This window comes from Paenibacillus sp. CCS19, from assembly GCF_033239625.1.
Taxonomy (GTDB): domain Bacteria; phylum Bacillota; class Bacilli; order Paenibacillales; family Paenibacillaceae; genus Paenibacillus_T.
The window spans coordinates 1-115343 of record NZ_BTCK01000012.1; the positions used below are offsets into that span (position 1 = coordinate 1).

A 115343-nucleotide genomic window follows, 5' to 3' on the forward strand; every position below is an offset into this window, starting at 1 on the left:
CGTAAATTAAACAAGCTGACGCCGGTAGAGTACCGACGCCAGCTTGCAGCCTAGGGCTTTTTTTCAATGTCCGAAAAATGGGGTCTTGACCACCCATGAAGGGGGTTCTGTCTTCTGTTTGTTTGTTCGGATTTTTCAATCCCTGTTATTTACTCAAGAATCTCCGGATGAGACCACTGTGCCGGCGTGACCTTGCCTGCGCTGGAGCCGGCGTCGATCGGAATGGCGGAGCCGCTAACATACCGAGCCAAATCGGAGGCTAAGAACAAGGCTAAGTGACCGATTTCTTTCGGATCGCCCAGCTTTCCGCTTGGCGAGAATATTTTGGCATATTGATTGACGATCTCTTCCGGTGTCTGTCCCCAGATGGAGGTTCTGAACGTTCCCGGACATATAGCATTGACAGTGATGTTATACGGAGCATAGTCCAACGCGGCACTCTTGGTTATACCGACAACGCCGTGTTTTGCCGAAGAATAGATCGCCATGGAGCTGTTGCCTAATATGCCGGCAAGCGATGCAATGTTAATAATAAACCCACCGAGGGATTTGGACTTCAGAATGGCTTCTACAGCATACTTGGTTCCTAAGAAGACGCCTCTTAAGTCTATGGACATTAACCGATCGAATTCTGCTGTTGAATATTCATGGGCTGGTCGATTGTCCGCCGCGATTCCTGCGTTATTCACAAGGCCGTCCAATCTGCCGTATTTTGAGACCGCGAAATCGATTAGGTTTGATACTTGATCTTCTTTACTGATATCCGCTCTAAAGAAAGACGCTTCACCACCATTTGATTGAATCTCCGTGATACATTGCATCCCCTTATCAGCGTTAATATCGGATACAATGACCTTCATTCCATTCTCCGCGTAACATAGCGCGATTGCCTTGCCTAGGCCATCGGCGGCGCCTGTCACAATTGCAACTTTGCCTTTAACGCTTGAAAAATCCGTCATCGAATGTCCCTCCTATGTGAGCTTATCCTACGATCCTCTCCACTTTAAGATAAATCAACGTTCTTCTCTAACGGTTAGACGACTTCATGAATGGAACTTTAACGACTTCTTAAAGTCGTCATAACGATACCGATAAAGTCGGCTAAGTGTTAGAGGGGGCTTTGACCTAAGTGGTATCGTGTAAGGGAAATAGATCGGATTCATCTTAAGGAGGTTACACCATATGATTGAAGCGACTTCGTTACGAACGGAATATTTGGATTGCCCTATAGGGTTGGATACAGTAAAGCCGCGTTTAGGATGGAAGCTTGTCAGTGACCGATTAAACGTCATGCAAAGCGCCTATCGGCTTCAAACCTCTGCAACAAAGAACTTCACGGAATCAACTTGGGACAGCGGCATAAGAGAAACAACCCAATCGCAGCACATTCGGTATGTAGGTCCCGATTTGACATCGACGGAGCGCGTCTATTGGCGTGTGAAAGTATGGAGCAATCAGGGAGAGGAATCACCGTTCAGTGAGCCGGTTTTCTTCGAAACGGGTTTGCTGCACCAAGAGGATTGGAAGGCTCGCTGGATCGAACCGGAGCAGGAGATAAACATTGACGCCTATAAACCAGCTTCTTATCTTCGCAAAGAGTTTGTCGTTAAGAAAGGGCTCGTCGCAGCAAGAGCCTACCTGACAGCAAAAGGCTTATATAGCTTTTATTTGAATGGAATCGAGGGCACGGACCATTTGTTCACGCCGGGCTTCACCTCCTATCATAAGCGGCTGCAGTACCAGGCATACGATGTAACGCATCTTGTGAATGAAGGGGTGAATGCGCTAGGGGTCATACTTGGAGACGGCTGGTGGAGGGGAACGACCGGCGGTGCGAACTTGAAGAACAATTTTGGCTACAAAGTGGGCTTCCTAGGGCAGTTAGAATTGACCTACGATGACGGAAGCAGAGAGATCATCGCTAGTGACGAGACCTTTAAGACATCGTGTGGACCGTTGCAGAAATCCGATATGAAGGCGGGCGAAATCTTCGACGCTACAATCAACATCGAAGGATGGAATCTGCCTGACTATGACGACAATTCATGGGAGCATGTAACGGCCAAGCAGGATGGTTACGATAACCTGATCGCTACCCGCAGCGTGCCGGTAAGACAGAAGGAACGGTTCTCTCCTCAGGTTCTTCAGACGCCGAATGGGGAAACGGTGCTGGACTTCGGACAAAATATCGCCGGATGGGTCGAAATGAAGGTACAAGGAGAAGCGGGCAGGAAAGTTGTTCTTATTCATGGGGAGGCGCTGGATAAGGACGGAAACTTTACGCTGTCCAATCTTGCTGAGCATGGCACGCTGGAAGACTTCCAGGAAGTGCATTACATTGTAGCAGGAGGAGGCGAGGAGACTTATCGTCCTCGGTTCTCGATCTTCGGGTTTCGCTACGTGTTGGTAAAGAACTATCCGGGAGTTGTGAATCCAGCTTGCTTTACAGCTGTGGCCATCTATTCGGATCTGGAGGAGACGGGCGATTTCAGTTGCTCGAATCCGTTAATAAATAAGCTGGTTTCTAATGCTAGATGGAGCCAGAAGGGCAACTTCATGGAGGTGCCTACCGATTGTCCGACTCGGGAGAGAGCAGGCTGGACCGGGGATGCGCAGGTGTTCAGCAGAACCGCCGCGGACTTCATGCATGTATATCCATTCTTTGAGAAGTGGATGGCTGACCTGGCAGCAGAACAGTTCCCCGACGGGGCCGTCGGAAGTACGGTGCCTACTGTAATCGGGTACCACAATGATGAGGAATGGGAACGGCTCTCCAAGATTAGTACGAATCCGATGATGGTATTCCGCAAGCCGGGCATGCCCAGCATGCTCGACGGTTCTTCAGGTTGGGGGGATGCCGCTGTCATCATACCGTGGACCATGTACTTATGTTACGGCGATAAGGCAATCGTTGAAAATCAGTTCGATTCCGCTAAGGCATGGGTAGATTACATGGCCTCTAACGCGAACAATGCGAATCCACGTTTCAAGGAGACGCCAGCCTATCAGAATTGCACGGACGGAGAGCTGGATGCCAACTACATTTGGGATACGAAGTTCCATTGGGGAGAATGGCTCGAAACCGACACGGAATTTAGTAATCTCGCCGCTGTGTTGAGCAAGACCGGCGGATGCTTCCCGGACGTTGCGACGGCTTATTTTGCCTATTCCACTAGACTGCTTGCCGAAATGGCGCGCGTTATCGGAAAGACGGAAGAGGAAGCAAAGTATCAGGCGCTGTACGAGAAGATTAAGCGGGTATACAACACCTATTTCATTCAAGAGAATGGACTACTATTGGACGGCAGACAGGCACCGAACGTTCGCACGCTCGCATTCGATCTAGCGGAAGAGGATAAAAGACAAGCTGTTGCCGATAAACTGGCGCAGCTCGTAATGGAACAAGATTATCATTTGAACACTGGCTTCCTGTCGACACCATTCATTCTCCATGTGTTGGCGGATCATGGCCATGAGGATATTGCTTACCGACTATTGGAGCAGGACACATGCCCGTCGTGGTTGTATGCCGTTCAAATGGGCGCAACGACAATATGGGAGAGCTGGCGGGGAATGAAGCCTGATGGGGATCTATCGGGATCATTGAATCATTACTCGTACGGGGCAGTTTGCGATTTTCTATTCGCAGGTGTAGCTGGCATCCGTCCAGTATGGGATGCTCCGGGCTACCAACGATTCATATTGAAACCTACGCATGGGGGAACGCTGACACAAGCGTCCGCAACCTATGAATCCCTGTATGGAACAATAAAATCCAGTTGGGAGAAGAGCGATAACTCTTGGATATATCGTTTCGAAGTGCCGGTCAATACGACGGCGACGATCATGCTTCCAGGAAGCAGAGAGGATCTGAATAAGTTCGACAAGTATCCGGATGTCCATTACGAAGCTGGTCGCATCGTATTTACCATAGGAAGTGGCATTTATCACTTTGCCGTCTAATTAGGGAAGGAGATGTACGATCATGGTGCGTAAGGCTGTGCAGCAATTCCAAATCAGAACGGTTATCGGCACGGAACAGCAGGCAAGTGAAGCTTTAAGAGCTATCAAGGATGCGGGGTACGACGGAATTGAACTTTGTGGGTTTCTGATTCGACCTCTTCCGCCATCGGTAATTGAAATGGTCAAAGCGTCCGGCATTGAAATGGAAAGCGGAGGCGACTTGGATTGGGAGTCACTCGTCAAACAATCCGACCTGGAAGTCGTCGGCATACATGAAGACTTGGACATGCTGTTTGCATTTACTGCGAGCATCGTGTCTACAGCAAGAATGTACGGAACAGATAACATTATCATTACAGGTATGAGAAGCTTTGATTATTCGGATAAGCAAGCCGTGCTGGATCTGTCGGCAAGACTGAATGAAGCGGGCAGAATGCTAGAGAAGGAAGGACTTCGGCTGCTGTATCATAATCACAATTGCGAATTGCGTAAGGTTGATGGGAATAAAACGGCGTTTCAACTGCTCATTGAGCAAACGGATCCCAGGTACGTCAACTTCGAGTTCGACTCCTATTGGCCAACCGAAGCTGGTTATGATGCTCTAGCGCTCATGAACATGCTTGGCAGAAGAATGAAGCTTTATCATATTAACGATCGGGGCTTCCGAGTGAATGGCTCCACCTCTTCAATTATAGAGGCTGGCAGCATGGAGTTGGGCTACGGCAATATGAATCTTGAAGTGCTTGTGAATACGGCGAGAGGTTATGGTGTCGAGGCTGTTATTCTTGAATCACATACGAATTGGGCGGAAGATTCCCCTATTCGATCACTGCAGCTTAGTGCGAAATTCATGAACGAGCATGTATAGGAGGGAAGAATAGTGGTCAATTACACGAATCCGGTCATTCTAGGTTTCCACCCAGATCCGAGCGTATGCAGAGTCGGAGAGGATTACTACTTAGTGACGAGCTCCTTTGATTACTTTCCAGGCATCCCGATTTTTCATAGTCGTGACTTGATTAACTGGCGTCAACTAGGTCATGTACTCACCCGAGAAAGCCAGCTGCCGCTTAAGGGTATGCTGCCAGCGGGATGGTCGCAAGGGATTTATGCACCCACTATTCGTCATCATGACGGACGCTTCTACGTAATTACGACGAATATCTCCATCCAGAAAAGTTTCTACGTATGGGCGGAACGTCCGGAAGGCCCTTGGTCGGAGCCGATCTATCTTGAAGGATGGGGAGGCGTCGATCCATCGCTCTTGTTCGACGAAGGCGGCAAAGTGTACTTGACGGGCACCTCGAACTTCTATGGCGAGGCAGTCGGCATCTATCAGGCGGAGCTGGATGTCGAGAACGGGAAGCTCGTTAGCGAGCGAAGACTGATCTGGGAAGGGACTGGCGGCTCCCACCCCGAAGGTCCGCATCTATATCGAATTAATGATTGGTATTATCTGATGGTGGCCGAAGGCGGCACGGAATATGGACATATGGAGACCATCGCTCGCAGCCGAAGCCCATACGGTCCGTTCGAGAGCAATCCGCACAATCCAATTCTGTCTAATCGAAGCACGCCGAAGCCCATTCAGGCTACCGGTCATGCCGATCTTATTCAAGCTGCTGATGGAAGCTGGTGGTGCGTGTTTCTAGGCATCCGGCCGATTGCGAATGCGAAGCGCCATATTTGGCCGAGAGACGAATTTGGCGCCTGTCTCGTGGAACGAGGAGGGGTGGCCTACGGTTGGCAACCAAGGCATCGCTGAGCTTGAGCATGATTCGGGGAGCCTGCCGCTTGGAGAACCTGCGGAGTGGGAGCACCTGGATGATTTTAACGAAGATAAGCTTGGAACAGTCTGGAATTTCTACCGTAACCCCGTCTCAGATTCTTGGTCGCTGCAAGAGCGGCCAAGCTGGCTAACGCTCAAGGGGCAGGCATGTTCCTTGAATGACAACCAATCGCCGTCATGGGTCGGTCGAAGGCAGCAGCATTTGAATTGCGAGATACGAACCCTGCTAGAGTTCGAACCGTCAGAGGACGGTGAGGAAGCAGGTCTCACGATCTTCATGAATGAGAAGTTTCATTATGAGATTGCTAAGACGATGCAAGGTGGCCAAACCAAGCTCATACTGAGGCGTCGAGTAGGCAGCATGACACAAGTAACAGCAGAAGTGGGGTATGAGGATCCTTCTGTCGTTCTTGGCATCCAGGCTAATGAAATGTTATATACGTTATCGTATGCTGCTCCAGGCAAGGAACCTGTAATCTTAGGCACAGGAGAGACTGCTTTTCTTTCCAAGGAGATCGCAGGGGGCTTTACAGGTGTATACTTTGCGCTGTACGCAACAGGAAATGGCAGAAATGCTGAGGCACGCGCTCATTTCGATTATTTTGTATATCAACCTTTGGAAGAGAAGCGTATGGACTTCTTTGCAATTATGGCGCTTTCCTAACTTTAACCGATGCGGCCGGATCCGAACAGGATTCGGTCTTTGCTATAATACTGCAGGATACGATACAATGAAGGACGTCTGTTTCACCTGTCTGGATAAGTCGTGAAAGCGTTATCTAAAACGTCGGCAAAGTGTTAGTTGCCCCTTCCAATAAAAAGTATACTGATCTCAGCAAGGCAATCAATCAAACAGGGGGATATAACAATGAGAAAGAGCAAGAAACCGATTCAATTGATTCTCGTTGCCATTTTGCTCATGGGTGTTCTGGCTGCATGTTCTTCCAAAAAAGAAAACGAAACCAACAGTGCTAACGGCAGTACGCCATCGACTGAATCCACCACCGAAGGAGCAGGCAAAGTCGATGATGCGATAAAGGATCCGTATGAGCTCACGATGGCTGTTCCGATATTCGGGGCTGTCCCACCGGATCTCAAACTCGTGCAGGATGAAATGAATAAGATTACGCAGGCAAAAATCAATACAACCGTTACGATCCTCCCGATTAGCGTAGGTGCATGGCAGCAGCAAATGAACCTGATGATGTCTGGTGGGGAGAAGCTGGATTTGGCCTATACGTTCGGCGCGTTGTATCCGAGCATGGAGGCGAGCGGCAAAATACTGGAGCTTGACGACCTGCTGGGTAAATACGGACAAGGGATTGTCGAAGCGGTAGGCACAGATTATATGAAGGCGGCTAAGCTCAACGGGAAGACGTATGGAACGCCTACGACCGGCGCTTATGCGACGAAATCTGCAGTCTTCATGCGGAAAGACTTGATCGACAAATATAAAATCGATGTCAATACCATTAAAACGATGGCTGATCTGGAGCCGATCCTTCAGACGATCAAGGATAATGAGCCGGGAATCGTACCGCTAGCAAGCGGTCTGTCGACGCCTCTCGAATTCGATAGATTTTATGACCGACTGGGCGACCGTTATGGCGTATTGCCGGGCTTTGACAACGGTTTGAAGCTGGTTAATTTGTTCGAAACACCGGAGTATACGGCTCAGCTCAATTTGATGCACAAATGGTTCAAAGCAGGATTCATCAATAAAGATGCGTCAACAACGCAAATCACGTCTGAAGACATGGTGAAGTCCGGTAAAGCTTTCGGCTACTTCATGGCGGAAAAACCAGGCATGTTGGCGAGCGAGACCCGACTGGCTGGTAAAGAAATGGTTATGGTTGGACTTCAGTCCGAAGCATACTCGACAACCTCTGATATTCTAGTCGGATTGTGGACGATTGCTCAGCAGTCCGAAAATCCAGAACGTGCGATGATGATGCTTAATTTGATGTATACGGATAAAGATCTTGTGAACCTGTATGCATGGGGAATTGAAGGCAAGCATTATGTGAAGCTCGCAGACAATCAGATCGATTATCCGTCAGGTGTTGATAGCAATAGCGTAGGCTACAGCATCTCGCCTCTGTCTGTCCCTAATCAGATGAACACTTATGTATTTAAGGGCAGCGATCCTAAATTGTGGGATGAAACGAGAGCATTCAACGCCTCGGCCGTGAAGTCGAAAGCGCTAGGCTTTGCCTTCAACTCTGTTCCGGTCAAGAATGAAATTACAGCGGTTAACAACGTTATCGAACAGTACCGTAAATTGCTTGAGTCGGGAACGGTGGATCCGGCCGATAAGCTTGACGAGTTTAATAAGAAACTGAAATCCGCGGGACTCGAGAAAGTGATCGCGGAGAAACAAAAGCAATTGGATGAATGGGCTGCCCAGAATCAATAAATCTGCCGCTGCTTTCACCTGTCGAGAGAAATCTTGGCAGGTGTTTTCTTTTTCAGATTTGCAGAGCAGAAAAAGTCGTGAAACCGTTATCAAAATAGTCGCTATAGCGTTAGTTCCCCTTAAGGCTATCCGCTATGATGGTCATGAGTGATTGTAAATACATGATGTCGAGGGGAGTAAGGTTCATATGGCACTTCTTTTTCCTGAAGGATTTATGTGGGGCGCATCAACGGCTGCCCATCAAGTGGAAGGCAACAATACCCATTCTGATTTTTGGCTGATGGAGAACTTGGAGGGGTCGATTTTTAAAGAGCCTTCGGGTATCGCGGTAGACCATTATCGATTGTTTCAGGACGACATTGCCTTACTGGCATCGCTTGGCTTGAACTCTTACCGATTCTCCCTTGAATGGGCAAGAATTGAACCGGAAGAGGGTCAGTTTGATGAGGCAGCGATTGCGCATTACCGAGAGGTTTTATTGGCATGCAAACGCAATGGTGTCACACCGATCGTAACTTTGCATCATTTCTCTTCGCCTCAATGGTTGATTCGCAAAGGCGGGTGGGAGTCGAGCGATACGCCATTACGGTTCTCTCGTTATTGCACGCATGTCATGAAGGAGCTAGGCGATCTGATTCCTTATGTTTGCACGATTAACGAAGCGAACATATCGATCGGCATTGCGAAGATTATTAAGCGACATTCGTCTAACGGCTCACAGGCGCAGGTCGGTATAAATACGAACAGCATGAGCCAAATGCAGCAATATTTTATGGCGTTGGGCAACGCCTTCGGTCTTCATCCCCAAGAGGTTCACTCGTTCCTCGGTCCGCGCACAGAGGAAGGGTTACGGATCATCTTCCAATCGCATGCGGAAGCGAGAGAGGCGATTAGGCAGGTTTGCCCGAATACTCAAGTCGGGGTAACGTTATCGCTGTATGACATTCAATCGATTCTCGGCGGTGAAGAGAATGCGGCACAGGCGTGGCATGAGGAGTTTCTTCAGTTTCTACCCTATATGAGCGATGACGACTTCTTCGGCCTGCAGAATTATACGCGTACCGTATATGGGCCGGATGGTCTTCTGCCGATTCCCGAGCAATCGGAAAAAACGCAAATGGGGAATGAGTATTACCCGGAAGCGCTGGGCGCAGTTGTCCGCTTCGTCTACAACCATCTGAAGAAGCCTATCATGATCACGGAGAACGGCGTTGCCACGGACAACGACGAGCGCCGAATTGCCTTTATCGATCGTGCACTGAATGGAGTCCATGCTTGTACCTCAGAAGGGATTCCAGTTATCGGGTATATGCACTGGTCGCTGCTCGACAACTTCGAATGGCAGCTAGGGTTCTCGAAGACGTTCGGATTAATTGAAGTCGATCGTTCAACGCAGGAGCGCAAGCCCAAAACAAGTGCGTATCATCTCGGCAAAATCGCTCAAAATAATGCACTAAACTAATGGCCTGAAGCCGGATTCCAACGAGAATTCGGCTTCTATTTGCATCGTGGCAAAAGGTCGTGAAACCGTTATCCAAAAAGTCGTCAGACCGTTAGTTGCCGCACATCAGCATCCCGTATGATAAGGCTAGTTACAATAGCTTAGGACAAGAGGAAGGGGAACGACTATGGCACAAGCCACCATGGCAAAGGCCCAACAGGCTGTAGGGAACCAGAAGAAAAGAAAGTCTCATTATCGGAAATATTCACCGCTTCTGATTATGATGATTCCTGGACTTCTCTACCTGTTGATTAACAACTATCTCCCGATGCTCGGGATCGTCATCGCATTCAAAGACGTGAATTTCGCCAAAGGCATTCTACAGAGCGATTGGGTCGGCTTCGACAACTTTGAGTACTTATTCAAAACCTCCGACGCCTACATCATCACGCGGAACACGATACTGTATAACCTAGTGTTTATCGTATTCGGAACGGCGCTTTCGTTAGCCAGCGCCATTCTGCTTAATGAAATCAAGAACAAGGTGCTGCTCAAAGCGTATCAGAGCATCATTACCTTGCCGCACCTCATCTCGATGGTTATCGTCGGCTATCTTGTATACGCCCTCTTAAGCCCGGATACTGGGTTTCTCAATAAGACGGTGCTGCCTTGGTTTGGTATGGATGAAGGAATCTCGTGGTATACCGAAACGAAATATTGGCCATGGATACTGACATTGGTCTACTTCTGGAAAAGCGTCGGATACTCCAGCATCGTATTCTTCGCAGCACTTCTCGGTATCGACGAAGAGTATTACGAGGCAGCGAGACTAGATGGAGCATCGCGCTGGCAGCAAATCCGTCGCATTACTCTGCCGATCCTTACACCTGTGATTATTATGCTTACGCTGCTTAGCGTAGGACGGATATTCTATTCAGACTTCGGGTTGTTCTACCAAGTTCCGATGAATTCAGGTGCATTATTCGAAACGACAGCGACAATCGATACTTATGTCTTCAGAGGTCTGACAGGTTCCGGCGATATTGGGATGTCCACTGCTGCCGGTGTGTATCAATCGATCGTTGGCTTTATTCTCGTCATTTTAGCGAATTACGTCGTCAGACGCTTTAACAAAGATAATGCGCTGTTCTAAACTTTCCCCAAAAGTGACGATGCCCTTCGCAGCAAATACCGAAACTTTTGGAGAAGCCCCCGTACAAACTAGGAGGTCCTGTCATGAAAAATGAAAGCAGAGTTATTACCTGGGTTAGTCAAGTCTCATTGTTTCTATTTGCGGTTATTTGCCTCATCCCATTCGTGCTCCTAATTATGGCATCCTTGACGGACCAGAATTCAATCACTGCTAACGGATATTCATTCTTCCCCAAAGTGTTCAGCACAGCAGCGTATGATTTCCTGCTAAACAGAGGTGCAGATATTGCAAGAGCCTATGGGATAACGATATTCGTTACGGTATTCGGAACGGCAGCAGGTCTGGCGATTACGACTTTGCTAGCCTATCCGCTTGCTAGAAAAGAAACGCCTCATCGATTTCTCATCATGTTCCTCGTATTCTTCACAATGCTGTTTCATGGAGGGCTCGTCCCATCCTACTTGGTTTATACGCAGTTGCTCGATCTTAAGAATACGATCTGGGCGCTTATCGTGCCAGGCCTGCTGACGAACGGATTCTACATCATGATGATGCGTACATTCTTCCAAACAACTGTGCCGCCGGCACTCATAGAATCGGCTCAACTGGACGGAGCAGGCGAATATCGCACGCTGTGGTCTATTGTCATTCCGCTCTCGACGCCGGTTCTTGCGACAATCGGATTGTTCACCTGCATCATGTATTGGAACGATTGGCAGAACGGGATGGTATACATTACGAACCCTGAGCTGTTCAGCGTTCAGAATTTACTTAATCGGATTATGCAGGATGTGCAGTTTATAAGCTCGAACATGACTCCGAATGCGGGAGAAGCGATGCAGCAGATGCCAAGTGACTCGGTGAAGATGGCGATTGCAGTGATCGGCGTGCTGCCTATTCTAATCGCTTATCCGTTCTTCCAGAGGTTCTTCATTAAAGGGATTATGATCGGTGCCGTTAAAGGGTAAAATGATCGTCAATAAGGTCCAATCGCCACAACCTTGTAAATTCATGGTTATGGCGATTGGACTTTCGATGCATATATAATATAGGAAATCCTATAAGGGGCCAGAACATGAGAATACGTAGAATGTCGTGGCAGCGAGGTTCCTTGCGATTAAAACTGATCTTAAGCGTGCTCGTCATGACGGTGCCGCTCATCGGCATGCTCTTGTACAATAACTTTTACGCTATTGATGTTGTACGCGGGCAGGTAGCGGATTCCTATAAGAATATGCTAACCCTTTATATGAAACAGATTGATTCTGATTTAAACGACGTCGATGCATACATGAACACGATGTCGGGGTTATCGGGCTTTGATTTGATTTCCCTTGACGCAGCTGAATCCGATACGGATTATTACAGCTCCAAGGTATATCTGTTTAACAAATTGAACCGAGATATCGCGATATATGGCTCATTAAGCTCATTCTTCGTCTATGCAGAGAAGCGTCAGGATTTCATGGATGTCAGTAAATCGCAGCAATTGACGATCGAGGAGAAGGATCGCATCCAGCATTATCTCACCGAACAAATTGAGTCGGGCAGTATTCCTTCAGGAGATCCGACACAAAGATGGCGCTATGCCCGAATCGGGAAAAACAATTATTTGTTCGATATCGTGCAGACTGGCAATGTGTATCTGGGTGGTTTGGTGTCAACCGATCAGCTGTTGGAGCCCCTTCAATCGCTTCAGATAGGGGAGGGCGGGACCGTATTGTTAGCGAATGAACAAGGAGAAGCGATAACGAGCACGAAGCTCATCGACGAGAACGACATTAAGCTGCACCAGGGCGATGGGGATTACTATTTGTCCGGATCGGACCGCAAGTATTTGATCGTGGATTCGGCTTCCGTCATGGGTGACTTCAAGCTGGTTGCTGTCATACCCGATCAACAAATTCTAGATCGACTTCCTTACCTTCAAGGCATCATATGGATCATTACCGGTGGCTCCCTGCTCTTTATTCCGCTGGGGCTTTATTCGATCCGGCAGGCCATACTCGTTCCGTTGAATCGGCTGCTCCTCTCCATGAAGAGAGTCCGAAGCGGCGACTGGAGCAATCGGGTGGACATGGAGCAAGGCGTTTCGGAGGAATTCCGAATCCTTGGCGATTCGTTCAATGCAATGATGACCGAGATCGATACGCTGCGCGTCAATGTATACGAAGAGCAGTTGAACAAGCAGAAGGAAGAGCTGCAGCGTCTGCAATTGCAAGTGAATCCTCATTTCTTCTTGAATTCGTTGAATATTGTTTATAATTTGGCGAAGGTCAGGAATTATGAATTAACGATGGAAATGACGCGTTCCTTGATCTATTATTTCCGCTACATGTTCCGGAGCAACACGACATTCGTCCCATTGAAGGATGAGCTGGAGCATACTCGAAACTATTTGCGCATTCAGAGCTTGCGCTTTCCGGACAAGCTGATGTGGACGTTGGATGTTCCGGATTATTTGCTGCATATGCCGATCCCGCCCTTAATCATTCAGTCGTTCGTTGAGAATTCGATCAAACATGCAGTCACGATGGACAAGCTTGTCCGAATTTCGATGCAAATCGATTTGTTGGATGAGGACACAGGCTCCCGCGTTAATATCGTCATTCAAGATACGGGAAAGGGATTCGATGCGGAGGTGCTTCGCGACCTTCAAGCTGGCAGAAGCATCGAGAATGAACGGGGAGAGCATACCGGCATATGGAACGTTCAGCGGCGATTGAAGCTTCTATACGGAGAGTCGGTATCCATCCGATTCGATAATGATCCGGTAAGCGGCGGTGCCGCCGTATTCATTATTGTTCCGATTAATCCATCGATGGAGGAAACGCAATGAACTATCATCTGTTAATCGTTGACGACGAAGTGCATGCCATCGAAGGTGTCAAGGCGGATCTCGACTTGCAGAAGCTTCAAATTTCAGAGCTATATACAGCCAATAATATTAGGCAGGCCAAGGAATGGCTGGACAGCGAGCGGATCGATATTATGCTGTGCGATATTGAGATGCCGCAAGGAAGCGGGCTGGAGCTGCTGACTTGGGTGAGAGAACAATCCCCTAATACCGTCACGATATTTCTCACCAGCCATGCCGATTTCAAATACGCCAGAGAAGCGCTTACGCTGGGCAGCCTTGACTATTTGCTCAAGCCGGTGCTGGCCGAAGAGCTGGAAAGCGCCATAAGAAAAGCGCAAAGCGTGATTGATAAGAACAGCGAGAACAGCCAGAACGTAAAGTTTCATCAGCTATGGCAGAAGCAGCAATCGTTCATCATTGAACGCTTCTGGTTGGATCTGATCAATCATTCGATACCTGGCTATTCTGCGGCGATTCGGGAGCATGTCGAGCGGCATCATATTCCGATCACGGAGGATTCTGTTTTCTTCCCCATGCTAATCTCCATCCAGCAGTGGAATAAAGAGATGAAGCGAAGAGACGAGACGATTCTTGAGTATGCCTTAAGAAACTCGGCGGAAGAGATGATCATTGGAAGCTATGAGAATGGGATTTGCTTTCAGCTAGACAGAGGGTTGCTGCTTGTTATCATGATGGCGGATCGCGAAATGCCGTGGGACGAGGATCGTTTGAAGGAAGCGGCTAGTCTGTACGTGGAGTCCTGCCATCGGTTTTTCTACTGCGATTTATCCTTGTACCTAGGACGTTCGGTAGAAGTGTATGAGATGAGCGGAATGATCGAGGCATTAAGAGAACGTGATCGGAACAATGTCGCATTCTCCAATCGCGTATTGGCATTGGATCTGAAGGTATGCGTGGAGCAGCCGGCGAGACTGCCGGAGCTCAGCGCGCTGTCCTCCTTGTTGAAGGTTGGGACCAAGGATGCCGTGAAGCTTGAAGTGGAGAAATATCTTGATGATATGGTACGCACGCAGGAGCTAGATGCAGAAACCCTTCATCGCTTCAGTCAGGATTTTATACAAGTTCTTTATATTTTCCTGAACACTAGAGGGATTCAAGCGCATCAATTGTTCGGAGATGAACAATCAAGAAGAACAGCGGAGAAGGCGGGACGTTCCGTTACCGATATGAAGGTTTGGGTCCATCATGCGATCGACAAGGCTATGCATCAAGCGGATGCGGTGAAGGAGAATGATACCGTCGTTCAAACGATTAAACGATATATTCAACTTAACTTGGATCAAGACATGTCAAGAGAAACGATTGCGGATCAGGTGTATCTGAATCCCGATTACTTGTCCAGAATATTCAAGAAGGAAACCGGCTATTCCATCTCGGATTATGTGCTGCTGGAGAGAATCCATAAAGCGAAGGAGCTGCTGAAGCAGACGGATGTATCCGTCAGTTCCGTCGCATCGTCGGTTGGATACACCAACTTCTCGCACTTCGCTAAGATATTCAAGAAATACGTCGGGATCGGTCCGACGGAGTTTCGCAGCCAACTCGGCTGATGCATGGTTTTGTAATCGTAAGAGGCGGTCGTTCCATCGGCTGCCTCTTTTGACGTTTCGATAAAAGTCGTCAGAGTTTTACTCAACAAGTCGGCAAAGCGTTAGTTCGTGCGAGTTGATTTCTTTACGATAAGAATGAGGAAGCTAATCTATCATTCATCTACAAGGAGGCACTTCATGAACCACGTGATACAAGAACATGGTCGACCATTTATTATGCTTGCAGGAGAAGTTAACAATTCGAGCTCGTCATCGATCGAATATATGGAGCCTATCTGGCATAAGGCCGCGAAGCTTGGCATGAACAGCTTGCTGCTGCCTGTAACTTGGGAAATGATTGAGCCTGAAGAAGGCGTGTTTGAATTCCAACTGGTGGATGATCTGATTAGTCAGGCGAGGCTGCGCGGAATGAAGCTTGGTTTCTTATGGTTCGGTGCTTGGAAAAACGCGCAGTGCTATTATGCGCCATCATGGGTCAAGACAGACTTGGATCGCTTCTCAAGAGCAGAGGTAGAGAAAGGCCGAAGAAAGACTACTTTAAAAGAATTCCACGGAATGCCGTATACGACATTGTCTTATTTGTGCGAAGAGACCAATGCGGCTGATGCGAGAGCGTTCCGGGCCTTCATGCTTCATCTAAAACAAGTAGACGAGAAAGAACAAACCGTTCTGCTCGTACAAGTCGAGAATGAACCGGGACTGCAAGGAGCTGCAAGAGAAAACTCGGATGCAGCTGACGAGCTGTTCGAAGCGGATGTCCCGCAGGCGTTTGTCGATTATATGAGATCCCATACGAGCACCATGGCTGAGGATGTCCGCCAATCGGTGGAGAATAGTGTGAAGAGCGGCAGCTGGAAGACGGTTTTTGGAGACGTAGCGGAAGAAGTATTCAGTGCGTATCATATTGCAAGCTATATCAACCGAGTAGCTGCTGCAGGCAAGGAGGTCTATTCCCTCCCGATGATGGCTAATTGCTGGTTGGACAAGGGGGAAAAGCCGGGAAAATATCCGAGCGGCGGACCGGTAGCACGTATGATGGAGGTTTGGAAATATTGTGCGCCTCAAATTGATATTCTTGCGCCGGATATTTATGTTCAAAATTTCTGCGAAGTGTGCGACGAATATGTGAAGATGGACAACCCACTCTTTATACCGGAGACTGCAGCCCACGGTTATGCAGGCCCGCGGCTTGTTTACGTCATTGGACATTATCATGCGCTCGGATTTGCTCCATTCGGTTTCGAGCGGTTGGGCGAGCCATTTACTGCCATGGAAAGCTACCTCTTCGGAGTGGATATAACGGACCCACTATTAAAAACTCCGCAAAACCAGGACGAGTACGGCTGGTATGGCAGAACGCTTAATAGCATGATGCCATTATTGACGGAGAAATACAGCACGTCGGATTTGCAAGCCGTCATCATGGAACGGCCTGAGCAGGACGCGATGTTGTTTGGCGATTTGGGGTTTAAAATCATGATGAATTCGCCCATCATCCCTCGCAAAGACGGCGTATGTCTTGTATTGAAACAGGCAGATGACGAATTCATTATCATAGCAAACGGCTGTGCGATCATGCCGTTCTCCACAAACCCGAATAAACCTAACGTGGATATTCTTGTTCTTGAAGAAGGGCGTTACGAGCAAGGGAACTGGGTAATGACACGGCGGTTGAACGGGGACGAAGTCGCGATCATGCGGTATGTAACCCCAACGCTGTTGAAGATCAAATTGTTCAGCTACCAATAAGGAGAGATGAACGAAGCCGTTCTCAAGTCCAATAGGATGTTGAGAACGGCTTTTTGTACCGTGAAAGTCGTGAAAGTCGTGAAAGTCGTGAAAGTGTTATTCGAAATGTCGGCTAACCGTTAGTTTGTCTAGCGGCAAATCGATATGATGGAATTGAATTAAATATAGGGAGGTGAGTACAACAATGAAATTCGATCAAAATGCTAAACTGGGTGACTTGTTGGGAAACGAAGCGGCAAAAGCGGTTTTGGACAAGCATCTTCCTGGCTTCTCTACGAATCCGATGACGGGCATGGCTAGCGGGTTCACGCTCAGCCAATTGGCGGCATTCCCGCAAGCGAATATTAATGCTGAGGTGCTGGCATCCATCGTTTCCGATCTGGCTGCCATCGAATAGTATCATCCGACATTTCGGAACCAAGGAGGTTGATCAGATGAAGCTTAATGGCAAAGTAGCGGTCGTCACCGGAGCAGCATCCGGGATGGGTAAAGCGATTGCTGAGCTTTTCGCCGCAGAGGGTGCTAAGGTGGTCGTATCGGATCTGAATGCCGAGAACGCAAGTAAAGTCGTCGAGGGAATTGCTGCACTTGGCGGATCGGCAATCGCGGTTGCAACGAATGTCGGTGTTGAAGAGGACGTCCAACGTCTGATAGACACTGCGGTCCAAACGTATGATACGGTGGACATCCTTATTAACAACGCGGGTATTATGGATAACTTCGTTCCGGCAGGCGACATAACGGATGAGCTGTGGGACAAGGTGTTCGCTGTGAATGCGACAGGGCCAATGCGAACGACACGGAAGGTTCTCCCGATCTTCATCGAGAACAAGAAGGGCGTAATCGTAAATATCGCATCGGCTGGCGGCTTATTCGGCTCCAGAGCTGGCGTCGCTTATACGGCTTCGAAGCACGCGGTTATCGGATTGACGAAGAACGTTGGCTTCCAATACGCGACGAAAGGCGTTCGCTGCAACGCGATCGCGCCGGGAGCGGTCGCTACGAATATCGCAATGTCGATAACAGCTCCTAATCCATTCGGAGCAGAACGGGCTCAGATCGGCATGGGCATCAACCCTGGCTTAGGTCAGCCGGAGGATATTGCTAAGGTGGCATTATTCTTGGCTTCCGATGAATCAAGCTTTGTCAATGGTACGACCGTTACGGCGGATGCGGGCTGGACGGCGTATTGAAGGCAGCACAAGGGTCCCTTTACGAAGAGAGGCGCGTAAGTCGTCCCTGTATCGTAAGGGGCTTTTTTGTATAGGTCAGAAGTCGGCAAACCATTAGTCAAGAAGTCGTGAGAGTGTTAGTTGCCACAATAGAATCACTTTATCATAAGAGAATGTAGATGCATTTTCTAAGCCTAAGCTTGAACCTCTGGAAGGAGAGAACACTATGAGACAACGCATTCGGATGAATGATGCATGGCGATTTATGAGAAGCAACGAACAAATGGCCGAAGCCGTAATCTATCAAGACGACCATTGGAGCGAGGTTCATATTCCTCACACTTGGAATGCGATAGACGGGGCGAACGGATACGAATATTACCAAGGCGCTTGTTGGTACAGAAAAGCGTTCACGCTTGATCCTTCTTATCAAGGCAGGAAAGTATATATTGAATTCGGTGGCTCCAATAGCATTACGGACGTATATGTGAACGGCCAGCATGCGGGCCAGCACAAAGGGGGCTACTCTGCTTTTCGATTTGACATTTCAGGCAGCGTAGTCTTCGGAGCTGCCAATGTAATTGCAATCAAAGTTGATAATACGGTTGTAGACGATGTTTATCCGCAGAAGGCAGACTTTACTTTCTATGGCGGCATTTACCGCGATGTTAGCTTACTGATAACGAATCAGGTCCATTTTGACACGATGGATCATGGTTCGGATGGCGTTTATCTCGTTCAGGAACAGGTTTCGCAGGAAAAGGCTCGGTTGCAAATCAAGACCAGACTGGTCAATGACAGCTACGAAGAGAAGAAAGTCAGAGTGTGGGCAGATATCTTGAATGCTGACCAACATGTCGTAACGTATGCTGTGAAGGAAGTCATTCTGGCTGCAGGCGAGGTTAAGACAGAGATGTTGGATTGCGTTATCGACAATCCGATTCTATGGAATGGCAGACGAAATCCTTATATGTACCAGGCTTCCGTATCCATGACGAGCTTTAACGATGCGGTGGACGAAATTGCGATTCCGTTCGGCGTCAGGTACTTCCATGTCGATCCCGAGAAGGGCTTCTTCCTGAATGGCGAACATCTGCCCTTGTACGGCGTGTCCAGACATCAGGACCGGAAAGACAGGGGCTGGGCGATTACGGAGAACGAGCAGATTGAAGATATGGAGCTTATCAAAGAGATCGGCGCGACTTCCATTCGTCTTGCGCACTACCAGCACAGCCAAACGTTCTACGATTTGTGCGACCAAGAGGGCATGGTGATATGGGCCGAGATTCCTTTCATCTCCATCATGTCGCAGAACGATCTGGAAGGGATCAATGCTAAGCAGCAGATGTTGGAGTTGATCAAGCAGAATTACAATCACCCTTCGATCATCTTCTGGGGATTGCAGAATGAGATTCAGATCGGCGGAGAACGACCGGAGGTTAGAAGACTCGTTCGAGAGTTGAACGAATTGACGAAGAAAGAAGATCCGACCAGACTCACGACGATGGCTAACGTGTTGTTCGTCGACGAGCGAGATGAATTCAACCGGATGACCGACGTGATCGGGTATAACAAATATTACGGCTGGTATCACGGCAAGACGGAGGACTTCGAGCCTTGGGTGGACAAGTTCCATGAGATTAATCCGGATCGACCGCTGTGCATTTCCGAGTACGGGGTAGAAGGAATCGTGCAATATCACAGCGCTGCGCCGAAGGTGAAAGATTATACGGAAGAATACCATGCCCTTTACCATGAAGTCGCTTGGTCCATATTCGAGAGAAAGCCGTTCCTATGGGCTACTTATGTATGGAATATGTTCGATTTCGGCGCCAATATCCGAGATGAGGGCGGCGTCAAAGGAAGGAACAACAAAGGACTTGTCACCTATGATCGCAAGATTAAGAAGGATGCCTTCTATATGTATAAAGCGCATTGGTCGGATGATAAATTCGTCCATATTGCGAGCAAACGTTTTGTAGATCGGGCTGAAGACAGCATTCAAGTGAAGGTGTATTCGAATTGCAATGAGGTTTCGCTGTATGTGAACGGTGAACGGCTTCAATCGAAGTCCGGCAAAGCAAAGATCTTTATCTTCGAGAATGTCGTGCTGGCGGAGGGCATGAACGAAATCCGTGCGACAGCCAGCGACGACCATATCGTTTATCAGGACATTGCACGGTTCAATAAAGTAGAGCAGCCGAATCCAAGCTATGAAGCGCCAGCGGTTGAGGATCAGAGGGAAGCCGTTAACAACTGGTTCGAGCTGCCCGACGCGAGTACGGACGAGGCGGAAGAGCTGCAGATTACGGACGATGTCTATTCCACTCGCTGCACGTTCAAAGACTTATTCGAGAACCAAGAGGCTGAGATTGTATTGAACAAGTATTTCGGAGAGAGCTTCAGAGACATTCCGCAATACAGCATGATGCAAGGCTTCACGATCGACATGCTGGCAGGCATGGCACCTGAGAACTTCCCAGATAAGCTGATATTCGCCTTGAATAAAGAACTCACGAGAATTAATAAAGGCTAAATTCTGCGGGAACGCATTAAGGAGCATGGATAGAATGGCATACATGTGCAATCCGATCAATATGGCTTACAAGTATCAGTTAACCGATTCGAGAGGACTTAAAGTCACTTACCGGGAGGCTGCAGATCCCTCATTGGTCGTATTCCAAGGCCTATACTATCTCTTTCCCTCGATGACGGCAGGGTTTCTTGTCAGCGACGATTTGAATAATTGGACGTTCCATTCGCTGAAGGATGTGCCGATTTACGATTACGCGCCGGATGTTCGGGTCATCGGGGAATATCTTTATTTCTCGGCATCTAGCAATTCCAAGAACTGCTCGTTCTACAGAACGAAGGATCCGATTGCCGGTGACTTCGAGGAGATTGGAGGTGGCTTTCCGTTCTGGGATCCTAACCTGTTCGAGGACGAGGACGGAAGGGTTTACTTCTATTGGGGTTGTTCCAGCGAGACGCCGGTCTATGGCGTAGAGCTTCAACCGGACACGATGAAGCCTATCGGAGAACCTGTCGCACTCGTGTATGGCAATCCTGTTGTAATCGGTTATGAAAGAAAAGGCGAAAATCATATACCCAAATCATCGGAGGAGATTGAGAAGATCGTTCAAGGGTACGCGAGCATGAATCCTAGCGCTTCGGAAGAAAGCTTGAATACGATTAGAAAAGCGCTCGGGGATGATCCGTACATCGAGGGGGCGTGGATGGACAAACGAAACGGGAAATACTACCTCCAGTATGCTGCTCCTGCGACGGAGAATAACATCTATTCAGATGGCGTGTATATAGCGGATCATCCGCTAGGACCGTTCAAGCTAGCAGCGAATAACCCATATTCGTATAAGCCCGGAGGCTTTATTCCAGGCGCCGGGCATGGGTCGACGTTAGAGGATAAATACGGAAACACATGGCACGCTTCCACGATGAGAGTAAGCGTCAATCATATTTTCGAGAGACGAATAGGGTTATGGCCTGCCGGATTCGATGAAGACGGAGAATTATTCTGCAATCAACGATACGGCGACTGGCCGTTGCGGATCGAACAGGCCGTCATAAACCCGTGGGAGAAACCGGAGTGGATGCTGCTTTCTTCCGGCAAGCCGGCAAAGGCCTCTTCCTACGAAGAGGGAAAAGATGCGGCAAAGGCGACGGAAGAGAACGTTCAAACTTGGTGGAAAGCAGCTTCTAGTGTCACCGGAGAATGGCTTGAGGTTGACTTGGAACATGAGTGCGATGTATATGCCATTCAAGTGAATTTCGCAGACGATCAGCTGCATGTTCCGCTCCCGGAAGGAGAGGCTTATCGGGAAGGAAGATACATCGATGAGCGGCAGCACTATACGAGATGGATTCTTGAAGGCTCGTTAGATGGTAGCACCTACTTTGTAATTGAAGATAAGTCAGAAGTTGAAACCGACTTGTCGCATGATCTGATCGTCAAGGAAGTCGGATTCCGAGCCAGATATATTAGATGTACGGTCAAGGAGCTTCCTTATGATCAACGTCCTTGCATCTCTGGCCTTAGGGTGTTCGGATTCGGACAAGGGGATCAGCCGAAGCCGATAGACGCCATTCAATTGACCTACTTGAGCGATCTTGATCTTGCGGTAGAGTGGAGTCCTCAAGATGATGTTGTCGGATACAATGTGCTTTGGGGGCATGCGCCGGATAAGCTGTATCACAGTCATATGGTATTCGGGAGCAGCCAATTGACGATTAAAGCGTTGATTAAAGGTCAATCGGTGTATGTTCGGGTGGATTCATTCAATGAAGTAGGAATATCGGAGGGCGAAGTGTGTAAAGCGGTTGTGTAATCGATATGAGTTAAAGTCGAATCCGATTAAGGATTCGGCTTTTTGTATTTCGGGCATTCATCCAAGGTTAGAGATTATTTAGATTAATAGCTGCTATCACGAATATTAATTTCATCTATATCAAAGCGCTGGATATAATTAACCTTAGCTAAGCGCCAACGAGTTGATTAATGCCATCAAGGTTGACGGGAGAGATGGGATATGGGGAATACCACAGACCTGCTGAACATGAATACAGAACAATTGAATGAGCTTTATGCGTCTCTTAAAGAAAGGTATGCCGAGTTTCAGAATCAGAACATGAAGTTGGATATGTCCAGAGGCAAACCGTGTCCGGAGCAGCTTGAATTATCCAAAGCCATGCTGGACCTCGTCGCATCCAGTGACAGTTTAAGAGCGTTGGACGGTTCGGATTGTCTCAACTACGGCGGAGTTGATGGGATACCCGAGGCGAAGGATCTTTTTGCGCAAATACTTGGGGTAAGTTCAAGTGAGGTTATGATCGGCGGAAGCTCCAGTCTTACGATGATGCACGATACGATAAGCCGAGCGATGCTTCACGGCGTCTATGGCAGCCAGCAGCCGTGGGGTAAGCTTCCAACTGTGAAATTCATATGCCCGAGTCCGGGTTACGACAGACATTTTGCGATATGCGAGCTGTTCAATATTGAGATGATCGTTGTCGATATGCTTCATGATGGACCGGATATGGATGCGGTTGAAGCGCTTGTTAGTGAGGACGATTCGATTAAGGGGATATGGTGTGTTCCCAAATACAGCAACCCCGATGGGATTACCTATTCGGATCAGGTTGTTGAACGACTTGCTGAGATGACTGCGAAGGCAAATGATTTTAGAATTTTCTGGGATGACGCTTATACGGTACATCATTTGACCGACGAACCCGATCATCTGAGCAATATCTTAAGTGCGTGCAAAGAGGCTGGAAATCCGGACCGTGTATTCATGTTCTGCTCTACTTCCAAGATTACATTCCCTGGAGCCGGTGTAGCTGCTATGGCCGGAAGTGTTGCGAACATCAATTATACGAGGAAACAGATTGCCGTCCAGACGATTGGTCCCGATAAGATCAACCAGTTGAGGCATATCCGTTTTCTGAAGGATTTGGATCATTTAAGTGATCACATGGCACAACACGCGGCTATTCTGAAACCCAAATTTGATAGGGTATTAAGTAAACTGGAATCAGAGTTAGGAGAGAGGGGTATCGCATCCTGGAACAAACCTAACGGCGGCTATTTCGTTAGTCTGAATACACTGGACGGCTGTGCCACGATCGCGGTGAAGTTGGCAGCCGACGCCGGTGTTACATTGACTGCGGCAGGCGCGACTTTCCCTTACGGCAGAGACCCGCGTGACCGTAATATCAGAATAGCGCCATCCTTCCCATCTGTGGAAGAACTCGAGAAATCGATCGAGGTACTAAGCATTTGTATCCAACTGGCGAGTATCGAGAAGCTATTAGCGGAGAGATAGATAGATAGATAGATAGATAGATGGTCTAAGGTAATTTTAAAAAAATGGGAAGCCACCTTAAAGGTGGCTTCCTTTGCTATTAGTCCATCTTCATCAGTAAGCCGGTGTGTTCGTCCTCCGACTGCCTATAGAATGTAATGATTGCTTTCTTGTCTTTCGTTATAAATACGTACGAGTAAGGTTCATCATCTGTCGTGCTATTGAAAGTCCAGCCTTCTTCGATTGATTTGTCCTCGTACCAAGTTATTGTTTCGTTGTGTGAATGTGGAACGGAGTAGCACGTTCCGCCCAAATGAAGGATTTCTTCAGGACAAGAGGATTTGGATTGACTTGTTCCGGGAGGAAGAGGAATGGATGTATTCGAACATCCAACTACTAGCAGTAAAATTGTAAGCAGTACGAAACACTTTTTCATATATACTCACCACCACTAATTAAACGAACCCATACGCCATAATGTTCCAGTTCAAATCGTGATCCACCGCAAGATTACTGCCGCTTTAGTTTGATCGGTGTGTCGGTTGTTGTATGATAGTTAATGAACAATACAGAACACACCGGAGGATTACATTTTGTCTTGGAGTAAATTGAAGCAGCAACTGGAGAGTTTTCTTGCTCCTGCGTTAATCGGGAGGTTCGAATATCGCGCAACGAGCTATCGTTATGCGCCCGATAAACCAGGTCAGTGTTATATTGCAGTCGACAAGAAGAACGTACTCAATATGAATGACGCAACGACATCAATCAGATGGTATCAGTCCGACTTGGAAATAAAGAATGATCCAACTATTCAAATTGCTGTTAGCAATGATGAGATCGAAGCGATCAGAAATGACACCAAGGGGTTGGTGCCAGAGGATCGTCTCGTCGTTATTGCACGAGGCAGGAAGATGTCTGAACTCGCCAAAGAGCTTCTGTCAGCTCAGACGTCATTGAGCAAATCAAACTTCACAGCTGCAGCGACTAAGTTTCTATCCACTTCAATAGAAGAAAGCTTAGAGAGCAATGACATCATATTGAACATCTTAGCCTTGGTGGACAGACGAGTCGGCAAAAAGCGGATCCAGAACATGAGCGAGAAGATCAAGATGAAGCACCCAAGTGTGCAGTATTTCTACGAGCTGCGGCTTGGTAAATTGTGATACTATCATATGTGAGCGATCTTGGCTTCGCAAGTTGACCGGAACACCGGAGACTTCTAATCTTTCGACAGATTGGATGTCTCTTTTTTATTTAATCTGAAGGTGGCGATAAAATGGGGATTGCAGTTATACACGGAAGCTCCCGCAAGAGCGGTAACACGGATCAATTGGCCCGTTTGCTTGTAGAGGGGTTCGAGTCGGATCATATTTATTTGGCAGACTATAGGATCGAGCCGATTGTCGACTATCGTCATTCCGAGAAGAGGCCGTATCCGGACGATGACTACCGTACCGTTCTGGAGCGGGTATTGGCTCAAGACGTGCTCGTATTCACGTCGCCGATCTATTGGTATGGGCCTTCAGGTCTGATGAAGACGTTCATCGATCGGTGGTCGCAGTCGCTGCGTGAGAATAAGGAGCCATTTCTTGCTGCCTTGGCTGCAAAGTCCGCTTGGGTGCTGGCTGTCGGCGACGATGAACCTCATCTTAAAGGAATACCGCTAATCCAGCAGTTCCAGTATATATTCGAGTACACCGGAACGGCCTATGCGGGGTACATAATTGGCAAGGGGAATAAGCCCGGCGATATTTTGCAGGATACTGTTGCTTTGGCTGCAGTAGAGGCTGTGCGGCAGCAATGGCGTAGTTGATTGCGAAGATAAGCTTCTATGCTCTTTCGAAAAAAGAAGCTTGAAACTAGCTCTAGTAAGAGCAGTTTCAAGCTTTGAGTGGACTCTAAATCCCGACCGGCGTCCGCCCAATCGCATCCAGACGCTTCTTCGCTTCCTCATACACATCATTCGGAAGCGGGCCCAGCTCCGCATAACGGAGATTCTCCGCCAAGTGGACGGGATTCTTCGTGCCGACGATCGTCGTCGTCATGGATGGGTGGGACAAGGTGAAGCGCAGCAGGAATCCGGTGCGCTGCTCGCCATGCTCTAGCAGATCGTCCAGCTTCGCTAGCTCCCATGCGCTCCAACGATCCTCCGAGCCGCGGCCGATGCCCGGCTCGCCTTGTCCAACGCCGCCGCGAACGATGATACCGGCTCCGGTGCCTGCCGCCTTCGTTATCCAATCCTCATGCTCGCGCTCGATAGCGGAGTAGGGGAGCTGGAACGTATCGAACGTTCCCCAGTCCACGAACGGTGGAAGGTTCGGAAGGTACGAGGATACGCCGATGTATCGCACTTTGCCGGTTGCTTGGACTTCCTTCAGCACGTCGACCAGCGCGCCTTCTTCGGCTTGCTGCGGTGTAGGTCCATGCAGCTGCCAGACGTCGATGTAGTCAGTCTTCAGACGCTGCAAGCTCGTGTCGATATTATGAAGCAAGTTATCGCGTGTCCAAATATGTGACGTCTCGTCATGATTGCCGCGGTCGGTGACGCAGCATCCGCACTTCGTCGCCAGAATGAATTCGTCCCGACGGTGGCTGATGAAGCGGCCAATCAATTCCTCGCTTCGGCCGTAATCGTAAGAGGTGTCGATCAGGTTGATGCCTGAGTCGAGCACGGCATTCAAGATGCGATCCGCGTCGGCATCTTCGAGCGGTCTTCCGCTCCATACGCGCGGGCCGCGAATTTCCATGGCGCCGTAACTCAGTTTAGTGACTTGTAATCCTGTACGGCCTAATGTCGCTTTGTCCATCGTTGCAGCTCCTTTTACCACTTTATAGCATTCAAATCTTTTATATCATCTGAATGATAGGCTGGCAACCACAGCTTCCGATATTTTCCTGTACAGGAATCGATAAAGGTTTTCTTCCATTCTCACAATCTTACATCGCTGGATGGACCGTTGCTTTCGTTGCGGCGCGCTTCTTCCAGCTCATGCTCCCAAGTCAGATGCCGGTAAGGAGCGGCAGCGTTGTCGGCATCGAACCATTGCATGAAGTCCTGCCACATGGCTGTCGTCCATGACGCATCAATCTGCGCCGTCGTATATGTCTGGCTGTTCAAGCGGGCGAAACCGAATACGTCGCGAACCTGCGATTTCTCGGCATGGGTCGCCGTCAGTTCCGCCAAGTGGGCGGGGATGAAGATAACGCCTGCCGGCGTGCCAAGCACGACATCGCCTGGGAGGCAGATGGCTCGGCCGATGCGGGCGGGCACGTTCATGCCGACCATCGTAACGTCGCCGATCGCCGTCGGGTCGCTGCCGCGATAGTACACGTTAATATTTTCAATTTGCGCAATTTGCTGATTATCCCGAATGCCGCCCCAGATAACGGCTCCGCCAGTCTTCGTACGGGTCGATATTGCAGTGGACAGGTTGCCGCCAACGTAGGTGCCTTGATAGATTTTATCGAACATATCGATGACGACGACGTCCTCTTCCTCCAGCGAATCGATCACCCATTGGTTGAAGAAGCCTCTGCGACCCTCTTGCTCATGACCGTAATCGAGCAGCGTTTCATGCAGATCCGGGCGCTTCGGCACCATGACAGCCGTAACCGCGCGGCCGACCATCACTTTGTTCGGATGAATGATCTTGAAATCGCCCTCGAATTGATAGTGATAGCCTCTGGACCAGAGCGGTCCCCATGCTTCCTCCAGCGTGATTCTGCCTAAGCGTGCGAGTACGCTGGATGGCACCTTGGGACGGCCGTCCGGGAAACGCTCGCCTTGCCATAGTGGTGACAGCTGGACCGTATCTTCCGCATTATTAAACTTCATAATGGACACCTCGCTTTATAGTAGTAGTAATCTTGCTTGCCTCTGCCGCTCTTAACTCCACAGCCGGTCATTGGACCAATAGTCGTTATGCTCGTCAGTAGGGAGCCACACCCCCGGGATTTGCGGGTGCAGATGCTGCGCGATCACTTCGTCGTTAAGCTCTTCAATGCCAAGGCCTGGCGCATCAGGCACGTGAATGAATCCGTTCTGAACAAGCGGCTTCGGCAGCTTGCTGACGATCAGATCGTCCCACCACTCGACATCGACGGAATGGTATTCGAGCGCCAAGAAGTTCTCCGTAGCGGCTGCTGCATGTACCGCTGCCAGACAGGCGATCGGGCTTTCCGCCATATGAATGGCCATCGCGACGCCGTATTCCTGAGCCATATCGCCGATTTTCTTCGTCTCCAGAATGCCGCCGGTCGTCAGTACATCGGGATGGATGACGGATACGCCGCCGGATTCCAAGAGCGGCTTGAAGTTCTCCTTGAGATAGATATCCTCACCCGTACAGATTGGCGTCGTTACGCTGCTTGCGAGCTGGGCGTATTGCTTCGTGTACTGCCACGGAATCATGTCTTCCATCCATGCCAGATTGTATTTGTCGATGCGGCGGCCCAGCTTGATGCAATCCTGCAAGCCGATATGTCCAAAATGGTCGACCGCGAGAGGGACCTCATAGCCAATGACCGCGCGAACGTCCGCGACATATTGCTCCAGCATGTCGAGACCTTTCTCCGTCACATGAATGCCCGTGAACGGATGGGCGATGTTATAGATATCGTAATGGCGGTTGCGAATCTCCCGCAGCTCTTGCTCCGATAGATTCGAATGCTTGCGGGAATGCCAAGCCTTGGACAACGCTTTCATTTCTTCCAGGAAGCCAAGGGGAGCACTTAACGTTCCAGGCTCATGAATAATTTGATTGATGCCCAGATCCATTTTGAGGAAGGTGAAGCCTTTCTCCATCCTTTTCTGCAAAGCAACGCCCATCGCAGTCCCCGTATCTTTGCCATCGACGTCAGTGTCGCAATACATACGGATCCGATCGCGAAATTTGCCGCCGAGCATTTGATAGATCGGCATGCCATAGGCTTTGCCGGCAATATCCCATAGGGCGATCTCAATGCCGCTCACGCCGCCGCCTTGCCGGGAATGTCCGCCGAATTGCTTGATTCTGCGGAACAGCTTGTCGATATTGCACGGATTTTCGCCGAGCAGCCTGCTTTTGAGTTGGAGGGCAAACTGTTTGTCGGCGCCATCGCGCACCTCGCCGAAACCGACGATGCCTTGATTCGTGTACACTTTGATCAAGCTGCAGTGCATGGGAGCGCCTGCAATATCGGCGAAACGAATGTCGGTAATGCGAAGGTCCGATGGTTTGGAGTTCGTGTTGACGTAGGCTAGCGTGCTTTCATAGTTTTCGACTTGAGTCACGGGCATAGCTCCTCTACGGGATATTGGTATTAATCAAAAGGGGTTATATCAACATGCCCGCACCGTCCAGACGGATGGTGGAGCCTGTCATGAACGAGGTTTCATCCGAGGCGATGTAGCAGGCCAGAGACGCGACGTCCGAAGGCAGTCCGACCCGTCCAAGCGGGAATTTGAGACGATTGGGCTCACGATGAGAAGTCTTGAACTTGCCGACATCGACTGCGCCGGGCGCGATCGTATTGACCGTGATGCCATATCGCGCGAGCTCGATGGCGCTTTCTCTGCCGAGCATTTTGATGCCGCCCTTCGACATGCAGTAGACCACGTCGAAATCGGTAGGCCGTTTGCCATGGACGGAGGAGATGTTAATGATCCGGCCGGAATTCCGTTCTTTCATATAAGGGATGACCGCCTGCATGCATTGCCAGTATCCCTTCAGGTTGATGTTCATGACGCGGTCGTATTGTTCTTCGGTATATTCGAACCACTGGATGTTGAGCTGCAGCGCTGCATTGTTGACCAGGATGTCGATGCCGCCAAGTTGAGCAACAGTCGCATCAACCATGCGGATGATTTGCTCTCGATCGGCAACGTCGGCTTGTACGATCATGCACTGGCCGCCGAACTCTTCAATGCGCTGCTGCGTGTCACGAGCTCCTTCATCGCTGGAATTATAGTGAACGGCAACCTTCGCGCCGCGTCCTGCAAGCTCGATGGCTATGCCTTTGCCGATACCTGTTCCCGCGCCGGTGACCAGTGCTGATTTACCTATCAGGCTGTGACTCATTGCGATCGCGTCTCCCCCTCGACGGGCTTGTTCATGCGATGATCCATATAATGCAAGATGAAGCCGCCATCCAGTCGAATGTCTGCTCCGTTGAGATAGCCCGATTCTTCCCCGGCCAGGAAGAAGGCAAGATCGCCTAGATCGTTAGCCGTTCCGAGCCTCGTGCCGGGAATCTTGTACCGATAATCGTTATAAAGTCCCGAGATATCACTTGGAAAAGAAGTGTCCGAACCTTCGACAGGACCCATCTCGATCACATTGACGCGGACGCCCGATCGGCCGAGAAACAAAGCTGCCTCATGAGCGAGCATCTTCAATGCACCTTGCGAGGCGCTATAAGCGAAGGACGATCCCGTCGGCTTCTCGTTATGAATAGAGCTGACGAAGATGAAGCTGCCGCTTCTTCTAGCTGACATCTTCCTGCCGAATGTCTGGGTGCACAGGAAGGCGGATTTGGTATTTCGCTGCATAATCTCGACAAATTCCGATTCCATGCAGCTTTCGACGCGAGTGGGCTTAATCAAACTGGAATTATGAATGACGACGTCGATTGGTCCAAGCAGCTGCTCGGCTTGATCCAGCATAGTCGTTAAGTCGCGGCTGCTGCATAGATCGACATGGGTAATGAGAACCTTAGCGCCTGCGGCTCTGCAGAACTGAATGACGTCTTGCCACTCTTGCTCGTCTTGCGCGCTATTCAGAATGAGATCCCAGTCACCCTGGCTGAAACGTGTGACAAGGCTCTCTCCGGACCAACTATCGGCATCTGCGATGAAGACTACTTTCCTGGGCAAACCGTGTACACCTCCCTCATGAATCATCGATTCCATTCGGTATGCGATTCACGTTACATGACCATCTTACCGAGCGACTGAAGCGAAAAGCGATGCCGTAAAATTATGATTTTGTTTGTTTTTTAACGATCGATGGGATGAAATGAAAGCGATTAATTTTCATCTTGACTTTCCCTTTCGGAGCGACTAGCATCGAATTATCGATTATCGATAATCCATATAAATTCCAATTCACAAGGTGGTGAGAGCTTGTGTCCATCGAAACAGCAAGTTCAGCTCATACTCCAATCTCTCTTAGCGAGCATGTCTATATCACCTTAAAGAGGCAGATTATGAAGGGCGAACTGCTGCCCGGACACCGCATGATCGTGCTTGATATCGCCAAACAATTCAGTGTCAGCCAGGCTCCCGTCAGAGAAGCGCTCGAGAGGTTGAAGCAGGAAGGGCTCATAGTCGGCAAGATGAATAAAGGATCGGCTGTTTCCGAGATAACCGCTCAGGAGATACGAGATATCTACGAGCTGAGGCAATTGGTCGAGGGAAGCGCGCTCCGCGCAACGATGAAGGTGCTGGAGGATAAGGATATTGCTTATCTAGAGAGTGTCATTGCCGGCATGCGGGAAGCGATTGATCAAGAGGATCCGTACCGATTGGTCGAATTGGATATGCTCTTTCACGGCTACTTCTATCTGCGTAGTGGGAATGCGCTGCTCTATGACATTTGGAATCGGATCAAAACAAAAATTATGCGTTTCATTTCGGTAACGAACCAGGATCACCAAGGCTACTCGATTCCTGACTCCCACTCCGTAATACTGGATCTCATCAAATCAGGCGACGTCGATCGTACGGAAGAGAATCTGATCAGGGGATTGGATTTCTATAAAAATTACACCGGAGAATAGCACGGGAGCCGTCATTCGTTATTCATCCTTTCACAAGAGAGGAGTGCCGATTATGATGCAAGGGGTAATGAGTCGTGCCCGGTCGCTGAACGATCTGCTCCCCGGCAGAAGCTTTGCCGCCAGAGATATGAAGTTGAGCTTAGAAGAGAACGGGCTTCATTCTTGTTATGTTTACCCGACTCTGGCTCTGTTCAGCGTGCATACCGCAGAGGGGGACTTATGGTCCCGAAGACATGCAGTCGACGAGCTGTATGCCGTTATCAACCGTTATAAGCCACGGAATACCGCCATCCTTCCGGATGACAAGGGTCATGTCGGAATCATTTTCTCATGGGACGATCGTGATTCCATAACAGCTTTGCACAGCAGCATCATCAGCCAAGAACATAGCGCCAACCCTCCATTGATCTCGGTAGGCATTAGCAATCCCTATCCGCATCTATCCGATCTGCATCACGGTTACGAGCAAGCCGTCCTCGCAGTGAAACACCGATTCTATCAGAACGACTCACAGCCCATCTATTTCAGCAGCATGACGGAGTACGCAAGCGACGCCGAATATCCATCGGTTATGGAAGATGAACTCCTGCATCTCTTGACCAGCGACTCGATTACCGAATACGGAACAATCCGTAAAGCGGTGGAACGCTTCTATGCGTCATTAACTCGGAATGGTCCGCTGCCGGTCAATAAAGTCGTTGACGTGACGCTTCAGCTTCTGGTCAGCCTGCAGCTCCGAATCAAATCCGCACATGGTCAGCCGCATCTATGCAGTACGCCCGATATTACGGCGCTTATGCAGCTGTACACGCTGGAAGAACTGCAAGAGGCGGTGAGTCAGGCGCTGAAGGGAATGGGGGGCACAACTTACTCCTCGGACTGCCTCGATCACAAATTGATTAAGAAAGCCATTACATTAATGGAAGAAGAGTTCGATCGGGCTTCGCTGCATTACGTGGCCGATAAAGTCTTTATTACACCCGCCTACTTAAGCACCTTATTCAAATCGAAGATGGGCATCACGTTTATCGAGCATCTGACCCGCATCCGAATTTCCAACGCCAAGAAACTGCTCAAGCAAACGCATCTGAAGAACTATGAAGTCGCCGAACGCGTCGGTTATAATGACTCTCGCTACTTCAGTCAAATATTCAAGAAGATGGTAGGTTTATCGCCAAGCGGATTCCGTGACGCGAACTAACGATCAACACGATCGCAATGGGGGTTATTTACGAATATAAAGGAGTGTGTCTAGTCATGAAACTAGCCGAATTCTTCACGTCTCATCCGAACCAATTGTGGCATCTCGCCAAGCAGATGGGCGTCGATTACGCCGTAGGTCCGCTGGCGAGGGAAGAGAACGGCCTGCGTCCTTGGGATTATATGAACCTGCTCCACATGAAGCAGCGCTTCGAGAATCATGGCATCGAGCTGCTTGTCATCGAATCGGCGCCGCCGACGAATAAGATAAAGCTCGGACTGCCGGGCCGCGATGAAGAAATCGAATGGATGGGGCAGCTCATAACGAATATGGGCGCGCTCGGCATTCCCGTCTTATGTTACAACTTCATGGCGCAATTCAATTGGTTCCGTACATCAACGACGACGCGTACCCGCGGCGGAGCCCTGGTGTCCAGCTACGACCATTCCTTGATGCAGAACGCGCCGCTTACGGAAGCGGGCATCGTGACCGAAGATCAGTTATGGGACAATCTGCAATATTACTTGGAGAGAATTGTTCCGATTGCCGAGAAAGCGAAGGTGAAGCTGGCGCTGCATCCGGACGATCCACCGATAAGTCCGATTCGCGGCGTATCGCGCATTCTGCGTAATGCAGAGGCGCTGCAGCGCGCGATCGATCTCGTGCCGAGCGAATACAGCGGCATTACGTTATGCCAAGGCACGCTTGCGACTGCAGGCGAGCATATTCCGGATGTCATTCGCCATTTTGCGAAGCAGGACAAGCTGTTCTTCGTCCATTTCCGCGATGTTGTCGGAACGCCGGACAAGTTCCACGAGACGTTCCATGATGACGGCCAGACCGATATGTACGAGGCGATGAAGGTGTATTATGAGGTCGGATTCGACGGTCCGGCGAGGCCCGATCATGTACCGACAATGGAAGGGGAAGACAATACGAACCCCGGGTATGAAACGCTTGGACGGCTTTATGGCGTCGGTTATATTAAAGGCTTGATGGAGGCTGCCGCTGCGGAACGGAGGAAGTCTTCGGCCGGGATCCAAGACGGAATAGCCGTCCAATAGAATAGATGAAGAAGCTATGCAGACTGCGGCTGCATAGCTTTTTTTGTCCAAGATAGGCTCTATCGCAAGTCCGGCAAGAGCGTAAAAAAACAAACCATTTCATAATTCTATCGCATGTTCATGTGTAAGCGATTTCAATAAGATTAGCTCTATACAATCTGTGAGGGGGGATGAACGTGAGATGAATGCTGAAGCGGTGGTGAATAAGCAGGCGTCAGCAAAGCTGCGCCTGACGAAGAAGAAGCTCAAAGGCTCAAACGATAATCTGGCAGGCTACATATTCATATCGCCATGGCTGATCGGTTTCTTGCTGCTGACGGTGTGGCCGATCCTCCAATCGTTTTATTTGTCCTTTACCGAGTATTCGCTGCTCGAAGCTCCGACCTGGACGGGAATGGATAACTACACCAACATCTTCACGAACGATACCGATTTTACAACGTCGCTGAAGGTCACCTTTATATTCGTATTGTTCTCTGTCCCGCTTAAGCTGTTCTTCTCCTTGATGGTCGCGATCATGTTGAACAAGAATGTGAAGGGCATGAACTTCTATCGAACGGCGATTTATTTTCCTTCTCTCATTGGCGGGAGCATTGCCGTATCCGCGCTATGGCGCAATATGTTCAACCTGAACGGGTATTTCAATCATGTGCTGGCCTGGTTCGGCATCGAGGGCGTCGGTTGGATCACGAATCCGCACACTTCTCTCGGAACATTGATTCTGCTTAATACGTGGCAATTCGGTTCTACGATGGTCATCTTCCTGGCTGGTCTGAAGCAGATTCCGGGCGAATTGTACGAATCGGCGTCGGTCGACGGCGCTACGGGAATACGGAAGTTCTTCCACATCACGCTGCCGATGCTGTCGCCCGTCATGTTCTTCAACTTAGTGCTCGGCATTATCGGTTCCTTCCAAATGTTCACCTCGGCATTCATCATTACGCAAGGTGGACCGATCAACTCAACTTATATGTACGCCCTGTTCCTCTACGATAAGGCGTTTAAGCATTATCAGATGGGATACGCATCCGCGCTTGCTTGGATTCTGCTAGTTATCGTAGCGCTCATGACCGCTATTAACTTCCTAGTATCGCGATACTGGGTATTCTACGAAACGGATGGAGGGAAGTCGAAGTGATCAAATCGCTGAAGAAGAGTCCCGTCACCAGCCATCTGCTGTTGATCGCGTTCTCCCTCCTCATGCTGTACCCGGTCATCTGGTGGATTGGCGCTTCGCTCAAAACGACGGCCGAGATGAGCTCGCCTTCCATCTGGCCTTCCAAGCCGATCTGGGAGAATTACACGAAGGGTTGGCAGTTTTCGCCTGAATTCACGTTTGCCCGGTTCTTCGGCAATACGCTCATGATGGAGTTCTGGAACGTGCTGGGCGGCGTACTTACAAGTGCGATCGTCGCATACGGATTTGCCCGACTGAACTTCAAGTTCCGCGGCGTGTTATTCTCGATTCTGTTGCTCACGATGATGCTGCCGGGGCAGGTGACGATCGTTCCGCAGTATATTCTCTACAATAAGCTGCATCTGATGGACAGCTACATTCCGCTTATTCTGCCGCATTTCTTCGGCGGCGGCGCATTCTTCATCTTCCTGCTTGTCCAATTCATAAGAGGCATCCCGCGGGAGCTCGATGAAGCGGCCAAGATCGACGGTGCGACGGTATACAGCATTTTCTACCGAATCGTTCTCCCCCTGATCAAGCCTGCATTGGTGACGGTGGCGATCTTCACATTCTTATGGAGCTGGGACGATTTCTTCGCGCAAGTGCTGTATTTGAACTCGGTCAGCAAATTTACGGTCAGCCTTGCATTGCGTATGTACGTGGATCAGTTCGAAATCCAATGGGGCAGGCTGCTCGCGATGTCACTGCTTTCGGTTGTGCCGTCCACCATTTTGTTTCTCGTCGCGCAGAAGCATTTCGTCGAAGGCATCGCAACGACGGGCTTAAAGGGATAGCTGCATGGCAGATCCCGCGTCTCAATACAGCGTAAAGGGGAAAAGAGAATGGAGAACAAAGTATTGTCCAAAGGAATGGCGTTATTGACAGTTGGCGCAATGTTAGCATTGACGGCTTGCGGGAGCGGAGGTTCGTCGAAGGATGACGGCTCTGTGAAGCTGAAGATCATGTGGCAAGGACCGGATACGAGGCATCAAGCGATGCTGAAGACACAAGAGGTGTATACAGGCCTCAATCCATCGATCACCTTCTCGCCTGAATACATGGCATGGGATGATTACTGGAAGAAGCTTCCGACGCTGGCCGCTTCCCATTCGATGCCGGATGTCCTTCATATGGACGGTGCGTACATTCAAGAGTATGCGACAAGAGGCACGCTCGAGGATCTATCCAGCATGGATCTCTCCGGCGTCATCGACGATAAAACGTTGGAGAACTTAAAGATAGACGGCAAGCTGTACGGCATTCCGATCAGCCGTAACGCGCAAGGGATAGCGTTTAATAAGGAAGCGCTCGCTGCTGCCGGCATCGAGCTGCCGAAGAAAGACTGGACTTGGGATGAATTCTTCGACTTTGCGAGAAATGCGCGCGCCAAGCTTGCGGACGGCGTCTATCCGATCAGCGATTCGGATACGTGGGACTTCTACCAATATTATCAGACGTCGAACGGCAAAGGACCGATTATCCAAGAGAATGGCACGAAGTTCAATCTGGACAAAGAGCTGTTCACGAAGTTCTATGGCATCTACGCCGAATTCCGCGAGAAGAAAATCGTTCCTCCCGCGGACATGGTCAGCTCGTTCAAGGAGAACGACCCGCAAGCGGACCCGATGGCAAGCGGCAATGTGATGACGCGGGGCGCAACGGTCGGTTCGGTGGGCGCGCTTGAGCAGTTAATGCCGGGGAAAGTGGACGTCGTCAACATTCCGGTGGGGCCAGAAGGCGGCGGATGGGCGCAGCCGACCATCTTCCTGAGCGTCAGCACCGACTCCAAGCATAAGGATGAGGCGAAGGCTTTCATCAAATGGTTCGTGACGGAGACGCAAGCCGGCCAAACGTATGGCATGAACTTCGGCATTCCGATCAATGACGCCATCTACAAGGCGCTTGAGCCTAACTTGCAGCCGAAGGATATATTGGGCAACAAATTGTACGCTACGGCGAAGGATAAGGCGCTGCCGTTCTATCCGGCTGCAGCAGGCTGGACGGAGTGGGTGGACAACTACAAGAAAACGATGGATGCCGTTATGTTCGGCCAGAAATCGATCGAAGATGCGTATAATGAAATATCCAAAGCAGGCAATGCGATCGCAGAGAAACAGAGTGCGAAGTAATGCTTTACGACATGAAGGGCGGCAAACCCATTCCGGGTTGCCGCCCTTCAGCTGCGTCCGGTTCCGATACTCGTCTATCTCTATAGCGACGTGAATATATTAGGTAGCAGGCCATGGGATGCACGGTGGAGGAGGGATTGGAGAATGGAAGCTAATTCAACGGGTTCAACGATAGATGCAGGCGAAGCATCCAGTGATCGAATAGCTGGATTTATTGCTTTTATACGAGAGTTAAACGATCTTCTTCAGAGGGAATTCGATTTATCTCCATCTAATTCAGCCGTTACGCTGATGATAAGTCATCTGTCACGCCTGCTGCGATTAAGTTACTCGCCTGAAGAGGCACAAGCCGTTCTTAATCATGAATATATCCGGCTCCACCAACGAAGCTTGCAGGATAAATTGTCAGAAGCCGAGTTTCTAGCAGAGTTAAAGGATGCACAGGATATGTGCAAATCCGAGGGTTCAATAATGGATATCGTAACAAGTCTTCCTAACTGGCATATCTATGTGGCGCTAGTGGGTAAGGAGCTGTCCATCCTTCGTACATACATTCGAGAGAAAGGCCAAGTAGATGAGCCGCCTATTGTATTCGTTGGCAGCGGCCCGATGCCGATCAGTCCGATCATTCTGCACCTGTTCGGCGAGGTAGAAGTTATCTGCGTAGAAATGAACGAGGCAGCGTATGAGGCATCCTGTTCTTTACTTGCTCACTTAGGTCTTGGCGATAAAGTGTCGGTCGTCCTCGTGAACGGATCGGATTTCGATTACAGCCCGTACCGTCATATCTTCATGGCCAGTCTTGTTCACAACAAACAAGAGGTGCTTGAACAGATTCAACGAACGTCATCCAATCCTCTGGTTGCTGTTCGCACAGCAGAGGGAATGAAGCAGATGATGTATGAAGCGATTGATGAGACGCAGTTGAGTGAGCAGCGGTGGCGGATTGCAGGACGAACACATCCGGATCAAGACCTGGTCATTAACTCAACCTTGTTTCTTGAACGGGATGAGCGCGAATAAGACGGTCACAAATGAACAACACCGCAGTCGTCTGCGGTGTTGTTTTTTTATTTTTTCGAACGACAAGATAGGTTCTAATGCGACGCAAAAAGCTAGCGGCTATATGATTCTCAGGTTGCTCCATATGTATCTATGGATTTCCTTGTCGTATCTAATCGAAATAATTACGAAAAAGATAATTGTCATTCGCTAGCATTATTTCTATAATTGTACTACGTAATCATTACGATTAGGAGGGGCGTGCTTGAACCAGAACGCAACATTACGCTGGAAGCCGGAATTTACTTATATCGCTGTCATTGCCCTAATTGTGGCCATTGCACTCCATCCTGAATGGTTGAGTACGGATCTATTGGTCAATTCCGCTCGGTGGAGTACGTTCAGAACGATGCTGATCAGCATTATTCTGGAGACTTTGCCATTCCTGCTGCTTGGCGTGGCCGTGTCCTCATTGATGCATGTGTTTATCCCGGAGGCATGGATTCGCCGCTTCATTCCGAGCAATCCAGTGCTTGGCATCTTGATCGCCAGCATGTTAGGAATCTTGTTTCCAGTGTGTGAATGCGGTCTTATCCCGATCGTTAGAAGGCTGATGGCCAAGGGTATGCCGCTCTATGCGGGGGTTGTATTCATGCTCGCGGGTCCGGTCGTCAACCCAGTCGTTTATTCTGCTACCTATGTTGCTTTTCGGAGCAGGCAGGAGATCGTATATGCTCGCATGGGACTAGCCGTCGCTGTTGCTGTCGCAATTGGATTCATTGTCTATTTCTTCATCAAGCGCAATCCGATCAAGAATGCACTGGCGCATATGCCTACTCCATCAACGTTGAATGTACTTAAGGTGACGGTAAGAGGCGACAAATGGGGCGAAGCGATGCGGCATGCGGGCAGCGAATTTTTTGATATGGGCAAATATGTGATTGTCGGTTCCATTCTAGCTGCGCTTCTCCAATCCTTGGTCCCACGCTCCGAACTGCTCGCAATTGGTCAAGGAGAGTATGCCTCCCATCTCTTTATGATGAGCTTTGCTTATTTCCTGTCGTTATGTTCCACCTCTGACGCATTTGTCGCTTCCTCGTTCCTAGGCACGTTCTCTGCCAGTTCGCTTTTAACGTTTATGGTATTCGGGCCGATGATTGATATGAAAGGAACGTTGATGCTGCTCTCTGTATTCAGGGCAAGGTTTGTTGTGCTTATTATCGCGTTGATCGCAATCCTTGTACCTATCGGATCATGGCTCGTAGAGACGCTTATCTGGTAGATGCTAGCTTGCGCCGTACAGAATCGAATGGAGGTAATATTGGATGGTTGAACATCGTCACCTAACGGTGCATCATCTTCTTCGAGCTGTGATACTAGCGGGCTTCTCGTTCTATGTCGTTCATTTGGTGAAGATTGATAGGCTGCAATACTACATTGCTCCGCGAATGACGCCTTATATCAAATATTCGGCTGTTGCGATGTTTCTGCTGGCTGCCTATTATCTTTACCTGGCCCTGCAAGGCTCTGATCATAAACATCATGGCTCTGACTGTGAATGCGCACATGAGCCGACTCGTTCCTTATCAAGAAATATCGTTATCTATGGTTTGTTTCTGCTGCCGCTGATGCTTGGTTTTGCATTTCCTGATCGGATAATGGGAAGCGATGCAGCAGCGGTCAAGGGAATGAAGCTGACGGTGCAGAACGCTCGATTGCCTGGCAATACAGAGACGGCGGCATCGGTAGAGTCAGGCGGAAGCGGGTCTATCTTGCCCAAGTCGGAGTCTGTGCAAACCGGAGCGGTCCTGCCTGTTTCCGAGCCATCTGCTTCATCGGAGCTTGATCGGTTGTTTCCGTATGATGAATTCTCGAAGGACTTCGCGGATCTTGGTAAACTGCTTTACGGCAAGAAGGTCATTACCGTCAAGGAAGAAGGGTTCTTGGATTATATTACAGCGCTCGATATTTACCGAGATAACTTTATTGGCGCAACCGTTGCGATCAGTGGCTTTGTCTATCGAGAAAATGATATGGCGAGCGATCAATTCGTCGTCTCTCGTATGGCAATGTCATGCTGCACAGCGGATGCTGAACCGTATGGTTTGATGGCGCAGTGGAGCAAGGCGGCCGATTTCAACGAGGATACTTGGATTACGTTAACCGGCGAATTAGAGGTTACCGAATATAGGGGCAATGAGATCCTTGTATTAAACGCGCGTAAAGTGACCCCGATTCATGCGCCGAAAGATCCGTATGTGTATCCTTACTTTGGGGATATTACGGAGCTGGAGAAGCAATAGACAACAATGAACCAGCCATGTCTTTCGAATGGCTGGTTTTTGTTTGAAGGAGTTTCGCTGATAGTCATTTTTCCTTATTGACAATTAGGTTTGTTGTCTTGATTATGATAAAGATAGGCAAACATCCCATTAAGTATGCTGAGACTGATAAAAGTAGGAGAAAAGGTTAAAAAATTAAATGAATTGAATACACCTCGTGACCTTGCATAAGGAGTGTAAGTCATATGCATCATCAGACGATCATCATCGCAGCGATTGTTGTGATTATTGTGTCTTTGCCTTTTATCATTTGCGCCGGCAAAGCATACCAACGCAAGAGAGAATCCGAGCTGCTTCTTATCGAATCGGAAAGCAAATACCGTGCATTAGTCGAGCACGCAGTCGATATGTTTTTAGTTAACGAATTTGATAGGGATCGAATGGCGTTTATCGAAGTGAACGAACTCGTCTATCGTTTGCTGGGATATACGCGACAAGAACTGGATACGATGTCTCCGATCGATCTATGCGTCCAAGATCCATTGTTGATTGAGCGGTACAAGCTGCTTCTTCAGCAATTAGACGAGACGGGATTTGTACATTACACGACCAAGCTGCAAAGTAAAGATGGCCGAATTATTCCAGTAGATGCGAATGCTAAAGTTATCGATTTGAATGGGAAGCGCGTGGTCATCAACATTCTCCGCGATATATCCGAGAGCTATGCAACGGAACTGGCCTTGAAGGAAAGCGAGGAACGCTACAGACGTCTCATTGAGCTGCTCCCGGACTCGGTCGCGGTTTACACGGATGGACAGGTTGCGTATCTGAACGATTCCGGAGCGCGTATGTTTGGGGCGACAAGTCCTCAAGAAATCCTCGGGATGTCCTTAATTGACTTTGTCGACCCGGACTTCCGGGCATTGGTCGTTAGACGGGCACATGGCATCTTAAAGAATCAGATCCCGTCAGATCCGATCGAAATATTATTGCATCGCTTGGATGGCTCCACGTTCTATGGGATGGTGCAGTCAACGCCGATCGTATATCGGGGGAAGCCATCCATACTGGTCGTGGTGCACGACATTACGAAGAGAAAGCAAACGGAGCAAGCGCTTAAAGAGAGTGAAGAGCAGTATCGTAAAATGTTCGAGCTGTCGCCCAATGCGATTTGCTTAATCGATGAGAATGGCAAAATCGTGTTCGTCAATGACAAGGCCGTTGAACTGTTCGAAGCGGATTCCTATTCTTCACTGGTTGGCGTCGAGAAGTTCGATATCATCGCTCCTGCATTCCGGGAGGAAAGCAAAGCGCGGTTCCAATCCATATTTAGCAGGGAATATTCTGGGCTAACGTATGAGAATCATTTTGTAACGCTGCAGGGACATGTATTTGTTGCGGAGGTGTCCGTGACATGCGTACAATTCGACGGGGAATTAGTGGCGCTGGCTCATATTCAGGACATATCCAAGCGCAAAGAGGAAGAGGAGCAGCTGCAAGAAACGAACCGTTGGCTTAAAGAGCTGTCCACGATCGATGGGCTGACCGGCATCTCCAACCGTAGACATTTTGAAGAGATGCTTAAACAAGAATGGACCGATTCCGCTGAATACGCGACGCCGTGCTCCGTTATTTTGTTCGATATCGATTATTTCAAGCGATTTAACGATACGTATGGTCACCAAGGCGGAGATGCTTGTCTTCGAAATATCGCTTCGAGCATACAAACGCTCATGAAGCGGCCGGATGATGTATTTGCCCGTTACGGAGGCGAGGAGTTCGTTATCCTGCTGCCGCAAACCAATGCCAACGAGGCATTGCTCTTGGCGGAAAGAATTGAACAGCTCGTCACGACACTCGGAATCCCTCATGCAGCATCCAAAGTTAGTGATCACGTAACGGTTAGTATTGGAGTCGCGACAATGACGGCTGTCCCAGGCTTGAAGCGCAGAGATCTGATCGAACAAGCGGATCGAGCGCTCTATCAAGCCAAGTTAGCCGGCAGGAACCGCATTGTAATGAACGATTCAAATGGACAAGAAGCGTGCTCAACCGTTTAACGGGGGCACGCTTTTCTTGTCGTGTACACTGACTCTAGGTAATGGCAGCCTCCCTCGCCGCATTGTGAGCCAGTCTATGTAAGTCATTGTTGGCTTTATGTTTGCCTATGTACTTAATTTGAACGTCAAGGTCGGGGAACGTTCGGTTGATGCCGGCAAGTGTCGCTAACAGGTGATTCCTGCCTTGTTCATCATGTGAATGCGCGAAGCGGTCTTGACTTAATAAACGTGCAATACGGCTGCAATCGGTATAAATGACGGCGATTTTCGGTCGATGTTCCGATAGTGCTGCTGCCAGTGTTTCCAGACTAAACACGATTGCCATCATTTCACCGTAGATCGAGCCTTTGTCCTGTTCCAACGGCAGTTTCTGAGCTGTTACGTTGATCGTTCGATTATATACAGCACAGCATGCTGCTCCGTAAACGTTGGATGTTGAGAAGCCGGCATAATCGCAGTACAAGAACATCGTTCCTCGATTCATCATATTTTGCCTCAAGGTAGGATTCGTCATTGCTTTGCTCATAGTGAGTTCTTGTATGTTAACCATGATCGTTCTCCTAACGTGCAGGGTAATGGATGATGTTCTGGCTTCTTCGAGGTTTGGTTGCTCGATACCACTGGCAGCATAGAATGAACACGAGAACAATGTCGATGACGTCGCCGCCGTAATACATCAGCATGCCGGCTGCTTCAGCCTGCTCTAAGGCTACCCCATGCGGTGGGTGAGCATAGATATGTTTGGATAGAATGCCATGGCAGGCGGAAGCAATGACCAACACAGCTGCTCGGTATACGAATGAAACGCGATGGCGGATCGGGTCAATATAGAGGATGGAAGCTGTGAACAGATAGCCAGCCACAATCATATGCGCATGAACGATGAAGTAGAGAAGGCTGCTGTCGTGCAGATGCGTGTACAGGCTGGTCGTATACAAGAGCCACAAACCGCCGATATGCAGGAAAGCCGTCACCGCAGGATGAGTCAATCGGCGCAAAGGCCAGCTGTTTAAAGCTTGGGAAACGCGTCTAGCAGAAGGAATGCTTAACGTCCTCAGCACAAGCGTCATTGGCGCAGCCAACACCATAAGCAGCGGCGCCAGCATTCCCAATAACAAATGATTGATCATATGAGCTTGGAAATCGCCAGCGGCACGTTGGGATAGGTGACCGGTTACCCCAGTCATGGCGAAGAGAGAACCAACTGTCCAACTAACCGTGCGAATAATTGGCCAAGGCTTGTAATACCTGCTTGTAACAATCACAGCGATAATATACGCGGTGATCGCGAGCGTGAACGGAAGTGCGGGCAGCAGCGGAGTTCCTTCAGATAAGTGAACATGATGATAGCTGGGCATGTTCACGCTATGCGATCCTTCCAGCTTGTCCATTGCGAGCCTTCACGATCTGAAATAGGCCCATAAGGATCATGAGACATGCGGCCAAATTCCAGATCAGGTCATAAATAAACACATGGTCGACATAACGAATTTGGTGAAGCTTCATCCATTTGTGCTGGATAGTGCCATCGTAAAGTTGAAACATACCCCCAGCGAACTGCGAGGCCCCCAGCCATCTGCGAATGGAGAGGGCGTTCTTTCTTCGAAGATCAGCTAGTAAGAATAGCCCTCCTATGGTCGCGATCCAGCTGAAAGCATGGAACAATCCATCCGAGACCAGACCTAGCCCTGTTGTAGATTTGTCATAAAAATGATGCCAGTGCAGCAGCTGATGGAAGAGAGTCTCATCGATAAAAGCAACCATGCCAAGTCCGAACAAAGCGCCCGACCATAGATTACGGTTGTAGATTCTCGTTCCTGGCATATTGGTGCTAGCTGTTGTCATCTTCTTCACCCTTTGTCTGTTTATACAAAAATCCGCGGGACTCCGCGGATTCTCTTGCAGCAATATGCAATTACTCGTTATGCAAATCGACGATATCATCCAGCACAGACGAATGCTCTTGGCTGGCAGCAAGCACTTCTTGATCCACAGCGTTTAATCCTTGAATCTGCTCGGCTGCTTGCGCTTGACGATTCAACTGCTTCTCAGCCTGTCCGATTCCAGTGGCGCCTTGATGGCCTTTGCTTGAACTCATGGTAGTCACCTTCCTTCATTGCTGAATGCCGATGGTTATCATTATTCGGCTTGAATAGTATATCCAAGCGTTCCCATTCCCATCAGGCTATACCTGAATAATGATGGGCAGAATCATCGGTCTTCTCTTCGTCTTCGCATACAGAAACTTTCCGACCGCTTCCTTCAGATCCTGCTTGTACAGTCCCCATGGTATATGATGCTTCGTTTCCTCCTGATGCTCTTCCATAACCTGCAGCGTAATGCGATGAACTTCGTCCATCAAACCTTCCGATTCTCTAACTAGGACGAAGCCGCGGGAGATTATATCCGGTCCGGATATGATCTTGTTCTCTGCTTTCCCGAACGTGATCACGATAATGAGAATGCCGTCTGCAGACAACACTTTGCGGTCGCGCAAGACCACATGCCCGACATCGCCGATCCCAAGACCATCTACGTAAGTATCGCCATTCGGAACGCTTCGTTCTTGGAAGGCTTCCGAGCCTGCGAAATCGACAACATCACCATTGTTTAGGATGAAAATATTGTTTGCCTCGACGCCGACGGATTCCGCTAACAATTGATGCAGATAAAGCATGCGGTATTCGCCATGGATGGGGATGAAATATCGCGGCTTCATCAAAGTAAGCATCAATTTCAGTTCTTCCTGGCATGCATGCCCAGAGACATGCATGCCGGTATTCGAGCCTGACCCGTATATCACTCGTGCCTTGCGCTCGAACAGGTTGTCTACGATTCGAGAGACATTCCGCTCGTTGCCTGGAATAGGCGAGGAGGCGAATATGACGGTATCGCCAGGAAAAACAGCGAACTGCCGATGATTGCCGCTGGCGATTCGCCCTAGTGCAGCCATCGGCTCTCCCTGGCTGCCGGTGCAAAGTACGACGATTTCATCGCGTTTGTATTTGTTCACTTCATCGGCATTCACGACCATCGTTTGGGACACCGTCAGATAACCTAATTTGGTAGCGATATCGACGACGTTCACCATGCTTCTGCCAGCTAAGGCGATTTTGCGATCCGTCTTGGCGGCGGCATCAATGATTTGTTGCAATCGATGCACGTTGGAAGCGAAGGTGGTGATATAGATCATTCCGCTGCCATTCATGAACGCTTCTAGAATATTGGCGCCGACGAGCCGTTCGGAAGGGGTGAAGCCAGGACGTTCTGCGTTCGTGCTTTCGGATAATAGCGCGAGAACGCCGTTTTTGCCGATCTCGGCCATTTTGTGAATATCGGCATATTGGTTGTTGACCGGCGTCAGATCGAATTTGAAATCCCCGGTATGAACGACCGTTCCTTGCGGCGTATGGAAAACAACTCCCAAGCAATCCGGAATGCTATGGTTCGTGCTAAAGAAGCTGAGCGGTAATTCGCCGAGCGTGATCTCGGATTGAGCATCAATCTGATGCAGCTCAGCCGTGCTCAGCAGTCCATGCTCCTTCAGCTTCGCTTTGATCAAGCCGAGCGTCAATCGTGTTGCATAGATCGGCATATTCAATTGTTTGATGATATAGGGAATTCCCCCGATGTGATCCTCATGACCGTGGGTAACGACAAGTCCTCGTACATGGTTCGCATTCTCAATCAAATAAGAGATGTCCGGAATAATGACATCGATGCCGAGCAGGCTTTCGTCAGGAAATTTCGAACCGCAATCGACAACGACGATATCGTCCCCGCTCTGTATGACATACATGTTCTTGCCAATCTCATTAACTCCGCCAAGCGGTATGATGGATAATCGATCGTTGACCATCTGTTGCATTCCACCAATCAATCATATTTTAACCAATATCCGTTTTGTTGTTCCCCTCGAAATATGCATTTATGCTTCCGATGGTTGCTTCAGATAAATCTGGGGGTATGCGATCCTCTTTACCCTCCTTAGAGGAATATGCTGGTACTATGAAGAATGTCAGTTACGTAGAGATTGCCTGTTTCCACGCAACTTTCATCATTAGGAGGGATCCCAATCCATGACCAAACGAATTCTGCTTGCTGAGGATGATATTGAGATCAGCCAATTGATTCAAGCTCATCTGAAACAAGAGAATTATGCTGTATACCCCGCTTATGATGGCGAGGAAGTATTAGCCCTCTTCCAGAGGGAGACGGTTGACTTGATTTTGCTTGATCTCATGCTGCCGAAGATTAGCGGAATGGAGCTGTTGAAGCGAATCCGCGAGGCCAGTATTGTACCCGTCTTAATTATTTCTGCGAAGGGCAGCGATCTTGACAAGGCGCTTGGACTTGGCTTTGGTGCGGATGATTATCTTAGCAAGCCGTTCTCTATGATTGAGTTAACCGCAAGGGTGCAAGCGGCAATTCGAAGGGCGACGCAGTACGCGCAGGCAGAGAGCAAGCCTGAGGAAGCGCCGACGCTCTCTTACTTGGATCTCGACCTCGATTTGCACACCTTCTCCGCGGTCGTGAAGGGGAAGAGCATACAGCTCACTTCCAAGGAATTTCATATTCTTAAGCTGTTCCTGACCCATCGCAGCAGAGTGTTCACCAAGGAGCAGATTTATCAGTTGATTTGGGAAGAGGACTATTATGGGAACGAGAATGTCATTAATGTCCATATCCGCAGACTTCGGGAGAAAATCGAACAGGATCCGTCCAACCCGCAATACATTCGAACGGTTTGGGGCATCGGATACCGGATGGGCGAGTAGCCCATGATTGTTGTACTCGTAATTGTTATTGCTGCAATGGCTGTGATCATCAGCTGGCAGATCTATGGTCGAAGGAAGCTGAATCAATATATCCGCGAAATAAACGATAAAGTTGCTGACATCATCGAACATGAAACGGCAGAGAAAGTGCTCGTCCCCGTCGGCCACACTTTGATGCAAGAGCTGCTTGTACAGGTCAATCGTCTGCTCGATTACAATCAGAAGGTTATTGCGGATTATGCGAGGGCGAAGGATAGTCAACGCAAATTGATTTCGAATATGTCGCATGACCTGAAGACGCCGCTCACGGTCATTCTGGGTTATGTCGAGCGATTGAAGCAAGACCGATCGCTGACGACGCATGAAGAGCAGCTTGTTATTGAACGGCTGAATGATAAAGTGAACAATCTGATTGCGCTGCTCAATCAGTTCTTCGACTTGGTCAAACTCGAGTCCGATGACTATCAGCTCCCGCTTAGCAAACTATCGCTTAATGAGGTTTGTCGGCAAAGCGTACTGGAGCAATACGATCTTCTCACCTCAAGGAACATTCAAGTCGAGCTCGATATTCCAGAGCTTCCCTTCTATATCCTTGGCAATGAGCATGCGCTCCATCGCATACTGAGCAATCTGATATCGAACAGCATTCGATATGGCAGCGACGGGGGCGTATTGGGAGTCACGGTTCGCGAGGAAGAGGAATTCGTTGAAGTAGATATATGGGATCGGGGCAAAGGCATCGCAGAGGTGCACAATGAGCGTGTCTTCGATCGTCTCTATACGTTGGATGATGCGCGAAACCCGCAGTTTCAAGGCAGCGGACTGGGGCTCAGCATTTGCAAACGATTGGCCGAAGAGATGAAGGGGTCGATCCGTCTGACCAGCGTGCCCTTCCAGAAGACGACCTTTACATGCCGGTTTAGGCGTATAACGTTCTAGATCGCTGAAGAGATGTTCGGCTGCTGCCGGACGTCTCTTCGTGCTGCAATTGCATTGGATCATCTTAAGGAACATGTAAGGAATGGGAAAGAAAAAACAAAAATGTCTTGATTATGATAGAGGTATCAGAAGCAAACGAAAGGGATTTAAGGAGGCTGAACCGCATGCAAACTATTATTCGAACCTACGAGTTGGCAAAGACCGTCAAAGGCAGAGCGATCGTATCCAATGTCAATCTTACGGTGAGAAAAGGTGAGATTTACGGGCTGCTGGGGCCGAACGGAGCAGGCAAAACGACCATCATGAAGATGCTTACAGGGCTCATTATTCCGACTGCCGGCGAAATCATGTTGTTCGGGAAGAAATTAAACGAAGCCGCCAAGGATGGACTGAAACGCGTAGGAAGCATTATCGAATATCCGTTGTTCTACGAACACTTAACCGCGATGGAGAATCTACAGATTCACTGCGAGTATTTGGGCTATTACGATAAAAAGGCGATACAACATGCGCTAGAGATGGTTCAGCTGCGGGGGATTGAGGACAAAATCGTGAAGCACTTCTCGCTTGGGATGAAGCAGCGACTTGGCATCGCAAGGGCGATCATCACGAAGCCGGAGCTGATCGTATTAGATGAGCCTACGAACGGATTGGATCCGGTCGGCATTAAAGATATGAGAGATTTGATTCGAACGCTTAATAAGGAATACGGCATTACGTTCCTTCTCTCCAGTCACATTTTAGGAGAAATCGAGCAGGTGGCGGATCGAATCGGAGTCATACGGAACGGACAATTGATCGACGAGGTGACCTTAGCGGACGTCCGGCAGATGCGGACGGATTATACGGAGCTCGTAACCTCGAATGTGCAACGAGCAGCTTATCTCCTCGAGCACGAGCTGCATATTAACAATATGAAGATCGTACAGGATCGACGAATTCGAATCTATGATACAGCCGTCTCCATCGGACAAATTTCCAAGACGCTTGTCGAGAACGACATCGAGATCGAGGAGATTCAGAAGCATGCGAGCACGCTGGAGGACTATTTCTATCATCAAATGCAAGGAGGAGATCAAGTTGTTTAAGCTAATCGAACTTGAATGGCGGAAGCTGGAGCGGAGGAAGGTGATCGGTGAAGCGGTCATTTATTGGGTCATTCTGATGGTTATGCCGTTTTTCTTCCTCAGGGTCGTCTTTAAGGATGACTCGGTGAATGCATTCGGTGATAGCTACAACGCTGCCATGGGCTTGATGCTTCCGATTCAGTTAGGATGTCTGTTGTTTGGCGCATCGCTAATCAATCATGTGTTTATAGAGCCATACAAGAATAAGACTATGGCGCTGTCATTCGGATATCCGCTTAGCCGGCAGCGGCTCGTGATGGCGAAGGTACTATTCATTGCTTTAGCAACGATGATCTGCGCACTCGTATCGTTTGTCCTTGCCGGCAGCGCAACGTATGTACTGGACTTGATGTTCGACATCATTGACGGAGTCCCGTCAATGACCGATTTTGCAGCCTATGCGGGAAGAATGGTCATTCACTCGATCGTGATTACGCTTGCGTCACTCATCCCGCTATTTTGGTTTGGGATTTGGAGGAGAGCCGTCATACCGACCGTCATTTGTGCGATTGTGCTTATGCAGTCCCCGACTGTTCTTAGCATGCTCGGCATCTCCTTGAACATGGATTATCTGTATGCGATTGTGAGTCTGCTGGGGATAGGAAGCGTTCTCTTGTCGGTCAAACTGATCTATAAATTCGGAGATTTATGACTCAGTGGCAGCCTCTTATTATGTTTCCTTCTTAGCTTTAGTTACGTCCTTTGTCCAGTCAGATAGGTTTTGACCGCGGGAGCCGAGTAGGCCGAGAATTTCTCCAGAATTCCTTCTGGCGTATCATCAGTGATGACCATCGGGCGATATTTGGTCTGCATGAACTGCTCGCGTTCCATCGTATCGAACATAGCCAGCAGCGGATCGAAGTAGTGATTCACATTGAGCAGTCCGCACGGTTTGCGATGCAGCCCGAGCTGTCCCCATGTGAATATTTCAAAATATTCTTCCATCGTTCCAGGTCCGCCGGGCATTGCGATGAATCCGTCAGACATCTCGGCCATCTTAGCCTTACGATCGTGCATGGAATCGACCATGATAAGCTCGGTTAGACCCTCATGGGCAATTTCGCGGCTTTGCAGGAAATGAGGGAGGATCCCGATGACTTTCCCGCCTTGCGCAAGTACTGCATCAGCGACTGCTCCCATCAGACCTACCTTGGCTCCACCATATACAAGCGTAATTTGTTTGGAGGCAAGCGCATGTCCCATCTTCGTTGCAGCTTGTCTATAGATAGGTGAGACTTCTTCACTGGAACCGCAGAATACAGCGATTGATTTCATAATGATACACTCCAATCGATTGAGTTAGACGAGAAAGTACATTTATTATAACCTGTGCAGCAACCGAAAGAACCCGTCCATTCCTAAATTGTAAGTAAAGACCTGTTCACGCACGAGTCGCGTCGTAAGCTATCATCATCCCTTACCACAAAGAAAGGGATGATGATGCTCTCCTCATGTCACAACAACAGGCTGCCGAATGAATTCGGCAGCCTGTGTCAGCTTCTTTTACCCCCAAGCCGCGAGTTCCATCTCGAAATCATTCGCAAAATCAGGACTGATCGGCGTAACGCGCACGTTCACATTCGACCGCCACACGTCGATCGGGATTTCAGGCGAGACGCCCTCGTAGACGTACAGTCCCTTCGACAGCTGCTGCACGAGCTCCATCTTCGCACGCCAGATGCCGCGGCGGCCATCGGAGCCTACCGCTTCCACGCGGACATCCTTGTGCCAGATCGGACCGAGATCGATCTTGGCGATAAAGGCTGTCTTGTTGAGTCCGATACGGCTGCTGTGGTTATCGAGAATCTCGACTTTGTTAACATGAACGGCAGACCAGTTGTCGCGGATGAATCGTTTGTAGGCGCCTACCCTTGATGCGACCTCGAAGTTGTCGGCGCGGAATCGTTGTCCTCTCTCCGTAGCAGGCACATAGATTCGATTCCAATAATCGGTTACCATCCGATGGGTGTTATAGACAGGGGTGAGGGAGACGATGGACTCTTTCATCATGTTCACCCATTCCGTCGGAATGGCGCGTTCGCCCCGTTTGTAGTACAGCGGAACAATTTCCTCTTCCAACAGCCGGTACAGCGTCTCGCTGTCCTGCTTCGTCTGGTCGCCGTCCGTAACCCCGTCGATGGCCCAGCCATTGCGCCCGTTGTAGCCTTCTACCCACCAGCCGTCGAGCACGCTGCAGTTGAGAACGCCGTTCATGGCAGCCTTTTGCCCGCTCGTACCGCTTGCTTCCATCGGCTTCACAGGTGTATTAAGCCACACATCGACGCCTTGAACGAGCTTCTTCGCTTTATCCATCGCATAGTTCTCCACGATATGAACGCGGCCTTTGAACCGTTCTTCCCGCGACAGCTCTACAATTCTCCGGATCAGATCTTTGCCAGGCTCATCCGCAGGATGCGCTTTGCCGGCGAAGATCAGACAGACCGGCCGCTGCGAGTCGCCAAGTATGCGTGCAAGTCGGTCGAGGTCGCTGAAGATAAGCAGCGCCCGCTTATACGTTGCGAATCGTCTAGCGAAGCCTATGATCAGCGGTTCTTCGCCGAACGCAGCGAGCGGCAGCCCCAGCTCCTGCACCATCTCAGACTTCGCCTTCTTATGCTCCTTCCACAGATCAGTGGCCGGAATTTCACGAACGGAAGCCCAAATGTCCACTTCCTGCGTACGAATCGCCCAATCGGACACGAGGTGCTGATCATACAGCTTCTTCATCCCGTCTCCCAGCCAAGTGCCGACATGAACGCCGTTCGTAACGGAATCGACCGGAATATCTTGAATCGGGATGTGCGGCATCCAGCGATGGAACAACTCGCGGGTCACTTCGCCGTGCAGCTTGCTTACGCCGTTCACCTTCGAAGATGAGCTGACGGCAAGCCGCGTCATGTTGAAAGCGCCATCTAATCGGCCAAGCGCCAGCACGCGATCCCGGTCTGCTCCCATCTGCCAATAATAGTCCCCGAGATACTGGTCGATCATGTCGATCGAGAAGACGTCATGCCCGGCCGGAACCGGTGTGTGCGTCGTGAAGACGGTGCTTGCCTTGACTGCCTCAAGCGCCGTCTCGAACGAGACTCCATCCGCAGACAGCATACGGATTCGCTCGAATGCGAGGAAAGCGGAATGCCCCTCGTTCAGATGCCAGACGTCTGGCTTAATCCCAAGCGCTGCGAGCAGCCGAGCGCCGCCGATGCCTAAGATCATCTCCTGGCTGATGCGGGCATCTGGATTGCTCGGATAGAGGTTGTCGGTCAACTGCCGATCGGCTTCCGTGTTCTCGTCAACATCCGTGCTAAGCAGATAAAGCGTGACGGAGCCTAATGATACGTACCATGCTTTGGCATGCACGGATCTCCCTGCGATAGCGATTTCAATGACGACTGGACGGCCGTCAGAGTCCCTCACCAGCTGTACCGGGTATACGCTTGCCTCGAGATTGACGTCCGGATAACGCTGCTGCTGCCAGCCGTTATCGCTAATTTGCTGCTGGAAATAGCCTTTCTTATAGAAAATGCCTACGCCTGTAAGCTGAATGTTCAAGTCTGCGGCTGCTTTAATATGGTCGCCCGCTAAGATGCCAAGGCCGCCCGAATAGATCGGTAAAGATTCGTCAAGTCCGAACTCTGCTGAGAAATACGCCACACCACCGTTTGGCATTCTCCCACCTCATTTCGCAATATTGCGCGCTAATCGTGTAAGCGCCTGACTTGATGCTTTATTACTATATGCGGGGAAGCTGTGCACGTGCCTATAACTTGCGTGCTTCGCTTCGATATAGCTTGGGCGAGGACCCCATGATTTTCTTGAAGATTTTAGAGAAGAGCAGGGGATCCGGATATCCGACCGAGCGGGAAATATCGCCGATCGTCAGTTCTGCATGACCCATCATTTCACAAGCCTTATGGATTCGATACCGGATCAAATAATCTTGAATGCTCGTATTCATTTGCTGTTGAAACAGCGAACAAAGGTAGCTCCGGTTGAGTCCGATGAATTGGGCAATATCCTCGACCGTAATTTTCTGGGCGAAATTCGTCTCGACGAAATCCTTCACCTTCTCGACGTATATTTCGGCTCGGCTCTCTTTATGCTCAGAAGTCGGCAATGCAGGTCCAAACTCAACAAGAAGCGACAACAAGGAGTAGAGCAGCCCGGTTAGACGGGTCTCTCTCGCTTTATGATAACCTCTGGATTCGTTCATGGAGGTAAAATATCGGTAAATGCGATCGTCCTGATCGTAGTGGAGAATCGGGCTGTCCATCGTAAGCCCAGCCTGCTTCAAGAGCGACTCAGCTATCGTCCCGTCAAAACCAAACCAGCAGTAGGTCCAAGGGCTTGTCTTGCTTGCTTCATAATAGGTAATCACATCGGGACAGATGAGAAAGCCTTGTCCCTTTCGAAGCGTATGGCGAGTTCCGCCAACCTCGAAGAATCCTTCTCCATCCAGAATGTAATGCAGCAGATAGTGACTTCTGATGGCAGGTCCGTGATAATGGCCGGGGATACAATTCTCGCAGCCGTATTGGGTCAGATACAGTTCTGTATGCTGTTTGCTTCGCGGCAAATACTCAATCATACCGATGATTCCCCTTAGTTGTTTGTATCTAGCATTATGACATATTTACTGAGTATCTAGCCATGTACTTTGTTATAAATAATCATATATCATTTTGGTATTGATGAAGAAGAGTCAATCGTTAACTAATCAAGCTTAATACCATGTAAGATGCACATCATGCACACACTAGAGAGGGGAAATTACGCAATGAGCATCAAGGTCCAAGAGCAGTTGGGACTGTTTCATCTGCAATCGTCCGGCATGAGCTATTTGATTCAGATCGTGAATGGGCATCCGGTTCATGTCTATTGGGGAGCTAAGCTTACGCATCGGGAACGAATGGAAGATCTCCTCATTCACACGCCTGACCATGCGGGATTAGATCGGCTGCCGCAAGAATACCCGCAGTATGGCAGCGGGGACTTCCGCAATCCGGCCTATCAAGTTGAGCTTGAGGATGGAACGCGAATTACAGAGCTTCAGTACGTTAGCTACCGCACAATGAAAGGGAAGCCTTCACTGCTTGGGCTGCCGGCCGTATACACGGAGAATGACACTGAGGCCGATACGCTCATACTTGAACTAATGGACCGCTATTCCGGGCTCAAGGTTAACCTGCTGTACACGATCTTCGCCGATCGTAACGTTATTGTTCGCTCTGTGCGAATGATTAACGGAGGACAGAAGCAGCTGCGGCTGCGTCGAGCGCTGAGCGCCAGTGTTGATTTTGCGGAGCAGCGCGAAATGGAGATTACTTATCTTGCAGGCGCATGGGCGCGCGAAGGGAACATAACACGAAGACCGCTGCTGCAAGGCGAGACGCGAATCGATAGCAAGAGGGGCATGAGCAGCCATCAATTTAATCCTTTCGCGGCGCTCGTCGCGTCAGGCACGACGGAGAATTACGGCGAAGCTTACGGCTTCAGCTTGGTGTACAGCGGCAGCTTTGAGGCGACAGCGGAGGTGGATTCCTTCGGTTCGACCAGATTCAGCATGGGCGTGAATGCCTTTGATTTCGCTTGGCAGTTGGAACAAGGCGAGAGCTTCCAGACGCCGGAAGTTGTTATGGTTTACTCCGGTCAAGGCTTGGGAGAGATGTCGCGCACGTATCATCGGTTGTATCGGACACGGCTGTGCCGGGGGCAATATCGGGATGCCGAACGGCCGATTCTCGTCAACAACTGGGAAGCGACTTATTTTAACTTTAATGCGGACAAGCTGGTATCCATCGCGGAAGAAGGGGCCAAGCTCGGCATCGAACTGTTCGTGCTCGATGATGGCTGGTTCGGCAAGCGGGATGCCGACAACTCCTCGCTTGGCGATTGGTACGAGGATCGTCGGAAGCTGCCCGGCGGACTTGCGGATGTGGCGGAGCGCATCAATAAGCTGGGGCTTCGATTCGGTCTGTGGTTCGAACCGGAGATGATCTCGCCGGACAGCGAGCTGTATCGGAAGCATCCGGACTGGTGCCTGCATGTTCCCGGACGGCGCCGCACGGAGGCAAGATGGCAGCTCGTGCTGGATTACAGCCGCAAGGAAGTGCGCGATTATATTTACGACTCCCTATCTGCCGTATTCGTCAACGTTCCAGTCTCTTATGTCAAATGGGACATGAACCGCGCCCTGACCGAGATCGGCTCTGCTGCGCTGCCGCCTGAACGTCAAGCGGAGACGGCCCATCGCTATGTGCTTGGCCTATACGAGCTGCTGGAGCGGATCACGACGGCGTTCCCGCATATTCTGTTCGAGAGCTGTTCCAGCGGAGGCGGGCGGTTCGATCCGGGCATGCTCTACTACATGCCTCAGACTTGGACGAGCGATAACACAGATGCGGTAGAACGACTCAAGATTCAGTACGGGACGAGCCTTGTTTATCCTGTGAGCGCCATCGGTGCGCATGTATCCGCTGTTCCGAACCATCAGGTGGGACGAATGACGCCGCTAGATTTCCGAGGAAATGTCGCCATGTCCGGCAACTTCGGTTATGAGCTTGATCTAACGAAGTTTACGGATGAAGAGAAAGCGCTCGTGCAGGATCAAGTTGCTGCATACAAGCAGATTCGCGGATTAGTGCAGCAAGGCGATTTGTACCGTTTGAAGAGTCCGTTCGAGGGGAACGAATCGGCATGGATGTTTGTCTCGCAAGACAAAGAAGAGGCGCTTGTGTACTACTTCCAAGTGATGGCCATCCCTCATGCGCCGCGGAGAAGCTTGCGGCTTGCGGGACTTGACCCGGAGCTCGAATACGAAGTTCGATCGAGCGACAGCGAGATGGCGTCGACGTTCGGCGGGGATCGACTGATGCAGCTTGGGCTGCCGCTGACCTACAAGCAGAAGGATTACGAGAGCGGTTGGTTCCGAATTCGAGCGGCTAATCCCGAGACGCGTGAAGTTTAACCTGGAGAACAAATAGAAATAATTGCCTTATACCCCTTTTTATTAGAAAGGGGTATTTTGCGCGCAACGGCCTAATCAGGCCCAGGAGGGTACATCATGTTTGTGATCCGAATGATGAATGACATGAAGATGAAGCGGAAGCTCGCGCTTGTGTTTATATCGGCTGCCATCATTCCACTGCTAATATGCGGCTTATTTCTAATGGAGAAGCTTCGTGACATCGTCATTAACGATGCTTTCTCGCAAGCCTCTGCGAATGTCGAGCGGGTGCAGAAAAGGACGGAGGAACTGATTAACGTACCGCTGGATATCTCCTATCGGCTAATGACGGACAATCGAATGAAGAAGGTGGCCAGCCAGAAATATGACAGCTATGTCGAGGTCATTAAGACGTATCGGGAATATACGGACATCCGAGACTATCTCCAGTTGTATCACAAAGAGATATCCGGCATTCGCGTCTATGTCGCCAATGCAGGAGCGCTTAACAATTGGGAGTTTATTCAACCGAATGCAAAGCTAACGTCGTCCGAATGGTATCAAGAGGCCATCGCACAGAAAGGGCTCGTCGGTTGGAACCTGATCCCGGATGAGCGGTACGGGACTGACAATCTGAGCCTTATTCGTTCCTTCCCAATAGAGGAACAAGGCAGCAGCGGTGTTCTTGTTATGAATGTGAACAAGCAGCAATTACACGCCATTCTCGAGCAAGAATCATTCCCTACCTTGATCGTGGATGACCAGAACCGGATCGTCGCGGCCAATGAGAACGAGTTGATGGGGAAGGATCTGAAGCAGATCCATGCCGATGCCAATATTCTGTCCAGCCAGGAAGGGAGCTTCGATACCGAAATCAATGGCAAATCGTCCAAAGTCATAATCGCTAAGCTGAATCCGCAGAACAGCTGGAACGGGCTTCGCATTATTTCGATTTTTACAATCTCAGAAATTACCCATGATGCGAATCAAGTCATCCTGCTTGGCGTGATCGTGATAACAGCCGGTTTGATCGTTGCCATCCTTCTCATCTACGCATCTGCCTCTCTGATATCCAGGAGGCTGCTTCGGTTGAGCAAGCATATGTCCAAGGTAGGAGCCGGCTCATGGGAAGCTACGCTCGAGATCGATGGCAAAGATGAGGTTGCTTTGCTGTCCAGACAATTTAATGCTCTCGTTCGAAATGTGAATGACTTGATCCACGAGGTGAATGAGACGAACCGGCAGAAGAGTCTCATCGAGCAGAGACAGAACGAAATCAAGTTCAAGATGCTCGCGAGCCAGATTAATCCGCATTTCTTATTCAATTCGTTGGAGTCCATTCGAATGGAAGCTCATATTCGCAAGCAGGACGATATCGCCGAAGCGGTGTGGATGTTGAGCGCCTTGCTGCGCAGCAGCCTAGAGGCAGGGAATGGCACGATTGCACTGAGCGAAGAGCTCGAGCGGGTACGTTGTTATCTCGATCTTCAGAAATTCCGGTATGAGGATCGCTTGAGCTATCATCTGAATATTGATCGGAGGATAGAGAGAACGCTGGTTCCTCCGTTAATCGTTCAGCCTTTAATCGAGAACGCCATCATTCACGGCTTGGATAACCGGATCGAAGGGGTTGTGATCGAGGTTGACGCGGTGGAAGCGCCTGGCGGCGTTCAGGTGCAAGTACGCGACAACGGAGCGGGCTTCACGGCCGATCGGCTGGCACAAATAAAAGAAGAGCTCGATTCTTCAGCGGATGATCAGGTGGGTCAGCGAATCGGACTGCACAACGTGAATGACCGGCTAGTCGTGTTATATGGGGCATCAAGCGCATTGCACATCGAGAGCGAATCAGGCCGCGGCACATCGATTACGTTCTTCATTCCTGGAGGTGAATCCGCATGTTGAAAGTCGTCATCGTGGATGATGAACCGAAGGTTCGACAGGGCCTTCAAACGTTGATAGCGTGGGAAAATCTTGGGTACACAGTGGCAGCAACTGCTGCTAACGGACAGGAAGCGTTGGCGGTTATTGAAGAAGAAGAGCCGGATGTCGTCATTGTCGATATCCGTATGCCAGTAATGGACGGACTGCAGCTGATTCATCACTTAACAGCTGCCGGACATCGGATGCATTTTATTATTCTCAGCGGTTATGCAGATTTCGAATATGCGCAGCAGGCGATCAAATACGGAGTAACCGGATATCTCCTGAAGCCGGTAGACACGCGTGAGATGACCGCTAATTTAACGCGTATACGAGAGCGGGTAGAACAAGATCGAACGCAAGGAAGGGCGCGCCATCAAGAGGTCGTAGACCGCGAGAAGCTTTTGCACAACTTGTTAGTCCAGGGGGAGTTGGCGAAGGACGCAATGAAAGCAAGAGGCTTGGCGCAGCAAGTTGAGATACGATGGAGCAGCTATGAGGTTGTCGTTGTTAGTCCTCGCGATACGGAATCGAACCGCGCGTTGTCGCAGCTGTCTTCTGGCATTCGAGCCATGATGGAGGGAAGGAACAAGGGGATTGTAACCGTCATTTCCCCTTATGTCATTCTACTCCTCAAGGAGCCGCTGCGAGGCATTCATAGTCGAGACAATCTCTATGAAGAGCTCGTGCAATCCGCTAACGGCGTGCGATTCGCAGCGGCAACCGGCGGGGCGGTATCCGTACCCGAACAGATTTGCAGTTCATATGCCAGAGCGCAGGAAGCAGTAAAGCAAGCATTCTTCAGCGAGAAGAACCGACTTCTTGGACCTCATCCGTCTTCGCTTTCTTCCATGGAATCGCCTCTGACGCATGCTGACCATGGAGAGGCGGTAGAGGACCTAATTGTACGTTTGTACTACAGCTTGGAAGTAGGAAACCATGCGATAATCCTTCCGCTGTTGAACGAGGCTGCGGCATTGTTCCTCGCGCAGGGACAAGATGAGAAAGCGATGAAGGAATCGTTCTTTTTCTTGTCGAACGCGGTCATTCATAAAGTGAAGGCCGGCTCGCGAATGGACCTGAAAGACTCGGAGGCTGTGTCGCGTTTCTTGAACAGCATATTCCGGCAGCTTTATCTCTCGGATCTGATGGATGAGATCCATCGATTCCTGCTGGCGTTCGCGCAAGAGTCTGAGCCTGGCGGCAAAGAGCAGGATTTTAAGAAAATGATCGATTTTATCCATAAACACTATGCGGATAATTTGAAGCTGGAGACGTTGGCTGGACTGCTGAATTACAGCTCTGCCTATCTAGGACAGCTGTTCAAGAACCGGACAGGGGAGTATTTTAACACCTATCTGGACAAGGTTCGCATCCAGAAAGCGAAGGAACTGCTCAGCCAAGGCATGAAGGTTTATGAAGTGGCCGAACGCATCGGCTATACGAACGTCAACTACTTTCACAGCAAGTTCAAGAAGTACGAAGGCCGATCGCCTTCGGAATATAAGAGGTAGTTCAAAAAGTCCGCGTTTGATCGCGTAGCATGACAAGAATCATTAATTTGTAGATGATTTTCTCCGAAATCCGTTAGATGGGCCTTGTCTTCTCTCTCCTTTAAGATGGAAATACAGGAGGGGGAAGCAATGAATACAGTAACAAGCATTAAGGAAAACGCATACAAACAGCCGAAGAACCACGCATGGAAGGTGTTTAAGAACCAACAATATTTGTACTACATGTCCATTCCTTTCGTCCTTTGGGTCTTTGTATTCCAGTACCTGCCTCTATGGGGCTGGACGATGGCCTTCCAGAAATATAAGCCTGGCGTCAGCTTCTTCGATCAGAAATGGGTAGGACTTGAGCATTTCCGCGTTCTGTTCGGAGACGAGCACTTCTATCAGGTGCTGCGGAACACGCTGGCCATGAGCTTGATGGGCTTAATTGCCGGCTTTATCGTACCGGTCGTGTTCGCGCTGCTGCTCAATGAGGTTCGGGTTCAAGTGATGAAGCGATTCGTTCAAACCGTGTCGTATCTGCCGCACTTCGTATCATGGGTCGTTGCAGCAGGCATCGTAACCAAGATGTTATCGACCGATGGCGGCGTCGTGAACGATATTCTGATGAGTCTGCACCTGATCGACAAACCGATTCAATTCATGGCCCAAGGCAACTTATTCTGGGGCATTGTAACAGGGGCGGATATTTGGAAAGAAACCGGCTGGAGCGCGATTATTTACCTCGCTGCCATCTCAGGAATCGGTCCTGAGCTGTATGAAGCAGCCAGAGTGGACGGCGCTAGTCGACTACAGCAGATATGGCATATTACGCTTCCGGGTATTCGGCCGACGATCATTGTGCTGCTGATTATGTCGATCGGACATCTGCTCGGCACAGGCTTCGAGAAGCAATTTTTGCTCGGCAACCATTTGGTTATCGATTACTCCGAAGTGCTTGATTTGTATGCGCTTAATTATGGCTTGGCGATGGGACGTTACTCCTTCGGTACAGCGATCAATATATTCAACTCCGTCATTAGTCTCATCCTGTTGTTTGCCGCCAATGGCATATTCAAGCGCTTTACGAACGAAAGCATTATGTAAGGAGGAAAGATCGCATGGAAGCTGTCAAAAGCAATTCAACTATCGGACGATATGGCGCAAAGTTAAAGTCGAAATCAGCGTCGGATGCACTATTGGAACTGTTCGTTTACTTGTCCTTAATAATCGTAACGATCGCAACCATCTACCCGTTTTTAAATGTGCTGGCCATTTCCTTTAACGATTCTGTCGACACGGTAAGAGGCGGGATTACGATCTGGCCGAGGGAGTTTACGCTCCGCAACTACGATTTGATCTTTACCTTCGGCGGGTTGATTACAGGGTTCAAAATTTCTGTGCTGCGGACGGTGATCGGCACTGCAGCTGGATTAGTCAGTGGCTCGATGCTAGCTTATACGCTGTCGCGCAGCGATTTTAGAGCAAGACGGTTCATCTCGACCTTCCTTGCCATAACGATGTATGTTTCCGGCGGGTTGATTCCAGGATTTATTTTGATGAAGAACCTGCAATTGATCGACACGTTTGCCGTGTACATTTTGCCAGGACTCGTAAGCGCTTTTAATGTGTTCGTCATTCGCTCTTTCATCGACGGGCTGCCTTACGCGCTCCAAGAATCAGCTAAGCTGGACGGTGCCAACGACTTCACCATCTATTGGCGTGTTATTCTGCCGTTGTGCAAACCGGCACTCGCGACAGTGGCGCTGTTCTTGGCAGTCGGGCAATGGAATTCGTGGTTCGATACGTACTTGTTCAACGGATCCAACGAATCGTTAACAACCCTTCAGTATGAATTGATGAAAATATTGCAAAGCACGACAACCACTGCCACCAACTCGCAAGACGCGGCCAATATGGCGCAGCGCATGCAGCAGGTATCGCCTGAATCCGTCAAAATGGCAATTACCATCATTGTTACGGTACCGATTCTGGTTGTTTATCCTTTCTTGCAAAAGTATTTCGTCAAAGGCATGACGCTTGGCGCAGTAAAAAGTTAGTGCGAATTCCATCGTCGGTATATCCAGGCGAACTGCCTGTCCTATACAAATTCATCATGCTCATTTAATAAGGGAGGTTTCGCTTCATGAAGGTAAACAAAAAAGGGATGGTCACCGCTTCATTGCTTGCGCTGACTGTGGCAGCAACGCTTTCAGGTTGTTCGGGTAATAATGACTCCTCTGCAACAGAGGGCACAACCGTCGAGGGAGGTTCTACGTCCGGGACTAGCCTAGCGCCTATCACGCTGACGTATTTCTCGGAGGATTCGAGCACCAACTGGAACAACATGAAGGACGAGGTCGGCAAGGTCATCACAGAGAAGACCGGTGTAACCTTGGACGCTGAGTTCGCTGTCGGCGATCCGGTCCAGAAGATTTCTTTGATCGCAGCGACAGGCAATTATCCGGATCTCATCGCAGCCAAGGCGGATGTAGGTAAACTCGTCGATGCGGGCGCGATCATTGATCTGACCGATCTGATCGACAAGTATGCGCCAAACATTAAGAAGATGCTGGGCGATAAGCTCGTCCGCACGAAGTACAGCCTGGATGATCAATCGATCTATGCCATTCCAACCTGGTCTTCCGTCGACGAGAAGAAATTCAAAACGGATGGCGGATTCGAGCTGCAGCACCGTGTCGTGAAGGAAGCGGGATACCCCGAAATTCGTACGGTGAAGGATTACGAGAAGGTTATTCAAGACTACATTACGAAGCATCCGACAGACGAGAACGGCAACAAAAATATCGGCATGTCCTTGAATGCCGACGACTGGCATATGTATCAGGTGACCAACTCGGGTTTTCAAACGACAGGCGGGCCGGATGACGGCGAATACTACATTAATCAAGAGACGCACGAAGCGACGTATCACTTCCGCCGTCCGGAAGAGAAAGAGTATTTCCGCTGGCTGAATCATATGAATGATATTGGATTGCTTGACCCCGAGAGCTTCGTGCAGAAGACCGATCAGTTCAAGGCGAAGGTTGCTTCGGGCCGCGTTCTTGGTTTGGCTGACCCGGAATGGGATTACGGCGACGGACAGAATGCGCTTAAGGCGGCCGGCAAGTATGATCAAACCTACGGCCACTATCCGGTCACGATGAGCCAAGACTACAAGGATACGAATTTCTGGCCTGCAGGCTTTGACGGAGGTTATGGCATCTCGATTTCCAGCAAGACGAAGGATCCGGTCCGGGCGATTCAGTTCCTTGATTACCTTGCGTCGGAAGAAGGCCAAATCCTTGTGAACTGGGGCATTGAAGGGAAGCATTATACGTACGAGAACGGCAAGCGGACGATCATCCCAGAGGTGCAGCAGCGTAGCGACAAAGACGGCGCTGCATTCCAGAAGGAGTCCGGCATCGGTCTATACTGGAACATGATGGTTCATTATGGCGACGGCATTAAGGATTCGACAGGCAATTTCTTTACTCGCAACTATCCAGAGATGTTGACTGCGACATACAACGTGGCAGAGAAGGAAACGCTGAAGGCTTATGGCATTGATCATTGGAAGGATCTCTTCCCTAAGGAAGAAGAGTTCCAGCCAAGAGCATACGGCGCTGCGTATACGATGTCCCTTCCGAATGATGATCCGGCTGTTATCCTCGGGGCGAAGATGAAGGACATTACATGGAAACGAATCCCGCAAGCTGTCATGTCCAAACCAGAGGAATTCGATAAGATCTGGGATGACTATATGGCCGATTTGGAGAAGGCAGGCGTCGAAGAGATGGAAGCTTCCTATACGAAGCACATTCAAGATCGTATCAAGCTGTGGTCTAACCAGTAATTCAGGTAATGAATAAACGAAGGGGCCGTTCTCCATTTCCGATTGGAAAGGGGATGCTGCCCCTTTTTCTCATGATGGTTGAAGGAAGTTGTTCTGCAGTTGTTGCGAAGAGATATAAACAGAGCCTAAGAGGAGTGGACCATAGAGATGCCGAATGCAGTCCCTTGTAATCCGAATGCTAGCGATGAAGTGAAAGCCGTACTGCGATACTTAAACGAAATATCCGGAAGAGGTATCATCACCGGACAACATACCCAGACCAATAGACAGAAAGAGCTTCTGTACATTGAACAAGTTACAGGGAAGCTGCCAGCACTATGCGGGTTCGAATTGTTGAGCTATTCGCCTAATATAAACAAGGACAACAGCAGCGAAGAGTGCTTGCTTGAAATCGAAGAGAATCGGAACACGCTGGACCGCGCTTGGGAATGGGCAGATCGCAAAGGGCTGATCACATTCACCTGGCATTGGTTCTCTCCCCTCGGAGGTTGGGATAAGGCATTCTATTCGAAGAATACGACCTTCGACGCCTCCAGAGCAGTCATGGAGGGGACAGAGGAGCATCAAGCGCTCATCGCTGATATGGACCATATGGCTGTTATTCTTAAGCCGTTCTGCGAGAAGCGAATCCCGATTCTATGGCGGCCATTCCATGAAGCAGAGGGGGATTGGTTCTGGTGGGGACATAAGGGGCCTGAGGTTGCCAAGCAGCTGTACCGCATCATGTATGATCGTTATACCCGTGTACATGCGCTTAACAATTTGATTTGGGTATGGAACTCTCCATTGGTTGAAGGTTATGTAGGCGACGATGTGACGGATGTTATATCCAGGGACTTGTATCCTGCCAAGCACTGTCATACAGATCTGAAACCTGAATATGAGGAATTAGTCCAGATCACGCGTGCTCCGAAGTTGGCTGCATTAGGCGAGATTGGTGTACAGCCTAGTATGAAGCAGCTTTCGCTTACAAGAATTCCATGGGTGTGGTACATGATTTGGTCCAATGAATTCGGCGCATCGGGCGAGTGGACCAGCGAGGAGGAGCTTCGAGAAGCCTATCAGCATGAATATGCAATTACACTCGATAGGCTTCCTGCTTTGTATTAATTGTAATCAAATGAAAGCAGCCGTCTCGGATATATCGAGACGGCTGCTTTTGCATAAGAGCAGCATTATAGGTCACTGAGTGTTGAGTGAAAAGGTTAACGTTCGATGTTATTCACTGCCGCTGTAACAGAACCAGGGTTGCCGTTCGCATCGACATAGGTGAACGTGAAGCTGCCGTTCTTCGTGAATATATGCACGCTGGATCCGCGGTTGTTCGTGATGGTTACCGGCTCCGTTGTCGTTAGACGAGCGACCACCAGCTTGTTGGTTGGATCCGTTGTACTATAGGAGACGCGTGCCGTATAGAGGTTAGACGGAAGCTCATCACGAGTGATGACATAATCGCTGCTATATACGTTTCTGAGATGCTCCGAAGAATTATATTGTCCGTCGCGAATATAATCGCCTGTCCACGTACTGAAGAAGAGCCAATGCGCTGAATACGCTATAAGCTGCGCAGGATCGGGGATCGGACCATTCTCGGGCAGGGCAACCATCTTCTTATCCTGTACGAGATTGACCAAGCTGTCGTACTTGGCAATGTTCGGGCCATAATTGCCTGCTTCGTTATAAATATCGACGCTTGCGATATCGACGACATCATCGCCTGGATACCATTCAGGCTTCTCGGAGTTCCATATCCAGATCAAGTTGTTCAGGTGATGGTAATTCGTAAATCGGTCATACATGAGTCGGTATAGCTGTTTGGCTGGCTCCGGACCTTTGGCCCCCCACCAGAACCATCCGCCTTCCGCTTCATGGAGCGGTCTCCATAGCACGGGCACATGAGCGTCCTGAAGTCTCTTTAATTGGACTGCAATTGCATCGATGTCGCGAAGCAGCAGCTTATAATCTTTGGATTTCGGATGCTCCAGCGCATATTGAACGTCGAACGAGGTTGCATCCGTATAAAATCCGCTCCACCATTCCTTGCCTGGCGTATCGTACAGCCCCGTAGGCGCATTCCAGTGCCAGACGAACGAGACAATCCCGCCTTCCTGTGCCCATTGGATCGCCTTATCGACTTCCGAAGAAGTCGCACCATGCTCGACGCGAGAAGGGGAATAATCCATCATATCCGTCGACATGATGGCGGGATATTGACCGGTTTGCTCTTTAATCCACTGAGCATCTTCAAGCGTCTGCTGACCCGATAGAATGCTCTTTCCGTACTGTTCGACGAGATAGTTCATGAGCGCTTTTGTTTCCGTGGTTGCATTCGGGTTCACCGGTTCTTTATTGACTTGATGCTGGGAAGCAGCGTCTGATGATGCTGACAGCTTGACGTAGTCAATATTGTACCAGCCCCAATTCGGATTGAATGCAATCGTATTGCTTCCTGCATTCAGCATGACTTTGCCGCCGGAAGCTTCTAAGAAACTTGAGCCTGCAGGAAGAGAGATCTCGTTAGCTTGGCCATTGACTACTAGCTGTGTTTTCTTATCGCCATTCGGGGCATTGTAACCGATTGCAAGATCATATAGGCCGCTAACTGATGCGTTATAAGTCAGCGTGAGCGATCCTGTGCTCTTGAAGGCAGCGTACCCTGTACCGGAATAACCAGCGTCGGCTGTTCCGATGCTTACCTCTCCCGTCATAACCCCGTCTTCCGCTTCGATCTTGTCGCTTGCTGCGGAAGAAGCGGCGGCTTCGACTTTCACATATTCAATTCCGTAATACCCCCAGCCACGGGAAAATGTAACTTCGTTCGGGCCGGCGTTCAGGGCGATCTTGCTGACCATCTTTTCATTCACGACGGCACCGGCGGCCGGGGCATCCAGTGTTATGCTGTTTACGCCAGTCCCATTAACCTCAATGCCTGTATCCTTGGATCCATAGCCTTCAGGAATGTAGTAGCCAACGCTAAGCTTATAGAGACCGGAAGCAGCTGCGTTAACGTTGAATGTGGCGGTTCCGCTTGGTTGACTAGAATTCGAGTCGTCATCATAGAAGAAAGACACATAGCCGAGGCCTTTATATAAGCTGTCATTAGCTTGGGGAGAAGTTAGTTTCTCTACCCCGCTGCCTTGAAGAATGGCATCTTTATATCCGATTACAGTAGAGACGCTCTCCGAAGCGGCCGAAGCGCTGTCCGTTTCAGCGCTGACTGCCGTTGGCGATAGCCATAAAGATAAGCACATGATGGATAAGAATGCGGAACGCGGGATTTTATTGATCCTTCTTGACCATGAAGCTAGCACGCAATCACTCCTCATAATAGGTTCTAATACAATGCTGTTGAAAACACATAGGAAACTCTAGCGATTTTTTGGTTCTTTGTATGCGTTTTCAAATCATCCTATATCGGACATCACCTCTCTTAGAACCCATCATAAAGTAGTGAGGAGGCACTGCCTATTCCATGGATTATGGCTAAAGTCATCCATTAATTATGGATGACTTGAAGGAGGAAAAAAGAGAAGCCGCGGATATCCGCGGCTCCTTGTTGTGTGCTATTAGGCAGCGAATGGATTGCCGCTTTTACGAATTTGACGATAGCCCATATACCCGATTCCGATGAGGAGGAGAAAGCAGAGCGCCCAGAAGCTCTTGCGATGAGGAGCTTGGCGGGCCAAGTGGTTCGCTCGATGAAGGATGGCATCCATGCTGTAAGGATGGGCATTCCTTATGATGATGGCCTCCAGATCAGCAGGGGTAATAGAGGGACTGCCTCCGTTGATCCGTGGAATCGCTAACCTGTTGGTTTTCTGTGTGCTAATGCCTTCCTTGACGGTAAAAGCGAATTGAATATTCGCCTGACGGAGTACCTCCTCCGACTTGCGGTCATGAATGCCGTACGGATAGGCGAACGTATCGATCGGACTCGCATTGATCGGCATCAGTTGATTCTTGCAGGCCGTAACGTCGCCCTGCACTCGCTTCTGATACTGTTCTTGCGTTTCTTTGATTCCATTAACCTTCAAATAGGCGGTTAATCCATTATGCCGTTTATCGACGAGATAGTGGAGGTTGTTCGTATGGCACTGTACTTCGGCAAGATTGTCTGCGGTTACTTGCTTCAGCTCCTCATGGGTCATATGAGGAATATATCCGTATTTCTTATTGTCTGTCGCGCTTGTAATGATGAATGCGACGGATGGAATATTTTTGGATTTGAGAATCGGATAGGCGAGGCTGCTATAACTCTCATAGCCATCGTCGAACGTGACAAGCACCGCATTCGAAGGCACCGTTCCGCCTTTCATAAAATCGATATACTGACGCAGTGAGATAAAATGAAAACCTTTGCGCTGCAGGTAGGAAAGTTGGTCGTCGAACTGCTTCGTCGTCATAATATCCGTGTTCGGTTTATTCACGCCATCAGTCATGTGATGATACATGAGAATCGCGACTTTGTTGTTATATTCGCTCTTGGAGGCCGCCGCATGAACAGTTGGAATCAGTAGAAGGAATAGAGTCGTTAATAGAATGGCAATTCGTGGGATCGTATTCAAAGAGCAGCACACTTCCTTGCGATTTAGTTTATTTGCACTTACTATGATTGTGACGTAGATAGAGTTACAAATGTTTCAAGAGGTTGAGAGGAGGACATCGCATGCAGCTGAGCAAAGGACAGAAAATCGACATAACGAAGGGGCGCTCCATTCAACGCTTAACGCTCTCATTCGGCTGGGAGGTTCGGCACGCGGGCGTCAGTGTGGATGCTTCGGTGTTTCTATTGTCGAAGGACAATCGGTGTGTGCGGGATGAGGATTTGATCTTCTATGGCAATCCTCACTCCAGCGATGGTACAGTCGTTTATTCGCAAGACGGCTCCGGCAAGCAGGGCAGTTTGAGAGTGGCGCTTGGCAGCTTGCCTGATCGAATGGATCGGTTGGCGGTTACGGTGTCCATCTATGAAAGCGTCAAACGCAATCAGACGATGAATGACGTAACGTCCCTGTATGTGAAGCTCATCGATGATGGCAGCGGCGAAGTTATCGGGAGCTACGAATGCGGTGCGGATGTGACGAATGAAACGGCGATCGTTGTAGGCGAGTTGTATCGCTACCAAGGCGAGTGGAAGTTCAATGCGATCGGCAGCGGCTTTTATGGCGGGTTGGAGGCACTGGTTACGCATTATGGTCTTGAGCTTGAAGCATCGGAGACGAACGCGGAGGTTGCAGCTGCATCGGAGCAATCGACTGCCGTAATCGAACAAGCAGCGCCTCCAGTGGTTGAACCGGAGATTGCTCCACGCTCGACGATCGATTTGCGCAAGAAAACAGTCGAGATCGTGCTGAAGAAAAAGCAGCTGACAGACGTTGTCGCTCGTGTCGGTGTCGTGTTGGACATATCCGGATCGATGACGCAGCAATATCGGACGGGCATTGTGCAGGACGTGGTGGAGCGCATACTCGCCATCGCTTGTAAGTTCGACGATAACGCAACGCTGGATGTGTGGGTTTATGATAATGAATTCTCGCGGATGCCGTCTGTTCAAGAAGGAAGTCTGCAGCATTACGTCACGAAACAAATATTAAACAATCCTTCGATTCATAAATTCGGTTGGAACAACGAACCGCCAGTCATGGAAGACGTCATTAGGAAGTATACGATCGAGGAGAGTTCGGATACGCCAGCATTTATCATCTTCATCAATGATGGCGGCGTATTGAAGTCGATTAAGAAGGTCATTACGCGATCCGCTGTGCTTCCGATCTTCTGGCAGTTTGTCGGCATCGGCAAATCGAACTTCGAGGTGCTGAAACGGCTGGATACGATGCAGGGGAGAGTCGTCGATAACGCGAACTTCATCCATTGGGATCGAATCGATCATGTGTCGGACGAAGAGCTGTACGACAAGCTGCTCAATGAGTTTCCGCAGTGGCTCCGCGCCGCGAAGCAGAAACGGATTCTTCGGTAGTCATTGCAGGCTAATGCACCACATCCTTTCTTTGCCAAAAGCAAAAGCCGCGGACATCGCATCCGCGGCTTTCTCTTTCTACAAATACTCGCATGCAAACTTCGTAAAGTCAGCCACTGTATCTTCTCCAACCGCATACAGTCCAATGACGACGCCGGTGAAACCGCCGGCTACTTCGGAAGAAAGATACTTCGTCTGTGCCGTGCCCAGCGGGATCGTCTGTCCATTGACTTCGATTGAGAAGCTGTACTGAACAGGGGAGGACTCGATGCGCAGCTTCGCTGCTTGATCTGCTTCGATGGCGACGACACTCTGCACATGCTTGATATCGCCGATGTTCAAACGCAGCACAGCTTCGAGCTGATCATTACGCTTGCGGATCGCGAGATCATAGTGATGACTCTCGTCCATGTACAGGGTGATGCCAGCTTCACCGCTGCCGGACAACGCCACAACAGATGTAATTACCGCATTGAATTCTCGTTGACGGATGGCAAGGAAAGTAGGCGTATCCGCCTGATCAAGCGTCACTGCTGTTCCTGTCAGCGTCAGTTGATCCTCTTGAAGCTTGTAATTCTCGAGACGAGGGTGACGCAGATAGACCCATTCCAGATCCCGCTTCGTATTGCCGAACGTGTACAGCTTCTTCTCTTGCTGCACGACATGCTCGCCAATCCGATCGGTCTCGAACTCGCGGCGCGTTGTACCATCGTGGCCGGCAGTAAACCATCCATCCTCGTGGAACGTAACAGGTGCGAGGAACACTTCGCGACCGAGATGATGGAACGGAATCCATTGACCGATCTGGCGGAAGCCAAGGTGGAAGATCCACCAGTTGCCTTCGCCGTCCTGAATGAGGTCGCCATGACCGATCGCTTGAATTTCATAGCCGCCTAGATTCCGGTTCGTCAGAACCGGGTTATGCGGGTACGCCTCGAACGGTCCGTGAAGCAACTTGCTGCGTGCATACGTAATCATATGGCCGAACTCGGTGCCGCCTTCAGCCGCCATGAGATAGTACCAGTCATTAATCTTATACATATGCGGGCTTTCCAAGTAACGGCCGCCGGTCCCCTTCCACAGCGGATGGCTTGGCGTCAGCATATTGCCCGTTGCAATATCGATCTCGCATTGGAGGATGACCCCGCGGCCGTCCTCATCCGAACCGTTGCTCATGAAGAAGACGCGATCGCCTTCAAAATACAGATCAGGGTCAATGCCGCCTTGCTCGATGAAGATCGGTTCCGACCATTCGCCATATATGTCATCGGTCCAGACGATGAAGTTCTGGCGTGTCGTATCATTGGTAGTGGTCATATAGAATCGACCGTTGTTATGCCGGATCGTAGGGGCGAAGACGCCGCCGGAGCTGTTCACCTTCTCCAGCATGATCTGACTTGGACGCGTCAGGGCATGACCGATCGGCTCCCAGTTGATTAGATCTTTACTTTCGAACAGGGGGACGCCAGGGAAGAATTGAAACGAACTGCATGCCAAGTAATACGTATCGCCGACCTTGCAAATACTTGGATCGGGGTAGAAGCCTTTAATGACAGGATTGTTGAATTTCAAGTGGTTCACCTCATTTTTGTTTTCGAAAACGTTTTCGAATCTTTTTTCTAACCCAATTATAGTGTCTGCAAATAGGTTTATCAACGTTTATCAGCATCTATTCAAACCGCGAAGGAGCAACCTGATAATACTTCTTGAACGCCTTCGAGAACGTGAACGGATCAGGATAGCCGAGCAGGGCGGCAATTTGTTGAATCGTATATTTCTTCTCGTTGAGGTAATCCCTTGCGCGGTTCATCCGAATCTGGTAGATGTATTGACCCGGCGTAATGCCGAGCGCCTTCTTGAAGCTGGTTATAAAATATTTGTCCGATATGCCGATAAGGGCCGCAAGCTCATTCATGCGAATCGGCTGATGGAGATGCTGGTCGATATGTTGGAAAACAGGCTGCAGCAATTCCAAGCTTCCGCTTGCAGCTGTAGTCGGGCTTCCATTTACGAATGCTCCCGTATAGACACCCTCTCCGTGGAGCTCGATGATTCTTGCAACTACGGCCGTCAAGCAAGCCTTCAGATAGAGGAGATTGCCGGGCATGCTTGTCTTCGAACGGCTGGCTCGCGCGCAAGCGTGCGTGAACCATTCGACTTCTGCACGCACAAGTTCATGCGGAACGACGCCCGATAGCGGAAAATCATTCAATATTCGCTGCTGCTTGCCGATCTCAAAGTCAAAATGGGCATATGTAAAACGGCATCCTTGCTTATCGGCTGTCGTTGCCTTGTAGGGGATATTCGGATAAAAGAATACAACATCGCCGGCATGCGCTTGATGTTCAATTCCATTGATCGTGATCGCAATCGTTCCATCTTGAATAAACCACAGATCATAGTCGATATGCGACCGATGCTCGATCCATGACCCGTCGTGTTCGAGTGCCAGGTACGACTTCATGCGCAGCGTGATCAGCTCCGACAACTCGTTCAGTATCCCCATATCCGTTGTTTGCTTATTCATCAATATCCCTCGACTAATTGACATATCTTGAATCATTCAAGTATAGCATTACATTTGCCCAATACCAATCATCTAACTATTTGACATGAAGGCGAAACTATCGCATATTCTCCTTTCGCACAGCTTCACTATAATGAGGTTATAAAGCTAGTTCATTTATAAGGAGTGCGAATGCGATGCTGCGATTATTTCGAACCAATGAGATACGTCAAGTGATAGAGCTGGAAGGGGATTGGGATTTCGAACCTATCGGGCAAGACGATTCCATTCCGGCCAGCTATCACTATAGGATGCCCGTTCCCGGGTGCTGGGAGATGAATCCGAGGTTTCCTAGTTATCGCGGCAAAGGGGTTTACAGAAGAACGCTTACCGTGACAGAAAAGACCGCGGTTCGGCTTGTGTTCAAAGGAGTGAGCCACACCGCGCAGGTGTACTTCGATGGAGTCGAGGTTGCACAGCATTACAATGCGTATACGCCGTTCACATCGAGACTCATTCAAGAAGTCGAGCCAGGCGAGCATGAGCTTGTCGTCGTCGTAGACAACACCTTCCATGAGGGCTCGAAGCTTCATATTGCCAATGACTACTATACCTACGGCGGCATTATTCGTCCGGTAGGGATCGAATACATTCAGCCCGTTTATATCGAGCGCATTCAATTTGTGCCATCATACGAGAATGGCCAATGGCATGCTTCAATGGCAGCTGTCGTTATCAATACCGGCTCCACATCGGCACGGGTGCAGCTTCAGGGGATGCTGGGCGAGACGCCGATCCGCTTCGAAGCGGCTGAGATTCAAGCTGGCGCAACGACGAGCATCGTTACGACTGGCTCGTTCCCGAATGCAGAAGCTTGGTCCAACGGTTCTCCTAACCTATATAAGCTGCAGGTTCAATTGTTCAGAGATGGGGAGCAGACCGCATCTGACGACCTGATCGAGCGGGTCGGCTTCCGAACGGTAACTACTGCGAATGGACGAATTCAAGTCAACGGCGAGGATATTGTGCTGAAAGGCTTCAATCGGCATGAGGATCATCCGATGGTCGGCGCAGCGTTCCCGTATCAGCTGATGGTGCAGGACATGGAGCTAATGCTGGAAGCGGGATCGAATGCGGTTCGTACAAGCCATTATCCGAATGACGAGCGTTTCCTCGATTTGTGCGACGAACGGGGTATCTACGTTTGGGAAGAGAATCACGCCAGAGGTCTCGATATTGAGCATATGCGCGATCCGAGATTCCAGGAGCAGTGCTTGGTATGCAATCAGGAGATGGTCGAGAATCACTACAACCATCCGAGCATTATCATTTGGGGCATTCTGAACGAATGCAGCAGCAATACGCCGGAAGGCAAGGAGATGTATCGCGAGCAGTTGGCGCAGATCAGAGGGCTGGACCAATCCCGTCCGCTCACTTATGCGACTCATCATCGGGAGCACGATATTTGCTTCGATCTGGCGGACATTATTTCGTTCAATCTATACCCGCAGTGGTATACGGATGAAGATCCGGGCGAACTCGTCGATCGGGCTAGAGGATGGACAGAAGAACTCGGAGGGGCTGGCAAACCGATCATTATGAGCGAATTTGGCGGCGACGGATTTTATGGTATGCGGGATGCGAGCCGTGTCCGCGGCACGGAGGAAAGACAAGCGGATATTATTGAATCCAATCTGGCAGCTTATACGTCCAGGCCGTATATCTCGGGGATGTTCATCTGGCAGTTCTGCGATTGTCGCGTCGTGGAAGACCTGGGCTGGCTGTTCAGCCGCGCAGGTACGCAGAATAGCAAAGGCATCGTCGATAAGTATCGGCGCCCGAAGCTGGCGTTCGAGGTTGTGAAGAAGTATTTTCGCCAATAAGTTAGGATAGATTATAAGCAGCTTACATTTGAGATAGATGCCCTGTCCGTTCAGGGTGTCTATCTTTTTTTGATTGTAGGCCGCGAATGGGTTATCCTCTTAATATTTGATAGACTTGGATGAACGTGTGTATTAATTCAACATAATTCTGAAAAATTTCGTACCGAAAACCTTTCCTTTTCCATCTTCTTATTTGGAAATGGAAGCGTTCTTGCATTATAATAGAGCAGATGAGAGCTATATCATTTATAATACTCGGGATTTATATTCTATGGTATGATAGCTCTATGAGATTAGTTAACAATTTAGTTAACTAGTTAACTAAATTAGAATGAACATTGTATGATGGGGGATAAACGCATGAGTCTTGATGTGAAGAATGCCATCCAGAACGGCCGAACAGTACTGGGTATCGAGCTTGGTTCCACACGTATTAAAGCCGTTCTCATCGGTGAGGATCATGTATCGATCGCTTCCGGCGCGCACGACTGGGAGAATAGTCTCGAGAACAACATTTGGACGTATAGCCTTGAATCGATTTGGAAGGGCATTCAAGACAGCTATACGAAGATGGCTAACCAAGTCAAAGAGCAATACGGCGTAACGCTGCACACGATCGGCGCGATCGGCTTCAGCGGCATGATGCACGGCTACATGGCGTTCAACCAATCGGATGAGCTGCTTGTTCCGTTCCGCACATGGAGAAACAACCTGCAAGGACAAGCTTCGGAGACGTTGACGAATCTATTCAACTTCCACATTCCGCAGCGCTGGAGCATCGCTCACCTATATCAAGCGATTCTGAACGGTGAAGAACATGTCGATCAAATTGCGTTCCAGACGACGCTGGCTGGTTACATCCATTGGAAACTGACGGGCGAGAAGGTTCTCGGCGTTGGCGAAGCATCCGGCGTATTCCCGATCGATATCAACACGAAGCAATTCAATACGACGATGATCAATCAGTTCAATGAACTGATTGCATCCCGCAACCTTCCTTGGAAGCTGGAAGACATTCTGCCAGGCGTATTGTCCGCTGGCGAGAACGCTGGTGCGTTGACGGCAGAAGGCGCGAAGCTGCTCGACGTATCCGGCGAGCTGCAAGCCGGCATTCCGCTCTGCCCGCCAGAAGGCGATGCAGGCACGGGCATGGTAGCTACGAACTCTGTTGCGCAGCGTACGGGTAACGTATCCGCTGGCACTTCGGTATTCGCGATGGTCGTTCTGGAGAAGGAACTGTCCAAGGCATACGAAGAGATCGATCTCGTAACGACGCCTACGGGCAGCCTGGTTGCGATGGCGCACTCGAACAACTGCTCTTCGGACCTGAATGCTTGGGTTGGTCTGTTCGAACAATTCGGTAAAGCAATGGGCATGAACATCGATGCGAACACGCTGTACGGCACGCTGTACAACCTTGCTCTGCAAGGCGACGCGGATTGCGGCGGCCTGCTCGCATACGGTTACCTGTCGGGTGAGCATATGACGCACTTCGAAGAAGGCCGTCCATTGTTCGTTCGTTCGTCGGACAGCAATTTCAATCTCCCGAACTTCATGCGTGTCCACCTGTCGACGGCGCTTGGCGCACTGAAGATCGGCATGGACATCCTGCTGAAGGAAGAGGGCGTCAAGCTGGATGAGCTCCTCGGCCACGGCGGTCTGTTCAAGACGAAGGGCGTAGGTCAGCGCATTATGGCCGGCGCGCTTAACGTTCCGGTCTCCGTAATGGAAACGGCTGGCGAAGGCGGCGCATGGGGCATTGCCCTGCTGGCTTCCTACCTGATCAATAAATCGGATAATGAAACGCTTGAAGAATACCTCAGCTCCCGAGTATTCGCAGGTCAATCCGGCGAGACGATCGCTCCGGATGCGAAGGACGTTGAAGGCTACGAAGTATTCATGGAGCGCTACAAGCGCGGTCTCGCGATCGAGCGTGCGGCTGTAGAGAACCTGGTTTAATCGTATCGTGCAAATCGTAAAGGAGCAGACTGCCGTGGCAGTCTGCTCCTTTTTTCATTAGTCGGAATCTGTTGTCGTCTGGTTCTTGACCCAGTAATCGATTCGTCGATCGTAATTACAAAAAAAAAGAGAATTGACCAAATTGATCAATTCTCTTTGAGCGGAACATATTCGCGTTCTCGCTGTTTAATGGTTATCATTTCTCAACCGAAACGACCCGAAATATAGTCGCTCGTTTGTTTATGACTCGGATTCATGAACAGCGTATCGGTCGAATCGTATTCTACGACACGGCCGTTTAAGAAGAAGGCTGTTTTGTCTGAGATACGCGCAGCTTGATGCATGTTGTGCGTAACGATAACGATGCAGTAGTCTTGCTTGAGCTCGGTAACCAGATCCTCGATCCGCGAAGTGGAGATCGGATCAAGCGCGGAAGTCGGCTCATCCATCAGGATAATGTCAGGCTTAAGCGCGATCGAGCGTGCGATGCATAGACGCTGCTGCTGTCCACCGGACAAGGCGAAAGCTGACTTGTGCAGACGATCTTTCGTTTCTTCCCAGATCGCCGCTTTGCGAAGCGATTGTTCCACGAGTTCGTCCAGATCCTTCTTCTTCTTCACGCCGTGATAACGAGGTCCGAAGGCAATGTTCTCGTAGATCGATTTGTGGAAAGGATTCGGACGTTGGAACACCATGCCGATCTTCTTCCGAAGTGCGACAACGTCAACCGAGCTTTCGTTAATGTTATGCTCTTTCATCATAATGTCGCCAGTGACGCGGCAGCTTGGAATGAGATCGTTCATTCGGTTCAAGCTTCGCAGGAAGGTCGATTTGCCGCAGCCGGAAGGTCCGATCAGCGCCGTCACTTGTTTCTCGGCGAAGTCGAGCGATACGTCATGAACAGCGTGTTTTGTTCCATAATAGACGTTAAGTTTCTTGGCAGATAATGCGTTTGTTGTCACGCCGGACCCTCCTTATTTGGCTGCAGTAAATTTGTTATGCAGGTAGCGGCCGAGCGCACGTGCGCCCAGGTTGAATACCAAGACCATGATAATGAGAACGGCGGAAGCGCCTGCTGCGATTTGCGTTGCATCGGGAGCGAGACCTTCCGAGTTGACTTTCCAAATGTGTACCGCAAGCGTCTCAGCCGGACGGAATGGGTTGAGCGGCGAGCGCGTGTCGAGCGGATTCCAGTCCGTGAAGTCTAGACGCGGACTGCTCATGCCGGCCGTGAAGAGCAGGGCGGCTGCTTCGCCGAAGATACGGCCAGCAGCGAGAATCGTGCCTGACAGAATGACAGGCGTTGCGATGGGAAGGAGGACGGAGCGGATTGTTTTCCACTTCGAGATACCAAGCGCAAAGCTTGCTTCCTTCTGCTGCATCGGTACGCCGCGCAGACCTTGTTCCGTAATCCGAACCATGAGCGGCAGGTTGAAGATCGTCAGTGCAATCGCACCGGAGAACAACGAGAAGCCGAAGCCGAAATAGTTAACAAGCACGAGCAAGCCGAACAGGCCAACGATGATCGATGGGAAGGACGACAACACTTCCACGACGAGACGGATGAAAGCCGTCATCTTGTTAGGTTTTGCGTATTCGCTCATGTAGATGCCTGCGCCGATCCCAAGCGGAACGGTAATGATCAGCGTCAGAACAAGCAGGAATAGCGAGTTGAACAGCTGCGGGCCGATACCGCCGCCGGCGCGAATCGATTCCGGTGCGGATGTAAGAAAGTTCCAGCTGATGTGACCGACACCGCGGAACAAAATATAGCCGAGCAGACCAATCAGGACGGCGATGATGAAGCCGGCGACGCACATAATGACGCCGGTTGCGATTTTATCTACTGTCTTAGCTCTCACAGCTTCTTCCTCCCTTCCAGCCAGCGAATGATGAATACGAATACGAAGGTCATAAGCATCAGAATCAAGGCGAGCGACCAGAGCACATTATTCTGAACCGAGCCCATTGCCGTGTTGCCCATGCTGAGCGTAATGGCGCTTGTCAGCGTTGAAGTTGATTCGAATAACGAGTGCGGAATATGCGGCGCATTACCGATAACCATCTGAACGGCAAGCGCTTCGCCGAATGCTCTTGCGATACCAAGGACGATGCCTGTCATCTGTTGAGGCAGCGTCGTTGGAAGCGCAACGCGATATATGGTTTGCCAACGTGTCGCGCCGAGTGCGTAGGAGCCTTCCTTGAGGCCGGCTGGCAGCTCGGACAGCGCGTCCGTTGCTATTGTCGTAATTGTAGGTAATATCATGACAGACAGGACAAGTGCGCCTGCGGCGATGCCGATTCCTTGACCAGGGAATAAATCGCGAAATAGTGGAACAATAACGCTTAGACCGACAAATCCGTAAACAACGGATGGAATACCGGCGAGCAGCTCGATGACCGGCTGCAGAAAACGACGACCGAATCCGGGAGCTAATTCAACGATAAATACAGCGGCACAGAAGCCGAGCGGCGCAGCGATGAGCGCTGCAAGAATGGAAGTGCTGAATGAACCAAAGATGAATGGCAGTGCACCGAATTGCGGGATCTCGAGATCAGGATTCCACTTCACGCCTGTGATTAGATCGAATGCATTGACACCGTCTGCAATAAAGGTGCTGAGTCCCTTCGAAGCGACGAAGTATACCATCGAGAATATCGTGATGATGAGGAAGCCGATACAAATAAGCGTGTAGATTTTACCGACCCATTCCTCTGCTATATGCGGTTTAGCTTCTTGTCGTTTGTTATATGACCGCTCCATATTGACAGACCGCTCCATAATGGCATTCTCCTAACGCAGGCAAGGCAAGAGACGGGATTGCCCGTCTCTTGATCGGCCTACCAATTTATTGATTTGATTAATTCGAACGACCTCGATCGAGGTTACAATTATTTCGTTACCGTACCAGCTGCGTCGCGTTTTACTTGCATTTTGCTAACCGGGATATAACCAAGCTCAACTACTTCGCCATTGTCGCCTTGCACTTCATCGGAAACGATATAGTCAAGGAATGCTTTCGTTGCTGCGTCCGGCTCGCCTTTCGTGTACATGTGCTCATATGCCCATACCGGATACGAACCGTTCGTAACGTTATCAACCGTTGCTTCAACGCCGTCGTATTTCAGCGCTTGGATGGAATCATCCAGATAGGACATTGCCAGATAGCCGATTGCGCCAGGCGTTTCTCCTACAAGCTTCTTAACCGTACCGGATGCATCTTCTTGAATCGAACCTGCAAGGTCTTCCGTCTTCGTGCCAAGTGCGAATTTTTCGAACGTTGCGCGCGTTCCGGAGCTCGATGGACGGTTAACGATTTGTATTTTCTCGTCTTTACCGCCTACTTCACTCCAGTTCGTTACTTTACCAGTGAAGATGTCTACGAGCTGTTGTTTCGTCAAGCCGTCGATGCCTACGTCTTTGTTCGTAACGGCTGCCATTGCAACGACTGCTACTTGGTGGTCAACGAGTTCTGCCGCTTTGTCGGCATCAAGCTTCTCTTCAGCGAATACGTCGGAGTTGCCGATTTGCGCTTGGCCTTCGGAAACTTGCGTCAAGCCTGTGCCGCTTCCGCCGCCTTGCACTTGAATCGATACGTCTTTGTTCTTATCCATGAAGTCTGCCGCAGTCGTTTCGACCAACTGTTGAAGTGCCGTGGAACCTACTGCAAGAATAGAACCAGACAGGCTGCTCGATTCGGAGCCTTGCGAGCTGGAGTTGTTGTCTTTGTCTTTGTCGCCGCATGCTGCGAGCGATACCGTCAGTGTCAGTGCCATTGCTAACGTCAGAATCTTTTTCATTGTGAATGTGTTCCCCTTCCAAACTATCGTTTTTGTTGTTCCCTACAAGAGTCATTGTAGTAGAGGTGCGTTAACGTGAAGTTTGCCTCATGTTAACGGAATGTAAAACATTCTGATAATGATGAAATTGGTGTAATCATTTTGAAAAGGGATTGTAACAAATCATCATTTGACGTTTTCTCGATGACTTCGTATAGAAGAGCACAACAAACAACCTCCCGACAGAGCGCTCGAGAGGCTGTTGTTATACGTAGAATTTTATTTAATAGTAGAAACAGTTTCGTTCTGAGGGGGTATAGGCTGGTTAACGTATCGTGCACGACCCATTAATGAAGCAATAATAATACCAACAAGCGCGGCGGCCACAAGAAACCAGAAGCCGAGATGGATGGCATCGGCAAGCTTGGTTTGTTCTCTTGCTTCTATAGAAGAGGCGAGATGATGATTCACGATCACGGCCATGAGTGATGCGCCGAACACGCCGCCGATGTTGCGAGTGAAGGTAACGGTCGAGTTCGCTACGCCTCGGTAGCGGGGATCGACTGCGGTGGTGATTGCCATCTGAGCAATCGGCATCATGATGCCGATACCAAGGCCGATCAGCGCCATATCGCTGCGGATCGTCCATTTATTAACCTCGAGCGGGAGATGCGTGATGATATAAAGTCCTGTACCAGCGAGCAGCATCGATAAGAGGGCACAAGTACGCCATGAGAACCTGCGAATCATAAAGGAAGACATCGTCGCCCCTGCCATGACGGCTGCCATCATCGGCGTTACGGTATTCCCGGCATCTACGACGCTGCCGCCTATGCCGCCTTGAACGAACAACGGAATGTAAAGCAGAGCGCCGAACATGATCACACCTTGCATGAAGGTAACGCCGGCGGTACCTGCCACAGTCCGATTGTAGAACATGCCCAGCGGCAGGATCGGTTCAGCAGCGCGTCGTTCGACGAACAGGAAAGCGATTAATGCTGCAGCACCAAGTGCGAACAACTCGAGAATCGGCCATGAGCGCCACGCGTAGTTGATGCCTCCCATTTTGAGCGCAAGCAGCACTGAACCCGTTGTCGTTACGAGCAGGGCGGCTCCCAAGTAGTCGATCTTCAGTCGGATGGAGGACTCCGGCTTCTTCTCCTTCATGGCGAAGCTAATAATGATGATGGCAATTATCCCGAGCGGTGCATTAATGAAGAAATTCCACCGCCAATCCCATTGGCTCGTAATGAAGGAACCGATGGACGGTCCGAGAATAGACGACATCGCAAGTACACTCATGAACAGCGACTGCACGCGGGCGACTTTGCCGACGGGCATTAAGGAGAACAACAACGCGAACGTGTTCGCCGCCATCATGCCGCCGCCGATTCCTTGCAACCCCCTGAACACAATAAGCTGTGTCATCGATTGCGATAACCCGCATAACAAGGAACCGATTAAGAACACCACCAAGCCTGACAGATAGAACGTCTTACGCCCATACATATCGGACAGCTTCCCGGCAATGGGCATGACAGAGGTCGAAGTGAGCATATACGCCGTGAACACCCAAGAGATATGCTCAAGCCCGCCAATCTTCTGCACGATGGTCGGCAGGGCGGTAGACACAATCGTTTGATCCAGTGAAGATAAGAAAAGTCCGACAAGAAGGGCGCCTAACGTCCAATGCAATCGTTTGTTCGAATCCATCCCTATTCATCTCCTCCGGTTCGGCTGTTTAAGCTGAACCTTTCACGATTCCTCGCAAAATAACGCCTACCGCTTGTTCCACCAGCAGCTGTCCTTCTTCTTCCGTGAGTTTACGTTTCGCAAGCTCCAGCATCGCACCCGTTACGCCGCCCATGAATGTCTGTGCAAGCAGCATAGGTTCCATTTCTGTCAAATGTCCTAACGCGATGCCTTCTTCCATGGTACGGACGAGCGGACCATGAATCGCATCTAGAAAGCTGTGATAGTAGTGCTCGGATTGTCCTCCGAACACTAGCGGCATGTCGCTGAGCATATTACGGTATAAAACGACGCGGCGAGGCTTCGTTACCGCGGTCTCGAGATAAAATCTCGCATACCGTTCCAGCCGAACGATCGGAGCTTCCTCCGTTATCAGGGCGCCGCTCACATAGCTCTTCGCGCCTTCGAGGTACTCTTGGAACATCCCTTGAATCAATTCCGTTTTGTCCTTGAAATAATAATAGATAAGCGTACGGGAGACGCCGGCTTTCTTGGCGACCTCGCCGATATCGGTTCCTTGTACGCCTTTCTCTAGATACACTTCCGAGAAAGCTCGGCGGATCTGATCGATCCGTTCTCGGCGCACTTGGTCATGCTGTTCCTTCGATCGTGGCGACATCGTGAGCTGCTCCTTTTTTTAGAACTGACATTGGTGTCAGTTGTAAAGTTAAGCTTAGTGTATATTTTGACTGACACAGATGTCAATGTTAAAGTCGAACGAAATTCGAAGGCTTGAAGCGTGCATCGTGCATCCAAAGAAGAATATACTCCATCATTGTCCGCATTTAGTGAATTGGCTTCCTGCATGGAAGCTGGTACAGTGAGGCTACAAAGCTTGTTATAGAGCTAGATGGAGCTGTACACAAAGGAGACTTCGACCGACCTATGACGCAATATCGGATTGACGCACGCGAAGATCAGAAAGCGATTACAGCGAAACCCGGCTATTTGGAAGGCAGCAATCCTTCCGGCGATCGAATCAGCTTTACGAACTACTACATGGAACAAAACGGCCAGCCGTTTTTTGGCATTTGCGGCGAGTTTCATTACAGTCGATACAACGAGACGCTCTGGGAAGATGAGCTCATCAAGATGAAGATGGGCGGCATTAACATGGTGTGCACGTACATCTTCTGGAATATCCATGAGGAAGTACAAGGGGAATATGATTGGAGCGGGCGGCGCAATTTGCGGCAGTTCATCGAGCTGTGCGCGAAGCATGAGCTGCAGGTTATTATTCGGATCGGTCCATTCTGTCACGGCGAGATTCGCAACGGCGGCATGCCGGATTGGCTGTATGGCCAGCCGTTCGAAGTACGGTCGAACGATGAACGATATCTCGCTCATGTCCGCAGACTGTACGAGAACATCAGCGCACAAGTGCAAGGCCTATTGTACAAGCAGGGCGGTCCGATAATCGGCACACAGATCGAGAATGAGCACGGCCATTCCGCTGCGCAGTGGGCGATGACGACAGGCATCAGCAACCAATGGATGACGACGGGTCTGGATGGCGAAGATCATATGCGCAAGCTGAAGCAGATCGCCATGCAGGTTGGCATCGAGACGCCGCTGTATACGTGCACCGCTTGGGGAGGCGCGAATGCGCCGGCCGACGAGATGCTTCCGCTGTGGGGCGGATATTCCCACTGGCCTTGGATCTACTACGAGCATGATCGATTCGGCGATATGCGTGAGCATCCGGCGACGCCGGAATATATTTTCCGCGATAAGCATAACAACGCCATTCCGAAGAGCTACAACTTCGAGCCTTTGTATACGCCAGAGGATTATCCTTATGCGTGCTGCGAGATGGGCGGCGGCATGACGCCGTTCTATCGCTATCGCTTCGATTTCCCGTACAACAGCGTTCCAGCAATGACGGGCATCAAGGTGGCGGAGGGTTGCAATCTGATCGGCTATTATATGTATCATGGCGGCTCGAACCCGAACGGCAAGCGGGAGCTGTACTTGAACGATTTGGCTACGCCGAAGATCACCTATGACTTCAACGCTTGCATCGGCGAATTCGGTCAAGTGCGGGAATCGTACCATCGGACGCGGCTCCAGCATTACAGCTATCGTACCTTCGAACAATGGCTGTGCCGGACCAAAACCATTCTGCCAGGCGATACGTCTGCGATGGACCCGTACGATACCGATACGCTCCGGTATGCGGTACGGGCAGCGGAAGGTTCAGGGTTGTTGTTCATTAATAATTATCAGGATCATGCGGACACGCATGACCTGTCCGTAGAAGACGGCATAACAATCGTGACGAGGGATAAGGAAATCCGATTCCCGCTGGAAGGAACGTTGAAGCTCAGCAAGGACAGCTACGCCATGCTGCCTTATCGATTCGATCTGGATGGAATCAGGTTGGAGCAGGCGACCGTACAGCCGATTACGAAGCTTGAAGCGGACGGGGCGGTCTACTATTTCTTCACGGCGCCGAAAGGCATGCCTTCGGAGTATGTGTTTGAATCCGGGGCTGTCACGATTGTGGAATCAGGTACGGCTCGCTTCGCGCAGCGTGAAGACGGCTTAACGGTTATCTATCCTGTATCGAGTGCCCTTCAGCCAATCACGCTTCGTTCAGCATCGGGGACGCTGGTGAACATTGTGACGCTGACAGACGAGGAGAGCCTCGGCTTCTGGAAGACCGAGCTATGGGGCAAGGAACGGATCGTGTTGACCAACAGCAATTTGTTAGTCGGCAATGGGCAAGTGAAGCTGGAGACTACGGGAAGCGACGAGGCTCAGCTGCGTATATTCCCGGATCTTGAAGCGTTGCCGCACTCGGAGGGCGGAGAGCTGCTGGAACGCGTGGAGCAGGGACTGTTCACTTCGTACCGATTCCGTATCCGGACGCAAGAGATTCGCTTCGAGCTCGACCGTGCCGCGGATGATCGTGCCATAGTTCGTTTCGCACAGGATGCATTCGATGGGGTGAAGGAAGCACTGCTGCGCATCGATTATCGTGGCGATATCGGCTATGCGTATATCGGCAGCGAGCTGATTAACGATAACTTCAGCAACGGCAACACGTGGGAGATCGGACTGAAGCAATTCGGCGAGCGGTTGGCGCAGCAGGGACTGAATCTGTACATCTCGCCAATACGCCGCGGCAGCACGGTGAACAGCAACACAACGATGGCCGGGTGGAGCGAGAATGCTGCAGAGTCGATCGCTCAGCTGGATCGAATCTCGATTGAGTCGGTATATGAGCTTGTTCTGAATAAAGGGTAAAAGAAGAAAATCCCAAAGGGCGCGTGTCAGCCCTTTGGGATTTTGCGATATTCGGTAGGCGAGTGGCCCATCAGCTTCTTGAACATGCGGGAGAAGTAATACGGATCGCTTATGCCGATGGAGCCGGCTACCTCCTTGACCGTTAGATCGGTCAAGTCGAGCATGCCTGCCGCATGCTGCATTTTCATCCGAAGGAAGTAATCGATCGGGGAGAAGCCGGTCTCTTTGTTGAACAGATGGCTGAGATGCTGCTTGGACAATCCGGTATAGCTGGCTAGTTCAGGCAGACGAATCGATGTCGCAATATGCTCATTCATATATCGGATCGCGTGATCCAGATGGGCGCCGCGCCTCGCATCCTGACTCGCATGCAACAGCTCATGCCCGATGCTGCTAAGGAGCCAGCGGACGGTCTGTGAAATATGAACATGCGTATGGAGCGAGTATGGCCTGTCCGTCAACATCGCGAGCGATTGGTCGACGCGCTGGATAAACTCGGATACGACGCTTCGAGGCAGCGGTCTTGGTTCGCGATCCAGCTCATAGAGCTGGATGATTTCCCGGGCATGCTCACCCTTGAGGTGGAACCAGTAAATACTCCATGGGCACGTCTCCGAGGCCCAATATCGGTGCGGTACGCCGGCGGGAATGACGACAAGGCTGCCAGGCTTGAGCGTGATCGACTCCTGTCCTGTCCGCTCGACAACGCCTTCACCTTCTACGCAATAGATGAAGATATGAGCATCGGCCCCCTCCGGCCGTTCACGATGATGGTGTCTCGCTTGCAAGAAGACGCCGATATCGCTCACGAACATTTGTTTAGTCAGCTCGGTTGCTCCCAATTCGTTCTGCATGTATTCAGGAAGGACGAAGTATCGCTGCTCGCGGAAGCCAGCGTTAAGGAATACGGGTTCCATCTATGACAATCCCTTCGGAGTGAATACGAATATGATCCATCATTCTCCGAGTTTCGTCAATTGGAATTGTGCGCGGTATACGAATCATTGGATTATCTTGTTAAAAAGGGCGTTTCCTATCCATATGGAAACGCCCTTAATCTTTTTATTGTCCAGCCTGCTGCGCGAGATTCATCTCGGCGCACATAAGAATGAACGCGCCTGCGCCGTGCAGGTCATTCTCGCTCGTCGGCCGTGCGATATAGTGAGCATAGTCGCCGATACCCGTGCCGATGCAAATGTTGCCGATAACAACCTGATTGTTATCGTCGAAACGCAGCGTGTCGATAACGCCTTGATAGCCCTTCCAGGCATTGTCCAAGTACTTCGGATCCAGATAGCCGAAGCGAACAGCCTTCGCGATCGCATGAACGTATAGGGAGGTGCAGGAGTTCTCCAGCCAGTTATCTGGGCGGTCGCCTTTGTCTACAACTTGATACCAGCGGCCAGTCGCTTCATCTTGGAATTTCACTAGGGATGTCAGCAGATCCTGTACGATGCGGATGAGTGCAGGTTTGTCCTTATGATCGTCTGGAATATATTCGAACATTTCGAGCAGCGCAACAGGGAACCAGCCGATTGCGCGCCCCCAGAACTCGGCGGCAAGCCCTGTGTCAGGATTCGCCCAGCTGGCCTGCTTCGTCTCGTCCCAGCCGTGGTACAGCAGACCAGAGACGGGATCCTTCGCATGCTGCGCAGCAAGAATCGCTTGATACGCCCACATGTCGAAGTATTCCGGCTCGTTGAACACGCTGCCGAATTGGACGGCGATCGGTCCGCCCATATATAAGCCGTCGAGCCACATTTGGTTCGGGCAATGATCCTTATGCCAGAAGCCGCCTGATGGATTCGACTTCCACTGCTTCATCAGCGGAACTAGGTTGTACAAGGCCTTCTTATAACGCTCATCGCCGGTCCGTTCATACAGTGGGTAGAGCAGCACGCCTGGCTGAATATCGTCGAGCTCGTCTGTTTTGATTTTCTCAATCATGCCGTCAGCCTGTACATGGCTGTCGACCCAGCTCTTCATATAGTCGTAATATTGGTCGTCGCCCGTCTGCTGCCAGACCTTTGTCATGCCGGACAGGAATACGCCTTGATGATAGTGAAACCGCTCCGGCGGAAGCTTCTCGGGCTCGAACTTCGTCATAAGGGCCTCGCATGCTTTCTCCGCCCATTGAATTGGCTTTAACGTTTCCTGTGCATGGCTGCTAACGGATGTGTTCATCGGATAGTTTCCTCCTTGAATCGTTCATACATGTATCGTAGCATTGGAATATGTACATTTATTGCGATAATCTATGATTTCTTCTTATATCTTGCGCGAGTTTGCACGGCTAGCTAATCGTAAGGAGGATTCGATATGGCAGAGCTTCATCATGAAGATGACACAGGTAAGTTTCTTGTATCCTATCGGAAGGCGCCGAGCCATCATATGCCGATTAGTCATTTTCACAGCACCTATGAGATTTATTATCTGATGTCCGGGCAGCGTTCGTTCTTTATTAAGGATCGGACCATTGCGATGGAAGCGGGCGATGTTGTTATTGTCTCTCCGAATATTGTGCATCGGACAATCAATGCGGCTATGCCTGAGCATGAGCGCCTTATCGTTAACATGGATCCGAGCTATCTCGGGATGACAGAGCAGACAGGATCGGCTGCGCCGAATGTTCTTCAACCGTTGCTGGACCACGAGTATCTCGTTATTCGTTTGCCGCTGCTTGATCGCGTATCCATCGATGGGCTGGCGGAGGCGATCATAAGGGAGATGCGGGAGCAGAAGCCGGGATTTGAATTGTTCGCGCAGACACTTGTTCAGCAGCTGCTCATCTTGTGCTGTCGGCATGCCGGACAAGGGAGCGTGCAGCCGGTCGCTTCGCCAAGCGCGATGCATGAACGGATTTCGGAGATTGCGCAGTATATCAATCGCCATTACATGGAAGACTTGTCCCTCCAAATAGTAGCGGACAAATTCTATGTAAGCCCCTATTACTTAAGCCGCATCTTCAAAGAGGCGACAGGCTTCACATTCGTTGAATATCTCAGCAGCGTCCGCATTAAGGAAGCGAAGAAGCTGCTTGAAGGATCGGCGATGAAGGTTAGTCAAATAGCGAAGAAGGTTGGGTATGGGAGTGTGACTCATTTCAATCGGGTGTTCAAATCGGTAACGGGAAGGGCACCGTTATTTTATCGAAACGAGAGATAGGATATTGTTTTACATTAATCCAATGCGGATTTAGTTGAAATAATCGATTTATCCCTATTAATTAACGAATTCCTTTATAATGAAATCGCTACCATTAAAGATTACATAGAGGCAGGCGAACGTGGGATGACGATGAACCGGAATGTTAAAGTGAGTGAAGAAACTGGCTATACGAGTCCGTGGATTGTAAACCGAGCGGATCCTTATGTATGGAAGCATAACGATGGAACGTATTATTTTACGGCATCGGTGCCCGAGTACGATAACATTGTGCTCCGGAAGGCTTCGACGATCGAAGGACTCGTTGACGCCGAAGAAACGGTGATCTGGCGCAAACATGAAACAGGCGAGATGGGTCATCATATCTGGGCGCCGGAGCTTCATTATATCGATGATAAGTGGTATATCTACTTCGCGGCTGGCAAGGCAGAGGAAATCTGGGCAATCCGTCCTTATGTGCTGGAATGTGCGGATGCGGATCCGATCACAGGCACATGGGTGGAGAAAGGGAAGATCGAGCTCGACTTCGAGAGCTTCTCGCTTGATGCGACGACGTTCAATCATAAAGGCGAGCAGTATCTGATCTGGGCGCAGTATGAAGGCGATGACAGCAATCTGTATATGGCCAAGCTGGCGAACCCTTGGACGATTGTTGGTCCGCAGGTACTTCTGTCAACGCCGCAATATGATTGGGAGATTCAAGGTCACCGGGTCAATGAGGGACCTGCTGTACTGGTGCGCAATGGTCGCATCTTCGTTGCATTTTCCGCGAGCGCAACGGATCACCGCTACTGTGTCGGTTTGCTGGAAGCATCAGAAGACAGCGATCTGCTAGACTCCAGCTCTTGGACGAAGCACCCGCTTCCGGTGTTCGAGACGAACGAGGAAACGGAGAACTTCGGCCCGGGTCACAACTGCTTTACCGTTGCGGAAGATGGGGTAACGGATCTGATCGTCTATCACGCACGGCCTTATAAGGACATCATAGGCGGCGCGTTGTCCGATCCGAACCGCCATGCCCGCGTGCAGCGATTCACCTGGAAGGAAGATGGCACGCCGTACTTCGGCAAGCCAGGCGCAGCGGCAGCTGAATAATTAAATAGATTTTCGATAAGCCGTAGGGGTAAGCCCTACGGTTTTTTTGAACGCTTCGTTAAACGAATCGATGCTCCGATACCCCACCAGCTCGGCAATATAGCTCACCTTGCGGCTGCTGCTGCGCAGCAGTTCGCAGCTGCGCCGGATGCGTACATTTTGCAGGAAAGAGCCGAACGATTGACCGGTATGCTGGGCGAACAACCGCTGCAGATGCCGTGAACTCCAGCCTGATATACGGGATAATTCCACTAATGTGACGGCTGTGTGGAGGTTCTGCTCTACGTAGTCGATTATTCGATGGAAGCCAGCGTCAGCGGATGCTTCGGCCGTGCTTCGTTCATGGTCGACATACTTGAGACGGTAGACGGTGACGATGAGCTGGCTGAGCAGTGCGTGGAGCATCGCGTGCGAGCCGATTGCGTTCGTGTTCATTTCATGGAGAAGCTGGATCATGAGGCGCTCTATCGCGCCTTCGCGGTCGAAGACAGAGAAGTAGGAGGAAGTATGGTTCGCCAGCGCAGATAGATGATCTTGAATCGGCTGCTCCTGCAAGCCGGACAGTACGGCAGCAAGATGAATATCGAACAGACAATTGTAGACGACGGGAGGTTTGCTCGAGCGATCCGGGGTTGCAGGCCGGAACACATGGGATACGCCAACGGGAATCACATACAGCTGACCCTTGTGAATCGGGAACGTATCCTGCTCGACATGGTGAAAGCCTGTTCCTTCCGCTACATAGCAGTATTCAATGAAATCATGCGCATGGTAAGGGACATTGAAGTCTTCCGTGAATCGGTTGACGAACATAAGCGAGTTGCGATGCAGAAAATAATCCTTCTCAAACAATTGATTCGGTTGTTGTTTCATAGAGAAGCTCCTTGTATCCGGATTCGTTCTATTTGTGTCTAGTATAACGTAAACGCTGTATTTATGTCCTTATGACGAGGGTGAAATGTCCGTTGCGCAAGGGGGTGGTCATGGTCCAGCCGATATAATGGGGCTATAAGGAACGAAACTATGGTCCCGCTTCCGTTGTCAGCGGAGCGGATGAAAGGATGACTCCTCATGACAGCAGCATCGCAGTGGATTTGGTACCCTGGTGATTTTGAAATCTATCATCATCTGCAGTTAAGCATGCGGCGGGAAGAACGCGACTATCAATGGCCTGCGTTCTGGCGACTGGATGACTGCTATCCTAACGTACGTTTCCGCAAGAAGGTTCATTGCGATGCAGTGGAAGAAATGACGGTATACGCACATGGCGTCGGACATGTATGGGTGGATGGGAAGAAGCATTCATTCCAGCGGCCGATCACGCTATCTGAAGGGCAGCATGAAATTATCGTTCATGTGGCGCGGACGGATGGACTGCCTTGTATCTTTGTGGAAGGCGGCGAGACGGCGAGCGATACGACGTGGGAAGCGAATGAATTCGGCCGCGAATGGCTGCCTGCTGGCTGCAATGTGCTGTATCAGAACCGCGAGGACGATCCGAACCAATTTGCATTCCAATATATGAAGATTGTACCGGTATCGATCGAACATAGGGCAGAAGGCATTGTTTACGACTTCGGCCGTGAAACGTTCGCATTGCTCGAATTCGAGAATGTGGAAGCAGCAGCGGACATTCATCTGTTCTACGGGGAATCGCTAGACGAGGCATTGGATACGGATCACAGCATCTTAATCGATACGATTCCAGCGGACAGCACGTCGTACCGCTGCAATGCTCGTGCGTTCCGTTATTTATTCGTTCAAGGGGCTGAGTCAGCTTCGTTCGAGCTGACGGCATGGTATGAGTATTTGCCATTCAACCGAATCGGCAGCTTCACGTCTTCGAATGAGCTGCTGAACCGGATATGGGAGACGGCGGAGTATACGTTCCATCTGAACAGCCGGGAATTTTTCCTCGATGGGATTAAGCGCGATCGGTGGGTATGGTCGGGGGACGCTTACCAGAGTTACTTCATCAACAATTATTTGTACTTTGATACGGATATTACGAAGCGTACGATCATTGCGCTCCGCGGCAAGGACCCGATTGCAACGCACACGAATACGATTGTTGACTATTCGTTCTATTGGATCATGAGTGTTCATGCCTACTATGAGGCGACAAAGGATCTTGAGTTCGTAACATTCATCTATCCACGGATGAAGTCGATGATGGACTACTGCATTTCGCGGACGGATGAGGATGGATTCATTCGGGGCCGCGACGGAGACTGGGTGTTCGTCGACTGGGCGGAGTACGACCGGACAGGTGCAGTGTGTGCGGAGCAGATGCTGCTGGCAGAGAGCTTGAAGGCGGCATGGGCGTGCGGCGAGCTGCTTGGCAAGGGAGAAGCGGAATACTTGAAGCAGAGCGAACGGTTGAAGGAGCAGATCAATGCCCGCTTCTGGGACGAGGAACATGGCGCGTATATCGACAGCTTCGAGTCAGGCCGGAGGAATGTGACGCGTCATGCGAATATTTTCGCCATCCTATTAGGCATTGCAGATGACCGGCAGCGGGAGTCGATCATTCAGAATGTGTTGCTGAACGATGAGGTACCTCAGATTAGTACGCCTTACTTCGCCTTCTATGAGCTTGAAGTGATGTGTCAGACGGGACAGCTGGAGCATGTGACGCAGCGGATGGAGCAGTACTGGGGCGGCATGCTGGCGCTTGGGGCGACGACCTTCTGGGAAGAGTACAATCCATCGGTTAGCGGCCTTGACCACTACGGTATGTACGGCGACCGTTACGGCAAGAGCCTATGCCACGCATGGGGCGCGAGTCCGATTTATTTGCTGGGACGTTACTATCTCGGTGTCTATCCGTCATCGGCAGGTTATGAAACGTTCGTTGTTGAGCCGAAGCTAGGCGGATTGGAACGGATTGAAGGGACAGTTCCAGTAAACGGCGGTGTGGTAGCGGTTAAGATGAGTTCTGAGAGGCTGCATGTCATTACGGATAAGAATGGCGGTACAGTACGGATTAACGGTAAGGAGTACCTGCTTCAGAAGGATATGCCTTTCGTGCTGGAGCTTGGTGTTAGAGTCGAATAAGCATGCTATGAACCGTTAGTGGCATGGCACGGACCTGGGCGTCGCTTCCCTATGCGGCTGACAGCTCGGATCTCTATCAGTGGAATGTCGTCGGTCCGGTTTTTACAGAACGCCCGCATGAAGGTCCGACGTATGCTGGTTTGAGGGTTTCTATTGGATGATCGTTGACGAGTGGAGAGGACAGGGGGGATTCCGCTTCAACGACCTAGATACGTGGAAGAGGCCGATACTCGATAAGCCTGGTGTGCGCGAGGATGATGGCACAATCGGCTTGCATGCGGATGTTGTGGTGCAAGGGGATGAGGCTAATATTTCTACTTCACCCATCCAGGAAGAACGGAGGATGGGCTGGCGGACAGCTGATCGGTAAGCAAAGCAGCTTCAAAGAGCCGTAACTTATGGTGTGCAGAAGTCCCTATATATTGAAGAAGGTTGAGTAGGGAATTCCCCTGCTCAACCTTCTTTATTTCCTCAGCAAGTTATACTGCAGCGGTTTTCCTCACCTTAAAATAAATCTGATACGGTTCATAGCCAACATCCCGAATTCGACGGAACTCAATCGCTGGATTCTGGTTAACAGACTTGAAGAAGTAGCGCCAGGCTCCCCATTCGCGTTCGTTCTCCATCTCAAGTTCTGAGGCAGGATCGTCCTGCTCAATCGTAAGCAGGTGCTCCGCATCGCATAGTCCAGCCAACACCTCAGGCCCATATCGGAACGCGCCGATGCTCTCATCGTCAGGCAACGGGATGAACTGAATGCCGATCGGCAGAAGGATGCTGACTTTGTCGCCATCCTTCCACAGCCTATTGACGGTATAGAATACAGTGCTGTCGGACGTTGTTCCAATGCGTTCTCCATTCAGATAAATGCTAGCCTCAGACATGATCCATTCCGGAATGCGGAATCGAAGCGCAAAGCTATTCGGTTCGGATAGCTGCACGACACAATCGTATTTGCGATAATTCGGAATATTGGCGTGACGAGCCGTGGCTTCATTGATCGCTTGATATCCAACAATATCAGACGATTGCAGCATGCTTCCGCTCATACGATCTTGCCGCAATAGTAGCTTGACTGCTTGTCCTTCGAGGGACGTTTCCAGCTCGGTATCGAAGTACTGACAGATATGAATGCCGTCATCCGATTGGTAATAGACATTCCGATTCAGTGCAGCATTCGCTTGCACCATCGTGCCATGGCAGCAGAAGAAACTGTTCGTTTCGGTGCTCCACTCCTTGCGTAAACCCGCCTTCATCGGAAGAAAATACGTAAGCAGTCCGGTAGTCGGATGACCGTGATTTTTACCTGAAACATTATATTCCTGATAATAAGCTTGCGCCATGATCCCGTTGTATAGGTTGTACTCGATGTATTGCGCGTACGAGGGGTCATTCGAATGCCGTAGCAGGAACTCCGCCAGACGCATCATGTTATATACGGTGCAGTGCTCTTGATTCTTATCCCCAAGACGCAGCTTAAACTTCATCTTAGGCATCCACACCTCGCCGGACGTCTGTCCGCCCGTAGCGAGATAGCCGCGTTCGGTTACCGCACAGTTCCAATAAGAGCGTACGATGTCCATCCAGTGTTCCTCGCCAGTGACTTCATACGCTCGCGCGCAGCCAAGCACTTCTGGAATCGTCGTGTTCGCATGCATATTCGTGAGAGGATCTTTGCCTTCGAGCAGCGGTTGAAATAACCGGCGTCGATAGTAACGCTCAAGGAGAGCGATATATTTGGCATCGCCTGTTATGGATAACAGCTCTGCCCATATTTCAAGCATTCCGCCTGTTTCTGCATCCAGGATGTTATCGAACTTATCTCTGTCGAATGCACTGCTCCACTCCAAGAACCAATCCGCGAAACGACCTGCCACTTCAAGCGCCTGCTTATTCTCGGCGTAAATGTACATATCAACGAGGCCCATCAGGAGCTTATGCAGATTATACTGCGGCGCCCAGATATCCTTCCCCTTCGCGATCCAATGGAGATACTTCTCGGGAATGGGTCCAACCCATTGACCGCCGTTGTCCTGTTGGCATGCCGCAAGCTCCTCTATGATCAAATCCGCTTTCACCTTCAGCTCTGCATCGCCAGTCTCATGAACCCGTATGGCAGCAGCGGAGAGCCAATGTCCTAAGAAGTGACCGCGGAGCTGACATACGGGCGACTCCCAGCCTCCATGAGCATCGGGTGGAATGTCTCTGCCTGTGAAACGTCCTGCTTCTAATCGGTAGTTGAACAGCAAATTATCGCTCGTTAGTTTCATCAAATACGTTCGGTTAGCCGCTTCTCTTCGCCGTAATTCGCCGTCCAGAACTTTCACTTTCCGTCCCTTTAGCTCGATCATGCTCTTTCACTCCTATTCGCTTGTCAGTCTTTGCATATTAACTATGTGTGATTATAGAGTTCAAGTTTGTCGAGTGACATGATGTAATGTATGAAATTATTGATCTATCCTGAGGACTAATCCTAGTTATCTATACGACATGGTTTACATCCAATAGAATTACATGAAATCTTCGTTTATACCATTCTTAATAAAAAGGAAAACCGATTCTGTATGTATTACGGGCGAATATGTTGAGAACCGAGCCTTCAACGAAGAAATGATGAAGCTGGGATATTGCCAACACGAGGGACCTACGGCATTCAAGCTGAACGATGGCAGATGGGTGCTGATGTTGGACTTTTACGGGATGCAGGGCGAGAGTCAGGGCTATGTTCCGTTTATTTCAGAAGATTTGACGAGCGGTCGGTTTATCCGATCGGACGAGCAATTCAGCTTTCACTATCGATTTAAGCAAGGTACAGTGCTTGTGATCACGAATGATGAATACAACCGGATTAAACCGCATTTCGCATAAAATATATACAGACAAGAGGTCCTCAGCATCATTGCTGAGGACCTCTTCGTTCATAGGCTTGGATGGCTACTTCTTCATATACTGTTTAGGCGTCGTCCCGTACGTGCGCTTGAACATGCGGATGAAATAGCTGGTGTCCATGCCGACTCTCTCGGCCACCTTCTCAACAGCCATGCTCGGATAATCCTCGAACAGCTGTACCGCAATGCGCATCCGCAGCTGCAGCATGTACTGCTGCGGCGTCATGCCGAAGCTCGCCACGAATAGACGATGAAAATGTTGAACGGAATAACCGGCTGCCCGAGCGACATTCGTCATTAGCAGCCGCTCGTTATAATGGTCATGAATGAGTTTGACAGCGGTCTGAAGCGCGGCGTTCGATTGGCTGGAAGTGATGGTCGTTTTGCCCGTTCTTCGGTCTGTATATTGATTCTCAAGAATGCTGATCAACATGCCGTAGACCCGTCTGGATGCTTCCCAATAGGCGCTCTCGCCGCTGGAGTGGAGCAGATGCCAGAGCGATTCAAGCTGCTCCCACAGCTGATTGAAGTTCGAGACTGGAAGAGCGGTAAGCAGCAGTTCGTTCATCTGCGCGAACATAGGGCTAGCTGCTGTACCGTGAAAACCGATGAAACCAAGATCCCATTCCTCGTTCGGATCATCGGAATAATATTCATGCGGCGTATCGGCCGGCATCAGAAGCAGTGTACCTTTGGTCATCTGAATCTTCTGTTGACCGTCTATAATAAACACACCTCGGCCGCTGCGAGATAAGAAGAGCTGATGGGCCGGATAACCTTCGGGGCGTGTCAGATGGCGCTGCGCATGGTTGCCGATGACGCGGACATAGAGGGGCAGAACTTGTTCAAGGTTAGCGAATTCTGCAAGCAGAAAGGGCAGCATCGGAAATCCCTCCATTCGTAATGTTCATATTGTACGATTTTGTGGAGGTAACGTTCAATGCTTATACGTAAGGTGGAGGCTATAATCAAATCATGAATGAGTGAATTTGACGATAATTTCGAAGGAGCGAGCCTTAATGACACAACAACATGCGCCAATTAGTCCGAAGCTTCCCGTTCTTATGCACGGCGCCGATTATAATCCGGACCAATGGCTGCACGATCCAGCTGTGCTGGAGGAAGATATCCGCCTGATGAAGCTGGCAGGCTGCAACGTAATGGCAATCGGTATTTTCTCATGGGCGGCGCTTGAACCAGAGGAAGGCCGGTTCACGTTCGAATGGATGGATCAAGTGCTGGAACGTTTTGCAGCTAACGGCATTTATGCTTGGCTCGCTACGCCAAGCGGCGCACGTCCTGCTTGGATGTCGGAGAAGTATCCGGAAGTTCTGCGTGTCGAAGGCAATCGCGTCCGGAACCTGCATGGCATGCGTCACAATCACTGCCCTACTTCGCCGGTGTACCGCGAGAAAACGAGCGTGATCAACAGCAAATTAGCTGAACGGTACGGCAATCATCCTGCGATTATCGGCTGGCATATTTCCAATGAATTCGGCGGCGACTGTCACTGCGATTATTGCCAAGAGGCGTTCCGCGATTGGCTCAAAGAGGAGTACGGCACGCTCGAGGAGCTGAATAAAGCTTGGTGGACTTCGTTCTGGGCGCATACGTATACAAGCTGGAGCCAAGTAGAGTCGCCGGCGCGCCATGGCGAGATGATGGTGCACGGCCATAACTTGGACTGGCGTCGTTTCGTAACGGCACAGACGGTAGACTTCTGCCGTCACGAGATCGACTCGGTACGCAGCGCGAATCCATCGCTTCCTGCCACGACCAACATGCATATGATCGAAGGTCTCGATTATCGCAAGTTCTCTGAAATTCTTGATGTGATCTCGTGGGACGCTTACCCGACTTGGCATGAATATAAAGATGACAGCCAGCTCGCAGCATCGATTGCGTTCTACCATGATCTGTACCGCTCCTTGAAACGCAAGCCGTTCCTGCTCATGGAGAGCACGCCAAGCCTCACGAACTGGCAGCCGGTCAGCAAGCTGAAGCGCCCAGGCATGCACCAGCTTTCTTCGCTGCAAGCAGTGGCGCATGGCTCGGATTCGGTTCAATACTTCCAATGGCGCAAAAGCCGCGGCTCCAGCGAGAAGTTCCATGGCGCGGTCGTCGACCATGTCGGACACGAGCATACGCGCGTATTCCAAGACGTTGCTTACTTAGGCGAGACGTTGAAGAACATTTCGGCGGTAACAGGATCGGCTACGCCTTCCGAAACGGCCATTTTGTTCGATTGGGATAACCGTTGGGCAGTGAAGGACTCGCAAGGACCTCGTAATTCGGGAATCAAATATGAAGAGACGGTGTATGCGCATCACCGTGCACTGTGGAAGCAGGGCATTGCAACGGACATCATTGGTTCCGAGGATTCCTTCGATGGGTACAAGCTGATTGTTGCGCCGATGCTCTATATGTGCCGCGAGGAAACGGGACGCAAGCTGGAGCAGTTCGTCGAACAAGGCGGAACGCTCGTTACGACCTACTGGTCAGGCGTCGTGGATGAACACGATCTGTGCCATCTTGGCGGCTTCCCAGGACCGCTGCGCAAGACGCTTGGCATCTGGGCAGAGGAGATCGAAGGCTTGTACGACTATGACCGCAACGGCTTGGAGCTGTCGGCAGGCAATGTGCTTGGACTCAGCGGCACGTACGAAGCACACGAAATTTGCGAATTGATTCATACGGAAGGCGCTGAGGTGCTCGGCGTGTATACCGATGATTTCTATGCAGGGCGTCCGGCGCTGACGTTGAATCGCCTTGGTCAAGGCCGCGCATACTACATGGCTGCACGTCTGAAGGATGATTTCCTCAGCGACTTCTATACGACTGTTGCAGCAGAAGCAGGCGTCAGCCGTGCCTTGGATACGGAGCTGCCAAGCGGCGTATCCGCAGTTGTTCGTACGGATGGCGCTTCCGACTATCTGTTCCTGATGAACTTCAGCGGCGAGGCGCAGCAGGTTGCGCTCGACGAGCGGAGCTACAACGATATGGAATCGGGCGATTCCGTATCCGGTGCAGTTGAATTGCCAGTCAACGGTGTGAAACTGTTGAAACGACGTTCTTCCTAAGCAATGAAGCAGGCGGCTTCTCTAAGAGAGGCCGCCTGCTTTTGTGCTATATAGAATCCCACAACGAACGAGCATAACGCATCAAGGTGAGCGACTGCTCCCAACGATCGCTTATTTCTCGCTTCCGATTCGTCGGCTCATCGATCGTAATCGCATAGGGCGGAGGACCAAGCTCCGGAACGAACAGGAGCGAGCCGCCTTCTGGATGCGACTGCTGCCAGCTGCGCATGCCATCTTGCCACCATTGACCGTAACGCGCCAGCATCGGATGTGATCCATCCGTCCCGATGTCGACTTGAATCTGCTCGCCATTCGATAGGCGGGCATGAATGCAATCGGCGCGGGAGAGCAGGAGTTGGAAGTACGCTTCAGCTTGCTCGGGCACATTCAACATTTCGCCAGCCAATACATAATGGGACAGATCCGCCGTCAATCGCAAATTCGGAATCCGCTCCGCATACTCCGCCGTTCGAATGAGATCTTGTGTAATCGTGCCGCGATGCGTCTCGACATTGACCGGCAGTTTATATTCATCTGCCAAGTCAGCAATGCCGCTGAGTAATGTTACGGCAGCATCGCCAGTCACGAATGGCGTCAGCACCTGCACGTTCACCGCTCGAATACTGCCGTAAGCTGCTGCACGTTCCAACGCATTCCGCATATCTTCGATGGATCTCGGATAAACATTCACGCTTAGCGCGAGTCCATACTGCTCTAATAGCGTTCGCCACAGCTCCGCGGATTCGCCCGGCTCTGGCGTGAAGGCATCAATCCCTTGGAAGCCGGCTTCTGCGATGAGACCGAATTTCTCTTCCATATTGAGCTCGCGGCCATCGAATAGTAGATTCGACATCCCCCACCATGACATGTGGATGTCGAGGGCGGAAGTAAGTTTAGTGGTAGGCTGGTGTCTCAATGCCGCAAGGACCTCCATCCGGGTTGCTGTCTAATGTAAGCTCTACGCCATCTGCGCGATAGAGCGGGTTATACCAGTGGGCAATGCGCGTCGCGCTTACATTCGCATAATGGGAGATGAAGGCGCGGCGGAACCGATCCTTCGTTTTGTTGCGATACGAGCCGTGAATAAGGTTGCCGTTGAAGAATAGAATGTCGCCTGGCTCCATGATGGCAGCAATCGGTTTCTCTTCTTTCGGCGGCTTCACATAATGGGTAGTGAACGATTCGCTAGAATCGGACTGCTCAGGGCAAACGATATCGTACGTATTCGTCTTCGGCACGAGCAGCATGCAGCCGTTCTCTTCGTCGCAACGATCGATCGCAGCCCATGCCGCGATGCAGTTGCCCGGCTCGACCTTCAGATAGAAGTTATCTTGATGGAGCGCCTGACCGCGCGAGCCTGGCGGCTTGTAGTAGAACATGCTTTGTGCAGCAAGGGCTTCTTCTCCATAGAGGTCTTCCAGTATGGAAATGACAGTGGGATGGAGCATATATTTCTTGCTTACATCGTTGAAACGATGCGGATGCATAACGCGTGGATAGCGTCTTAATGGATCTTGATTCTCTTCGGACAGATCCGGTTCGAAGAAGCCTGGGATCGTATTTTCACCAATCTCGTCAAATGTCCTTTTAATCTCTGCAACCTCGTCTGTATTCCAGACGCCTCGCACAATGAGGTATCCTTCTTTCTCGAATTGTTCCATTTGTTCACTAGTCAGAACAGAAAGCTGCTTCATTCCTGCTATCCCCTCTCGTAGTAACTGCTGCTATGTCTCAAAGTTTACAGCAAACAGTCATATGGCAAGAAGTCGGATTTCTGCTCTTAACTAACGGAATTCTGCTATGTTGCTATTTTCAACTTATGCGGAGAAGACTGTTGCGCTTGTTGAATCATTCAGCATGACGGGAGAGCATAATCCCGTTGATTACTGCAGTTTTAATGAAAGCAAGGTTTGTGGTACAATTCTCTGATAGTTGATACGTTCGAATGATCGATCGTATGACCAAGGATAGGATGCGTTGTATGGTACATAGAGAATCTGTTAGAATCATACAAAACATCAAGTGGAGGGAAAACGTTGAGCACAGAGAAGACAATAGGCATTCCTTTGCCAGGGTTTGCTGAATTCAGCAGGAAAGTTGCAGCAGAAGGCGCGGTTTTACTCCGTAATGAGGGACAAGTGTTACCGCTAACATCAGGAAATCGTGTATCGATCTTCGGACGTATCCAAGTGAACTATTATCGCAGCGGCACAGGATCAGGCGGCAGCGTAAACGTGCCTTACACGACGAACCTGCTTGGCGGTCTGCGCCAGAAGTCGAGCATTACGGTCAACGAATCGCTCGCGTCGATTTATGAGAACTGGATCGAGCAGAACCCGTTCGATAACGGCGGCGGCGGTTGGGCGGCTGAGCCATGGTTCCAGAAGGAAATGCCGCTGACGGAAGAGCTCGTAGCTGACGCTAGAAGCAAGTCCGACAAGGCGATTGTCGTCATCGGCCGTACGGCGGGCGAAGACCAAGATAACGCGGTCGAGCCAGGCAGCTATCTGCTGACGGAAGACGAGAAGGCGATGCTGAAGCTCGTGACCGCTCAATTCGAGAAGACGATCGTTGTTGTGAACGTATCGAATATTATCGATATGAGCTGGGTGGATGACGCTGCTTATGTTCATCCGATTGCGTCGATCATCTATGCATGGCATGGCGGCATGGAAGGCGGCAATGCGATTGCGGATGTACTCGTTGGCGACGTTACGCCGAGCGGCAAATTGACGGATACGATCGCGTATTCGATCGATGACTACCCATCGACTGCAAACTATGGCAGCGACACGCGCAATTTCTACCAAGAAGATATTTATGTCGGGTACCGTTATTTCGAAACGTTCTGTCCTGAGAAGGTGCAGTATGCATTCGGTTACGGCCTGTCCTATACAACGTTCAAGATTGAACAGGCAAGCGCGAAGGTTGTAGGCGATAACATTGAGGTTAGCGCAGCAATTACGAACACAGGCAGTCAATATGCCGGCCAAGAAGTGTTGCAAGTGTATTACGAAGCGCCGCAAGGCAAATTGGGCCAACCAGCGAAGCAGCTGGCAGCATTCACGAAGACTGCAGTGCTTCAACCGGGCGAGTCTGCGCAAGTATCGGTAACGTTTTCGATAAATTCGATGGCGACTTATGATGATGCTGGCGCTACTGGACATCGCTCCGCGTATGTGCTTGAAGCGGGTGTCTACAACCTGTATGCAGGCAATAGCGTCAAAGATGTCGTTCAAGTAAGCGTTGACGGTCAAAGCGGTTATCAAGTGAATGAAGTAGTTGTCGTTGAACAGCTGGAAGAAGCGCTTGCGCCAACGGAAAACTTCACGCGCATGAAACCAGGTGCACGCAAGTCGGATGGCACTTATGAGTTGACTTACGAAGCTGTGCCAACTGCGCAAGTGTCGCTCGCCGAGCGCATTGCAGAACGTATGCCTGCAACTTTCGATCACACGGGAGATCAAGGCTACAAGCTGCGTGACGTGCAAGATGGCAAAGTCAGCATCGAAGATTTCGTTGCACAGCTGTCGAATGACGAGCTTGCCATTCTCGTTCGCGGCGAAGGCATGGTGAGCCCGCTCGTAACGCCAGGCACAGCATCCGCATTCGGCGGCGTCAGCGAAGGTCTGCGCAGCTACGGCATTCCTGTTGCATGTACGGCTGACGGCCCGTCCGGCATTCGGATGGACAGCGGCCACAAGGCGACGCAAGTGCCAATCGGCACGCTGCTTGCTGCAACGTGGAACCTGCCGCTGATCGAGGAGCTCTACGTACTCGAAGGCAAGGAATTGCTCAGCAATGACATCGATACGCTGCTCGGACCAGGCATGAACCTTCGCCGCAGTCCGCTTAACGGCCGGAACTTCGAATACTTCTCGGAGGATCCGCTCGTAACGGGTCTGTTCGCAATTACGAATGTCGTTGGCATTCGCAAGGGCGGATCGAACGCGACGCTGAAGCACTTCGCTTGCAACAGCCAAGAGAAGTATCGCACGCAGGTTGACGCGGCTGTGTCCGAACGCGCATTGCGTGAGATCTACTTGAAGGGCTTCGAAATGGCGGTTAAAGAAGGCGGCGCGCAATCGATCATGACGTCTTACAATCCGATCAACGGACACTGGGCAGCGTCGAACTATGATCTGAACACGACGATTCTGCGCGGCCAATGGGGCTACACGGGCATCGTCATGACGGACTGGTGGGCAAAGATGAATGACGTTGTCAGCGGCGGCCCTGCCGATGTACGTTTCACTAACCACATGGTTCGTGCGCAAAATGACCTGTACATGGTTGTCGACAACTATGGTGCGGAAGCGAATACGACCGAAGATAACACGATCGAATCGCTCGCGAACGGCACGCTGTCACGCGGCGAGCTGCAGCGCAGCGCGATCAACATTCTGAACTTCATCCGCAAGGCGCCAGTATTCTCGCGCAACCAGCAGATCAAAGTCGCTGAAGCAGTGAAGGTCAGCGCTTCTTCCGATCTGACAGGCGGACAGAGCATTGCAGCTGACGCACAAGTGAAGCCGGTCAAAGACGGCGCGGTCGTTCTGACTGTTGCAGAAGCCGGCCAATACCGTCTGATCGGCCGCATGATGTCGCCGGACGGCGGCTTGGCGCAAAGCGCATGCAACGTGCTGCTTAATGGTCAAGTGATCACGACGGCTCAGACGAATGGTACGGACGGTAAGTGGTTCAAGCGCAATCTGGTGAAGGTTGAACTGGAAGCAGGCAGCTATGAGCTGACGCTGGAGTTCATCAAGCCAGGCATTCAGTTCGACTACATTGAGTTCCAACAAACTTAATCAAATAATATGTACCTCTCGAAGGTGTCAATATCACACAAAAAGCGCGGCTCAGGCCGCGCTTTTTGGTGCTGTTACCCCACTGCCCAGCCTGATTGGGCGAGCATCCTCGGGAGCTGGAACTCGTGTGATACTTCCTAGGTGCTTACTTAACTGCGGCGGTTAACAATATAACGTTCAATGCTTTGTTAAAAATTGTGTTTATTCTGATTCTAAATCGCTAGATATAAGATTTGTAAGGTTACGTGTCACTTTAGCGACATGATAGGATTGATCTGTAACCATTCGATCCGAAGGGAAGATCATACATATGCAAAATAAGAATGTGACAGCGGTACCTGCCGAGTATCTAAGGTCAGTTGATGCCGAATTTCAAGGTTCAATGCAAGAGGTTTCTTATGAGGTATGCAACTATATCGATTTATCGCGACAACTAGTAACCAATCGGAAAATCGATATCGGTGAAGCAGGAAGAGAAGCCGTTGCAGGTGATGCCATATGGAAGAAATGCAACGTCTACTTACCTGCGGGCTATGACTCGAACGACACGGATGTCAAATACAATGTACTGTATTTATTGCACGGAGTCGGCGGAGATCAATTTGAGTGGTTAAGCAGCAATGGTAAGGTTGACGGACGGTTTATTATTAGCAATCTATTTGACAATCTTATTGCAAACGGCGATATTGATCCGCTGATCGTCGTGTTTCCCAACGGAAGAAGCGCGCATGACTGGACGGATAGTTCCTTTAATTCCGAGGGTACCAATATGCTAGGCTTCTATTACTTCGATTATGAGTTGAGATACGATTTGATTCCGTTTATAGAATCAAACTACAATACCTACGCGGATATAGCGGACACATCCTCCGAGGGAATCCGATTCAATCGCGCTCACAGAGCGATCGCCGGGCTGTCGATGGGGGGGATGCAGGCTCTGAATCTGATCCTCGGCGGGCATAGATATGATTCGACGCGATTCACTGGAACCGATAGCATCTGGGGCAATGGGCTGGATCAAACGGTGCTCACGTCAGGCATGATCGATTTGTTTGCTTATGTCGGAGCTTTTTCGAATGCTCCTACTTCGAGCGAAGGCAACGTTCTTGGAGCAACTCTCGCATCAAGCGATCATAAGCTTCGTTTGCTATATATGACCTGCGGAGAAGCCGATTTCGCGATTCGCAGCTATGCCAAATCGGTGGAAGGGCTGTCAGATGAAGCGGGGAATCATCTCGAACATTTTTATCAAATTTTGATTAAGGATGGTAATCATGATTTCAATGTTTGGAATAATGGCGTATACAATTATAGTCGCTTGATATTTACAAATAGCGAGGAGGGTTTAATTTCTGGTGTCGCACGGAAGACGTTGTAAGAATGCGACAAGAAGCTGGTACATTGCCAGCTTCTTTTTTTTGACTATAAGTATGAGTAGTGATTTAGAATCAGGAGTAGAAGAATTAATACGAGAATAGCAGGGTGTTGGATAATTCTAGAAATGTTATACTGTGGAAATACGTTATTCTATTACACTGATTTGGGAGGATTGGCATCATGCATAATGTAAGCGGAAGCAAGATTAAGCGATCACAGGTTTGGAAAAGGCTGTTGACGATGCTGAGCGTTTTCGCGATCGGGTTGTCCATTATTGGAGTAGGCGGTCATCAACGCGCCTATGCGGATTCTCCGCTAACGTCGACAGATTTTTATCGGGCCTATGAGGACATCGACGCAGTGGAGGCGGCGAAGCAGGGCGGCATAACGAAGGATACAGCGGCGTTTCTTGCTTCGGAAGAGCACCCGATCGATGAGAAAGCGGCTGTCATCAATGCGATCTATGCAGGTGGAAGCGAGTGGAAGGACCGTCATTACGCCGACGATTATGCAAAGCTTGTCTATGGAAAGTCACTCGATGCGTTGAACGCAGCGGAACTCGACGGGGATGAGCTATTCGTGTTAGGTTATCTGGACGTCATGGATCATTACTTGCAGGTCAGCAATGTCGCGTGGCTTGTCAAAGCGAAACGAGCATTGCCGTCCAGTCTAACCGTATCGCTCATCTACGCCGTTGCGTTCTCGCAGATGGAATTCGATTGTTCGTGGGAATATGTCCGTCAGACGTTGGAGGATTCGAGTCTGCAAGCGGATCTACGGCCAGAGGCGGTCGACTTTATTATCGATTACATGAAGCTGTATGAAGGCAGCCCTTGTTCAGCGGAGCAATCAGCTCTCCTAACTAATAACATCGAGACGGAAGAGCTGCTTGCGAGCTCCGTCGTGCTCTTTATCGATCAGCCGACGGTATTGAATCATGGCGTGCGCTCATTTGCTCTTCCTGGAGAACCAAATGTATCGCCATATGCGACAAAAGGTAAAACGTTGGTTCCTCTGCGATTCATAGCTGATGCTTTCGGCGCTCAGGCAAGCTACGACTCGAAGCAGCATTCCGTTACAATTCAGACGGCATCGACTTCATTCACGTTTGCGCCGAACGAGCACCACTATATTAACAACGGCGTGCAGACTGCGATGATTGGCGTGATGGAGCTGAAGCAAGGACGGGCATACGTGCCGCTTCGCGTCATCGCGGAAGCGCTCGGCAAACCTGTTTATTATAATCAAGGGCTTATTATTATTAGCGATAGCAAAGCTCTAGATCCAAGCAACGAGCATGATCAGGAACTGGCCTACTCCATTCGGCAAAGACTGCTGAAAGGCGAGCCTGTCGGCGGTTAGAGTCCGAGTCCATCGGCGAATACACTCCGCATTCCAGCAACTATCCTTCTGTATTGCTAAACCAAAAAGCGCGGCTAAGCCGCGTTTTTTGGTTTGTAATACGATGAAATGGTTCAAGGTGCAACTTCAGCGAAGGTGGCATCACCATCAAAGAGGGTTCCCGATCCACTCTGCGCATAAATTTCGTATGCATTAATGGATGAAAGAAACTCTTCTGACGCGAGGAGACCACTGCAGGGCAGTAATCCGGCCGCCGCTTAGGACTTTCACCGGCTTAGGCTCCCTAATATCGACTATCCAGATCTGACTTGCTTGTTCTATGCCTGCACATCCAGATAAATACGCGATTTTGCCGCCGTCCGGCGACCAGCTGACGGGAGCGGCGAAACAGTCGGAAACGGCCAACGTCCTTTGCTTTTGACCAATACGGTTATCGATTTGAACGAGAGAATAATAATTCGGCTCTTTATATGCGGTTGCGCTGTAGGCAATGCTCAGAGAGTCCGGGGACCATATGGGAAAATAGTTTTTGGCGAGCGGTCCGCCTTCCAGCGTGCGGATGGTGCCATTGGTCAGATCTACCGTCGAAATGATGGAGATACTGGCACCGGGGAATGTATATAGCGCGAAGGCACCGTCCGGGGAAAGCCGAACGTCATGCAGCGGTCCGTCCGTATTTTGCGTGATTTGTCTCCGGTCTGCGCCGTCAATTCGAATGCGGAAGAGCTGGGTGTTGCCGTTGGTATCCGGAGCTGCGAACAGAAGCTCGGTACCGGAAGGAAACCACTGGACATCGCTGGCGCCGGCCATCGGAATGGCATAACTTCTATGCGAGAAAGTATCATAGATGACGATTTGCCCGTTTTTGACATACGCGAGAAATCGGCTGTCCGGCGACCAGTCCAGCAGTGTGTAGGGTTCGATTTGGTCGATCCTTGAGACGGCAAGCGTGCCGATATCCAGCAGGTAAACCACGTTGCCAATGCCAGTGAAAGCGATTCTTCTGCTGTCCGGAGACCAATAGGGAACGGAGAATGCTGCACCAAGCCCTTGTGTAAGTTGAAAACTAAAACTGTCCTGCGGACGGTAAAGCCAAATGTCGAACGTTCCGCTGCGGTCCGACGTGTAGGCGATCCATCCTTGAAGGAGATCATGAGCTTGCATGCCCAACACCCTCTGCTGAATGATACTTCAGATGTATTCAGCAGGGGGTGTTTAGGCGACAATCTCGGCGATATAGGAAACATTTTCGCTCGCGGATGCAATAGAAACTGCATGTGCAATATTCTTTCTTTGTTCGCTGTGCCCATGGCCCCCAATTGCAGGGAGGTTTCCTGATAGCTAGAGCTCCCGAGGTTTGGGTAGGTGATAGATCTTTTGAAAATATCTTTAGTTTTTTTTGTTTTCCCTATGTTCAAAGAAAAACAAAGATGTTAAACTAGGTCTATCAAATACAAACAGACAAATTCGGAGGTAAACAAATGGTAAAAAGCTTATGGGTTGCCGAACAAGCTGCGCAATATACGAACGGTCTTGATCAATTGGTTTATCGCTCTAATCTCATCGGTGCTGACCGCCGCGTTTGCAATATCTACGGCGGCAATACGTCCGCGAAGACGATCGAGAAGGATTTCCGCGGTCGCGATGTAGAAGTGATGTACGTGAAAGGCAGCGGCTCCGACCTTGGCTCCATGAAAGCGGGCAATTTCACAGGTTTGCGCATGGATGACATTCGTCCGCTCTTCGAGCGCGACGCAATGACAGACGAAGAGATGGTCGCTTACCTCGGCCACAGCATGGTCGATTCCAAACATCCGCGCGCTTCGATCGAAACCTTGCTGCATGCTTTCTTACCGTTCAAACACGTTGACCATACACATCCGGATGCAATTATCAGCCTCTGCTGCGCTAGCAACGGCAAAGAGCTGGCGAGAGAAATTTTCGGCGACCGTTTCGTATGGGTGCCTTATATCCGTCCTGGCTTTACCTTATCCAAAATGATTGCAGAAGGCGTTCTTGCGAACCCGAATGCTGAACTGGTACTGATGGAGAAACACGGACTTGTTACTTGGGGCGAAACGTCCGAAGCTAGCTACGCACAAACGATCCGCATTATTAATGAAGCGGAAGCATTCATCGAAGCTCGCGTCAACCAAGCGAAGCTGTTCGGCGGCGTAAAGCACGCTCCGCTTACAGCTGATGTTCGCCGTCAGATCGCTTCCCAAGTTATGCCGACGATCCGCGGTGCGGTATCCGACAGCAAGAAAATGATTCTGTCGTTCGACGATCAAGACGACGTGCTCGCATTCGTCGGCGGTCAAGATTCGCCGCAGCTGTCGCAAGTGGGCGCAGCATGCCCAGATCACCTCGTGCACACGAAGGTCGTTCCGCTCTTCATCGACTGGACGCCGAATGCAGACGACGTAGAAGGTCTCAAAGCGAAGTTGAAGGAAGGCGTTGCAGCTTACAAAGAGCAGTACGCACAATATTTCGAGCGCAACAAACATGAAGGCGATGTTATGTTCGAAGCTGCTCCACGTGTTATCCTTATTCCAGGTATCGGCATGGTGAACACGGGCAAGAGCTGGGCATTGTCGCAAGTAAGCGGCGCCCTGTACCATCGTGCAATCGCTGTAATGCGCGGCGCTACGGCACTTGGCCAATTCGTATCGCTCAACGAGAACGAATCGTACAACATCGAATACTGGCCGCTCGAGTTGTATAAGCTGTCGCTCGCACCGGCTGAAGCGGAATTCTCCCGCAAAGTTGCGTTCATTACAGGCGGCGCAGGCGGCATCGGCAGCGAGACGGCACGCCGTCTCGTATCGGAAGGCGCACACGTTGTCCTGGCTGACCTTAACCTCGAAGGCGCTCAGAAGGTTGCAGACGAAATCAATGCGAAATACGGTGAGAACCGTGCGATTGCAATCAAAATGGACGTAACGAGCGAAGAAGCCATCCAAGCGGCTTATGCCGAAGTGGCTGTTGTATACGGCGGCGTTGACATTATCGTCAACAATGCAGGTCTTGCAACGTCGAGTCCGTTCGATGAGACGTCGCTGAAGGAATGGAACCTGAACATGAACGTACTCGGCACGGGTTACTTCCTCGTCGCTCGCGAAGCGTTCAAGCTGATGAAGCAGCAAGGCATCGGCGGCAACATGGTATTCATCGGTTCGAAGAACTCCGTGTACGCAGGTAAGAACGCAACGGCTTACAGCGCTGCGAAGGCACTGGAAGCACACCTTGCTCGCTGCATCGCAGCAGAAGGCGGCGAGTTCGGTATTCGCGTCAACACGATTCTGCCGGACGCGATTCTGCAAGGCTCGGCGATCTGGAACGGTTCGTGGCGCAACGAACGTGCCGCAGCGTACGGCATTGAGCCAGATCAACTGGAAGAGTACTACCGTAAGCGCACGACGCTGCTCGTGAACATATATCCGAAGGATATCGCAGAAGGCATTGCATTCTTCGCTTCGTCGAAAGCCGACAAAACGACGGGCTGCATGCTGACGATTGACGGCGGCGTACCAGCGGCATTCACGCGTTAATTCTAAATACGATGACAACGGCACCGTTCCTCCTGCTTGCGGAGAGGATCGGTGTCCGCTATTCCACCAATGCAAATGGAGGCTAGATAGATGGATGCAAATGTGAAACAAGCCTATGAAGCGGCGAAAGCGCTTTACGCACAACATGGCATTGATACAGATGAAGTACTTAAGAAGCTGGCTGAGATTCGCGTTTCGATGCACTGCTGGCAAGGCGATGATGTCAAAGGTTTCTTGAATCAGGATCAAGAGCTGTCCGGCGGCATCTCCGTAACGGGTAACTATCCAGGCGCTGCACGAACGCCAGAAGAGCTGCGCGCGGATCTCGACAAAGCGTTCTCGCTCATTCCCGGTAAGCACAAAGTCAACCTTCATGCCATCTACGCAGATACGGATGAGAAGGTGGAACTGGATCAACTCGAGCCGAAGCACTTCGAGCGTTGGGTAACGTGGGCGAAGGAACAAGGTCTAGGCCTTGACTTCAACCCAACCTGCTTCTCGCATGAGAAATCTTCCGACGGCTTCACGCTGAGCCATCCAGACCCGGAGATTCGCCAGTTCTGGATCGATCATTGCAAAGCATCCCGTAAGATCGGCGCTTACTTCGGCGAGCAGCTTGGCCAGACTTGCGTCACGAACGTATGGGTGCCGGACGGCTTCAAGGACAATCCGGTCGATCGGATGAGCCCGCGCCGCCGACTGAAAGAGTCGCTCGATCAAGTGTTCGCAGAGCCAATCGATCCGAAGCATAACCTCGACGCGGTCGAGAGCAAGCTGTTCGGCCTTGGTTCGGAAGCGTATGTCGTTGGTTCGCATGAGTTCTATATGGGCTACGGCCTGCAAAATGACAAGTTGATCTGTCTCGATGCAGGTCACTTCCATCCGACGGAAACCATCTCGAACAAGCTGTCTTCGCTGGCGCTGTTCACAAGCGGCATTCTGCTCCACGTCAGCCGTCCGATGCGCTGGGACAGCGATCACGTCGTCATCATGGACGACGAGCTGCTCGAGATCGGCCGTGAGCTTGTTCGCCACGACCTGCTGGGCACGACGCATATCGGCCTCGACTTCTTCGACGCGAGCATCAACCGCGTTGCGGCATGGGTAGTTGGCACGCGCAACACGATCAAGGCGCTTCTCCGCGCTATGCTTGAGCCAGTTGAAGCGCTCAAGAAAGCGGAGCTGGAAGGCGACTACACGGTTCGCCTCGCACTGACGGAAGAGTTCAAATCCTATCCGTTTGGAGCCATCTGGGATTATTACTGCGCATCGAATAACGTTCCAGTGCGCGAGCAATGGATCAAGGAAGTTAAGGAATACGAGCAGAACGTTCTGCTTCAACGCGGGTAATGCTTTCAGAAAATAGAGTGACTTTGAACTCCGTTCAAAGATCCTGATGTCAGGAGGGCGACCCTGTGTCGAACATACTTGCATTTGATCTTGGCGCAAGCAGCGGCAGAGCGATTATCGGCAAGCTGACGGACGGCAAGATCGAGATCGAAGAGCTGCACCGCTTCCCGAATGATCCAGTTCAAGTGGGAGATCGTCTTCATTGGGACATACTCCGCTTGTACCATGAGATCAAGCAGGGACTGCTCAAAGCAAAGCATAAAGGAATCGACCTTGCCAGCATCGGCATCGATTCATGGGCGGTCGACTTCGGTATGCTTGCCAGCGACGGAAGTCTGCTCGGCAATCCGTATCATTACCGGGACTCCTTGTACGATGGTGTGATGGAGCGCGTGCAGCATGAGCTGGGATCCGGCTTCATTTTCTCGCGTACGGGTATTCAGTTTCTTCCCTTCAACACGATCTATCAGCTAAGTGCACATCGCGAGAACGGAACGGCCTCGATGCAGTCGGCGGAGCAGTTCTTGATGATTCCCGATCTGCTCCGCTACTTCCTGACAGGCGAGAAATACAACGAATTCTCGAATGCATCGACGACGCAGCTGTATAACCCGCTGAAGCAGCGGTGGGACGAAGAACTGCTCGACAAGCTGGAGCTGCCGCAATCGTGGTTCGGACAAGTGCTGCAGCCAGGATCGCCGGCAGGGCAACTGCAGCCATCGGTCCAGCAAGAGCTTGGACTTGGCGCAGTGCCTGTATATGCGGTAGCCGAGCATGATACGGCATCGGCTGTTGTCGCGGTTCCAGCGATTGAACGCTCCTTCGCTTACTTGAGCTGTGGAACGTGGTCGCTGCTCGGAACGGAGATCGATCGGCCGATCATCACCGAAGAGTCGCAGCAGTTGAACTTTACGAATGAAGGCGGATACGGCAATACGTATCGTCTGCTGAAGAACATCATGGGGCTGTGGATCATTCAAGAATGTCGCAGAGAATGGGAACGTGCTGGTCAGGCGTATACATTCCCTGATCTCGTTGCGATGGCGGAGCAGGCAGCGGCATTCTCTGCATTCATCGATCCCGACGATGCGGCGTTCCTTGCGCCAGGCGATATGCCTGCACGCGTGCGAGACTACTGCCTGCGCACGAATCAGCCTGTACCGCAGAACCCGGGCGAAATCGTTCGCTGCGTCCTCGAGAGCTTGGCGTTCAAATACCGCTATGTGCTGGAGTTGACGGAACGGTTATCCGGTCAATCCTTCAACGGACTGCACATGGTAGGCGGCGGCATACATAATGTGCTGCTCTGCCAGTGGACGGCGAATGCAATCGGCAAGCCGGTATGGGCGGGTCCTGCGGAAGGCAGCGCGATCGGCAACTTGGCCGTGCAGTGGATTGCGCAAGGCGAATTCCAAGACATCTGGGAAGCGCGCCGCTCGATTCGCGAATCGTTCCCCATCACGATCTACGAGCCGGAACAGGCCGGACGCTGGGAAGAAGGCTACAGCCATTTCCTGCAGGTGACCGGCATTCGGTAAAGAAACGCGTTAATACGTAAATGATCATTCCGATCAACATGTAACGGACTGTACGAACGTTAATCGTTCCAATGTGGAGCGTAATAGCGTCCTACGGTCCGTTAGCGCGTTTCAATAGCAATTTGTCGCTCAATAACGCCTATGTGGTTCATTCGACATCTCCCATGGAGGAAAAGAAGGATATTTCCCATCATTTTGGCGAATACTAGATACGTTGCACTTGTATGTGTTCATCTGCCCGATTTGCACTTATTGGTTCATTGCCCGTAACTTTCTTGCGAGATTTGCCGTACTAGTGTTATAGGAGATGCAGCATACGAAGGGGGAGCGATCTAGTATGAAAGCGTTCGACATTATGAATCGCCACGTCTACAAGGTGAAGGAAGGGGACACAGTCCGCGCCGTCATCGAGAAATTCATCGATCATCGTATTAGCGGTCTTCCGATTGTGAACGATAGGAACGAGATTGTGGGCTACATTAGCGATGGAGACATTATGCGGTACATTGGCAAGAAGAGTGACCGTATTGTCGGCAACTTCTACTATACGATGGTGATCAGCGATCCCGAGTGCATGGAAGAGCGGGTCAGCCAGATCTTGAACTTGAACGCGCTCGTCATTGCCAAACGCAAGGTCGTCGTCGCTTCTTGGGACGATGATATTGAGGAGATCGCCGCTATTCTGGGCAAGAAACAAATCAAGAAATTACCGATCGTACGCAGCGGCGTGCTAGTCGGCATTATAAGCCGCGGCGATGTCATTCGACATGTGTTCCGCTCCGTTACGAATTGAATATAAGCGCGTTTCATTTGCAATAAGAAGACCGTTCCTCGGCCAAGATGCCGTAGGAACGGTTTTTTTTGTCCCTATCAGGTATAAGTTTCCGCATCTCAAGTCCTCCATTATTACAAGAAATCTTGTGAAATTGCGATATTCGTCCTTGTTGCACACGCTTACAATTGAGTTACGAAGCAAGCGAATGAATGAACGTAAGGAGATTGAGACCAGCATGAACAAGCAACTAACCGAGACAGAGCAGCAGTGGCTCGACCGAACATGGGACAATATTCAACGTAAAATGTCTGCACAATGCGCTAGGGTCGGTGACCGTATTCCCTATGTGCCTGAAGGCGGACGTTACCGCGAAGATATGGGAGAGTCGGACATCTACTGGTGGACGAACGGATTCTGGCCGGGCATCCTGTGGCACATGTATCAAGCGACAGGCGAACCGAATTATAGAACTGCAGCGGAAGGCGTAGAACGGAGATTGGATACAGCATTCAACGGTTTCGACGGTCTGCACCATGATGTAGGCTTCATGTGGCTTCACTCCGCTGTCGCGAATTATCGTCTGACGGGCGACCAGAGCGCTAAGACAAGAGGCATGCACGCTGCGAATCTATTAGCTGGCCGCTACAATCCGCGAGGCAAGTTCATCCGAGCTTGGAACGACGACTGCACGGGCTGGATCATCATCGACAGCATGATGAACATTCCGATTCTGCACTGGGCGAGTCAGGAGACACAAGATCCACGCTTTGCCTACATCGCGGTCGATCACGCGGACACGGTACTGAAGCATGCCGTTCGTGAAGATGGCTCGTGCAATCATATCGCGGTTCTGGATCCTGCCACCGGCGATCTGGTAGCGGCTCCAGGAGGACAAGGCTACGCGTCCGGTTCCTCTTGGTCAAGAGGTCAGGCGTGGGCGCTTTATGGCTTCGCACTCAGCCATCACTACACAGGGGATGACCGATATTTAAGCGCTGCGAAGCGGATCGCGCATTATTTTATCGCGAATGTATCGGTGACGGGTCATGTTCCGCTGGTCGACTTCCGCTCGCCGGCTGAGCCGGTGAAGTGGGATACGACGGCTGGCGTATGCGCCGCTTGCGGACTGCTCGCCATTGCCGATGCAGTGCCAGAGCACGAGCGCAGCCTGTATCAATCTGCAGCGATCCGGATGCTGCGAGCGGTTGACGAGAAATTCTGCAATTGGGATGTTGAACAGGATTCGATTGTAGACGGCGGAACGGCAGCGTATCACAGCGCGAAGCATACAGAGGTTCCGATTATATACGGCGACTATTTCTTCATCGAAGCGGTTCTGCGACTGAAGAATAAGCATGTTCTCATCTGGTAGGACGGAAGCTGAAACGGGATAGAGGGGTGATCGCTTTTGAATAATTTGAATATTGCAAAAATAGAAAGCGCCAACGAGCCGAAGCGTCGGACTGCATCCAAGCTAGGCAGCACTTGGCGGGAGTATAAGAAGCACAAGTTTCTTTTCTTCTTGTTGTTCCCGGTCTTAATCTGGTACGGCGTCTTCCATTACGGACCGCTGTACGGCATTCAGCTGGCGTTCAAAGATTTCAGTCCGGTGAAAGGGATATGGGGAAGCCCGTGGGTGGGAATGGAATACTTCAAGTTTCTGTTCTATCAATCGCCAGACTTTGCCCGCATATTCCGCAACACCATCTTGATTAGCTGCTACAACATCATCTTCGGGTTCCCGGCTCCGGTCATTCTGGCACTGCTGCTCAATGAGCTTCGCTCGGCGGCGTTCAAGAAGATCGCGCAGTCGATATCTTACATTCCGCACTTCTTCTCGTGGGTTGTTCTCTCAGGCATTATCATCATCATGCTGTCGCCTTCAGAGGGGCCGGTTAACTACCTGCTCAAGCTGATGCATATCGATCCCATCTACTTCCTGGCGGATACCGCTTATTTCCGTCCGACGTTAGTCGCGACCGGCATCTGGAAAGAGATTGGCTGGGGCACGATCATCTATCTCGCAGCGTTGTCCGGCGTTGATCCGACGCTGTACGAAGCAGCGAGAATCGACGGTGCCAACCGCTGGAAGCAGACATGGCATATTACGATTCCGACCATTCTGCCGGTCATTACGATTATGTTCATCCTATCGCTCGGCGGCATTCTGAATGCGGGATTCGATCAAATTTTCAACTTGTACAGCCCTGCGGTCTATGAGGTCGGGGACGTAATCGATACGTACGTGTACCGGGCCGGCATTCAGAACTTCCAATTCGGCTTAACGACAGCGGTTGGGCTATTCAAGAACATCATCGGCATTATACTCGTGCTCGGCACCAACTTTATTGTGAAGAAATTAGGCCAAGAAGGGGTTCTCTAACGAACCGCAGGGAGGAATCAGCCAGCTATGAAACCGACTGTCGGTGAAAACATATTTCAAATCATTCTAATCACATTTATATCCTTGCTCTGTATCGTCACGATCTATCCGTTCGTCCATATCGCCTCCATCTC

The 115343-nt window shown here is 50.4% G+C and carries 89 protein-coding genes and 2 pseudogenes (1 of these 91 running past the window's edge); 59 read left to right on the plus strand and 32 right to left on the minus strand.

Annotated elements, in window-relative coordinates; translation table 11 throughout:
- Nucleotides 1-149: 149 nt before the first annotated feature.
- Nucleotides 150-959 (minus strand): SDR family NAD(P)-dependent oxidoreductase, encoded by an 810-nt coding sequence (locus SBI19_RS10710; protein ID WP_317967851.1) that lies wholly within the window; start codon nt 957-959, stop codon nt 150-152.
- Between the two features lie 223 nt (nt 960-1182).
- Between SBI19_RS10710 and SBI19_RS10715 the strand changes: the two genes are divergently transcribed.
- The 17 genes and pseudogenes from SBI19_RS10715 (at nt 1183) to SBI19_RS10795 (ending at nt 25749) form a co-directional block, all read left to right on the plus strand.
- A complete protein-coding gene (locus SBI19_RS10715; protein ID WP_317967853.1) occupies nt 1183-3963 on the plus strand; it encodes a family 78 glycoside hydrolase catalytic domain in 2781 nt (926 codons plus the stop codon).
- A 22-nt stretch (nt 3964-3985) separates the two neighbouring features.
- Nucleotides 3986-4831: a sugar phosphate isomerase/epimerase family protein gene (locus tag SBI19_RS10720; RefSeq protein WP_317967855.1), complete on the plus strand. Its 846-nt coding sequence runs from the start codon at nt 3986-3988 to the stop codon at nt 4829-4831.
- 12 nt (nt 4832-4843) lie between these two features.
- Nucleotides 4844-6416, plus strand: a pseudogene (locus SBI19_RS10725) (glycoside hydrolase family 43 protein).
- A 204-nt stretch (nt 6417-6620) separates the two neighbouring features.
- A complete protein-coding gene (locus SBI19_RS10730) occupies nt 6621-8168 on the plus strand; it encodes an ABC transporter substrate-binding protein (RefSeq protein ID WP_317967857.1) in 1548 nt (515 codons plus the stop codon).
- Nucleotides 8169-8355: 187 nt separating this feature from the next.
- Nucleotides 8356-9630 (plus strand): glycoside hydrolase family 1 protein, encoded by a 1275-nt coding sequence (locus SBI19_RS10735; RefSeq protein ID WP_317967859.1) that lies wholly within the window; start codon nt 8356-8358, stop codon nt 9628-9630.
- 181 nt (nt 9631-9811) lie between these two features.
- Nucleotides 9812-10762: an ABC transporter permease gene (locus SBI19_RS10740; protein ID WP_317968041.1), complete on the plus strand. Its 951-nt coding sequence runs from the start codon at nt 9812-9814 to the stop codon at nt 10760-10762.
- Between the two features lie 83 nt (nt 10763-10845).
- Nucleotides 10846-11730: a carbohydrate ABC transporter permease gene (locus SBI19_RS10745; RefSeq protein ID WP_317967861.1), complete on the plus strand. Its 885-nt coding sequence runs from the start codon at nt 10846-10848 to the stop codon at nt 11728-11730.
- Nucleotides 11731-11837: 107 nt separating this feature from the next.
- Nucleotides 11838-13601: a sensor histidine kinase gene (locus SBI19_RS10750; protein ID WP_317967863.1), complete on the plus strand. Its 1764-nt coding sequence runs from the start codon at nt 11838-11840 to the stop codon at nt 13599-13601.
- On the plus strand, nt 13598-15193 hold the full coding sequence (locus tag SBI19_RS10755; RefSeq protein WP_317967865.1) for a response regulator: 1596 nt from the start codon (nt 13598-13600) through the stop codon (nt 15191-15193). The genes SBI19_RS10750 and SBI19_RS10755 overlap by 4 nt, the downstream gene beginning before the upstream one ends.
- A gap of 177 nt (nt 15194-15370) precedes the next feature.
- Nucleotides 15371-16942, plus strand: a complete 1572-nt coding sequence (locus SBI19_RS10760; protein ID WP_317967867.1) for a GH35 family beta-galactosidase — start codon at nt 15371-15373, stop codon at nt 16940-16942.
- A gap of 184 nt (nt 16943-17126) precedes the next feature.
- Nucleotides 17127-17339: a hypothetical protein gene (locus SBI19_RS10765; protein WP_317967869.1), complete on the plus strand. Its 213-nt coding sequence runs from the start codon at nt 17127-17129 to the stop codon at nt 17337-17339.
- Nucleotides 17340-17376: 37 nt separating this feature from the next.
- A complete protein-coding gene (locus SBI19_RS10770) occupies nt 17377-18135 on the plus strand; it encodes an SDR family oxidoreductase (RefSeq protein ID WP_317967871.1) in 759 nt (252 codons plus the stop codon).
- A gap of 205 nt (nt 18136-18340) precedes the next feature.
- Entirely contained in the window at nt 18341-20650 is a 2310-nt protein-coding gene (locus tag SBI19_RS10775) for a glycoside hydrolase family 2 protein (protein ID WP_317967873.1), read from the plus strand.
- Nucleotides 20651-20684: 34 nt separating this feature from the next.
- Nucleotides 20685-22460: a family 43 glycosylhydrolase gene (locus SBI19_RS10780; RefSeq protein ID WP_317967874.1), complete on the plus strand. Its 1776-nt coding sequence runs from the start codon at nt 20685-20687 to the stop codon at nt 22458-22460.
- 201 nt (nt 22461-22661) lie between these two features.
- The gene (locus SBI19_RS10785; RefSeq protein WP_317967876.1) at nt 22662-23957 is read left to right on the plus strand and encodes an aspartate aminotransferase type Ic; all 1296 of its coding nucleotides are present in this window, start codon (nt 22662-22664) and stop codon (nt 23955-23957) included.
- Nucleotides 23958-24529: 572 nt separating this feature from the next.
- Nucleotides 24530-25099 (plus strand): SF0329 family protein, encoded by a 570-nt coding sequence (locus tag SBI19_RS10790; RefSeq protein WP_317967878.1) that lies wholly within the window; start codon nt 24530-24532, stop codon nt 25097-25099.
- Nucleotides 25100-25212: 113 nt separating this feature from the next.
- The gene (locus SBI19_RS10795) at nt 25213-25749 is read left to right on the plus strand and encodes a flavodoxin family protein (protein WP_317967880.1); all 537 of its coding nucleotides are present in this window, start codon (nt 25213-25215) and stop codon (nt 25747-25749) included.
- A gap of 85 nt (nt 25750-25834) precedes the next feature.
- Here the strand turns inward: SBI19_RS10795 and SBI19_RS10800 are convergent, their stop codons facing one another.
- The 5 genes from SBI19_RS10800 to SBI19_RS10820 form a co-directional block, all read right to left on the minus strand.
- Nucleotides 25835-26743, minus strand: coding sequence for an aldo/keto reductase (locus SBI19_RS10800; protein ID WP_317967882.1), 909 nt, complete (start codon nt 26741-26743; stop codon nt 25835-25837).
- 122 nt (nt 26744-26865) lie between these two features.
- The gene (locus tag SBI19_RS10805; protein WP_317967884.1) at nt 26866-27771 is read right to left on the minus strand and encodes an RraA family protein; all 906 of its coding nucleotides are present in this window, start codon (nt 27769-27771) and stop codon (nt 26866-26868) included.
- Between the two features lie 51 nt (nt 27772-27822).
- Complete coding sequence (locus tag SBI19_RS10810; RefSeq protein WP_317967886.1) at nt 27823-29208, minus strand: mandelate racemase/muconate lactonizing enzyme family protein; 1386 nt, start codon at nt 29206-29208, stop codon at nt 27823-27825.
- Nucleotides 29209-29251: 43 nt separating this feature from the next.
- Nucleotides 29252-29995: an SDR family NAD(P)-dependent oxidoreductase gene (locus tag SBI19_RS10815; RefSeq protein ID WP_317967888.1), complete on the minus strand. Its 744-nt coding sequence runs from the start codon at nt 29993-29995 to the stop codon at nt 29252-29254.
- Nucleotides 29992-30789 (minus strand): SDR family NAD(P)-dependent oxidoreductase, encoded by a 798-nt coding sequence (locus tag SBI19_RS10820; protein WP_317967890.1) that lies wholly within the window; start codon nt 30787-30789, stop codon nt 29992-29994. The genes SBI19_RS10815 and SBI19_RS10820 overlap by 4 nt, the downstream gene beginning before the upstream one ends.
- 251 nt (nt 30790-31040) lie before the next feature.
- Between SBI19_RS10820 and SBI19_RS10825 the strand changes: the two genes are divergently transcribed.
- From SBI19_RS10825 to SBI19_RS10870, 10 genes are all read left to right on the plus strand, one after another.
- Nucleotides 31041-31694: a GntR family transcriptional regulator gene (locus SBI19_RS10825; protein WP_317967892.1), complete on the plus strand. Its 654-nt coding sequence runs from the start codon at nt 31041-31043 to the stop codon at nt 31692-31694.
- 52 nt (nt 31695-31746) lie between these two features.
- Nucleotides 31747-32895, plus strand: coding sequence for a helix-turn-helix domain-containing protein (locus tag SBI19_RS10830; RefSeq protein WP_317967894.1), 1149 nt, complete (start codon nt 31747-31749; stop codon nt 32893-32895).
- A 56-nt stretch (nt 32896-32951) separates the two neighbouring features.
- Nucleotides 32952-33959, plus strand: a complete 1008-nt coding sequence (locus tag SBI19_RS10835; protein WP_317967896.1) for a mannonate dehydratase — start codon at nt 32952-32954, stop codon at nt 33957-33959.
- 181 nt (nt 33960-34140) lie between these two features.
- A complete protein-coding gene (locus SBI19_RS10840; RefSeq protein WP_317967898.1) occupies nt 34141-35097 on the plus strand; it encodes a carbohydrate ABC transporter permease in 957 nt (318 codons plus the stop codon).
- Entirely contained in the window at nt 35097-35930 is an 834-nt protein-coding gene (locus tag SBI19_RS10845) for a carbohydrate ABC transporter permease (protein ID WP_317968043.1), read from the plus strand. The genes SBI19_RS10840 and SBI19_RS10845 overlap by 1 nt, the downstream gene beginning before the upstream one ends.
- Before the next feature lie 48 nt (nt 35931-35978).
- Nucleotides 35979-37265: an ABC transporter substrate-binding protein gene (locus SBI19_RS10850; protein ID WP_317967900.1), complete on the plus strand. Its 1287-nt coding sequence runs from the start codon at nt 35979-35981 to the stop codon at nt 37263-37265.
- A 144-nt stretch (nt 37266-37409) separates the two neighbouring features.
- Nucleotides 37410-38288 carry a nicotianamine synthase family protein gene (locus SBI19_RS10855; RefSeq protein ID WP_317967902.1) on the plus strand — a complete coding sequence of 293 codons (879 nt, stop codon included), beginning with the start codon at nt 37410-37412 and terminating at the stop codon, nt 38286-38288.
- A 244-nt stretch (nt 38289-38532) separates the two neighbouring features.
- On the plus strand, nt 38533-39549 hold the full coding sequence (locus tag SBI19_RS10860; RefSeq protein WP_317967904.1) for a permease: 1017 nt from the start codon (nt 38533-38535) through the stop codon (nt 39547-39549).
- Between the two features lie 43 nt (nt 39550-39592).
- Complete coding sequence (locus tag SBI19_RS10865; RefSeq protein WP_317967906.1) at nt 39593-40570, plus strand: TIGR03943 family putative permease subunit; 978 nt, start codon at nt 39593-39595, stop codon at nt 40568-40570.
- 224 nt (nt 40571-40794) lie between these two features.
- Nucleotides 40795-42609, plus strand: coding sequence for a sensor domain-containing diguanylate cyclase (locus tag SBI19_RS10870; RefSeq protein WP_317967908.1), 1815 nt, complete (start codon nt 40795-40797; stop codon nt 42607-42609).
- 34 nt (nt 42610-42643) lie between these two features.
- On the opposite strand, the gene SBI19_RS10875 is transcribed toward SBI19_RS10870, so the two are convergent.
- The 5 genes from SBI19_RS10875 to SBI19_RS10895 form a co-directional block, all read right to left on the minus strand.
- On the minus strand, nt 42644-43159 hold the full coding sequence (locus SBI19_RS10875) for a hypothetical protein (RefSeq protein ID WP_317967910.1): 516 nt from the start codon (nt 43157-43159) through the stop codon (nt 42644-42646).
- A gap of 10 nt (nt 43160-43169) precedes the next feature.
- On the minus strand, nt 43170-43973 hold the full coding sequence (locus SBI19_RS10880) for a cytochrome c oxidase assembly protein (protein ID WP_483312273.1): 804 nt from the start codon (nt 43971-43973) through the stop codon (nt 43170-43172).
- Between the two features lies 1 nt (nt 43974).
- Nucleotides 43975-44454: a DUF2243 domain-containing protein gene (locus SBI19_RS10885; protein ID WP_317967914.1), complete on the minus strand. Its 480-nt coding sequence runs from the start codon at nt 44452-44454 to the stop codon at nt 43975-43977.
- 70 nt (nt 44455-44524) lie between these two features.
- A complete protein-coding gene (locus tag SBI19_RS10890) occupies nt 44525-44707 on the minus strand; it encodes a hypothetical protein (RefSeq protein ID WP_317967916.1) in 183 nt (60 codons plus the stop codon).
- An 87-nt stretch (nt 44708-44794) separates the two neighbouring features.
- The gene (locus tag SBI19_RS10895) at nt 44795-46468 is read right to left on the minus strand and encodes a ribonuclease J (RefSeq protein WP_317967918.1); all 1674 of its coding nucleotides are present in this window, start codon (nt 46466-46468) and stop codon (nt 44795-44797) included.
- Between the two features lie 220 nt (nt 46469-46688).
- Here SBI19_RS10895 and SBI19_RS10900 point away from each other — a divergent pair, with 220 nt between their 5' ends.
- The 4 genes from SBI19_RS10900 to SBI19_RS10915 all read left to right on the plus strand — a co-directional run bounded on the left by SBI19_RS10900 (nt 46689) and on the right by SBI19_RS10915 (nt 50105).
- A complete protein-coding gene (locus SBI19_RS10900) occupies nt 46689-47387 on the plus strand; it encodes a response regulator transcription factor (RefSeq protein WP_317967920.1) in 699 nt (232 codons plus the stop codon).
- A 3-nt stretch (nt 47388-47390) separates the two neighbouring features.
- Nucleotides 47391-48326 carry a sensor histidine kinase gene (locus tag SBI19_RS10905; RefSeq protein ID WP_317967922.1) on the plus strand — a complete coding sequence of 312 codons (936 nt, stop codon included), beginning with the start codon at nt 47391-47393 and terminating at the stop codon, nt 48324-48326.
- A 164-nt stretch (nt 48327-48490) separates the two neighbouring features.
- Entirely contained in the window at nt 48491-49414 is a 924-nt protein-coding gene (locus tag SBI19_RS10910) for an ABC transporter ATP-binding protein (RefSeq protein WP_317967924.1), read from the plus strand.
- Nucleotides 49407-50105 carry an ABC transporter permease gene (locus SBI19_RS10915; RefSeq protein WP_317967926.1) on the plus strand — a complete coding sequence of 233 codons (699 nt, stop codon included), beginning with the start codon at nt 49407-49409 and terminating at the stop codon, nt 50103-50105. Before SBI19_RS10910 ends, SBI19_RS10915 begins: the two co-directional genes overlap by 8 nt.
- Before the next feature lie 41 nt (nt 50106-50146).
- Here SBI19_RS10915 and SBI19_RS10920 read toward each other — a convergent pair whose 3' ends face one another.
- From SBI19_RS10920 to SBI19_RS10930, 3 genes are all read right to left on the minus strand, one after another.
- The gene (locus SBI19_RS10920; RefSeq protein WP_317967928.1) at nt 50147-50728 is read right to left on the minus strand and encodes an LOG family protein; all 582 of its coding nucleotides are present in this window, start codon (nt 50726-50728) and stop codon (nt 50147-50149) included.
- A 228-nt stretch (nt 50729-50956) separates the two neighbouring features.
- Nucleotides 50957-53122, minus strand: coding sequence for an alpha-glucan family phosphorylase (gene glgP, locus SBI19_RS10925; protein WP_317967930.1), 2166 nt, complete (start codon nt 53120-53122; stop codon nt 50957-50959).
- 91 nt (nt 53123-53213) lie between these two features.
- On the minus strand, nt 53214-54041 hold the full coding sequence (locus tag SBI19_RS10930; protein WP_317967932.1) for an AraC family transcriptional regulator: 828 nt from the start codon (nt 54039-54041) through the stop codon (nt 53214-53216).
- Nucleotides 54042-54230: 189 nt separating this feature from the next.
- Here SBI19_RS10930 and SBI19_RS10935 point away from each other — a divergent pair, with 189 nt between their 5' ends.
- The 7 genes from SBI19_RS10935 to SBI19_RS10965 all read left to right on the plus strand — a co-directional run bounded on the left by SBI19_RS10935 (nt 54231) and on the right by SBI19_RS10965 (nt 64781).
- A complete protein-coding gene (locus SBI19_RS10935) occupies nt 54231-56420 on the plus strand; it encodes an alpha-galactosidase (protein WP_317967934.1) in 2190 nt (729 codons plus the stop codon).
- Nucleotides 56421-56516: 96 nt separating this feature from the next.
- Nucleotides 56517-58304 (plus strand): sensor histidine kinase, encoded by a 1788-nt coding sequence (locus SBI19_RS10940; RefSeq protein ID WP_317967936.1) that lies wholly within the window; start codon nt 56517-56519, stop codon nt 58302-58304.
- Nucleotides 58298-59836: a response regulator transcription factor gene (locus SBI19_RS10945; RefSeq protein ID WP_317967939.1), complete on the plus strand. Its 1539-nt coding sequence runs from the start codon at nt 58298-58300 to the stop codon at nt 59834-59836. The genes SBI19_RS10940 and SBI19_RS10945 overlap by 7 nt, the downstream gene beginning before the upstream one ends.
- Before the next feature lie 129 nt (nt 59837-59965).
- Nucleotides 59966-60922, plus strand: coding sequence for an ABC transporter permease (locus SBI19_RS10950; RefSeq protein WP_317967941.1), 957 nt, complete (start codon nt 59966-59968; stop codon nt 60920-60922).
- Nucleotides 60923-60936: 14 nt separating this feature from the next.
- Nucleotides 60937-61875, plus strand: coding sequence for a carbohydrate ABC transporter permease (locus SBI19_RS10955; protein ID WP_317967943.1), 939 nt, complete (start codon nt 60937-60939; stop codon nt 61873-61875).
- Between the two features lie 86 nt (nt 61876-61961).
- Nucleotides 61962-63671: an ABC transporter substrate-binding protein gene (locus SBI19_RS10960; RefSeq protein WP_317967945.1), complete on the plus strand. Its 1710-nt coding sequence runs from the start codon at nt 61962-61964 to the stop codon at nt 63669-63671.
- Nucleotides 63672-63818: 147 nt separating this feature from the next.
- Nucleotides 63819-64781 carry a glycosyl hydrolase gene (locus SBI19_RS10965; RefSeq protein WP_317967946.1) on the plus strand — a complete coding sequence of 321 codons (963 nt, stop codon included), beginning with the start codon at nt 63819-63821 and terminating at the stop codon, nt 64779-64781.
- 95 nt (nt 64782-64876) lie between these two features.
- Here the strand turns inward: SBI19_RS10965 and SBI19_RS10970 are convergent, their stop codons facing one another.
- A complete protein-coding gene (locus SBI19_RS10970; protein WP_317967947.1) occupies nt 64877-66982 on the minus strand; it encodes a glycosyl hydrolase in 2106 nt (701 codons plus the stop codon).
- A gap of 255 nt (nt 66983-67237) precedes the next feature.
- Complete coding sequence (locus SBI19_RS10975) at nt 67238-68236, minus strand: polysaccharide deacetylase family protein (RefSeq protein WP_317967949.1); 999 nt, start codon at nt 68234-68236, stop codon at nt 67238-67240.
- A 101-nt stretch (nt 68237-68337) separates the two neighbouring features.
- Between SBI19_RS10975 and SBI19_RS10980 the strand changes: the two are divergent.
- Nucleotides 68338-68853: pseudogene (locus tag SBI19_RS10980) on the plus strand (TerD family protein); the annotation flags it as partial.
- Nucleotides 68854-68970: 117 nt separating this feature from the next.
- Entirely contained in the window at nt 68971-69648 is a 678-nt protein-coding gene (locus SBI19_RS10985) for a vWA domain-containing protein (protein WP_317968045.1), read from the plus strand.
- A 78-nt stretch (nt 69649-69726) separates the two neighbouring features.
- Here the strand turns inward: SBI19_RS10985 and SBI19_RS10990 are convergent, their stop codons facing one another.
- The gene (locus tag SBI19_RS10990) at nt 69727-71229 is read right to left on the minus strand and encodes a glycoside hydrolase family 43 protein (RefSeq protein ID WP_317967951.1); all 1503 of its coding nucleotides are present in this window, start codon (nt 71227-71229) and stop codon (nt 69727-69729) included.
- A gap of 88 nt (nt 71230-71317) precedes the next feature.
- On the minus strand, nt 71318-72175 hold the full coding sequence (locus tag SBI19_RS10995) for a helix-turn-helix transcriptional regulator (protein WP_317967953.1): 858 nt from the start codon (nt 72173-72175) through the stop codon (nt 71318-71320).
- 176 nt (nt 72176-72351) lie between these two features.
- On the opposite strand from SBI19_RS10995, the gene SBI19_RS11000 reads away from it, so the two are divergent.
- On the plus strand, nt 72352-74037 hold the full coding sequence (locus SBI19_RS11000; protein WP_317967955.1) for a glycoside hydrolase family 2 protein: 1686 nt from the start codon (nt 72352-72354) through the stop codon (nt 74035-74037).
- Between the two features lie 360 nt (nt 74038-74397).
- Nucleotides 74398-75996 carry a xylulokinase gene (locus SBI19_RS11005; RefSeq protein WP_317967957.1) on the plus strand — a complete coding sequence of 533 codons (1599 nt, stop codon included), beginning with the start codon at nt 74398-74400 and terminating at the stop codon, nt 75994-75996.
- 203 nt (nt 75997-76199) lie between these two features.
- Here the strand turns inward: SBI19_RS11005 and pstB are convergent, their stop codons facing one another.
- The 6 genes from pstB to SBI19_RS11035 form a co-directional block, all read right to left on the minus strand.
- On the minus strand, nt 76200-76958 hold the full coding sequence (gene pstB / locus SBI19_RS11010; RefSeq protein WP_317967959.1) for a phosphate ABC transporter ATP-binding protein PstB: 759 nt from the start codon (nt 76956-76958) through the stop codon (nt 76200-76202).
- Nucleotides 76959-76970: 12 nt separating this feature from the next.
- The gene (pstA, locus tag SBI19_RS11015) at nt 76971-77858 is read right to left on the minus strand and encodes a phosphate ABC transporter permease PstA (protein WP_317967961.1); all 888 of its coding nucleotides are present in this window, start codon (nt 77856-77858) and stop codon (nt 76971-76973) included.
- Nucleotides 77855-78778 carry a phosphate ABC transporter permease subunit PstC gene (pstC, locus tag SBI19_RS11020; protein WP_483312272.1) on the minus strand — a complete coding sequence of 308 codons (924 nt, stop codon included), beginning with the start codon at nt 78776-78778 and terminating at the stop codon, nt 77855-77857. The genes pstA and pstC overlap by 4 nt, the downstream gene beginning before the upstream one ends.
- Nucleotides 78779-78888: 110 nt before the next feature.
- Nucleotides 78889-79797 carry a phosphate ABC transporter substrate-binding protein gene (locus SBI19_RS11025; protein ID WP_317967963.1) on the minus strand — a complete coding sequence of 303 codons (909 nt, stop codon included), beginning with the start codon at nt 79795-79797 and terminating at the stop codon, nt 78889-78891.
- A 258-nt stretch (nt 79798-80055) separates the two neighbouring features.
- Nucleotides 80056-81489 carry a DHA2 family efflux MFS transporter permease subunit gene (locus SBI19_RS11030; protein WP_317967965.1) on the minus strand — a complete coding sequence of 478 codons (1434 nt, stop codon included), beginning with the start codon at nt 81487-81489 and terminating at the stop codon, nt 80056-80058.
- Between the two features lie 28 nt (nt 81490-81517).
- The gene (locus tag SBI19_RS11035; RefSeq protein ID WP_317967967.1) at nt 81518-82147 is read right to left on the minus strand and encodes a TetR/AcrR family transcriptional regulator; all 630 of its coding nucleotides are present in this window, start codon (nt 82145-82147) and stop codon (nt 81518-81520) included.
- Between the two features lie 266 nt (nt 82148-82413).
- Between SBI19_RS11035 and SBI19_RS11040 the strand changes: the two genes are divergently transcribed.
- On the plus strand, nt 82414-84777 hold the full coding sequence (locus SBI19_RS11040; RefSeq protein WP_317967969.1) for a beta-galactosidase: 2364 nt from the start codon (nt 82414-82416) through the stop codon (nt 84775-84777).
- Between the two features lie 26 nt (nt 84778-84803).
- Here the strand turns inward: SBI19_RS11040 and SBI19_RS11045 are convergent, their stop codons facing one another.
- Together SBI19_RS11045 and SBI19_RS11050 are read right to left on the minus strand one after the other, a co-directional pair.
- A complete protein-coding gene (locus SBI19_RS11045) occupies nt 84804-85694 on the minus strand; it encodes an AraC family transcriptional regulator (RefSeq protein WP_317967971.1) in 891 nt (296 codons plus the stop codon).
- A gap of 145 nt (nt 85695-85839) precedes the next feature.
- Entirely contained in the window at nt 85840-86961 is a 1122-nt protein-coding gene (locus tag SBI19_RS11050) for a glycoside hydrolase family 88/105 protein (RefSeq protein WP_317967973.1), read from the minus strand.
- 135 nt (nt 86962-87096) lie between these two features.
- Between SBI19_RS11050 and SBI19_RS11055 the strand changes: the two genes are divergently transcribed.
- Nucleotides 87097-87942: a helix-turn-helix transcriptional regulator gene (locus SBI19_RS11055; RefSeq protein WP_317967975.1), complete on the plus strand. Its 846-nt coding sequence runs from the start codon at nt 87097-87099 to the stop codon at nt 87940-87942.
- Nucleotides 87943-88068: 126 nt separating this feature from the next.
- Nucleotides 88069-89037, plus strand: coding sequence for a glycoside hydrolase family 43 protein (locus tag SBI19_RS11060; protein WP_317967977.1), 969 nt, complete (start codon nt 88069-88071; stop codon nt 89035-89037).
- On the opposite strand, the gene SBI19_RS11065 is transcribed toward SBI19_RS11060, so the two are convergent.
- Nucleotides 89038-89910 carry an AraC family transcriptional regulator gene (locus SBI19_RS11065; protein WP_317967979.1) on the minus strand — a complete coding sequence of 291 codons (873 nt, stop codon included), beginning with the start codon at nt 89908-89910 and terminating at the stop codon, nt 89038-89040.
- A 198-nt stretch (nt 89911-90108) separates the two neighbouring features.
- Between SBI19_RS11065 and SBI19_RS11070 the strand changes: the two genes are divergently transcribed.
- Both SBI19_RS11070 and SBI19_RS11075 read left to right on the plus strand, forming a co-directional pair.
- Nucleotides 90109-92094, plus strand: coding sequence for an alpha-L-rhamnosidase-related protein (locus SBI19_RS11070; RefSeq protein ID WP_317967981.1), 1986 nt, complete (start codon nt 90109-90111; stop codon nt 92092-92094).
- Nucleotides 92095-92251: 157 nt separating this feature from the next.
- Nucleotides 92252-92464, plus strand: coding sequence for a hypothetical protein (locus tag SBI19_RS11075; protein WP_317967983.1), 213 nt, complete (start codon nt 92252-92254; stop codon nt 92462-92464).
- 109 nt (nt 92465-92573) lie between these two features.
- Here SBI19_RS11075 and SBI19_RS11080 read toward each other — a convergent pair whose 3' ends face one another.
- On the minus strand, nt 92574-94445 hold the full coding sequence (locus tag SBI19_RS11080) for a beta-L-arabinofuranosidase domain-containing protein (RefSeq protein ID WP_317967985.1): 1872 nt from the start codon (nt 94443-94445) through the stop codon (nt 92574-92576).
- 259 nt (nt 94446-94704) lie between these two features.
- Between SBI19_RS11080 and SBI19_RS11085 the strand changes: the two genes are divergently transcribed.
- Nucleotides 94705-94962 carry a glycoside hydrolase family protein gene (locus SBI19_RS11085; RefSeq protein ID WP_317967987.1) on the plus strand — a complete coding sequence of 86 codons (258 nt, stop codon included), beginning with the start codon at nt 94705-94707 and terminating at the stop codon, nt 94960-94962.
- Between the two features lie 66 nt (nt 94963-95028).
- On the opposite strand, the gene SBI19_RS11090 is transcribed toward SBI19_RS11085, so the two are convergent.
- Entirely contained in the window at nt 95029-95865 is an 837-nt protein-coding gene (locus tag SBI19_RS11090) for an AraC family transcriptional regulator (protein WP_317967989.1), read from the minus strand.
- A gap of 136 nt (nt 95866-96001) precedes the next feature.
- Here SBI19_RS11090 and SBI19_RS11095 point away from each other — a divergent pair, with 136 nt between their 5' ends.
- A complete protein-coding gene (locus tag SBI19_RS11095; protein WP_317967991.1) occupies nt 96002-98062 on the plus strand; it encodes a beta-galactosidase in 2061 nt (686 codons plus the stop codon).
- Between the two features lie 46 nt (nt 98063-98108).
- Here SBI19_RS11095 and SBI19_RS11100 read toward each other — a convergent pair whose 3' ends face one another.
- Nucleotides 98109-98915, minus strand: a complete 807-nt coding sequence (locus tag SBI19_RS11100; RefSeq protein ID WP_317967993.1) for a sugar phosphate isomerase/epimerase family protein — start codon at nt 98913-98915, stop codon at nt 98109-98111.
- A gap of 40 nt (nt 98916-98955) precedes the next feature.
- Nucleotides 98956-99756, minus strand: a complete 801-nt coding sequence (locus tag SBI19_RS11105; protein ID WP_317967995.1) for a phytanoyl-CoA dioxygenase family protein — start codon at nt 99754-99756, stop codon at nt 98956-98958.
- A gap of 342 nt (nt 99757-100098) precedes the next feature.
- On the opposite strand from SBI19_RS11105, the gene SBI19_RS11110 reads away from it, so the two are divergent.
- The 3 genes from SBI19_RS11110 (at nt 100099) to SBI19_RS11120 (ending at nt 105612) form a co-directional block, all read left to right on the plus strand.
- The gene (locus SBI19_RS11110) at nt 100099-102873 is read left to right on the plus strand and encodes a glycoside hydrolase family 3 protein (protein WP_317967997.1); all 2775 of its coding nucleotides are present in this window, start codon (nt 100099-100101) and stop codon (nt 102871-102873) included.
- A gap of 310 nt (nt 102874-103183) precedes the next feature.
- Nucleotides 103184-104251 (plus strand): alpha/beta hydrolase, encoded by a 1068-nt coding sequence (locus SBI19_RS11115; RefSeq protein WP_317967999.1) that lies wholly within the window; start codon nt 103184-103186, stop codon nt 104249-104251.
- Between the two features lie 179 nt (nt 104252-104430).
- Complete coding sequence (locus tag SBI19_RS11120; RefSeq protein ID WP_317968001.1) at nt 104431-105612, plus strand: stalk domain-containing protein; 1182 nt, start codon at nt 104431-104433, stop codon at nt 105610-105612.
- Between the two features lie 192 nt (nt 105613-105804).
- Here the strand turns inward: SBI19_RS11120 and SBI19_RS11125 are convergent, their stop codons facing one another.
- Nucleotides 105805-106776: a TolB family protein gene (locus tag SBI19_RS11125; protein WP_317968003.1), complete on the minus strand. Its 972-nt coding sequence runs from the start codon at nt 106774-106776 to the stop codon at nt 105805-105807.
- A gap of 317 nt (nt 106777-107093) precedes the next feature.
- Here SBI19_RS11125 and SBI19_RS11130 point away from each other — a divergent pair, with 317 nt between their 5' ends.
- From SBI19_RS11130 to SBI19_RS11160, 7 genes are all read left to right on the plus strand, one after another.
- Nucleotides 107094-109163, plus strand: coding sequence for a bifunctional aldolase/short-chain dehydrogenase (locus SBI19_RS11130; RefSeq protein WP_317968005.1), 2070 nt, complete (start codon nt 107094-107096; stop codon nt 109161-109163).
- A 90-nt stretch (nt 109164-109253) separates the two neighbouring features.
- Nucleotides 109254-110513: an L-rhamnose isomerase gene (rhaA, locus tag SBI19_RS11135; protein WP_317968007.1), complete on the plus strand. Its 1260-nt coding sequence runs from the start codon at nt 109254-109256 to the stop codon at nt 110511-110513.
- A gap of 65 nt (nt 110514-110578) precedes the next feature.
- Entirely contained in the window at nt 110579-112051 is a 1473-nt protein-coding gene (locus SBI19_RS11140; protein WP_317968009.1) for a rhamnulokinase, read from the plus strand.
- 337 nt (nt 112052-112388) lie between these two features.
- Nucleotides 112389-112844 carry a CBS domain-containing protein gene (locus SBI19_RS11145; protein WP_317968011.1) on the plus strand — a complete coding sequence of 152 codons (456 nt, stop codon included), beginning with the start codon at nt 112389-112391 and terminating at the stop codon, nt 112842-112844.
- 217 nt (nt 112845-113061) lie between these two features.
- A complete protein-coding gene (locus SBI19_RS11150) occupies nt 113062-114198 on the plus strand; it encodes a glycoside hydrolase family 88 protein (RefSeq protein WP_317968013.1) in 1137 nt (378 codons plus the stop codon).
- A 36-nt stretch (nt 114199-114234) separates the two neighbouring features.
- Nucleotides 114235-115209, plus strand: coding sequence for an ABC transporter permease (locus SBI19_RS11155; protein WP_317968015.1), 975 nt, complete (start codon nt 114235-114237; stop codon nt 115207-115209).
- 27 nt (nt 115210-115236) lie between these two features.
- Nucleotides 115237-115343 carry the start of a carbohydrate ABC transporter permease gene (locus SBI19_RS11160; RefSeq protein WP_317968017.1) on the plus strand. Its footprint extends 763 nt past the window's final position, so only the first 107 of its 870 coding nucleotides appear in the window; the start codon lies at nt 115237-115239; its stop codon lies off the right edge, out of view.

Coding starts and splice junctions, on each gene's coding strand:
- SBI19_RS10745 (WP_317967861.1), top strand. CDS start 10,846: ATGAAAAATGAAAGCAGAGTTATTACCTGGGTTAGTCAAGTCTCATTG.
- SBI19_RS10930 (WP_317967932.1), bottom strand. CDS start 54,041: ATGATTGAGTATTTGCCGCGAAGCAAACAGCATACAGAACTGTATCTG.
- SBI19_RS11000 (WP_317967955.1), top strand. CDS start 72,352: ATGCTGCGATTATTTCGAACCAATGAGATACGTCAAGTGATAGAGCTG.
- SBI19_RS10955 (WP_317967943.1), top strand. CDS start 60,937: ATGGAAGCTGTCAAAAGCAATTCAACTATCGGACGATATGGCGCAAAG.
- SBI19_RS10905 (WP_317967922.1), top strand. CDS start 47,391: ATGATTGTTGTACTCGTAATTGTTATTGCTGCAATGGCTGTGATCATC.
- SBI19_RS11070 (WP_317967981.1), top strand. CDS start 90,109: ATGACAGCAGCATCGCAGTGGATTTGGTACCCTGGTGATTTTGAAATC.
- SBI19_RS10960 (WP_317967945.1), top strand. CDS start 61,962: ATGAAGGTAAACAAAAAAGGGATGGTCACCGCTTCATTGCTTGCGCTG.
- SBI19_RS11080 (WP_317967985.1), bottom strand. CDS start 94,445: ATGATCGAGCTAAAGGGACGGAAAGTGAAAGTTCTGGACGGCGAATTA.
- SBI19_RS11030 (WP_317967965.1), bottom strand. CDS start 81,489: ATGGATTCGAACAAACGATTGCATTGGACGTTAGGCGCCCTTCTTGTC.
- SBI19_RS10890 (WP_317967916.1), bottom strand. CDS start 44,707: ATGAGTTCAAGCAAAGGCCATCAAGGCGCCACTGGAATCGGACAGGCT.
- SBI19_RS10735 (WP_317967859.1), top strand. CDS start 8,356: ATGGCACTTCTTTTTCCTGAAGGATTTATGTGGGGCGCATCAACGGCT.
- SBI19_RS10720 (WP_317967855.1), top strand. CDS start 3,986: ATGGTGCGTAAGGCTGTGCAGCAATTCCAAATCAGAACGGTTATCGGC.
- SBI19_RS10870 (WP_317967908.1), top strand. CDS start 40,795: ATGCATCATCAGACGATCATCATCGCAGCGATTGTTGTGATTATTGTG.
- SBI19_RS10805 (WP_317967884.1), bottom strand. CDS start 27,771: ATGAAGTTTAATAATGCGGAAGATACGGTCCAGCTGTCACCACTATGG.
- SBI19_RS10950 (WP_317967941.1), top strand. CDS start 59,966: ATGAATACAGTAACAAGCATTAAGGAAAACGCATACAAACAGCCGAAG.
- SBI19_RS11120 (WP_317968001.1), top strand. CDS start 104,431: ATGCATAATGTAAGCGGAAGCAAGATTAAGCGATCACAGGTTTGGAAA.
- SBI19_RS10710 (WP_317967851.1), bottom strand. CDS start 959: ATGACGGATTTTTCAAGCGTTAAAGGCAAAGTTGCAATTGTGACAGGC.
- SBI19_RS10940 (WP_317967936.1), top strand. CDS start 56,517: ATGTTTGTGATCCGAATGATGAATGACATGAAGATGAAGCGGAAGCTC.
- SBI19_RS10730 (WP_317967857.1), top strand. CDS start 6,621: ATGAGAAAGAGCAAGAAACCGATTCAATTGATTCTCGTTGCCATTTTG.
- SBI19_RS10995 (WP_317967953.1), bottom strand. CDS start 72,175: ATGAATAAGCAAACAACGGATATGGGGATACTGAACGAGTTGTCGGAG.
- SBI19_RS10775 (WP_317967873.1), top strand. CDS start 18,341: ATGAGACAACGCATTCGGATGAATGATGCATGGCGATTTATGAGAAGC.
- SBI19_RS10785 (WP_317967876.1), top strand. CDS start 22,662: ATGGGGAATACCACAGACCTGCTGAACATGAATACAGAACAATTGAAT.
- SBI19_RS10740 (WP_317968041.1), top strand. CDS start 9,812: ATGGCAAAGGCCCAACAGGCTGTAGGGAACCAGAAGAAAAGAAAGTCT.
- SBI19_RS11085 (WP_317967987.1), top strand. CDS start 94,705: ATGATGAAGCTGGGATATTGCCAACACGAGGGACCTACGGCATTCAAG.
- SBI19_RS11125 (WP_317968003.1), bottom strand. CDS start 106,776: ATGCAAGCTCATGATCTCCTTCAAGGATGGATCGCCTACACGTCGGAC.
- SBI19_RS11100 (WP_317967993.1), bottom strand. CDS start 98,915: ATGTCGAATCTACTATTCGATGGCCGCGAGCTCAATATGGAAGAGAAA.
- SBI19_RS10815 (WP_317967888.1), bottom strand. CDS start 29,995: ATGAGTCACAGCCTGATAGGTAAATCAGCACTGGTCACCGGCGCGGGA.
- SBI19_RS11050 (WP_317967973.1), bottom strand. CDS start 86,961: ATGAACACATCCGTTAGCAGCCATGCACAGGAAACGTTAAAGCCAATT.
- SBI19_RS10920 (WP_317967928.1), bottom strand. CDS start 50,728: ATGAAATCAATCGCTGTATTCTGCGGTTCCAGTGAAGAAGTCTCACCT.
- rhaA (WP_317968007.1), top strand. CDS start 109,254: ATGGATGCAAATGTGAAACAAGCCTATGAAGCGGCGAAAGCGCTTTAC.
- SBI19_RS10935 (WP_317967934.1), top strand. CDS start 54,231: ATGAGCATCAAGGTCCAAGAGCAGTTGGGACTGTTTCATCTGCAATCG.
- SBI19_RS10765 (WP_317967869.1), top strand. CDS start 17,127: ATGAAATTCGATCAAAATGCTAAACTGGGTGACTTGTTGGGAAACGAA.
- SBI19_RS10800 (WP_317967882.1), bottom strand. CDS start 26,743: ATGGACAAAGCGACATTAGGCCGTACAGGATTACAAGTCACTAAACTG.
- SBI19_RS10840 (WP_317967898.1), top strand. CDS start 34,141: ATGAATGCTGAAGCGGTGGTGAATAAGCAGGCGTCAGCAAAGCTGCGC.
- SBI19_RS10885 (WP_317967914.1), bottom strand. CDS start 44,454: ATGACAACAGCTAGCACCAATATGCCAGGAACGAGAATCTACAACCGT.
- SBI19_RS11115 (WP_317967999.1), top strand. CDS start 103,184: ATGCAAAATAAGAATGTGACAGCGGTACCTGCCGAGTATCTAAGGTCA.
- SBI19_RS10755 (WP_317967865.1), top strand. CDS start 13,598: ATGAACTATCATCTGTTAATCGTTGACGACGAAGTGCATGCCATCGAA.
- SBI19_RS11005 (WP_317967957.1), top strand. CDS start 74,398: ATGAGTCTTGATGTGAAGAATGCCATCCAGAACGGCCGAACAGTACTG.
- SBI19_RS11150 (WP_317968013.1), top strand. CDS start 113,062: ATGAACAAGCAACTAACCGAGACAGAGCAGCAGTGGCTCGACCGAACA.
- SBI19_RS10715 (WP_317967853.1), top strand. CDS start 1,183: ATGATTGAAGCGACTTCGTTACGAACGGAATATTTGGATTGCCCTATA.
- SBI19_RS11130 (WP_317968005.1), top strand. CDS start 107,094: ATGGTAAAAAGCTTATGGGTTGCCGAACAAGCTGCGCAATATACGAAC.
- SBI19_RS10780 (WP_317967874.1), top strand. CDS start 20,685: ATGGCATACATGTGCAATCCGATCAATATGGCTTACAAGTATCAGTTA.
- SBI19_RS10910 (WP_317967924.1), top strand. CDS start 48,491: ATGCAAACTATTATTCGAACCTACGAGTTGGCAAAGACCGTCAAAGGC.
- SBI19_RS11055 (WP_317967975.1), top strand. CDS start 87,097: ATGGCAGAGCTTCATCATGAAGATGACACAGGTAAGTTTCTTGTATCC.
- SBI19_RS11035 (WP_317967967.1), bottom strand. CDS start 82,147: ATGTCGCCACGATCGAAGGAACAGCATGACCAAGTGCGCCGAGAACGG.
- SBI19_RS11045 (WP_317967971.1), bottom strand. CDS start 85,694: ATGGAACCCGTATTCCTTAACGCTGGCTTCCGCGAGCAGCGATACTTC.
- SBI19_RS10945 (WP_317967939.1), top strand. CDS start 58,298: ATGTTGAAAGTCGTCATCGTGGATGATGAACCGAAGGTTCGACAGGGC.
- SBI19_RS10760 (WP_317967867.1), top strand. CDS start 15,371: ATGAACCACGTGATACAAGAACATGGTCGACCATTTATTATGCTTGCA.
- SBI19_RS10750 (WP_317967863.1), top strand. CDS start 11,838: ATGAGAATACGTAGAATGTCGTGGCAGCGAGGTTCCTTGCGATTAAAA.
- SBI19_RS11145 (WP_317968011.1), top strand. CDS start 112,389: ATGAAAGCGTTCGACATTATGAATCGCCACGTCTACAAGGTGAAGGAA.
- SBI19_RS10835 (WP_317967896.1), top strand. CDS start 32,952: ATGAAACTAGCCGAATTCTTCACGTCTCATCCGAACCAATTGTGGCAT.
- SBI19_RS10795 (WP_317967880.1), top strand. CDS start 25,213: ATGGGGATTGCAGTTATACACGGAAGCTCCCGCAAGAGCGGTAACACG.
- SBI19_RS11040 (WP_317967969.1), top strand. CDS start 82,414: ATGACGCAATATCGGATTGACGCACGCGAAGATCAGAAAGCGATTACA.
- SBI19_RS10855 (WP_317967902.1), top strand. CDS start 37,410: ATGGAAGCTAATTCAACGGGTTCAACGATAGATGCAGGCGAAGCATCC.
- SBI19_RS10865 (WP_317967906.1), top strand. CDS start 39,593: ATGGTTGAACATCGTCACCTAACGGTGCATCATCTTCTTCGAGCTGTG.
- SBI19_RS11065 (WP_317967979.1), bottom strand. CDS start 89,910: ATGAAACAACAACCGAATCAATTGTTTGAGAAGGATTATTTTCTGCAT.
- SBI19_RS11095 (WP_317967991.1), top strand. CDS start 96,002: ATGACACAACAACATGCGCCAATTAGTCCGAAGCTTCCCGTTCTTATG.
- SBI19_RS11090 (WP_317967989.1), bottom strand. CDS start 95,865: ATGCTGCCCTTTCTGCTTGCAGAATTCGCTAACCTTGAACAAGTTCTG.
- SBI19_RS11105 (WP_317967995.1), bottom strand. CDS start 99,756: ATGAAGCAGCTTTCTGTTCTGACTAGTGAACAAATGGAACAATTCGAG.
- pstC (WP_483312272.1), bottom strand. CDS start 78,778: ATGGAGCGGTCTGTCAATATGGAGCGGTCATATAACAAACGACAAGAA.
- SBI19_RS10965 (WP_317967946.1), top strand. CDS start 63,819: ATGCCGAATGCAGTCCCTTGTAATCCGAATGCTAGCGATGAAGTGAAA.
- SBI19_RS10850 (WP_317967900.1), top strand. CDS start 35,979: ATGGAGAACAAAGTATTGTCCAAAGGAATGGCGTTATTGACAGTTGGC.
- SBI19_RS11025 (WP_317967963.1), bottom strand. CDS start 79,797: ATGAAAAAGATTCTGACGTTAGCAATGGCACTGACACTGACGGTATCG.
- SBI19_RS10770 (WP_317967871.1), top strand. CDS start 17,377: ATGAAGCTTAATGGCAAAGTAGCGGTCGTCACCGGAGCAGCATCCGGG.
- SBI19_RS10875 (WP_317967910.1), bottom strand. CDS start 43,159: ATGGTTAACATACAAGAACTCACTATGAGCAAAGCAATGACGAATCCT.
- SBI19_RS10895 (WP_317967918.1), bottom strand. CDS start 46,468: ATGGTCAACGATCGATTATCCATCATACCGCTTGGCGGAGTTAATGAG.
- glgP (WP_317967930.1), bottom strand. CDS start 53,122: ATGCCAAACGGTGGTGTGGCGTATTTCTCAGCAGAGTTCGGACTTGAC.
- SBI19_RS10830 (WP_317967894.1), top strand. CDS start 31,747: ATGATGCAAGGGGTAATGAGTCGTGCCCGGTCGCTGAACGATCTGCTC.
- SBI19_RS11075 (WP_317967983.1), top strand. CDS start 92,252: ATGATCGTTGACGAGTGGAGAGGACAGGGGGGATTCCGCTTCAACGAC.
- SBI19_RS11060 (WP_317967977.1), top strand. CDS start 88,069: ATGACGATGAACCGGAATGTTAAAGTGAGTGAAGAAACTGGCTATACG.
- SBI19_RS10900 (WP_317967920.1), top strand. CDS start 46,689: ATGACCAAACGAATTCTGCTTGCTGAGGATGATATTGAGATCAGCCAA.